The 115,343-nt window shown below is 59.3% G+C and carries 94 protein-coding genes, 1 tRNA gene and 1 pseudogene (2 of these 96 running past the window's edge); 55 read left to right on the forward strand and 41 right to left on the reverse strand.

Features of this window, described 5'->3' with window-relative positions:
• Window positions 1-631, reverse strand: the 5' portion of a protein-coding gene (locus tag J2Y39_RS07130) for a sugar diacid recognition domain-containing protein (RefSeq protein WP_150635138.1). 491 nt of this gene lie to the left of the window's left edge; only the first 631 of its 1,122 coding nucleotides appear in the window; its start codon is at window positions 629-631; the stop codon falls past the left edge of the window.
• A gap of 171 nt (window positions 632-802) precedes the next feature.
• Here J2Y39_RS07130 and J2Y39_RS07135 point away from each other — a divergent pair, with 171 nt between their 5' ends.
• Both J2Y39_RS07135 and rarD read left to right on the forward strand, forming a co-directional pair.
• The gene (locus tag J2Y39_RS07135; protein ID WP_039762752.1) at window positions 803-2,113 is read left to right on the forward strand and encodes an MFS transporter; all 1,311 of its coding nucleotides are present in this window, start codon (window positions 803-805) and stop codon (window positions 2,111-2,113) included.
• Between the two features lie 293 nt (window positions 2,114-2,406).
• A complete protein-coding gene (gene rarD / locus J2Y39_RS07140) occupies window positions 2,407-3,288 on the forward strand; it encodes an EamA family transporter RarD (protein ID WP_310216282.1) in 882 nt (293 codons plus the stop codon).
• A 173-nt stretch (window positions 3,289-3,461) separates the two neighbouring features.
• Here rarD and hppD read toward each other — a convergent pair whose 3' ends face one another.
• Window positions 3,462-4,538: a 4-hydroxyphenylpyruvate dioxygenase gene (gene hppD, locus J2Y39_RS07145; RefSeq protein ID WP_016774910.1), complete on the reverse strand. Its 1,077-nt coding sequence runs from the start codon at window positions 4,536-4,538 to the stop codon at window positions 3,462-3,464.
• 351 nt (window positions 4,539-4,889) lie between these two features.
• Here hppD and J2Y39_RS07150 point away from each other — a divergent pair, with 351 nt between their 5' ends.
• Window positions 4,890-6,425 (forward strand): EAL domain-containing protein, encoded by a 1,536-nt coding sequence (locus J2Y39_RS07150; RefSeq protein WP_310216284.1) that lies wholly within the window; start codon window positions 4,890-4,892, stop codon window positions 6,423-6,425.
• Between the two features lie 227 nt (window positions 6,426-6,652).
• On the forward strand, window positions 6,653-7,018 hold the full coding sequence (locus J2Y39_RS07155; protein ID WP_041480175.1) for a histone-like nucleoid-structuring protein, MvaT/MvaU family: 366 nt from the start codon (window positions 6,653-6,655) through the stop codon (window positions 7,016-7,018).
• 215 nt (window positions 7,019-7,233) lie between these two features.
• On the opposite strand, the gene J2Y39_RS07160 is transcribed toward J2Y39_RS07155, so the two are convergent.
• Entirely contained in the window at window positions 7,234-7,752 is a 519-nt protein-coding gene (locus tag J2Y39_RS07160; RefSeq protein ID WP_095180140.1) for a DUF4946 domain-containing protein, read from the reverse strand.
• A gap of 137 nt (window positions 7,753-7,889) precedes the next feature.
• Here J2Y39_RS07160 and gloA point away from each other — a divergent pair, with 137 nt between their 5' ends.
• Window positions 7,890-8,411, forward strand: coding sequence for a lactoylglutathione lyase (gene gloA, locus J2Y39_RS07165; protein ID WP_039762746.1), 522 nt, complete (start codon window positions 7,890-7,892; stop codon window positions 8,409-8,411).
• A gap of 251 nt (window positions 8,412-8,662) precedes the next feature.
• On the opposite strand, the gene ahpF is transcribed toward gloA, so the two are convergent.
• The 3 genes from ahpF to J2Y39_RS07180 all read right to left on the reverse strand — a co-directional run bounded on the left by ahpF (window position 8,663) and on the right by J2Y39_RS07180 (window position 11,989).
• Window positions 8,663-10,225, reverse strand: a complete 1,563-nt coding sequence (gene ahpF, locus J2Y39_RS07170; protein WP_095180141.1) for an alkyl hydroperoxide reductase subunit F — start codon at window positions 10,223-10,225, stop codon at window positions 8,663-8,665.
• 124 nt (window positions 10,226-10,349) lie between these two features.
• The gene (gene ahpC / locus J2Y39_RS07175) at window positions 10,350-10,913 is read right to left on the reverse strand and encodes an alkyl hydroperoxide reductase subunit C (protein WP_016774916.1); all 564 of its coding nucleotides are present in this window, start codon (window positions 10,911-10,913) and stop codon (window positions 10,350-10,352) included.
• A gap of 137 nt (window positions 10,914-11,050) precedes the next feature.
• Window positions 11,051-11,989 (reverse strand): site-specific integrase, encoded by a 939-nt coding sequence (locus J2Y39_RS07180; protein WP_150635134.1) that lies wholly within the window; start codon window positions 11,987-11,989, stop codon window positions 11,051-11,053.
• Window positions 11,990-12,166: 177 nt separating this feature from the next.
• Between J2Y39_RS07180 and J2Y39_RS07185 the strand changes: the two genes are divergently transcribed.
• Entirely contained in the window at window positions 12,167-13,183 is a 1,017-nt protein-coding gene (locus tag J2Y39_RS07185) for a DNA-binding protein (RefSeq protein WP_310216290.1), read from the forward strand.
• On the opposite strand, the gene gorA is transcribed toward J2Y39_RS07185, so the two are convergent.
• Window positions 13,180-14,538, reverse strand: coding sequence for a glutathione-disulfide reductase (gene gorA, locus J2Y39_RS07190; protein ID WP_056789635.1), 1,359 nt, complete (start codon window positions 14,536-14,538; stop codon window positions 13,180-13,182). The genes J2Y39_RS07185 and gorA overlap by 4 nt on opposite strands.
• Before the next feature lie 129 nt (window positions 14,539-14,667).
• On the reverse strand, window positions 14,668-15,507 hold the full coding sequence (gene galU / locus J2Y39_RS07195) for a UTP--glucose-1-phosphate uridylyltransferase GalU (protein ID WP_024013124.1): 840 nt from the start codon (window positions 15,505-15,507) through the stop codon (window positions 14,668-14,670).
• Window positions 15,508-15,765: 258 nt separating this feature from the next.
• Between galU and J2Y39_RS07200 the strand changes: the two genes are divergently transcribed.
• Both J2Y39_RS07200 and J2Y39_RS07205 read left to right on the forward strand, forming a co-directional pair.
• On the forward strand, window positions 15,766-15,951 hold the full coding sequence (locus J2Y39_RS07200; RefSeq protein ID WP_016774922.1) for a hypothetical protein: 186 nt from the start codon (window positions 15,766-15,768) through the stop codon (window positions 15,949-15,951).
• Between the two features lie 140 nt (window positions 15,952-16,091).
• The gene (locus J2Y39_RS07205) at window positions 16,092-16,379 is read left to right on the forward strand and encodes a hypothetical protein (protein WP_016774923.1); all 288 of its coding nucleotides are present in this window, start codon (window positions 16,092-16,094) and stop codon (window positions 16,377-16,379) included.
• A 3-nt stretch (window positions 16,380-16,382) separates the two neighbouring features.
• Here the strand turns inward: J2Y39_RS07205 and J2Y39_RS07210 are convergent, their stop codons facing one another.
• Together J2Y39_RS07210 and J2Y39_RS07215 are read right to left on the reverse strand one after the other, a co-directional pair.
• A complete protein-coding gene (locus J2Y39_RS07210) occupies window positions 16,383-16,613 on the reverse strand; it encodes a hypothetical protein (RefSeq protein WP_016774924.1) in 231 nt (76 codons plus the stop codon).
• Window positions 16,614-16,685: 72 nt separating this feature from the next.
• Window positions 16,686-17,042: a hypothetical protein gene (locus tag J2Y39_RS07215; RefSeq protein ID WP_016774925.1), complete on the reverse strand. Its 357-nt coding sequence runs from the start codon at window positions 17,040-17,042 to the stop codon at window positions 16,686-16,688.
• 211 nt (window positions 17,043-17,253) lie between these two features.
• On the opposite strand from J2Y39_RS07215, the gene J2Y39_RS07220 reads away from it, so the two are divergent.
• The 4 genes from J2Y39_RS07220 to ada all read left to right on the forward strand — a co-directional run bounded on the left by J2Y39_RS07220 (window position 17,254) and on the right by ada (window position 19,577).
• Window positions 17,254-17,556 carry a DUF1883 domain-containing protein gene (locus tag J2Y39_RS07220; protein WP_007912251.1) on the forward strand — a complete coding sequence of 101 codons (303 nt, stop codon included), beginning with the start codon at window positions 17,254-17,256 and terminating at the stop codon, window positions 17,554-17,556.
• 28 nt (window positions 17,557-17,584) lie between these two features.
• Window positions 17,585-17,755, forward strand: a complete 171-nt coding sequence (locus J2Y39_RS07225; protein ID WP_016774926.1) for a hypothetical protein — start codon at window positions 17,585-17,587, stop codon at window positions 17,753-17,755.
• A gap of 8 nt (window positions 17,756-17,763) precedes the next feature.
• Window positions 17,764-18,435, forward strand: coding sequence for a DNA oxidative demethylase AlkB (gene alkB / locus J2Y39_RS07230; RefSeq protein ID WP_310216294.1), 672 nt, complete (start codon window positions 17,764-17,766; stop codon window positions 18,433-18,435).
• An 80-nt stretch (window positions 18,436-18,515) separates the two neighbouring features.
• Complete coding sequence (gene ada, locus J2Y39_RS07235; RefSeq protein WP_310216297.1) at window positions 18,516-19,577, forward strand: bifunctional DNA-binding transcriptional regulator/O6-methylguanine-DNA methyltransferase Ada; 1,062 nt, start codon at window positions 18,516-18,518, stop codon at window positions 19,575-19,577.
• On the opposite strand, the gene J2Y39_RS07240 is transcribed toward ada, so the two are convergent.
• Window positions 19,567-20,550: an MDR family oxidoreductase gene (locus J2Y39_RS07240; RefSeq protein ID WP_310216300.1), complete on the reverse strand. Its 984-nt coding sequence runs from the start codon at window positions 20,548-20,550 to the stop codon at window positions 19,567-19,569. The two genes, ada and J2Y39_RS07240, sit on opposite strands and share 11 nt — an antisense overlap.
• Before the next feature lie 206 nt (window positions 20,551-20,756).
• Here J2Y39_RS07240 and J2Y39_RS07245 point away from each other — a divergent pair, with 206 nt between their 5' ends.
• From J2Y39_RS07245 to J2Y39_RS07290, 10 genes and pseudogenes are all read left to right on the forward strand, one after another.
• Window positions 20,757-21,821, forward strand: coding sequence for a nitronate monooxygenase family protein (locus tag J2Y39_RS07245; protein ID WP_252876403.1), 1,065 nt, complete (start codon window positions 20,757-20,759; stop codon window positions 21,819-21,821).
• A gap of 133 nt (window positions 21,822-21,954) precedes the next feature.
• Window positions 21,955-22,722, forward strand: coding sequence for a molybdate ABC transporter substrate-binding protein (modA, locus tag J2Y39_RS07250; RefSeq protein ID WP_310216304.1), 768 nt, complete (start codon window positions 21,955-21,957; stop codon window positions 22,720-22,722).
• On the forward strand, window positions 22,723-23,403 hold the full coding sequence (modB, locus tag J2Y39_RS07255; protein WP_076562644.1) for a molybdate ABC transporter permease subunit: 681 nt from the start codon (window positions 22,723-22,725) through the stop codon (window positions 23,401-23,403).
• A gap of 3 nt (window positions 23,404-23,406) precedes the next feature.
• On the forward strand, window positions 23,407-24,486 hold the full coding sequence (gene modC / locus J2Y39_RS07260) for a molybdenum ABC transporter ATP-binding protein (RefSeq protein ID WP_310216307.1): 1,080 nt from the start codon (window positions 23,407-23,409) through the stop codon (window positions 24,484-24,486).
• Between the two features lie 71 nt (window positions 24,487-24,557).
• Window positions 24,558-25,595, forward strand: coding sequence for a DNA topoisomerase IB (locus tag J2Y39_RS07265; RefSeq protein WP_150740954.1), 1,038 nt, complete (start codon window positions 24,558-24,560; stop codon window positions 25,593-25,595).
• A 161-nt stretch (window positions 25,596-25,756) separates the two neighbouring features.
• A complete protein-coding gene (locus J2Y39_RS07270; RefSeq protein WP_016774936.1) occupies window positions 25,757-25,987 on the forward strand; it encodes a hypothetical protein in 231 nt (76 codons plus the stop codon).
• A 309-nt stretch (window positions 25,988-26,296) separates the two neighbouring features.
• Window positions 26,297-26,413: pseudogene (locus tag J2Y39_RS07275) on the forward strand (general stress protein); the annotation flags it as partial.
• 376 nt (window positions 26,414-26,789) lie between these two features.
• A complete protein-coding gene (locus J2Y39_RS07280; protein ID WP_041480149.1) occupies window positions 26,790-27,341 on the forward strand; it encodes an ATP-dependent Clp protease proteolytic subunit in 552 nt (183 codons plus the stop codon).
• A 232-nt stretch (window positions 27,342-27,573) separates the two neighbouring features.
• Window positions 27,574-27,831, forward strand: coding sequence for a DUF6555 family protein (locus J2Y39_RS07285; RefSeq protein WP_041480147.1), 258 nt, complete (start codon window positions 27,574-27,576; stop codon window positions 27,829-27,831).
• Window positions 27,828-28,079: a hypothetical protein gene (locus tag J2Y39_RS07290; protein WP_310216316.1), complete on the forward strand. Its 252-nt coding sequence runs from the start codon at window positions 27,828-27,830 to the stop codon at window positions 28,077-28,079. The genes J2Y39_RS07285 and J2Y39_RS07290 overlap by 4 nt, the downstream gene beginning before the upstream one ends.
• Before the next feature lie 12 nt (window positions 28,080-28,091).
• Here J2Y39_RS07290 and J2Y39_RS07295 read toward each other — a convergent pair whose 3' ends face one another.
• A complete protein-coding gene (locus J2Y39_RS07295) occupies window positions 28,092-28,505 on the reverse strand; it encodes a cupin domain-containing protein (RefSeq protein ID WP_310216319.1) in 414 nt (137 codons plus the stop codon).
• Window positions 28,506-28,720: 215 nt separating this feature from the next.
• Between J2Y39_RS07295 and J2Y39_RS07300 the strand changes: the two genes are divergently transcribed.
• Complete coding sequence (locus J2Y39_RS07300) at window positions 28,721-29,101, forward strand: RidA family protein (protein WP_024013136.1); 381 nt, start codon at window positions 28,721-28,723, stop codon at window positions 29,099-29,101.
• 164 nt (window positions 29,102-29,265) lie between these two features.
• Here the strand turns inward: J2Y39_RS07300 and J2Y39_RS07305 are convergent, their stop codons facing one another.
• Entirely contained in the window at window positions 29,266-29,742 is a 477-nt protein-coding gene (locus tag J2Y39_RS07305; RefSeq protein WP_252876408.1) for a hypothetical protein, read from the reverse strand.
• A 224-nt stretch (window positions 29,743-29,966) separates the two neighbouring features.
• Here J2Y39_RS07305 and J2Y39_RS07310 point away from each other — a divergent pair, with 224 nt between their 5' ends.
• A complete protein-coding gene (locus J2Y39_RS07310; RefSeq protein WP_150635123.1) occupies window positions 29,967-31,955 on the forward strand; it encodes a U32 family peptidase in 1,989 nt (662 codons plus the stop codon).
• 113 nt (window positions 31,956-32,068) lie between these two features.
• On the opposite strand, the gene J2Y39_RS07315 is transcribed toward J2Y39_RS07310, so the two are convergent.
• A tRNA-Gln gene (locus tag J2Y39_RS07315) sits at window positions 32,069-32,143 on the reverse strand.
• Between the two features lie 307 nt (window positions 32,144-32,450).
• On the opposite strand from J2Y39_RS07315, the gene J2Y39_RS07320 reads away from it, so the two are divergent.
• A complete protein-coding gene (locus tag J2Y39_RS07320; protein ID WP_310216323.1) occupies window positions 32,451-33,485 on the forward strand; it encodes an alpha/beta hydrolase in 1,035 nt (344 codons plus the stop codon).
• Window positions 33,486-33,704: 219 nt separating this feature from the next.
• Here the strand turns inward: J2Y39_RS07320 and J2Y39_RS07325 are convergent, their stop codons facing one another.
• The 3 genes from J2Y39_RS07325 to J2Y39_RS07335 all read right to left on the reverse strand — a co-directional run bounded on the left by J2Y39_RS07325 (window position 33,705) and on the right by J2Y39_RS07335 (window position 37,003).
• Entirely contained in the window at window positions 33,705-34,715 is a 1,011-nt protein-coding gene (locus J2Y39_RS07325; RefSeq protein WP_191636952.1) for a GlxA family transcriptional regulator, read from the reverse strand.
• A 115-nt stretch (window positions 34,716-34,830) separates the two neighbouring features.
• Entirely contained in the window at window positions 34,831-35,991 is a 1,161-nt protein-coding gene (locus tag J2Y39_RS07330) for a radical SAM protein (RefSeq protein WP_056789581.1), read from the reverse strand.
• 118 nt (window positions 35,992-36,109) lie between these two features.
• Window positions 36,110-37,003: a LysR family transcriptional regulator gene (locus J2Y39_RS07335; RefSeq protein ID WP_150635121.1), complete on the reverse strand. Its 894-nt coding sequence runs from the start codon at window positions 37,001-37,003 to the stop codon at window positions 36,110-36,112.
• 113 nt (window positions 37,004-37,116) lie between these two features.
• Between J2Y39_RS07335 and J2Y39_RS07340 the strand changes: the two genes are divergently transcribed.
• The 9 genes from J2Y39_RS07340 (at window position 37,117) to J2Y39_RS07380 (ending at window position 43,784) form a co-directional block, all read left to right on the forward strand.
• Entirely contained in the window at window positions 37,117-37,515 is a 399-nt protein-coding gene (locus tag J2Y39_RS07340; protein WP_310216329.1) for a RidA family protein, read from the forward strand.
• A 157-nt stretch (window positions 37,516-37,672) separates the two neighbouring features.
• Entirely contained in the window at window positions 37,673-38,536 is an 864-nt protein-coding gene (locus tag J2Y39_RS07345) for a putative selenate ABC transporter substrate-binding protein (RefSeq protein WP_041480134.1), read from the forward strand.
• On the forward strand, window positions 38,533-39,330 hold the full coding sequence (locus tag J2Y39_RS07350; RefSeq protein ID WP_310216332.1) for an ATP-binding cassette domain-containing protein: 798 nt from the start codon (window positions 38,533-38,535) through the stop codon (window positions 39,328-39,330). The genes J2Y39_RS07345 and J2Y39_RS07350 overlap by 4 nt, the downstream gene beginning before the upstream one ends.
• On the forward strand, window positions 39,324-40,151 hold the full coding sequence (locus tag J2Y39_RS07355; RefSeq protein ID WP_024013147.1) for an ABC transporter permease: 828 nt from the start codon (window positions 39,324-39,326) through the stop codon (window positions 40,149-40,151). The genes J2Y39_RS07350 and J2Y39_RS07355 overlap by 7 nt, the downstream gene beginning before the upstream one ends.
• Window positions 40,148-40,915 (forward strand): phosphonate ABC transporter, permease protein PhnE, encoded by a 768-nt coding sequence (gene phnE, locus J2Y39_RS07360; protein WP_095180157.1) that lies wholly within the window; start codon window positions 40,148-40,150, stop codon window positions 40,913-40,915. Before J2Y39_RS07355 ends, phnE begins: the two co-directional genes overlap by 4 nt.
• A gap of 178 nt (window positions 40,916-41,093) precedes the next feature.
• Window positions 41,094-42,773, forward strand: a complete 1,680-nt coding sequence (locus J2Y39_RS07365; protein ID WP_310216337.1) for an MFS transporter — start codon at window positions 41,094-41,096, stop codon at window positions 42,771-42,773.
• Window positions 42,774-42,881: 108 nt separating this feature from the next.
• Window positions 42,882-43,100 (forward strand): hypothetical protein, encoded by a 219-nt coding sequence (locus J2Y39_RS07370; protein WP_056789562.1) that lies wholly within the window; start codon window positions 42,882-42,884, stop codon window positions 43,098-43,100.
• A 230-nt stretch (window positions 43,101-43,330) separates the two neighbouring features.
• Window positions 43,331-43,525: a hypothetical protein gene (locus J2Y39_RS07375; RefSeq protein ID WP_056789559.1), complete on the forward strand. Its 195-nt coding sequence runs from the start codon at window positions 43,331-43,333 to the stop codon at window positions 43,523-43,525.
• Window positions 43,526-43,562: 37 nt separating this feature from the next.
• Window positions 43,563-43,784: a type II toxin-antitoxin system RelE/ParE family toxin gene (locus tag J2Y39_RS07380; protein ID WP_252878180.1), complete on the forward strand. Its 222-nt coding sequence runs from the start codon at window positions 43,563-43,565 to the stop codon at window positions 43,782-43,784.
• Window positions 43,785-43,840: 56 nt separating this feature from the next.
• Here the strand turns inward: J2Y39_RS07380 and J2Y39_RS07385 are convergent, their stop codons facing one another.
• From J2Y39_RS07385 to gspG, 9 genes are all read right to left on the reverse strand, one after another.
• Entirely contained in the window at window positions 43,841-56,326 is a 12,486-nt protein-coding gene (locus tag J2Y39_RS07385) for a filamentous haemagglutinin family protein (RefSeq protein WP_310216342.1), read from the reverse strand.
• A 174-nt stretch (window positions 56,327-56,500) separates the two neighbouring features.
• Entirely contained in the window at window positions 56,501-57,604 is a 1,104-nt protein-coding gene (locus J2Y39_RS07390; RefSeq protein WP_095180160.1) for a substrate-binding domain-containing protein, read from the reverse strand.
• Window positions 57,605-58,041: 437 nt separating this feature from the next.
• Window positions 58,042-59,250 carry a type II secretion system inner membrane protein GspF gene (gspF, locus tag J2Y39_RS07395; protein ID WP_217848986.1) on the reverse strand — a complete coding sequence of 403 codons (1,209 nt, stop codon included), beginning with the start codon at window positions 59,248-59,250 and terminating at the stop codon, window positions 58,042-58,044.
• Entirely contained in the window at window positions 59,250-60,656 is a 1,407-nt protein-coding gene (gene gspE, locus J2Y39_RS07400) for a type II secretion system ATPase GspE (protein ID WP_252876416.1), read from the reverse strand. The genes gspF and gspE overlap by 1 nt, the downstream gene beginning before the upstream one ends.
• A gap of 1,851 nt (window positions 60,657-62,507) precedes the next feature.
• Window positions 62,508-64,901 carry a type II secretion system secretin GspD gene (gene gspD / locus J2Y39_RS07405; protein WP_310216345.1) on the reverse strand — a complete coding sequence of 798 codons (2,394 nt, stop codon included), beginning with the start codon at window positions 64,899-64,901 and terminating at the stop codon, window positions 62,508-62,510.
• Window positions 64,898-65,446 carry a type II secretion system protein GspM gene (gspM, locus tag J2Y39_RS07410; protein WP_122659978.1) on the reverse strand — a complete coding sequence of 183 codons (549 nt, stop codon included), beginning with the start codon at window positions 65,444-65,446 and terminating at the stop codon, window positions 64,898-64,900. Before gspM ends, gspD begins: the two co-directional genes overlap by 4 nt.
• On the reverse strand, window positions 65,439-66,560 hold the full coding sequence (gene gspL, locus J2Y39_RS07415; protein ID WP_310216351.1) for a type II secretion system protein GspL: 1,122 nt from the start codon (window positions 66,558-66,560) through the stop codon (window positions 65,439-65,441). Before gspL ends, gspM begins: the two co-directional genes overlap by 8 nt.
• Window positions 66,557-67,477, reverse strand: coding sequence for a type II secretion system minor pseudopilin GspK (gspK, locus tag J2Y39_RS07420; RefSeq protein WP_310216353.1), 921 nt, complete (start codon window positions 67,475-67,477; stop codon window positions 66,557-66,559). The genes gspL and gspK overlap by 4 nt, the downstream gene beginning before the upstream one ends.
• A 47-nt stretch (window positions 67,478-67,524) precedes the next feature.
• Entirely contained in the window at window positions 67,525-67,983 is a 459-nt protein-coding gene (gene gspG, locus J2Y39_RS07425; protein ID WP_042606813.1) for a type II secretion system major pseudopilin GspG, read from the reverse strand.
• 148 nt (window positions 67,984-68,131) lie between these two features.
• Between gspG and gspI the strand changes: the two genes are divergently transcribed.
• The 3 genes from gspI to J2Y39_RS07440 all read left to right on the forward strand — a co-directional run bounded on the left by gspI (window position 68,132) and on the right by J2Y39_RS07440 (window position 69,787).
• A complete protein-coding gene (gene gspI / locus J2Y39_RS07430) occupies window positions 68,132-68,506 on the forward strand; it encodes a type II secretion system minor pseudopilin GspI (RefSeq protein WP_310216356.1) in 375 nt (124 codons plus the stop codon).
• Between the two features lie 271 nt (window positions 68,507-68,777).
• A complete protein-coding gene (locus tag J2Y39_RS07435) occupies window positions 68,778-69,509 on the forward strand; it encodes a hypothetical protein (protein WP_310216359.1) in 732 nt (243 codons plus the stop codon).
• Between the two features lie 38 nt (window positions 69,510-69,547).
• A complete protein-coding gene (locus J2Y39_RS07440) occupies window positions 69,548-69,787 on the forward strand; it encodes a hypothetical protein (protein ID WP_130901124.1) in 240 nt (79 codons plus the stop codon).
• 71 nt (window positions 69,788-69,858) lie between these two features.
• Here J2Y39_RS07440 and J2Y39_RS07445 read toward each other — a convergent pair whose 3' ends face one another.
• The gene (locus J2Y39_RS07445; RefSeq protein ID WP_130901123.1) at window positions 69,859-70,218 is read right to left on the reverse strand and encodes a DUF6124 family protein; all 360 of its coding nucleotides are present in this window, start codon (window positions 70,216-70,218) and stop codon (window positions 69,859-69,861) included.
• Window positions 70,219-71,516: 1,298 nt separating this feature from the next.
• Here J2Y39_RS07445 and J2Y39_RS07450 point away from each other — a divergent pair.
• Both J2Y39_RS07450 and J2Y39_RS07455 read left to right on the forward strand, forming a co-directional pair.
• Window positions 71,517-71,990, forward strand: a complete 474-nt coding sequence (locus J2Y39_RS07450; protein ID WP_310216363.1) for a hypothetical protein — start codon at window positions 71,517-71,519, stop codon at window positions 71,988-71,990.
• A 205-nt stretch (window positions 71,991-72,195) separates the two neighbouring features.
• On the forward strand, window positions 72,196-72,585 hold the full coding sequence (locus J2Y39_RS07455; RefSeq protein ID WP_122704087.1) for a hypothetical protein: 390 nt from the start codon (window positions 72,196-72,198) through the stop codon (window positions 72,583-72,585).
• A 157-nt stretch (window positions 72,586-72,742) separates the two neighbouring features.
• Here the strand turns inward: J2Y39_RS07455 and J2Y39_RS07460 are convergent, their stop codons facing one another.
• From J2Y39_RS07460 to J2Y39_RS07475, 4 genes are all read right to left on the reverse strand, one after another.
• The gene (locus J2Y39_RS07460) at window positions 72,743-73,102 is read right to left on the reverse strand and encodes a DUF6124 family protein (protein ID WP_122750513.1); all 360 of its coding nucleotides are present in this window, start codon (window positions 73,100-73,102) and stop codon (window positions 72,743-72,745) included.
• A 507-nt stretch (window positions 73,103-73,609) separates the two neighbouring features.
• Window positions 73,610-78,394 carry a DUF3320 domain-containing protein gene (locus J2Y39_RS07465; protein ID WP_150740972.1) on the reverse strand — a complete coding sequence of 1,595 codons (4,785 nt, stop codon included), beginning with the start codon at window positions 78,392-78,394 and terminating at the stop codon, window positions 73,610-73,612.
• Window positions 78,395-79,409: 1,015 nt separating this feature from the next.
• Window positions 79,410-80,288, reverse strand: coding sequence for a hypothetical protein (locus J2Y39_RS07470; RefSeq protein WP_150740973.1), 879 nt, complete (start codon window positions 80,286-80,288; stop codon window positions 79,410-79,412).
• A 300-nt stretch (window positions 80,289-80,588) separates the two neighbouring features.
• Window positions 80,589-81,041, reverse strand: a complete 453-nt coding sequence (locus J2Y39_RS07475; RefSeq protein WP_310216370.1) for a type II secretion system protein N — start codon at window positions 81,039-81,041, stop codon at window positions 80,589-80,591.
• A 120-nt stretch (window positions 81,042-81,161) separates the two neighbouring features.
• Between J2Y39_RS07475 and J2Y39_RS07480 the strand changes: the two genes are divergently transcribed.
• Together J2Y39_RS07480 and J2Y39_RS07485 are read left to right on the forward strand one after the other, a co-directional pair.
• Entirely contained in the window at window positions 81,162-81,608 is a 447-nt protein-coding gene (locus J2Y39_RS07480) for a GspH/FimT family pseudopilin (protein WP_123442308.1), read from the forward strand.
• The gene (locus J2Y39_RS07485; RefSeq protein WP_310216374.1) at window positions 81,605-82,213 is read left to right on the forward strand and encodes a prepilin-type N-terminal cleavage/methylation domain-containing protein; all 609 of its coding nucleotides are present in this window, start codon (window positions 81,605-81,607) and stop codon (window positions 82,211-82,213) included. Before J2Y39_RS07480 ends, J2Y39_RS07485 begins: the two co-directional genes overlap by 4 nt.
• Window positions 82,214-82,535: 322 nt before the next feature.
• Here the strand turns inward: J2Y39_RS07485 and J2Y39_RS07490 are convergent, their stop codons facing one another.
• Genes J2Y39_RS07490 through J2Y39_RS07500 form a run of 3 tightly spaced genes read right to left on the reverse strand, consistent with a single transcriptional unit; the run spans window position 82,536 to window position 84,777 of the window.
• Window positions 82,536-83,474: a DUF4880 domain-containing protein gene (locus J2Y39_RS07490; RefSeq protein ID WP_310216377.1), complete on the reverse strand. Its 939-nt coding sequence runs from the start codon at window positions 83,472-83,474 to the stop codon at window positions 82,536-82,538.
• A 32-nt stretch (window positions 83,475-83,506) separates the two neighbouring features.
• Entirely contained in the window at window positions 83,507-84,058 is a 552-nt protein-coding gene (locus J2Y39_RS07495) for an RNA polymerase sigma factor (RefSeq protein WP_041480103.1), read from the reverse strand.
• Window positions 84,055-84,777, reverse strand: a complete 723-nt coding sequence (locus tag J2Y39_RS07500) for a secretin and TonB N-terminal domain-containing protein (protein ID WP_310217330.1) — start codon at window positions 84,775-84,777, stop codon at window positions 84,055-84,057. The genes J2Y39_RS07495 and J2Y39_RS07500 overlap by 4 nt, the downstream gene beginning before the upstream one ends.
• Before the next feature lie 150 nt (window positions 84,778-84,927).
• On the opposite strand from J2Y39_RS07500, the gene J2Y39_RS07505 reads away from it, so the two are divergent.
• Complete coding sequence (locus J2Y39_RS07505) at window positions 84,928-85,230, forward strand: hypothetical protein (protein WP_041480100.1); 303 nt, start codon at window positions 84,928-84,930, stop codon at window positions 85,228-85,230.
• Window positions 85,231-85,410: 180 nt separating this feature from the next.
• Here the strand turns inward: J2Y39_RS07505 and J2Y39_RS07510 are convergent, their stop codons facing one another.
• Window positions 85,411-85,851: a carboxymuconolactone decarboxylase family protein gene (locus tag J2Y39_RS07510; protein ID WP_310216380.1), complete on the reverse strand. Its 441-nt coding sequence runs from the start codon at window positions 85,849-85,851 to the stop codon at window positions 85,411-85,413.
• Window positions 85,852-86,294: 443 nt separating this feature from the next.
• Between J2Y39_RS07510 and J2Y39_RS07515 the strand changes: the two genes are divergently transcribed.
• From J2Y39_RS07515 to J2Y39_RS07530, 4 genes are all read left to right on the forward strand, one after another.
• On the forward strand, window positions 86,295-87,728 hold the full coding sequence (locus J2Y39_RS07515; protein ID WP_310216383.1) for a PLP-dependent aminotransferase family protein: 1,434 nt from the start codon (window positions 86,295-86,297) through the stop codon (window positions 87,726-87,728).
• Between the two features lie 123 nt (window positions 87,729-87,851).
• Window positions 87,852-88,145, forward strand: a complete 294-nt coding sequence (locus tag J2Y39_RS07520) for an antibiotic biosynthesis monooxygenase family protein (RefSeq protein ID WP_064363423.1) — start codon at window positions 87,852-87,854, stop codon at window positions 88,143-88,145.
• 192 nt (window positions 88,146-88,337) lie between these two features.
• Entirely contained in the window at window positions 88,338-88,739 is a 402-nt protein-coding gene (locus tag J2Y39_RS07525) for a cupin domain-containing protein (RefSeq protein WP_310216389.1), read from the forward strand.
• A 275-nt stretch (window positions 88,740-89,014) separates the two neighbouring features.
• Entirely contained in the window at window positions 89,015-90,313 is a 1,299-nt protein-coding gene (locus tag J2Y39_RS07530) for a hypothetical protein (RefSeq protein WP_310216391.1), read from the forward strand.
• A 61-nt stretch (window positions 90,314-90,374) separates the two neighbouring features.
• Here J2Y39_RS07530 and J2Y39_RS07535 read toward each other — a convergent pair whose 3' ends face one another.
• The 3 genes from J2Y39_RS07535 to J2Y39_RS07545 all read right to left on the reverse strand — a co-directional run bounded on the left by J2Y39_RS07535 (window position 90,375) and on the right by J2Y39_RS07545 (window position 97,439).
• A complete protein-coding gene (locus tag J2Y39_RS07535; protein ID WP_095180183.1) occupies window positions 90,375-95,270 on the reverse strand; it encodes an NAD-glutamate dehydrogenase in 4,896 nt (1,631 codons plus the stop codon).
• A 479-nt stretch (window positions 95,271-95,749) separates the two neighbouring features.
• Window positions 95,750-97,144 carry a hypothetical protein gene (locus J2Y39_RS07540; RefSeq protein WP_310216394.1) on the reverse strand — a complete coding sequence of 465 codons (1,395 nt, stop codon included), beginning with the start codon at window positions 97,142-97,144 and terminating at the stop codon, window positions 95,750-95,752.
• Between the two features lie 79 nt (window positions 97,145-97,223).
• The gene (locus tag J2Y39_RS07545) at window positions 97,224-97,439 is read right to left on the reverse strand and encodes a hypothetical protein (RefSeq protein ID WP_252876435.1); all 216 of its coding nucleotides are present in this window, start codon (window positions 97,437-97,439) and stop codon (window positions 97,224-97,226) included.
• On the opposite strand from J2Y39_RS07545, the gene J2Y39_RS07550 reads away from it, so the two are divergent.
• The 9 genes from J2Y39_RS07550 (at window position 97,438) to J2Y39_RS07590 (ending at window position 108,238) form a co-directional block, all read left to right on the forward strand.
• Window positions 97,438-97,794, forward strand: coding sequence for a hypothetical protein (locus J2Y39_RS07550; RefSeq protein ID WP_056789468.1), 357 nt, complete (start codon window positions 97,438-97,440; stop codon window positions 97,792-97,794). The genes J2Y39_RS07545 and J2Y39_RS07550 overlap by 2 nt on opposite strands.
• Window positions 97,795-98,313: 519 nt before the next feature.
• Window positions 98,314-99,501, forward strand: coding sequence for a YcaO-like family protein (locus J2Y39_RS07555; protein ID WP_082530321.1), 1,188 nt, complete (start codon window positions 98,314-98,316; stop codon window positions 99,499-99,501).
• A gap of 26 nt (window positions 99,502-99,527) precedes the next feature.
• Window positions 99,528-101,234 carry an ATP-binding cassette domain-containing protein gene (locus J2Y39_RS07560; protein ID WP_252878334.1) on the forward strand — a complete coding sequence of 569 codons (1,707 nt, stop codon included), beginning with the start codon at window positions 99,528-99,530 and terminating at the stop codon, window positions 101,232-101,234.
• A gap of 167 nt (window positions 101,235-101,401) precedes the next feature.
• On the forward strand, window positions 101,402-102,361 hold the full coding sequence (locus J2Y39_RS07565) for a MoxR family ATPase (protein WP_007913915.1): 960 nt from the start codon (window positions 101,402-101,404) through the stop codon (window positions 102,359-102,361).
• Between the two features lie 5 nt (window positions 102,362-102,366).
• On the forward strand, window positions 102,367-103,311 hold the full coding sequence (locus J2Y39_RS07570; protein WP_016774988.1) for a DUF58 domain-containing protein: 945 nt from the start codon (window positions 102,367-102,369) through the stop codon (window positions 103,309-103,311).
• A complete protein-coding gene (locus J2Y39_RS07575; protein WP_065616204.1) occupies window positions 103,308-103,805 on the forward strand; it encodes a DUF4381 domain-containing protein in 498 nt (165 codons plus the stop codon). The genes J2Y39_RS07570 and J2Y39_RS07575 overlap by 4 nt, the downstream gene beginning before the upstream one ends.
• The gene (locus tag J2Y39_RS07580; protein ID WP_310216400.1) at window positions 103,798-104,877 is read left to right on the forward strand and encodes a VWA domain-containing protein; all 1,080 of its coding nucleotides are present in this window, start codon (window positions 103,798-103,800) and stop codon (window positions 104,875-104,877) included. The genes J2Y39_RS07575 and J2Y39_RS07580 overlap by 8 nt, the downstream gene beginning before the upstream one ends.
• Window positions 104,874-106,610, forward strand: coding sequence for a VWA domain-containing protein (locus J2Y39_RS07585; RefSeq protein ID WP_073471111.1), 1,737 nt, complete (start codon window positions 104,874-104,876; stop codon window positions 106,608-106,610). The genes J2Y39_RS07580 and J2Y39_RS07585 overlap by 4 nt, the downstream gene beginning before the upstream one ends.
• A complete protein-coding gene (locus J2Y39_RS07590; protein ID WP_310216403.1) occupies window positions 106,607-108,238 on the forward strand; it encodes a BatD family protein in 1,632 nt (543 codons plus the stop codon). Before J2Y39_RS07585 ends, J2Y39_RS07590 begins: the two co-directional genes overlap by 4 nt.
• 99 nt (window positions 108,239-108,337) lie before the next feature.
• Here J2Y39_RS07590 and J2Y39_RS07595 read toward each other — a convergent pair whose 3' ends face one another.
• The 3 genes in view from J2Y39_RS07595 to J2Y39_RS07605 are tightly spaced (at most 59 nt apart) and all read right to left on the reverse strand, a layout consistent with a single transcriptional unit that may run on beyond the window.
• Complete coding sequence (locus J2Y39_RS07595; protein WP_110645657.1) at window positions 108,338-108,640, reverse strand: hypothetical protein; 303 nt, start codon at window positions 108,638-108,640, stop codon at window positions 108,338-108,340.
• A gap of 59 nt (window positions 108,641-108,699) precedes the next feature.
• Window positions 108,700-109,119 carry a hypothetical protein gene (locus tag J2Y39_RS07600; protein WP_143497886.1) on the reverse strand — a complete coding sequence of 140 codons (420 nt, stop codon included), beginning with the start codon at window positions 109,117-109,119 and terminating at the stop codon, window positions 108,700-108,702.
• Between the two features lie 5 nt (window positions 109,120-109,124).
• Window positions 109,125-115,343, reverse strand: partial view of a hemagglutinin repeat-containing protein gene (locus tag J2Y39_RS07605; protein WP_310216407.1) — the final stretch only. 6,705 nt of this gene lie beyond the right edge of the window; the window shows 6,219 of its 12,924 coding nt (coding positions 6,706-12,924); its start codon lies beyond the right edge, outside the window; the stop codon is at window positions 109,125-109,127.

The raw sequence follows: 115,343 nt of genomic DNA on the forward strand, positions 1-115,343 counted from the left end.
GGCTCGCAGGGCGACACCACAACAACGAAGACTTCGCCGAACTCACGCACCAACTGTCCGGGTAACGCGAGGTCAGCCACGCACTCAGTGCCTCGACGGTTTGCCCCGGGCCGTGCTCAAGACCCAGCTCAAACAAATACGGCACCCGGGTCAATTGCGGCTTGAGCCCTAGTTGCTGCGCCTCATCGATCAGACGCGGCGAATCCCCCGCCTCGCTCAGCAGCAACGCCAGCAGATCATCGCAACGCTGCCGTCGCCATTGTTGCTCGGCCTGCTGGTTGCGCTGGCCGACCAGCATTTCAGCGGTCATGCGCACCAGCTCGGCGTAGGTGCGCAATTGCTCCGGCTCGCCGGTGATGCCGAGCACGCCGATCAAGCGCTGATCGAGCAGCAGCGGCAGATTGATCCCCGGTTGCACACCTTTGAGATGCACCGCCGTCTGCGCGTCGATTTCCACCACACGCCCGTTGGCCAGCACCAGTTGCGCGCCTTCATGCCGGGTGTTGATGCGTTCCGGTTCACCGCTGCCGAGGATCAGGCCCTGACTGTCCATGACATTGACGTTGTACGGCAAAATGGCCATGGCCCGGTCGACGATGTCCTGGGCAAGGTCGTGATCGAGTTCGAACATAGCGGCGGCAATCCTTCAGTTCAGGCACGAACGGTTGTTCAGCCGCACAGGGTCTGGCGGCAAACCCTGTGCTCAGGCACAAAGACAATCCGGCCAAAGGTGGCCGAGACTCTCAGGGCGATCAACGTTACCCTTTGCATCGCAAAAAATCATAATAAAGAGAGAGCCGCTATGTCGCAGAGCGCCGCAGCTACCCAGACCATCGACGACGGTAAAAACGCCGTCTACAAACGCATCACCCTGCGTTTGATTCCCTTCATTTTCATCTGCTACCTGTTCAACTACCTCGACCGGGTCAACGTCGGCTTCGCCAAATTGCAGATGCTCGACGCACTGAAATTCAGCGAAACCGTATATGGCCTCGGCGCCGGCATCTTCTTCATCGGTTACGTGCTGTGCGGCGTGCCGAGCAACCTGGCATTGACCCGCTTCGGTCCTCGGCGCTGGATTGCCTTGATGATGATCACCTGGGGCACGCTGTCGACCTGCCTGTTGTTCGTCACCACCCCGACCGAGTTCTACACCCTGCGCTTTTTCACCGGTGCCGCTGAAGCCGGTTTCTTCCCGGGCGTCGTGCTGTATCTCTCGCAGTGGTTCCCGACCTTCCGCCGTGGCCGGATCATGGCGTTGTTCATGTCGGCAATCCCGGTCTCCGGTTTGCTCGGCAGCCCGTTTTCCGGCTGGATTCTCAACCACTTCGCCGCTGGCCAGGGTGGCCTGGCCGGCTGGCAGTGGATGTTCCTCCTGCAAGGCATTCCGACGGTGATCCTCGGCGCACTGGCGTATTTCCTGTTGAGCGACAGCTTCGCCAACGCCAAATGGCTGACCGCCCATGAACGTTCCGTGCTTGAAGCCGACCACGCCGAAGACCTCGCCAACAAACCGAAAACCGCCACCGACTCACTGCTTGCGGTGTTCAAGAACCCTGCGATCTGGGCCTTCGGCCTGATCTATTTCTGCATCCAGAGCGGCGTGTACGCGATCAACTTCTGGCTGCCGTCGATCATCAAGAACCTCGGCTTCAGCGACAACCTGGTGATCGGCTGGCTGAGTGCGATTCCGTACCTGCTCGCGGCGGTGTTCATGCTGGTCGTCGGGCGCTCGGCGGACTTGCGCAAGGAGCGCCGCTGGCACTTGGTGGTGCCGATGCTGATGGGCGCTGTCGGGCTGGTGATCGCGGTGAATTTCGCGGCCAATCCGGCGATTGCGATTCTCGGCCTGACCATAGCGACCATGGGCGCACTGACCGGTCTGCCGATGTTCTGGCCGGTGCCGACCGCCATGCTGAGCGCGGGCGCGGCGGCTGGTGGGCTGGCGCTGATCAACTCGATGGGGCAGATGGCCGGGTTCCTCAGCCCGTACCTGGTGGGTTGGGTCAAGGACAGCACGGGTTCGACGGATGCAGCGTTGTACGTGCTGGCGGCGGTGATCGTCGGCGGGAGTCTGCTGGCGTTGCGGATGACTCGGACGTTGCGGGCCTAATCAGACGCGCAGATCAAAAGATCGCAGCCTTCGGCAGCTCCTACTCTGGAATGCGTTCCCTGTAGGAGCTGCCGAAGGCTGCGATCTTTTTGCGTTTAAGCGGTGCAATCATGCATAGCGCCAGTCGACGCAACATCTATGCTGAATCTGCTGGCCTCTTCGCGAGCAGGCTCGCTCCCACAGGTTTTGTGCTTGGCTCCAGGATGTGGGAAATAATGAGCATCCGCTCAATATTCAGCACAAAAACCACGTATCCTGCGCGCCCCGTTCAACCATCACGTCGCGAGGACAGTTTGTCTAAAGGTATCGCTCTATCGGTTTCAGCCTCCGTGCTGTTTGCCGTCATGTATTACTACACGTCGCTGCTGACCCCTCTGAGCGGCGTGGAAATCTTCGGCTGGCGCATGCTTCTGACCGTGCCGTGCATGACGGTGTTCATGCTGGTTTCCGGGGAATGGCGGCGGGTGCTGGAGCTGCTTCGATTGATGGCGGCCAGGCCGAAGCTGATCGCCGGGCTGCTGGTTTCTTCCGCCCTGCTCGGGGTTCAGCTGTGGCTGTTCATGTGGGCACCGCTCAATGACTACAGCCTGGATGTATCACTGGGCTATTTCCTGTTGCCACTGGCGATGGTGCTGACCGGGCGGATTGCCTATGGCGAGAGCCTGTCTTACCTGCAGAAAATCGCGGTATTTTTCGCCAGTCTTGGCGTGTTGAACGAGCTGTATCAGGTTGGCGGATTTTCCTGGGCGACGCTGGTGGTCGTGGTTGGCTATCCGCTGTACTTCGTACTGCGCAAATACCTGAAAACCGACAACCTCGGTGGCCTGTGGGTCGACATGACCCTGATGCTGCCGGTCGCCTACTGGTTTGTGCAGGGCGGCGAACAGGGTCTGGCCGTGTTCGATCAATATCCGGGACTGATGTGGCTGATTCCACTGCTCGGCCTGATCAGTGCGTCTGCGCTGGTGGTGTATATCATCGCCAGCCGCTTGCTGCCGTTCAGTCTGTTTGGGTTGTTGAGTTATGTCGAACCGGTGCTGTTGCTTGCGGTGGCGTTGTTGCTGGGAGAGAGCATCAAGTCAGGCGAGTGGCTGACTTACATCCCGATCTGGCTGGCGGTTGTGGTGCTGGTGTTCGAAGGCTTCAAACACTTGATGCGCCAACGCCGCTCTTGAATGCAACACAAGACAAATGTGGGAGCGAGCCTGCTCGCGAAGTCGTCAGACCAGTCAACATGAGTGTTGAATGAAAGTCCGCATTCGCGAGCAGGCTCGCTCCCACAGGTTTTGTATGAAGCAAAAAAATCCCGGCCCTGCATTTCTGCAGGCCGGGATTTTTTCATTTCAGATTACTCGGTGGTCAACACACCACGACGCACCTGGTCACGCTCGATCGATTCGAACAGGGCCTTGAAGTTGCCCTCGCCGAAGCCATCGTCGCCCTTGCGCTGGATGAATTCGAAGAACACCGGCCCCATCAGGGTTTCCGAGAAAATCTGCAGCAGCAGACGCTTGTCGCCCTGCTCCGATGCGCCATCGAGCAGGATGCCGCGCGATTGCAGCTGATCGACCGGCTCGCCGTGATTCGGCAGGCGACCTTCGAGCATTTCGTAGTAGGTATCCGGCGGCGCGGTCATGAAGCGCATGCCGATTTTCTTCAGTTGATCCCAGGTCTTGATCAGGTCGTCGGTGAGGAACGCGACGTGCTGGATACCCTCACCATTGAACTGCATCAGGAACTCTTCGATCTGCCCGGCGCCCTTGGACGACTCTTCGTTGAGCGGAATGCGGATCATGCCATCCGGTGCGGTCATGGCCTTCGAGGTCAGGCCGGTGTACTCGCCTTTGATGTCGAAGTAACGGATTTCACGGAAGTTGAACAGCTTCTCGTAGAAGTTCGCCCAATAGGCCATGCGACCGCGATAAACGTTGTGGGTCAGGTGGTCGATGATCTTCAGGCCAGCGCCAACCGGGTTGCGATCAACACCTTCGATGAACACGAAGTCGATGTCGTAGATCGAGCTGCCTTCACCGAAACGGTCGATCAGGTACAGCGGCGCACCACCAATACCCTTGATTGCCGGCAGGTTCAGCTCCATCGGACCGGTCTCGATGTGAATCGGCTGAGCGCCGAGTTCGAGTGCGCGGGAATAGGCCTTCTGCGAATCCTTCACGCGAAACGCCATGCCGCAAACGGACGGGCCGTGTTCGGCGGCGAAGTACGAGGCGACGCTGTTGGGTTCGTTATTGAGGATCAGGTTGATTGCGCCCTGACGATACAGGTGCACGTTCTTGGAACGGTGGGTCGCGACTTTGGTGAAGCCCATGATCTCGAAGATCGGCTCCAGTGTGCCAGGAGTCGGCGCTGCGAACTCGATGAATTCAAAGCCCATCAGGCCCATTGGGTTTTCGTATAAATCTGCCATGGTGACGCCTCATCATTTCTTATCAATTAACCAGGGTTATTTGTCAGGAAAGTGATGTGGAGGGCGGCGCGCAGGAGATGCCACGCACGCTGCGCGCGAGGAAGTCTCCGTAGATCAGTTGAAACCCGAATATCTTCATTGTCGACCCAAGGCTCTTGCGGGCGAGGCTTCTGCTGCCAGAAGACGATTATTATTGTATGCGTAACCCGATTCTACACAGCGTAACCAGACCTGTCTGCCCTCTGTATAAAATCCTCTTTTTTACCTACGGCGCAAGCGCCATCAGCCATCTATTCTCCTCTCTGGCTCAATTGTTTATCGGGTCAGATTTCTAAACCACAGGATGTGTCCATGCCACTGACCCACCGATCCCGCCGCAAACGCAGCACCCGAATCGCCGTGACTTTGCTCAGCGGTCTGCTGCCAATCGTGCTGGGCAGTGGGATTCTTTATATGCAGGCAAAACGAACGCTGGAGCAAAGTGCCGGGGAAACGGCCGAACAAGCGTTGCAACAGTTCGATCTGATGCTCGACAACACGGCAGAAGCCGCCCGGGTTCTGCTGCCTCTGGCCGGGAAAAATTGCGAAGACGTGAAACTGGCCCTGCGCGAACAAGTGACCCGCCGCCCCTTCGTGCGCTCGACCAATCTGGTCTGGGACAACACGCTCTACTGCAGCTCACTGTTCGGGCAGTTCAAGGAAGCGGTCAATGCCGGGGACTATCATCAAGGCAAACTGTGGTTGATGAACGGCAATCCCGTCACTCCCGACACGGCATTGTTGATCTACCGCCTCAGCGACGGTCGTGGCGGCGCGCTGACCACGCTTGATGGTTATCACCTGAGCAACATCCTGCGCCTGATCGGCCGCCAGACATTACTGATGTTGCAAGTGGGCGATAACTGGCTGTCCGCCGACGGCAGAGTGCATCAAGGGCCCCTGCCCGCTTTGCCAGTCGCACATAGCATGCTCGAATCCGAACGATACGGTTTCAACGTGTCGGCGGGTTTCCCCGAGGGAGAAACCTGGCGTTACATGGCGGCCAATTATCCGCCGTTGTTCAGCCTGCTGATATTTTTCGGCGTGATCTCGGGCGCCATCGGCCATGTCGTGCAGAAACGCTCGAACTCGCCCAGTCACGAAATGCTTCGCGCACTCGAGGCCGGGGAATTCATTCCTTATTTCCAGCCGGTGGTTCACGGTGACAGCAAGCAGTGGTCCGGCGCTGAAGTGCTGATGCGCTGGAATCACCCGAAAGAGGGCCTCGTACGCCCGGATCTGTTCATTCCATTTGCCGAGCATTCAGGCTTGATCGTGCCGATGACCCGCTCGCTGATGCAACAGACTGCCGCCCTGCTGGGACCGCATTCTGCGGTCTTCGCCAAACCTTTCCATATCGGCATCAACATCACTGCCAGCCATTGCAAGGATCTGGAACTGGTCGAAGACTGTCGCGACCTCCTGGCGGCGTTTGCGCCCGGCAGCGTCGAACTGGTGCTGGAATTGACGGAGCGCGAGCTGATCGAACCGAATGAGATGACCCTGCAACTGTTTGAGCAATTGCACGCACTTGGAGTGAAAATCGCGATCGACGATTTTGGTACTGGCCACTCAAGCCTCGGCTACTTGCGCGCCTTCAAGGTCGACTTTCTCAAGATCGATCAGAGCTTTGTCGCCATGATCGGCATCGATGCGCTATCACGACATATTCTCGACTCCATCATTGAACTGTCGGCAAAGCTGGATCTGGCCATTGTTGCCGAAGGTGTCGAAACACAGGCCCAAGCCGATTACCTGACGGAGCATCAGGTGGATTTCATGCAAGGCTATTTGTTTGCCAAGCCAATGCCGGCAGCAGATTTCATCAGCGCATTAAGTGATCGTTAACTCATTAGCATAGCCCGTCCAACAACCGCACCAAATTGATACAAAAAGTCATTGTTGTTACATGGCGACAACATCAGGATTTACTCTTGTCGCATTAACTACTACAATTTTTTCAACCTGAGCCAGACTGACAGGTGAGCCAATTATCACCGAGTCGCTTCCAGGCTCTTGGCTTATAGCTTTGTTTGCGGTTGGTATCAGCCAAACACACTATTGGAGTAAAGATATTGTCCAGACTCGCTGAATTTCGCGCAGCTGAAAAGGCCCTTCAGGAACAGCTCAAACAGCTGGAGTCACTGAAGAATGACGCCGGGCTCAAGAAAGAAATCGAATTCGAAGAAAAGCTCCAGGGACTGATGAAAACCTATGGCAAAGGCCTGAAAGACATCATCGCCATCCTCGACCCGAACCCGGCGAAGTCCGGTCTGCAGGCTGCCCCAGCGCCGAAGACCCGCCGCGCCCGCGTCGTCAAGGTTTACCAGAACCCGCACACTGGCGAGCTGATCGAAACCAAGGGCGGCAACCATCGCGGCCTGAAAGCCTGGAAAGAACAGTACGGTGCGGCCACCGTGGATTCATGGTTGCGCGGTTAATCTGACGCCAACAAAAAGCCCTGCGCGATGCAGGGCTTTTTTATTGACAATATCTAACAAATGAAATGATTTTCATCGAACAAGTTAGAAAAATGTGTAACGTTACTGAGTCATCACGCTAAACATTTTGCTGCGCGATGTTGCTGCAAACGATGAATCAAACTTTGTGCTTAATCCTTTCCGGCATTCAAAACACCGCGAGTTAGTACGGACGTTTATAATTTCAGGCTGTTACGTGCCGCCTCTATGTCGTCGGCGCTCGCCTTATAAACCTCAGCCTGACCGGCATATGAAAGTACATAAGCCTTGTCTGTTTCCACGGCAGCCACCAGCGTTTGTGATAATACGTGCCGGCCGTTCTCGGTGATCGTGCAGGTCGTCTCCAACCCGGTCAATGATCCGAACGCAGCCGGATGGATTCGGTTGCAGACGCTCTGATAACCACTGCGGAAGAAATCCTTCTGGATGGATTTACGCATCTCCAGCAGCACGCCTTGCAAATTGACCTGATGCCCCGCCTCCACTTGCGTCATGGTCAACTCCATCACCATCACCTGATTGCCGTCGGCATCGAGCTTCACTGCCCTTTGCCGCGAGACTGGCGGCGCGGTATCCGGCAACACTTCAACCTTCCAGCCCGCTGGCCAGGTGATGCTCGGTTCGGCCATGGCCGGGAAAACCACGGCCAATGACAAAGCAAAAAAAACAAACACGGATTTGAACAGTCGGATCATTGCCGGACGCACTCGAAGGTAGAGAGCAAAGTCTGAGCCCCGCCCTCGCGCAGGGCAAGCCCGCCTTGCATTTGGCGATGCCGGCCGGCATGCGTATCATTGCGCCCATTCACTCGCCCATTGTTATTGGAGGGCCCATGAGCCTCAACGAACTGAACACTTTCCCCGGCGTGACCGCCACGCCAGACAGCGCAACCCGCAACTTCGTGTTCAACCACACCATGCTGCGCGTGAAGGACATCACCAAGTCGCTGGATTTCTACACCCGCGTCCTGGGTTTCTCGCTGGTCGAGAAGCGTGATTTTCCGGAAGCCGAATTCAGCCTGTACTTCCTTGCGCTGGTCGATAAAGCGCAGATCCCGGCCGATGCTGCTGCGCGTACCGAATGGATGAAATCGATTCCAGGCATTCTCGAATTGACCCACAACCACGGTACCGAAAACGATGCCGACTTCGCCTATCACAACGGCAACACCGATCCCCGTGGCTTTGGTCACATCTGCATTTCGGTGCCGGACATCGTCGCAGCGTGTGCACGCTTTGAAGAGCTGGGTTGCGATTTCCAGAAGCGCCTGACCGACGGCCGGATGAAGAGCTTGGCCTTCATCAAGGACCCGGATGGCTACTGGGTCGAGATCATTCAGCCTGCGCCGCTGTAAAAGCTGAAAGCCCCTACCCTAGCCCTCTCCCAGAGGGAGAGGGGACTGATTGCGGGATGTTGGAGAATTACGCCGACTTGAACGATTGGCGGTGAATCCATAATCGACCGGCTCTCTCAGGTCGATGGATGACTTCAGACACCTCGGTCGGCTCCCTCTCCCTCGGGAGAGGGCTGGGGTGAGGGGTGGCTTTCCACGCGCAATAAAAAACCCATGATCGCTCATGGGTTTTTTCGTTTTCGACCTGGCAGTTACGCCGGGGCCGAAGTCCGGATCAAGTGATCGAACGCACTCAGCGAAGCCTTGGCGCCCTCGCCCACTGCAATCACGATCTGCTTGTACGGCACAGTCGTCACGTCACCCGCTGCAAAGATCCCCGCAATGGAAGTCTCGCCACGGTTGTCGACAATGATCTCGCCACGCGGCGACAGCTCGATGGTGCCCTTCAGCCAATCGGTGTTCGGCAGCAGACCGATTTGCACGAAAATGCCTTCCAGCTCAACCGTGCGCAGTTCATCGGTAGTGCGGTCCTTGTAGCGCAGGCCGTTGACCTTCTCGCCATTGCCGGTGACTTCAGTGGTTTGCGCACTGGTGATCACGGTAACGTTCGGCAGGCTGTGCAGCTTGCGCTGCAGCACGGCGTCGGCACGCAGTTGCACGTCGAATTCCAGCAGCGTTACGTGCGCCACGATACCCGCCAGGTCGATCGCCGCTTCAACGCCGGAGTTACCGCCGCCGATCACCGCTACGCGCTTGCCCTTGAACAGCGGGCCGTCGCAGTGCGGGCAATACGCCACGCCTTTGTTGCGGTATTCCTGCTCGCCCGGAACGTTCATTTCGCGCCAGCGTGCGCCGGTCGCGAGAATCACGCTCTTGGCTTTCAGGGTTGCACCGCTGGCGAAGTGGACTTCATGCAGCTCGCCATTCTTGCCCGGGATCAGCTTGTCAGCGCGTTGCAGATTCATGATGTCGACGTCGTACTGCTTGACGTGTTCTTCCAGCGCCGTGGCCAGTTTCGGCCCTTCGGTTTCCTGCACGGAAATGAAGTTCTCGATGGCCATGGTATCCAGCACCTGACCGCCGAAGCGCTCAGCCGCGACACCGGTGCGGATGCCTTTACGCGCGGCGTAGATAGCGGCCGAAGCACCCGCCGGGCCACCGCCGACGACCAGCACGTCAAAGGCTTCTTTGGCGCTGATCTTCTCGGCCTGACGCTCAATCGCGCCGGTGTCGAGTTTGGCAAGGATTTCCTCCAGGCCCATGCGGCCCTGGCCGAAGTTTTCGCCATTGAGGTAGATGCTCGGCACAGCCATGATCTTGCGATCGTTGACTTCGTCCTGGAACAGCGCGCCGTCGATGGCGACGTGGCGGATGTTCGGGTTGAGCACGGCCATCAGGTTCAGCGCCTGAACGACGTCCGGGCAATTCTGGCAAGACAGCGAGAAGTAAGTCTCGAAGCTGAACTCGCCTTTGAGCGAGCGGATCTGCTCGATGACTTCAACGCTGGCCTTCGACGGGTGGCCACCGACTTGCAGCAGAGCCAACACCAGCGAGGTGAATTCGTGGCCCATCGGAATACCGGCGAAACGCAGACTGATGTCGGCTCCAGGGCGATTGATCGAGAACGATGGCTTGCGGGCATCGTCACCGCTGTCGATCAGAGTAATCTGGCTCGAAAGACTGGCAACGTCTTTCAGCAGGTCCAGCATTTCACGGGATTTCGCACCGTCGTCGAGGGATGCAACGATCTCGATCGGTTGGGTGACCCGTTCCAGGTACGATTTCAACTGGGCTTTAAGATTGGCGTCCAACATACGGGCGATTTCCTTTATTTGAGGCGAAAAAAAGCCCGAGCGAATCTCGCCCGGGCATTTTTATTGGGCGGTGCAGCTAACTTAAGAAGGTGCGGCGTGCCGCCCTGCGTTGCATGGCACAGACTTAGATCTTGCCGACCAGGTCCAGCGACGGAGCCAGAGTGGCCTCGCCTTCTTTCCACTTGGCCGGGCAAACTTCGCCTGGGTGTGCAGCGACGTACTGAGCAGCCTTGATCTTGCGCAGCAGCTCGGAAGCGTCACGGCCAACGCCGCCATCGTTCAGTTCAACGATTTTGATCTGGCCTTCAGGGTTGATCACGAAGGTGCCACGGTCAGCCAGACCAGCTTCTTCGATCAGCACGTCGAAGTTGCGGGAGATGACGTGGGTAGGGTCGCCGATCATGGTGTATTCGATTTTGCCGATGGCTGGCGAAGTGTTGTGCCAGGCAGCGTGAGCAAAGTGGGTGTCGGTCGAAACGCTGTAGATTTCCACGCCCAGCTTCTTGAACTCAGCGTAGTTGTCAGCCAGGTCTTCCAGCTCGGTTGGGCACACGAAGGTGAAGTCGGCTGGGTAGAAGAACACTACGGACCACTTGCCTTTCAAGTCAGCATCCGAGACTTGAACGAAGTCGCCGTTTTTGAACGCGGTAGCTTTGAACGGTTTTACTTGGCTGTTGATGATAGGCATCGATGACTCTCCGTCAGGGGTTATGAAGTTGATGGGTGAATCCTACCCACTCACTCGACGGAAGGCTCATTGGCAAACCTGATACTGCTGATTTGTTTTCGCTATTAGCTGACTGTATTAATAGAAGAAAACGATCTCTACGGCTGATCCGGCTTATCCATAATCCGAGCCATTCCCTGGAATGGGCTGACCTCAACATAGCGCATGGCGGATTTCATGTCCTTCCAGCCAACGTAGCTCATCAGCGATTTCAGGTCCCAGCCGCTTTGATGCGCCCATGTGGCAAAACCACGCCGCAGTGAATGGCTGGTGTAGTTGGCGGCGGCAATCCCGGCGCGCTGCAACGCCTGGCGGAGCAGCGGAATGATGCTGTTGGCGTGCAGGCCCTCTTCGCTCAGATTGCCCCAGCGATCAATGCTGCGGAACACCGCGCCGCGTACCAGCGCAGCCTCTGTAATCCAATCGATATAGGCCTGCACCGGGCACAGCTTCAGCAGCGCCGGGGCCTGGTAGGTCTGCCCGAGGTTCTCCCGGTCGCCCTTGCTGCGCGGCAGATACAGAGTGATGCCCTTGCCAGCGCTCGCCTGCACATGCTCGATTTGCAAACGGCACAATTCGTCGCTGCGAAAGCCGCGCCAGAAGCCCAACAGAATCAGCGCGCGATCCCGATACGCCTTGAGCAAGGTCGGGCGGTCCTGTTCTTCCCGGGCCGTCTGCGCCTCCTGTTCAAGCCAATCGATCACGCGCTGCAGATCCTGCAATTGCAGCGGCTCAGCCTGTTTTTCCTGCGCCGGGTGCAAAGCGCGAATGCCCTTGAACACCTTGCGCACCACTGGCGCCTTGGTCGGATCGGCAAAACCCTGACTGTTGTGCCACTGCGCCAGCGCCGACAGACGCAGCTTCAGCGTGTTGATCGATAGCACGCCAGCGTGCGCCACCAGATAGCGCGCAACGCTGTCGGCAGTAGCCGGCAGAAATCCGCCCCACGTCACCTCGAAGTGCTCGATCGCCATGCGATAGCTGCGGCGAGTGTTGTCCCGGGTGGCGGCTTGCAGATATCGATCAATGTCGCTCATGGGCAGTTTTCTCGCTGGCGTACGGGTTCAGGCATGCAGATGCGCATTTTGCCCCCTGACATTGGGTAATACCAGTATATCCCGCCTGTTTTACCTTAACGATTTACCTATATTTTCAGCATGGTACACTGTGTACTTCAGTGGCATGTACCACAGTACGTAAACGTAGGAGTTCACATGGCCCGTGGCGGCATTACCAAAGCACTGGTGCAAATCGCACGCACAGCGATCCTGGCTCGCGGCGAACACCCAAGCATCGATGCAGTACGCATTGAAATGGGCAACACCGGCTCGAAAACCACGATCCATCGCTATCTGAAAGAACTGGACGACGGTGCCCAGCCGAATGAGGCGTCGGCAGAACCGATCGATGATGAGCTCACCGCCCTCGTCTCTCGACTCGCCCAGCGTCTGAAAGAACAGGCGCAGGAGCCCATTGAGCAAGCCCGCGAACAGTTCGAGGAGCAACGCGAAGCACTGGAAACCGAACTGAAACAGGTTCGCCAGGCGCTGGAAAAACTCGAGCACGACCACGAGATTCAAGGCGCCGCGCTGCAACGCGAATCCGAAGCGCTGAGCAACACCCGCTCGATGCTGCAAACCGAACAGACGCGCAACGCCGGCCTCAACCAGGCATTGGCCGACTTTGAATTGCGCTTGCAGGACAAGGACGAACAGATCCGCTCACTGGAAGAAAAACACCTGCACGCCCGCGATGCGCTTGAGCATTACCGTAACGCCACCAAGGAACAGCGCGAGCAGGAGCAGGCCCGCCATGAAGGGCAACTTCAGCAGATACAGGCAGAATTGCGTCAAGCCCAGCAGAGCGCGTTGGTGCGCCAGGACGAGATCACGCAGTTGCACCGCGACAACGAACGCCTGCTTACCGAAAACCGTGGCACCCAGCGCGAGCTGAATCTTGTGCAGGATCAGCTCAAGCACAGCAATCAGCGTCAGGATCAGTTGCTCGAGCAGGCCACGCGCATGGACAGCGAGCGCACCCTCCTCCAGGAACGTCTGCGCGTGGCGGCACTGGAAAGCCAAGCGCTCAAGCAGAGCGTCGACGAACAAACGCAGCTCAATCAGTCATTGGAAAAGGAATTGCTCAAGGTTCAGGCAAGCCTTGAAGACAGCCAGCGTCTGGCGGCTACCGTTGCGGCAGCGCCAGACTCGGCCAAAGCGACAGACGCTTAAGCGCTGACCGGCGTACGCATGGTGACGAACTCTTCGGCGGCCGTCGGGTGCACCCCGATGGTGTCGTCGAAGTCGCGCTTGGTCGCGCCGGCCTTCAAGGCGATCGCCAGACCTTGCACGATCTCGCCAGCGTCCGGGCCGACCATGTGGCAGCCAAGCACCCTGTCGGTTTTGGCGTCGACCACCAACTTCATCAGGGTTTTCTCCTGGCAGTCAGTCAAGGTTAGCTTCATCGGCCGGAAGCGACTCTCGAAAATAACCACCTCGTGGCCGCATTCGCGCGCTTCTTCTTCGCTCAAACCGACCGTACCGATGTTCGGCAGGCTGAACACGGCGGTCGGAATCATCTTGTAGTCCACCGGACGGTATTGCTCCGGCTTGAACAGACGCCGCGCCACGGCCATGCCTTCAGCGAGCGCGACCGGTGTCAGCTGCACGCGACCAATGACGTCGCCCAGCGCCAGAATCGACGGCTCGGTGGTTTGATACTCGTCGTCGACTTTGATAAAGCCCTTGTCGTCGAGCTGCACATCGGTGTTTTCCAGGCCCAGATTGTCCAGCATCGGACGGCGGCCGGTGGCGTAGAACACGCAGTCGGCTTCGAGTACGCGACCATCCTTGAGCGTCGCCTTCAAGCTACCGTCGGCCTGCTTGTCGATGCGCGCAATGTCGGCATTGAATTGCAGATCGAGGCCACGCTTGGTCAACTCCTCTTGCAGATGCTTGCGCACCGCACCGTCGAAGCCGCGCAGGAACAGATCGCCGCGATACAGCAGCGTGGTGTTGGCGCCGAGGCCATGGAAAATTCCGGCGAACTCGACGGCAATATAACCGCCGCCGACCACCAGCACACGCTTGGGCAGCTCTTTGAGGAAGAACGCTTCATTCGAACCGATCGCATGCTCATGCCCCGGAATTTCAGGGATCTGCGGCCAGCCGCCGGTGGCGATCAGAATGTGCTTTGCGGTGAAGCGCTCGCCATTAACCTCGACCTCGTGCGGCCCGACGATTTTCGCGTGCGCCTCGTGCAGGGTCACGCCGCTGTTGACCAGCAGATTGCGATAAATGCCGTTAAGGCGATTGATCTCGCGATCCTTGTTGGCGATCAGCGTGGCCCAGTCGAAGTTGGCTTCGCCCAGGTTCCAGCCGAAACCGGACGCCTGCTCGAAGTCCTCGGCAAAGTGCGCGCCGTAGACCAACAGCTTTTTCGGCACGCAGCCGACGTTGACGCAGGTGCCGCCCAGGTAACGGCTTTCGGCCACCGCCACTTTCGCCCCGAAGCCTGCGGCAAACCGCGCAGCCCGCACACCGCCGGAACCGGCACCAATCACATAAAGGTCAAAATCGTAGGCCATTTCTATCTCCTCGGCAGGCCATCAGCATACCCGCAGCCATTCATTGGGCAAGCACTGCCATCCATATAAGGGCGGAAAATGAAAAAGCCACCCGAAGGTGGCTTTCTTTTGCAGACGAGGCGAAGACTATTAGTAAGCCTTGCCAGTCTTGTAGAAATTTTCGAAGCAGAAGTTGGTCGCGTCGATGTAGCCTTCAGCACCACCGCAGTCGAAACGCTTGCCCTTGAACTTGTAGGCCATGACGCAGCCGTTCTGGGCCTGCTTCATCAGGGCGTCGGTGATCTGGATTTCGCCGCCCTTGCCTGGCTCGGTCTGTTCGATCAGGTCGAAGATGTCCGGGGTCAGGATGTAACGACCGATGATCGCCAGGTTCGACGGCGCGTCTTCCGGCTTTGGCTTCTCGACCATGCTGTGCACGCGGTAGATGTCGTCGCGGATCATTTCGCCAGCGATGACACCGTACTTGTTGGTTTCCTGCGGATCGACTTCCTGGATCGCGACGATCGAGCAGCGGAACTGCTTGTACAGCTTGACCATCTGGGTCAGTACGCCGTCGCCGTCGATGTTGACGCAAAGGTCATCCGCCAGGACCACGGCGAACGGTTCGTCACCGATCAGTGGGCGGCCAGTCAGGATTGCGTGGCCCAGACCTTTCATTTCGGTCTGACGGGTGTAGGAGAACGAGCACTCGTCCAACAGCTTGCGGATACCGACCAGGTATTTTTCCTTGTCGGTGCCCTTGATCTGGTTTTCCAGCTCGTAACTGATGTCGAAGTGGTCTTCCAGAGCACGCTTGCCACGGCCGGTGACGATGGAAATCTCAGTCAGGCCCGCGTCCAGTGCTTCTTCAACGCCGTACTGGATCAGTGGCTTGTTTACCACCGGCAGCATTTCTTTAGGCATGGCTTTGGTCGCTGGGAGGAAGCGAGTGCCGTAACCGGCTGCTGGAAACAAGCATTTCTTGATCATATAAGTCCTTGAAAAGGCTGTGTGTACGAGTTTCGGGGCAGTCTAATCAGGCGGCGTGCGCCTTACAATGCCCCGCGCTGGCTAACCGATGCCAACATAGAGAAATATTCGCGCGGATAGTTCCATCCGGGTATTTCAGCGGCGGAGTCAGCGTAGCTCAAGATCCGGGCAAACAGGATCACCATACGCTTATCAGCCCCCATTGCGAGCATTTGCCGCTATCATGGCGCCTTTGAACCAGCGAATGAGACAGACTAGATGGCTGCGGTAAAAATCATCAACGGGTATGTGATCGACAAGAAAGACGGCAAGTGGACGCTGACCACTACCAATGGCGAACATATCGCCGGGCCTTTCGACAGCGAGCAGATGGCGACAGATGTGGCCTCGGTGTTCACTGATACGCCTGCTTCTTCCAAGCGCCGAGGCAAAGATCAGGACTGATCCTTTTAGCACTTGCGCCAAGCCCTGCCAGCATGCAGGGCTTTTTTGTGCTTTGTTGGCAAACAAGTGGCCAATCGCTATAACCTTTTCATCGCGGCGCTGTCAGAGCAACCAGTCCCCCACTTGAAGACCTCGCAACCATGAACCTGAACAAACTGCAGCCGCTTTTCGCGGTATTGGTACTGAGCGGCTGTGCCACTTCGCAGCCCACCTATCTGAACAATGGCGAACAGGGTCTGAGCATCGACTGTTCCGGCGAAGCCAACTCATGGGCCATGTGCTACGAAAAGGCCGATGCATCCTGCGCCGGCACCGGCTATCGCATCGTCGGCACTGATGGCACACCGGCGCCCAAGGAAGATGACAAAACCCTGGGCGTTGACGTTGGCAACTACAAGACGCGCAACGTCGTGGTCGTCTGCAAGTAAGCCTTACATGTGGATTTCGGCGAATTTGATCCCGAGGCCACGGACGACCTCGATCAGGTCGTCGAGCCGATTGAAGGACTCGACTTCATCATTGTCATCCACCAAAAAGTAGCTGCGCCCTGCACTCTTCTTGAAAAACACGATCCATTCACCCGGATTCGCCGGGTTCTGGATGACATGAGTGGCAGAGATAAGGCCCTCTGCGTGGCGCTCCCGCACGTGCTCTCGCTTCATTGCGACTCCATAAATGACAATGCCGCCACAGCAGGACTGTGACGGCATCGGGTGCTGATGTTCGATAGTCTATCAGCCGGAAATACAGGCGTTCGCAGCTTTCTGTACATCGCGAGGGCGAACCGGCACGTTGGACATGCGCTCATGCAGCTTGATGCTGCTGCCGCCGGCGCGATCTTCGATATCAAACACGGCTGCCGGGCCTGACGAAAGTTTGCCGGGAACGATGACTCGTACACCGTCTTTCTGCGGCTGGACTTGCAACGCACCACGACTGTCAGCGAGCTTGTCGGTCAGACACTGCGCATACTCCTGGGGCTTTTTGCCGGAGATCACGCTCATGGTTGGCAGCGTTTCATTGATTTCGGAAACATTTGCACAACCGGCCATCGCCAGAATCAACGGCACACACACCACACCCCACTTCATATAAATCCTCCGTTAAAGACCGTCCGACAGCACAAATGCCGCTTTTCTCCGGGGCCTTGTGCATTTAACCCGCCCGCCATGGCGAAGTTCTGTTCAAAATTTGTCAAAGCAACGCCCGACGGCCAGATAATAACCCGTGCGGGCTGATAAACTGCGCCCATCGACAAGCTATCGTTTTGATTTAGTAGAAAAAGCCCTTCTGGAGGCGCCCATGAAATTCATTCACCAGCGCGAGCACCTCAACGAAGACGACATCGTCGTCATTCAATGCTCGCAGATGTGCAACATCCGTTTGATGAACGACGCCAACTTCCGCAGCTTCAAAAACGGCGGCCGTCACACCTACCACGGCGGCGCGTTCGACACGTTCCCGGCACGCATCACTGCACCGAGCACCGGCTTCTGGAACATCACCATCGACACCGTCAACCGCCGCGCAATCAGCGTGACGCGCAAGCCGACGCTGACCCACTCGATCAAGATCATCCGTCGCTCCAGCACTAAACTGAGCTGAGACGCGCAGCCTATTCTGAAAGGGAAACATGACCGTGGCGCAAAAAACCAAATACGTGATCAAGTACAAACTGGACGGTGAACAGCGTTTCGAATTCGCTGAACTAGAAACCGGCACTGACGAGGAAGCGAAGGCGGCGCTGAAGAAAATGCACGCTGACGAAGAGCTCAGTGACATCAAGGTCAGCAAAGCGCTGTAACCAACACCATGCAACCGACCACGTTTGACCTGTTCGCCGACAACGAACCCCTACAGCAAGCCCGCGCCGAGCAGATCGGCGAACAATCGTGGGTGCTGCGCGGGTTCGCCTTGCCGCAGGTCGAGCAACTGCTGACCGGGCTCGACGCCATTCTTGCCGCCGCCCCGCTACGCCACATGGTCACGCCCGGCGGTTTCAGCATGTCGGTCGGCACCAGCAGTTGCGGACAGCTGGGCTGGATCACCGATCGCAGCGGTTACCGCTATTCCAGCGTCGATCCACTCAGCGGCTTGCCGTGGCCGTCGATGCCGGCGGTGTTTGCCGATCTGGCGCACGAGGCGGCGGAACGCGCCGGGTTTACGGATTTTCAAGCCGACTCCTGCCTGATCAACCAGTACGTCCCCGGCGCCAAGATGTCGCTGCATCAGGACAAAGACGAAAAAGGTTATGCCGCGCCCATCGTTTCGCTGTCGCTAGGTTTGCCGGCAATGTTTCTGTTCGGCGGCTTCGAACGCAGCGATAAAACCCAGCGCATTCCGCTGTTGCATGGCGACATGGTGGTCTGGGGCGGCGTGGACCGCCTGCGCTATCACGGCGTGCTGCCAATCAAACCTGGCCGTCACCCGCTCTTGGGCGAGCGGCGCATCAACATCACCTTCCGCGTCGCGGGCGTTCAATAAAAGTTTGACCGCAAGGCGCGGAGTGTTGCGGGTTACGATGCTGGTTAACCTGACTCAAACAGGTCAACGGATCCCCTCTCATGGACACGCTTTCGAAGACAATCAGCATTGAGCACGATCCTCGCTGGGCCGCTGTGGTGGCGCGCGATCCGCGTGCCGACGGGCAATTTGTCTATGCGGTCAAAACCACTGGCATCTACTGCCGGCCGAGCAGTCTGGCGCGCCTGCCGAAACCGCAGAACGTCGAGTTTTTCGACAGCGCCGAACTGGCCGAAGCTGCCGGGTATCGGCCAAGCAAACGCGCCAGCAAGGATCAGAGTGATGCGCAGCATGCAGCGATCGTGGCTGCAGCCTGTCGGCAGATCGAGACCTGTGAGACGCTGCCGGCGCTCAACAGCCTCGCGGCCACCGCTGGCCTCAGCCCTTTTCATTTCCACCGGCTATTCAAAGCCGCGACCGGCCTGACGCCCAAGGCTTACGCCACGGCGCATCGCTCACGCAAACTGCGTGCGCGCCTGGCGGACGGCGGCTCGGTGACCGACGCGCTGTATGACGCTGGCTTCAATTCCAACAGCCGCTTTTACGAATCAGCCCATCAACTGCTGGGCATGAAGCCCACCGATTACCGCGCCGCCGGGCAGAACAACGACATTCGCTTTGCCGTTGGCCAATGCTCGCTGGGGGCGATTCTGGTGGCGCAAAGCGAACGTGGGATCTGCGCGATTCTGCTCGGCGACGATCCGCATCAGCTGGTCTGCAACCTGCAGGATCAGTTTCGCAAGGCCAACCTGATCGGCGCCGACCGCGAATTTGAACAGTTGATCGCCAGCGTCGTCGGCTTTGTCGAAGCGCCCGCGACGGGCCTGAAATTGCCGCTGGATATACGCGGCACAGCGTTTCAGGAGCGCGTCTGGCAGGCGCTGCGCGAGATCCCGCCAGGCAGCACGGCCAGTTACGCCGAGATCGCGCAACGCATCGGCGCGCCGACTTCGATGCGTGCGGTGGCCCAGGCTTGCGGGGCCAACCGTTTGGCGGTGGCGATTCCCTGCCACCGCGTGGTGCGCAGTGACGGCAATCTTTCCGGCTACCGCTGGGGCGTCGAGCGCAAACGCCAACTGCTTGAGCGCGAACTCAACGATTGACGTCGACCACCACCCTGCCCCGCAGTTGCCCGGCGAGTAATCTGGGCGCGGCCTCAAGGGCTTCGCTCAAGCTGATTTCGTGACTGATCAATTGCAATAACGAGAAATCCAGATCCTTGGCCAGTCGGCCCCAGGCCTCGATACGGCGCGCCTTGGGCTGGGTCACGCTGTTGATCCCGGCCAGCGTTACGCCGCGCAGAATGAACGGTGCTACCGAGGCCAGGAAATCCATGCCTTGCGCCAACCCGCATGCCGCGACCACGCCTTCCGAGCGTGTGCTGGCGCAAGCATTCGCCAGCGTATGACTACCGACCGAATCGACCACCGCCGCCCAGCGCTCTTTCGCCAACGGCTTGCCCGGTTCGGACAAGGTGGCTCGATCGATGATGTCGGCAGCACCCAATTGCTGCAGGTATTCATGCTCGGACACCCGTCCGGTGGATGCCACCACGCGGTATCCCAACTTGCTGAGCAAGGCGATGGCAAAGCTGCCGACCCCGCCATTGGCGCCGGTGACCAGCACTTCGCCGTGATCCGGTGTCAGGCCATGGCGCTCCAGCGCCAGAATGCACAGCATTGCCGTGTAACCTGCGGTGCCGATGGCCATGGCTTGCGCCGGGGTGAAAGCTTCGGGCAGTGGAATCAGCCAGTCACCGTTGAGCCGAGCCTTTTGCGCCAGTCCGCCCCAGTGGCTTTCACCGACGCCCCAACCGTTGAGCAGCACCCGATCGCCCGCCTTGAAATCGGCATGCGAACTGGACTCGACAGTCCCCGCCAGGTCGATCCCCGGTACCATGGGAAACTTGCGCACCACCGGGCTGCTGCCGGTGATCGCCAGGCCATCTTTGAAATTCAGGGTGCTGTACGCGACGTTCACGCTGACGTTGCCTTCGGGCAGTTGCTGCTCATCGATTTGCTGCAGATTGGCGCGATAACCGCTGTCGTCTTTGTCGATCAGAATGGCATTGAACATGACGGCCCCTCGAAAATAATGGGAAGAAAGCGTGCCCTGAAATAACACATCGCAACACATTGCCACACTCGACTTTCGCTAAGCCACCCGCACCGACGCTGAAAAACTGCACGTAATGTTCAGAATTTCAGACTGGCCCCGCAGCCGGTTTTGCTGCTAAAACCGCTTGCCGTCCCTGCCCGTTTCATCGTTCGGAGAATTGCTTTATGAGCCAGTGGCCAGACACCCGTATCCTTGATCTTCTCGGTATCGAACTGCCGATCATCCAAGGCCCGATGGCCGGTGCGACCAATTCTTCGATGGTGATTGCCGTGTGCAATGCCGGCGGCCTCGGTTCAATGCCGGCAGCGATGCTGAGCATCGAGCAACTGCGCGAAGAACTGAAGACGATTCGCCAGCACACCACCAAGCCGTTCAACGTCAATTTCTTCTGCCATCAGCCACCGGCGCCTGATGAGCAGCGAGCCCGGGACTGGAAAAATCTGCTCGAACCTTACTACCGCGAACTCGGTGCCGATTTCGAGGCGCCGACGCCGGTGTCCAACCGTGCTCCTTTCGACGAGACTGCGTGTGCCGTGCTCGAAGAATTCCGCCCCGAAGTGGTGAGTTTTCATTTCGGGTTGCCGGAGAAAAATCTGCTTGATCGGGTCAAGGCAACCGGGGCGAAAATCCTTTCGTCTGCGACTACGGTCGAAGAAGCGATCTGGCTGGAGCAACACGGCTGCGATGCGATCATCGCCATGGGTTATGAGGCGGGCGGGCATCGCGGGATGTTTCTCAGCGATGATCTGAGCAGCCAGGTCGGCACCTTTGCACTGGTGCCGCAGGTGGTCGACGCGGTGAAGGTGCCGGTGATTGCGGCGGGTGCAATTAGCGATGCCCGAGGCGTTGCAGCCGCGTTGATGCTCGGCGCCTCGGCGGTGCAAGTCGGCACGGCGTACCTGTTCACGCCGGAAGCCAAAGTCAGCGCCTCACACCACAAGGCCCTGCGTACCGCCAAGGAAAGCCAGACCGCCATCACCAACATTTTCACCGGACGTCCGGCGCGGGGCATTGTCAATCGGGCGATGCGCGAACTCGGCCCGATGTCAGCGCAAGCGCCAGCCTTTCCGTTGGCCGGCGGCGCGCTGATGCCGCTGCGAGCCAAGGATGACGCCGATTTTGCCAATCTGTGGGCCGGTCAGGCGCTGACGTTGGGCAAGGATATCGGCAGCGCTGAACTGACCCGGCAACTCGCCGAGGGCGCATTGGCGAAACTCAACCGTCATTGAATTTACGCGGCGAGCGGATTTATTCCCTCGCCACTTGGCGGCATATCGCTATATATTTCCGTATACAGCGATTGCGCCCGTGTATCGGCGTTATCCAAAGCAAAGCATTCAATGCCGATCACGGAGCCTTTACATGACACCTGCTGCCACACGCCTCGCCCCTGCCTGTCTCGCCTCATTCCTCGCATTTTTCAGCATCGGCGCCGCGCAGGCTGACGAAGTGCAAGTGGCGGTCGCCGCCAATTTCACCGCGCCAATCCAGGCCATCGCTGCCGACTTCGAAAAAGACACCGGGCACAAACTGGTCGCTGCTTACGGCGCAACCGGCCAGTTCTACACCCAGATCAAAAACGGCGCGCCCTTCGAAGTGTTTCTCGCCGCTGACGACAGCACCCCGGCAAAACTCGAACAGGAAGGCGAAACCGTCAAAGGCTCGCGCTTCACCTACGCCATTGGCACCCTGGCGCTGTGGTCGGCAAAAGAAGGTTATATCGATGCACAGGGTGACGTGCTGAAAACCAACCAATACCAGCACTTGTCCATCGCCAACCCGAAAGCCGCGCCATACGGTCTCGCCGCCACCCAGGTGCTGGAAAAACTCCAGTTGAGCGAAGCCACGAAAAGCAAAATCGTCGAAGGCCAGAACATTACTCAGGCCTACCAGTTCGTCTCCACCGGCAACGCCGAACTGGGCTTTGTGGCGCTGTCGCAAATCTTCAAGAACGGCAAAATCAGCAGCGGCTCGGCATGGATTGTTCCGGCCACCCTGCATGAACCGATCAAACAGGACGCGGTGATCTTGAACAAAGGCAAGGACAGCGCTGCTGCCAAGGCCCTGGTCGATTATCTCAAAGGGCCGAAAGCCGCTGCGGTGATCAAGTCCTTCGGATATGAACTGTAAATGTCGCTGACCAGTGCCGACTTCGCCGCGATCTGGCTGACCCTGAAACTGGCGTCGCTGACCACCGTGATCCTGCTGGTGATCGGCACACCGATCGCGTTATGGCTGTCGCGCACCTCGTCTTGGTTGCGCGGCCCGATTGGCGCCATCGTCGCCCTGCCGCTGGTGCTGCCGCCGACGGTGATCGGCTTTTATCTGTTGCTGGCGCTGGGGCCGCACGGTTTTCTCGGCCAGTTCACTCAATGGCTGGGGCTGGGCACGCTGACGTTCAGTTTCACCGGGCTGGTCATCGGCTCGGTGATCTACTCCATGCCGTTCGTGGTGCAACCGCTGCAAAACGCTTTCTCGGCAATCGGCACCCGCCCGCTGGAAGTCGCCGCGACGTTGCGCGCCAATCCCTGGGACACGTTCTTCAGCGTGATCCTGCCGCTGGCGCGCCCCGGTTTCATCACCGCAGCGATTCTCGGTTTTGCCCACACCGTCGGTGAATTCGGCGTGGTGCTGATGATCGGCGGCAACATTCCCGACAAGACCCGCGTGGTCTCGGTGCAGATTTACGACCACGTCGAAGCGCTGGAATATGCCCAGGCGCACTGGCTGTCCGGGGCGATGCTGGTGTTCTCGTTTCTGGTGTTGCTGGCGCTGTATTCCAGCCGCAAAACCCGCGCAGGCTGGAGCTGATCGATGATTGATGTACGCCTGAAACGCACTTATCCGGGGTTCGAACTGGATGTTGATCTGCAAGTGCCAGGCCGGGGCGTCACCGCGCTGTTTGGCGATTCCGGCTCCGGCAAAACCACCTGCCTGCGCTGCATCGCCGGGCTGGAGCGCGCCGAGCAGGGTTTTGTGCAGATCAACGACGAGGTCTGGCAGGACAGTGCCAATGGCATCTTCGTCCCGCCGCATAAACGTGCGCTTGGCTACGTGTTTCAGGAAGCCAGCCTGTTCCCGCATCTGTCGGTGCTGGCCAATCTGGAGTTTGGTCTCAAACGCATCGCCAAGTCGCAACGCCGGGTCGATATCAACCAAGCGACCGAACTGCTCGGCATCGGCCATTTGCTCGAGCGCCATCCGCAGCATCTGTCCGGCGGCGAGCGGCAGCGCGTCGGCATCGCCCGCGCCCTGCTGACCAGCCCGAAACTGCTGCTGATGGACGAACCACTGGCGGCTCTCGACAGCCGGCGCAAGAGCGAAATCTTGCCGTACCTGCAACGCCTGCACGACGAACTGGATATTCCGCTGCTGTACGTCAGCCATGCCCAGGATGAAGTCGCGCGTCTGGCCGATCATTTGGTATTGCTCCGTGACGGCAAAGCTCTCGCCAGCGGCCCGATCGGCGAGACCCTCGCGCGTCTGGATCTGCCTTTGGCGCTTGGCGATGACGCCGGGGTGATCATCGAAGGTCAGGTCAGCGCCTACGATGCCACCTATCAATTGCTCAGCCTGCAACTGCCAGCTACCGAAATGAACATTCGCGTCACCCATGCGCCGATGGCCGTGGGCCAAGCCCTGCGCTGCAAGGTGCACGCACGTGACATCAGCCTGGCGCTGAACAACGATGCAGCCAGCAGCATTCTCAATCGTCTGCCCGTTACCGTCATCAGCGAACAGGCCGCTGACAACAGTGCCCATGTGCTGATCCGCCTCGATGCGGGCGGCACGCCGCTGCTGGCGCGGATCACCCGCTTCTCGCGTGACCAATTGGGCGTGCACCCGGGCCAGCGGCTGTGGGCGCAGATCAAGGCGGTGGCGGTGCTCGCGTAAATCATTCGGCACGACGGCCAGCGCCTGCGGTCAATCAGTTACAGACTGCCGTATGACCGAAGGAAACCGCCATGCCCGATACCGTGCTGACAGATGCCCTGCCCGCCGATCTGCATTACGTCGATGACACTCAGCCTGGTATCACCCGGAAAAAACTGCGCGGCAAGTTCGTCTATTTCGAACCGTCGGGCCAGCGCATCACCGACCCGGACGAAATCAAACGCATCAACGCCCTCGCGGTGCCGCCGGCTTACACCGATGTGTGGATCTGCGCCGACCCGTGCGGTCATCTGCAAGCCACCGGCCGCGATGCGCGCGGGCGCAAGCAATACCGTTATCACGCACGCTGGCGCGAAGTGCGCGACGCCGACAAATACTCGCGCCTGCGCGAATTCGGCCTGGCCCTGCCCAAACTGCGGCGCCAGCTTGAGGCGCTGCTCGACGCCCCGGGCTTCAGCCGCGACAAGGTCATGGCCACGGTCATCACCTTGCTCGACGCCACGCTGATCCGCGTCGGCAATACCCAATATGCGCGGGACAATCGCTCTTATGGCCTGACCACGTTGCGCAGCCGGCATGTCGAGGTCAATGGCAGCGCGATCCTGTTCCAGTTCCGTGGCAAGAGCGGCATCGAGCACCAGATCACCGTCAAGGATCGGCGTCTGGCGCGAATCATCAAGCGCTGCCTGGAGATTCCCGGGCAAAACCTGTTTCAGTACCTTGATGAACACGGCGAACGGCACACTGTCACCTCCTCCGACGTAAACGCCTATCTGCAAAAGCTCACCGGCGCTGAATTCACCGCCAAGGACTACCGCACCTGGGCGGGCAGCGCATTGGCTTTGGCAGTGCTGCGCGAGCTGCAGCATGAGTCGGAAACCGAGGCCAAGCGCCATGTGGTCGAAGCGGTGAAGAACGTCGCCAAACAGCTGGGCAACACGCCAGCGGTGTGTCGCAAATGCTACATCCACCCTGCCGTGCTCGAACATTTCATGCTCGGCGCCCTTGCCGAACTGCCCCGCCCGCGAGTGCGCAAAGGCCTGCGCGCCGAGGAAGTGGCATTGGCGATGTTTCTCGAGCGGATGTGTGAAGTGAGCGAGGCGTCCTGAGTCGCACAAACCCCCTGCAGGCTCGCTCCTACAAGATTTGCCGATGAGCTGAGCCGGGTATTTTTTGCACGATCGCGCAGGGCTTCTATAGTTGATCTGAAGGTTCGCGCCATGCGGGCTTTTTGTTGCAACTCAGCCGTTTCAGCGAACGGAGGTGTTTCATGTCCGAGAAAGAGTCCATCACCACCCTCCTCACCCTGCTCGACGCCCGTCAGGCGCGCCTGGCAGCCGCCTGCAAAGAGATCGCCGACTGGGTTGATCATCAGGGCGGGCATCCGACAGCTTTGCGCATTCGCGACCGACTGCATGACATCGAAAAAGATGCGCCGCTTATTCGCGATACGCTTTCGACGCTCAAGCCAATTGATCGGCCGTTGCCACGATTCAGATAGTCGAGGTTCAATTAACTTCAACAACTGGCTCGGCGTCGGTGTAACTGTTTTTCTTTATTATCCATTGCGATTGAGCGTAGCCCCTTTAGTTATATGTGCACTACTGGCCAATACAAGTTGAAAGTGCAGGCACCGCTCATCGGATCAATTAAAAAAAATCAAAACACCGTGAACCGATATGCAATCGAAGTAGGTGTCCATGACGAAAACGGACATCACTAGCGAAACGTTAATAGATATCGGAGAGCTATCATGACCACCGGAAATAAAAATACAGGTAACGCCGGCAACGATCGTGACAAGATGCAAGAGTCCGGGAAAAAAGGCGGACAGTCTGGCGGCAACTTCGCCAACGATCGTGAAAAAGCATCCGAGGCTGGTCGCAAAGGCGGACAATCCAGCCACAGTGGAGGTCGCAAGTCGTAAATGAGCAATACAAGGGCAGCCTCGCTGCCCTTGTAATATTCGACGGAGCGCAAAGATGAACACCTCCACACATACGCCTCCAAGCCAGTTACACCAACGCGAAGGCGCTGAAGTTGTTCCAGAAGCGACGCGCAGCTCCCCGGAGAAACTGCCGGACGACGCTGGGTCTTCGTGCATTGAAAGAAAACCTGGCCACCCGCAGCACAGTGATCGTGCCCAACATGAATGTTACGAGCGCAGGCAGTTGAACGTTGACTCTGAAAACTCTCGAGAAACGCAAACGACGCCAACGTACGAACGCTGCTCCTGACTGACGGGCACCAGTCCTTGCGCAAAGAGTTCGTTAGCAGGCCGCCGGCCCGTCGAGGAAATTGCCATGCCTGTTCACGTGATTAACTTTACCGGCCCGATCAATGCTTCAACCTGCGGCCAGCTGATTGACAGAGCCTCGCGTGCGGTAAAGGAAGATGCCCCCAGGTTGATTCTGAACATCGCTACCATGGGTGGCGAATGCAGTTACGGTTTCACGATGTACAACTTTCTGATGGCGCTGCCCGTGCCGGTACACACGCATAACCTGGGAACGGTCGAGTCGATGGGCAATATCGTTTTCCTCGCCGGCCAGCGCCGCACTGCGTGCACTCATAGCAAGTTTCTGTTTCACCCTTTTCATTGGCACTTGCAGGGAGCGGTTGATCATTCGCGCATGTCGGAATATGCCATGAGCCTGGATTACGACTTGCATCTGTACGCGCAGATTGTCGCCGAGCGTACCAGTAACGGGAAAAATGCATTGGAGACAGAAAAATACCTGACAGCGGCTCCGCGCATTATCAATCCTGAAGAAGCTTTGCATGCCGGGCTGATCACAGCGGTTGAAGACACCGAGATTCACGCAGACTTTGTCTGCTCATGCATTTACTCCTGAAGCCCCTCCTGAATAACGCGTCGTTTTAGATGCGTTTCATTCTATTCAGACCGCCACTCTCAGCAGCGACATTACAAGATCATGTAGTGCATTGGCGCCTCAACTTGTACACGCCCCAACGCGCGGTATAACGCTAAACAAGCGGCGTATGCCGGTCATCCCAGCCAAAAGAATTTTCTCTGAATTATTCATTTCGCCAGACATCCCTCTTTTTAACAGACGGAGGAAATGTATGAGCGCAGTGGACTTGTACGTGATCGAGTACCTGTTACATGGAAAGCCCAGGTCATTCGTCATTCGCACAAAAAACATGAACAACGCCGAAGCGTGGCAGTGGGCAAGTTGCGACGCAGGAATCGCGCCCATCCCCCGCCCCGGTAGGCCTCCGTTGAAACGTTTTTCCAAACCAATGGCGGAACGCTTCGGCGTAACCGAGGTGCAATGGCGCGAGTCGGTGCCTCTGGTGTGGGAGGAGGATCACGCAAAATGAATGAGCGCACGTTGAAATTCGGTTTCGGCCGATCGTGGGGTGACGAGATGGCAGAAAACGCCGCGATGTTCCGCGAGGCCGACCTGCTGGAAGAGGCGGCCTACAGAATCATTGAGCATGACGCCGACAGCCCTGAGGCCTGGGCCCGTTTCAGCGAAGCCAAGGCTCTGGCCGACGCCAAGCGAACGGCGGCCTATCAGGACTGGATGCGCATCAAGCGCGCAATGAGCAAGCCGCGCTCGAAATAGCGGACTGGCGCCTCATGGCTTGAGGATCAGCAGCGGTTCGCCTTTCGGGACGACGTAAGTGGCCAGTTCGACGCCTTTCTCGTTGCCGACGTTTTTGGCCACATGCGCAACGCCCGCCGGAATGAACAACGAGTCACCGGCCTTGAGTATCACTGGCGCCCGCCCTTCGAGCTGATACTCGAACGTGCCGCTGATGACATAGGCGACTTCCACGCCGGGATGCGCATGCCGAGGCGAGGTGACGCCAGCGTCGAAATCAATACGCGCCTGAATCACTTCGCGATTTTCAGCGCCGAGATCCTGGCGAACCAGATCAGTACGGCTCAGACCTTTCTGCCAACTCGTCGCCGGCGCATCCGCCGCATGGGCGAAACCGGCAAGGGAGGCGAAGACAACGGCAGAAGCCAGAAACAGTGGACGGTACATGGTGGTGCCCTCTTGAACGTAGTGTTGGTGTGAGGGCTACTTTGGGCTCGGCATGTAGGGCGGATGTGTCTCGAAGGCGCAGTTTGGTGTTGCCGTGTGTATCGGCTGAGCGGTGATACACGCTTATACAAACGTGTCGCGGTCCCCGTCCGGGCCATGGTGGGAAAGAATCTGTAAACTGCCGCAATCTTCATTCACCCAAACAAGAGATGCCCATGGCCAATCAAGACATCATCTTCACGCCTGATCCGGACACCGATTCGATTTCTTCCGACGTCGCCACCTTTGGCGGGATCATGGTCTCGACGCAAATCCCGACCCGCGCCGATGGCAGCCTGGAACTCGGCGGCATCACCGAGCAAAGCGAGTGCACCCTGCAAGCGCTGAAAGTCGCCTTGGAACGTGCTGGCAGTTCGATGGACCGGGTGCTGCACCTGACCATTTACCTCACCGACATGGGCGATCGCGGGGCTTTCAATGAAGTGTACAAACGCTATTTCGCCAAGCCTTGGCCAGTGCGGGCAGCGGTGGGCGTCGCCTCGCTGGCGGTTGAAGGGATGCGTGTGGAGGTGACGGCGATGGCGGCCAAGGGCTGATTTGCGGAAATACTGCGTAGGCTGCCGCCACGATTCCGGTTGCGGCGTACGCAGTGAAATACTCAAGGGCGCGCGCCAAACACAGCAGCCACCAGGATGCGGCCGTTTGGCATGCGCTGGCTCGCTCGTTGAGCGAATTGGCTTCAACGGTCTATTCACAAAACTTAAAGGGGACCGCTAGCTATAACAAACAGTTTACCTTCTGATACCCGGTATGTTTGCCCGCGGTGCTCGATTTCAAAATTGAATGTTGCCGTAATCGAATCGATGCCTTCTTCGTGTTTGCGAGCAAACTCTATTGTTCCTGTTTTCGCATATAAAATTTCATGCGACATAGTCATCAATCCCGCCACAGGGCTTCCGAACCCGCCAACTTCATGTCTACCGTCCGCAAGGGAGCGATCTATCACAAATGAAATAATCTCACCCACCTCGTCCGTAAAATATTGACCAATAACGCTGAACGTCTCCTTTGTGCCGAAATAGAGATGCCGAGTAGCGGAGAATATTGGCTTGCCTATGCCCGGATGATCGGGTGAAACGACCGCTTTGTAATACACTTCGGCCTTCTTCTGCGGACGCGATTTAAACGACGCGAAATCCGAGATACCAATCGTCGCGAAGGCGTTATTACCTTTCATGATATTAATCTCCAATGTCTTGCGTGATATAGGCCAGAGCGACTTTCCCGCTCCCACCTGATGTTCACGCTTTGGACGCGGACGGACAACTGACAGACTTTACAGTTATGCATTGCCTCGTATTGTGCTAGGTCCTTCGTACCTGATATCGGCACGCTGATGCCGCCCAGGTGTTTCACAGGTACAATGCGCCCCTTGCCCGTGACCGCCTGACTAAAAAAACTATGTCCTTGCCCAAGCATCACCTGGAATTGCTCAGCCCTGCCCGCGATGTCGCCATTGCCCGCGAGGCCATCCTGCATGGCGCTGACGCCGTGTACATCGGCGGCCCGAGCTTCGGCGCACGCCACAACGCCTGCAACGAAGTCAGCGAAATCGCCGAACTGGTCGAGTTCGCCCGCCGTTACCACGCGCGCATCTTCACCACCATCAACACCATCCTGCACGACAACGAACTGGAGCCGGCGCGCAAGCTGATCCATCAGTTGTACGACGCCGGCGTCGATGCGCTGATCGTTCAGGACCTGGGCGTGATGGAGCTGGACATTCCGCCGATCGAGCTGCACGCCTCGACCCAGACCGATATCCGCACGCTGGAGCGGGCGAAGTTCCTCGATCAGGCCGGTTTCTCCCAGTTGGTACTGGCCCGAGAACTGAACCTGCAAGAAATCCGCGCCATCGCCGATGAAACCGACGCGGCCATCGAGTTCTTCATCCACGGCGCGCTGTGCGTGGCCTTCTCCGGCCAGTGCAATATTTCCCACGCGCAAACCGGCCGCAGTGCCAACCGAGGCGACTGCTCCCAGGCTTGCCGCCTGCCGTACACCTTGAAAGACGAAAAGGGTGGCGTGATCGCTTACGAAAAACACCTGCTGTCGATGAAAGACAATAACCAGAGCGCCAACATCCGCGCGCTGGTCGAAGCAGGCGTGCGTTCGTTCAAGATCGAAGGTCGCTACAAGGACATGGGCTATGTGAAGAACATCACCGCCTATTACCGCCAGCGTCTGGACGACGTGCTCGAAGACCGCCCTGACCTGGCCCGCGCCTCCAGCGGCCGCACCGTGCATTTCTTCCTGCCCGACCCGGAAAAGACCTTCCACCGTGGCAGCACCGACTATTTCGTCACCGATCGCAAGATCGACATCGGCGCCTTCGATTCGCCAACCTTCACCGGGCTGCCGGTCGGCACGGTGGAAAAAGTCGGCAAGCGTGACATGCAGGTTGTCACTCACGAGCCGCTGTCCAACGGCGACGGCCTGAACGTGCTGGTCAAGCGCGAAGTGGTCGGCTTCCGCGCCAACATCGCCGAGGCCAAAGGCGAGTTCGAAGAAGACGGCGAGAAGCGCTACCGCTACCGCGTCGAGCCGAACGAAATGCCCGAGGGCCTGTTCAAGCTGCGTCCAAGCCACCCGCTCAATCGCAACCTTGATCACAACTGGCAGCAGGCGTTGCAGAAAACTTCTTCGGAACGTCGCGTAGCCCTGAGCTGGTTCGCCCGCCTGCGCGAAGAACAGCTGGAAGTGACCGCGACCAGCGAAGAAGGCATCAGCGCCAGCGTCACCCTCAACGGGCCGTTTGGTGTCGCCAACAAGCCTGAACAAGCGCTGGAGCAATTGCGCGACCTGCTTGGTCAGCTCGGCACAACCCAGTACCACGCCACCGACATCAAGCTGGATGCGCCGCAAGCGTTCTTCATTCCCAACTCGCAGCTCAAGTCGCTGCGTCGCGAAGTGATCGAAGCGCTGACTGCGGCGCGTATCGCCGCGCATCCGCGTGGCAGCCGCAAGGCCGAAACCACGCCGCCGCCGGTGTACCCGGATTCGCACCTGACCTTCCTCGCCAACGTCTACAACCAGAAGGCCCGCGACTTCTACCACCGTCACGGCGTCAAGCTGATCGACGCGGCGTACGAAGCTCACGAAGAGCCAGGCGAGGTGCCGGTGATGATCACCAAGCACTGCCTGCGTTTCTCCTTCAACCTGTGCCCGAAACAGGCCAAAGGCGTGACCGGCGTGCGCACCAAGGTCGCGCCGATGCAGTTGATCCACGGCGATGAAGTGCTGACGTTGAAGTTCGATTGCAAGCCGTGCGAGATGCACATCATCGGCAAGATGAAAGGCCACATTCTGAACCTGCCGCAGCCGGGCAGCGTGGTCGGCCACATCAGCCCTGAAGACCTGATGAAAACCATCCCGCGCGCACCGCACTGAGTGACCGGCGTGCGCGGTGCTTCGGCATCGCGCACGCATGCCTGGCACGAGCGCGGTAAATCGCAGGCATAAAAAAACGCCAACTTCTTGCGAAGTTGGCGTTTTTTCGTAGATGGCAGGGGCGGCTGGATTCGAACCAACGCATGGCAGGATCAAAACCTGCTGCCTTACCGCTTGGCGACGCCCCTGTAGCTCTGATCAGCGGCTCCGTTAGGATCGCTGTGAGAACGGGGCGCAATTTAACAACATTCATTTCATTTGGGAAGCCCGAAATAAAATTTTTTTTGTTTTAAAACAGCCACTTATTATTTTCGCGCGAAAACTCACCGTTTCATCGCCATGTATCACACTGTGTACGCGCCCCGCTGCTACACAACCCAATGCAAAAACGCTCTCTGGCGACACAGAGCAGATACCTCGCCACGCTTCAATGCACCCAGGGTTTCAAGGGTTCATCCAGCCCCTTGGCCACAGGCACGCAAAGGAGACGTCAGCATGAAACAGGCTCTGCACACCTCTAAAATCACAGCCGCGCTCGGCTTGTCAGTCCTGGCGCTGTCACTGTTCGGCGCCGTCGGCAGCGCTCAGGCGCAAACCACTGAACCGGCCGCCGTCAGCTATTCGGCGCCCTCGCCTTTCGGCCCGCTGAAGCACATCAAGGCTGGCTTGCTCGACGTGGCCTACGCCGAAACCGGCCCCGCTGATGGCCCAGTGGTGATTCTGCTGCACGGCTGGCCCTACGACATTCACAGCTACGACGATGTCGCACCACTGCTCGCGGCCAAGGGTTACCGCGTGCTGATGCCGTATGCACGGGGTTATGGCGACACGCAGTTCCTGTCCAAAAACACCCTGCGCAACGGCCAACCGGCGGCGCTGGCCAGCGACGTGATCGACTTCATGGATGCGCTGAAGGTCAAGCAAGCAGTGCTGGGCGGCTACGACTGGGGCGCGCGTTCGGCGGACATCGTCGCAGCATTGTGGCCGGAGCGCGTCAAGGCGTTGGTGGCGGTCAGCGGCTACCTGATCGGCAATCAGGCCGCCGGGCAAAACCCGCTGCCGCCGAAAGCCGAATTGCAGTGGTGGTACCAGTTCTACTTCGCCACCGAACGCGGCCGTGCCGGCTATGAAAAGAACACCCACGACTTCGCCAAACTGATCTGGCAGCTGGCTTCGCCGCAGTGGAAGTTCGACGACGCCACTTTCGACCGCAGCGCCCAAGCGTTGCAGAACCCCGATCACGTCGAAATCACCGTGTTCAACTACCGCTGGCGGCTGGGCCTGGTGCAGGGCGAGGCGAAATATGCCGCGCTGGAAGAAAAATTGGCTACTGCGCCTTCGATCAGCGTGCCGACGATTACCCTGGAAGGCGACGCCAATGGTGCGCCACATCCCAAGCCTGAGGACTATGCCAAGCGTTTTACCGGGAAATATCAGTTCCGGTTGATTGAGGGTGGGGTTGGGCACAATTTGCCCCAGGAAAGCCCGGCGGCGTTTGCGCAAGCTGTAATCGATGCTGATCGTCTCTGACAGACCCGCCCGCAATACCCCTCACCCTAGCCCTCTCCCGGAAGGAGAGGGAACTGATTGGGGGATATTCGAGATTTACGCCGACCTGAAAGCGCTGTATTGAATCCAAAGTCGACGTCCATCTTTCAGGTCGATGTACAGCGCAAGATACCTCGGTCGGCTCCCTCTCCCTCTGGGAGAGGGCTGGGGTGAGGGTTTTTGGGGATTGCACCGGTCGATCTATTTAACCAGCCGTTTTTCCTTCGAAGGCCGATAACCAAAATACGAGCTGTAGCACTTGCTGAAATGGCTCGGTGAAACGAAACCACACGCCACCAGCACTTCCACCTGCGACAGCTCGGTGTGTTGCAGCAGGCGCCGTGCTTCGGTGATGCGCAGTTCCAGGTAATAGCGCTGCGGCGTGGTGCCCAGTTGTTCCTTGAACAAGCGCTCGAGCTGGCGCCGCGAGCGGCCGGCGTAGACCGCCAGTTGTTCCAGCTCCAACGGTTCTTCGAGGTTGGCGTCCATCAGCTTGATCACTTCCCGCAACGGCGCGCTGACGCAGATGTTTTCATCCGGTTTGATCCGCCGGTAGCGCGATTCCTCAAACGCCAGAATGTCCTCGACACCCTCGACCAGCGCCTTGCCGTGCAGGCTTTTGATCCAGTCCAGCGCCATGTGGAAAGCCCCCGATGGGCTCGACGCGGTGAGACGGTCGCGGTCGATCACATAAGGCTCGCTGCTGACGTGCGTAGCCTTGGCAATTTCCGTCAACGCGGGGCGATGTTCCGGGTGAATCGCGCAACGGTAGCCGTCGAGCAACCCGGCACGCCCGAGAAACCACGAACCGTTCCACAACCCGGCCAGACTGACGCCCCGCTCCGCCGCGAGTTTGAGCAAGTGCACAAACCCATCGCTCGCTCGCAGTTCAGTGCGATAACCGCCGCAGACCACCAGCAGATCCAATTCCTCGAGCGCTGCTGAGTCCAGACGCGCATCGGGGCGGATCACCAGCCCCAGGTCGCTGATGACCTCGCCCTCACCCAGCCCGAAGGTGCGCGAGGTAAACAGCCCCGGGCGCAACAGATTGGTAGTCACCACGGCGTCCAGCGTCTGCGTAAAGGCCGGTAGCGAAAAGTGTTCGAGCAGCAGAAAACCGGTGCGCGTCAACTGCGCGTTATCGCTTTGCTCATTCAGATAGCGGAGGTTTTTCCCCTTCATGCCTCCGCTGAATTGGCGTCGTTCGGTCAAGTTTCAATCCATCGGTCACATTGTTGTGCGCCGATAGTTGGCCGGAACCGGTAAAGAGTCAATCACGTCATCAGGCCACACCTTCAAACAACCCATGGCCGTCGCCCCGGGTATCTCAAACGATCGTATTCAACCCCGCCCCGAGCCGCCCTTCGAGGCGCCCAAACAGGACGTAGTGTTGATAGCCACTGGAGAAGGCGCCTGTGGCGATTGCAGTCTTTACGTCGGCATTGAGGCGCAAATATTGCTCCTCATCGAAGTGCTCGGCGCTGACTTCACCTGTACGGCCCAGACGTTCGCTATCGATCGGCTGTTCGAGAATCGTGCGTCGTTGAAAGTCGATGATGCGATTGACCGCATGACTTTCCAGCGGCCCCTTGTTGGGCGATGCAGAGTAGATGTGCAGACCGTTCTTCGCGCAGCGGTTGCACAAGTCCACGCAGTTCTTTTGCGTGGATTTGCGACTCATCAATTCCTGCACCGGCATGTCCAGATACTTGCCGACGCTGTATTCCGCCTGATTGAAAATCGTGCAGCACAGCACGGTATTGCCATTGCAATCGAGTACCAGCCAATCATCTTTCAGGGTGCACGCCTGTTTGGGGTATTGCTTGACCAGATTGACCAGGTCTGCATACGGTGGCAACGCCAGGCGCTTGAGGGTTTCCCGGTCCGTGTCGGTGACCGAGGCATCGTCTTCGACGATAGCGAAGGTTTTTTCCAGCGGCATCATCACCGAGTAGCCGGTGGAGAAATTGAAACCCAGGCGCTCGCTGAACTGGCGCATCAGCCCCTCTTCTTCGAGGTTATCCAGATAGCGATGGTAATAGACCTCGATAAGCGTATTCAGGCCGTGACGCTGCTTGAGGTCATGCAGCTTGATCATGTTCTGCTTGACCACTTCGATGTCGCCGCCGACATGCCCTTGGCGGTAGGTATCCTGGTGGAACCCGGACAGGGAGACACGGAAGAACCAGGGATTGGCGAGCATCGCGCTTTCAATGTTCTTGGCCAGGTTAAGGTTGGAGCTGATGCCGCTTTGCAAGCCAGCTGCGTTGATGATTTCGACGAACTCACCAATGCGCGGGTGAATCAACGGCTCGGTCCAGTTGTACAAGAAGATCGCCTTGACCCCTTCACGACGTGCCTTATCGACAATCTGCGTGAACATATCGAGCTGCATGGCTTTCTTGAAATTGGCATTTTCCGAATTACCCATCGGGCATGACGGGCAGCTCAGATTGCAGGCGCCGACGATATCGATGTACATATTCATTACGCGCATAGCTCCTTGGGTCGAACGTGCGCCTCTCATCACGAGCACGTTCGGGTCGCCGGGTTGGTTGTTTTTCTGACGACCTGCCTTCACGTAAAGCAATAAGCGCACCAGAACCCTACGCCATTAACGCCACAATCCAGTCGATAAACACCCGCAATTTCAAACTGACATGCCGGTTCGGCGGATACGCGACGTAAAGCGGCATGCTTTCCAGGCGCCAGCCCTCAAACAACGGCACGAGCTCGCCGCGCGCGACATGCGCATCGGCCATATACGTCGGCAACCACAACACCCCCATGCCCGCCAGTCCCGCCGCCAGATAGGCATTGCCGTCATCTACCGCAAGCACATGCCGGCCCTTGATCTGCAAGCGCTCGGTGCCGTTGTGCAACGTGTACGGAAGAGGTTTACCAGTGCGAGCCCAAAGAAACGCGACCACCCGATGATGGGAGTCTTCCAGTTCGCGTGGATGGTCGGGCGTACCTTCGCGAGCCAGATAAGCCGGCGCGGCAAATACCCCCAAGGGCAGATCGGCGAGCTTGCGCGCCATCAGCGATTGATCGAGCAATTCGCCGCCGCGCACCACGCAATCGACGTTCTCATCGATGATGTCGACGATGCGGTCGCTGACGCCCATGTCGATCTGGATGTCCGGGTAGCGCGCGTGAAAATCCGGCAAGGCTGGGACCAGAATATGCCGCGCGAACGGGCTCGGCACGTCGATGCGCAAGCGCCCCCGTGGCCGTGCGGCGGCACCGGGCAGGCTGGTTTCGGCGTCGTCCATGTCGGCCAGCAACTTGATCACCCGCTCGTAATACGCCGCACCATCGGCGGTGACGTTGACCTTGCGCGTAGTGCGATTGAGCAGCTTGACCCGCAGCCGCGCCTCCAGCTGCTGCACCAGTTGCGTCACCGTGGTCTTGCTCATGTGCAGGGTTTCGGCAGCTTTGGTGAAACTGCCCGCCTCGACCACCCGGGCAAAGGCCTGCATCGCATCGAACCGGTCCATCCGCGCCCCTCGATTGTTTGGAATTTGCAAACAGTGAACGCCAAGCTTGCGCGTTTATCCAGCAGCTGCAAATACCTAAAGTCACTCCATCAACCACTGATGGAGTCAGCCCCATGTCCAAGCGCGATGTAGTGTTCCCACCCGCCCGCCACGCCCTGTATGAACGTCACCGTTACTCGCCGGCGATTCGCTCCAACGGTTTCCTGTTTGTCTCCGGACAAGTCGGCAGCCGTGAGGATGGCTCGCCCGAGGCCTATCTGCGCGATCAGGTGCGCACCGCCTTCCACAACCTCAACGCGATCCTCGCTGCGGCCGGTTGCAGCTTCGATGATGCGGTGGATGTCACCGTGTTCATGGTCGATCCGCACTCGACGTTCGAAACGATCTGGACTGTGGTGCCGGAGTTTTGGGGCGAAGCGCCGTTTCCGACCATCACCGCTGTCGGCGTGACCTGGCTGGCGGGTTTCGATTTCGAGATCAAGGTGATTGCCAAACTGCCCGAGGCGGCTTGACCACAACCGTACACAAACAGACACACCGCGCCGGCACGGAGGCTGGCCAATCTCCTCGCGAATGCGTATAACCTCGCCGTTTCGTCTACCCTGACGTGGCGCGCCGCCCGGTAGCGGCTGCCCTTCGAATGTTGACGCTTACGAAACGGAGAATTCTATGTTCAAGCGTACCCTCGCCCTCACCGCCGGTCTGGCGCTGTCCTTTTCTGCCCTGATGACGCAAGCCGCTGATGTCCTGCGCGTCAGCGCGATTCCCGACGAAGCCCCGACCGAGCTGCTGCGCAAGTTCGAACCGCTGGGTGCCTATCTTGAGCAGCAGTTGGGCATGAAGGTGCAGTTTGTGCCTGTCGCCGACTACCCGGCGGTGGTTGAAGCGCTGGCCACCGATCGCCTCGACATGGCCTGGCTCGGCGGTTTCACTTTTGTGCAGGCTCGTTTGAAGACCGACGCCACTACACCAGTGATCCCGCTGGTGCAGCGCGAACAGGATGCGCAGTTCACCAGCAAATTCATCACCGCCGACCCGAACGTGAAAAGCCTCGCCGACCTGAAGGGCAAGACCTTCGCCTTCGGTTCGGTGTCGTCCACCTCGGGCAGTCTGATGCCGCGTTACTTCATGCTGAAGAACGACGGCATCAAGCCTGAAGGCTATTTCAGCCGTGTCGCCTACTCCGGCGCGCATGACGCCACCGTTGCCTGGGTGCAGGCCGGCAAGGTCGACGCTGGTGTATTGAACGCCAGCGTCTGGCAGAAACTGGTCGACGCCGGCAAGGTCGACACCAACAAGGTCAAAGTCTTCGCCACCACGCCGACCTACTTCGATTACAACTGGACCGTGCGCGGCACCCTTGATCCGAAGCTGGCCGCGAAGATCAAGCAAGCCTTCCTCGACCTCGACCCGGCCAATCCTGAGCAGAAGAAGATCCTCGATCTGCAGGCCGCCAGTCGCTTCATCGAGACCAAGCCCGAGAACTACAAGGGCATCGAGGAAGCCGCCCGCGCCGCCGAACTGCTGAAATGACCCTACGCCTCACCCAGGGCAGCCTGCGCCATGCCAATGGCGTCGATGCCCTTCGTATCATCGACGTGCAGATTGGCGCTGGCGAACAGGTCGCCATCATCGGCCCGTCCGGCGCTGGCAAGTCGAGCCTGCTCAATCTGCTGGCCACCGCGCTCAAGCCCAGCAGTGGCGACATCGAAGTGCTTGGCGAACGCGCCTGGCACTTGTCGGCGCACCAGCGGCAGCGCCTGCGTGCGCGCATCGGCCTGGTGCATCAGGCGCCGCCGATTCCGCCGCGTCAGCGGGTCATTACGGCGGTGCTGGCCGGCAAGCTCGGTCAGTGGAGTCTGGGCAAAAGTCTGCTGAACCTGCTGCATCCACTGGATGTGGCGGGCGCTCGCGCGGCGTTGGCGCGGCTGGATCTGGGCGACAAACTGTTCGCCCATTGCCAGCAGTTGTCCGGCGGGCAATTGCAGCGCGTCGGCATTGCGCGAGTGCTGTATCAGGCGCCGGAAATATTGCTCGCCGACGAGCCAGTGTCAGCGATGGACCCGGTGCTTGCCGGCCACACGCTGTCGATCCTGTCGCGCCACGCCCGTGAGCACAACGTCACGCTGGTGGCGAGCCTGCACGCGGTGGACCTGGCGCTGGCGCACTTTCCACGGATCATCGGTTTGCGCGACGGGCGGATTCTTTTCGATTGCCCTTCTGCTGAAGTCAGCCGCGACAAGCTCGATGCGCTGTACGCCAATGAACAGCTGCAATCGCCTGCGCCGGCGGTCGCGCCTTTGATTGTGCAGATTCCGCGATGCTGAAAGCCGATTCACGGGACCCGGCGGCGTGGCCGCGATTGTTGCTGACGCTGCTGGCGCTGGCTTTGCTGTGGCCGGGCATTCAGCTCAGCGAACTGGACTTGGGCGTGCTGTTTCAGGCCGATAGTCAGAACGAAATGGGCCGTTTTGTTTCGGCATTCTGGCCGCCGGCGCACGATCAGGCGTTCCTGCAACTGCTGCTCAAAGCCACCCTGCAAACCCTGGCGATTGCCACGGCGGGCATGGCCCTGGCGTTGCTGCTGGCGGTGCCGGCAAGCCTGATCGCCAGTCGCGCGCTGTCGCTCTCGGCGGCGTCCCGGGGCGGCGTGCCGAGCCTGCCCGGGCGCTTGCTGCGCTGGCCGGTACGCGGCTTGCTGATCTTTTTGCGCAGCGTGCCGGAGATCGTCTGGGCGCTGCTGTTTGTGCGGGCCGTTGGCCTCGGCCCGGCGGCGGGCGTGTTGGCCATCGCCATCACCTACAGCGGTATGCTCGGCAAGGTCTACGCGGAGATTTTCGAATCCACCGACCAGCGCCCGGCGCACGCATTGTTGCAGGCCGGCAGCGGTCGACTGGCGGCGTTTGCCTACGGCACGCTGCCGAATGTCGCCGCCGAACTGCTCTCGTACACGGTGTATCGCTGGGAGTGCGCGATCCGTGCCTCAGTGGTGATGGGCTTTGTTGGTGCCGGTGGGCTGGGGCAACAGATCGACCTGTCGATCCGCATGTTTGCCGGCGGTGAAGTCGCCAGCATGTTGCTGACGTTCCTGCTCCTGGTGCTGTGCGCTGATCAACTCAGCCGCTTGCTGCGCTGGAGGCTGACATGAGGCGCTTGATCAACCTGCTGCTGATCGTCGTGATCGCATTTGCGGTGTTCGCTTCCTTCGCTTATCTGGAACTGGATCTTGCCGAACTCGGCAGCGCCAACAGCCTCAAGCAGATGGGCAGTTATGTGCAGCGTTTCCTCAGTCCCGACTTGAGCGCCGGGTATCTGAAAGCCATCGCTCACGGCTCACTGGAAACACTGGCCATGTCGGCCCTCGGCACCCTGCTTGCGGCGCTGTTCGGCATCGTCCTCGCGCTGCCCGCTGCCGGGCGTTTCGGCTGGCCGCTGCAAAGCGCGGCGCGTCTGCTGCTCAACGGCTTGCGGGCGATTCCGGAGCTGGTCTGGGCGGCGCTGATGGTGCTCGCCGCCGGTCTCGGACCGAACGCCGGCACCCTCGCCCTTGCCCTGCACACCACTGGGGTGCTCGGTCGGCTATTTGCCGAAGCATTGGAAAACACTCCGCCACAACCGGCCGAGGCGATCCGTTTGCAGGGCGGCAATCCGATCCTCGCGTTCTGCTACGGCACCCTGCCGAACCTCGCCCCGCAACTGCTCGCCTACTGCCTGTATCGCTGGGAAAACAACATCCGCATGGCCAGCGTGCTGGGTTTCGTCGGCGCCGGCGGCCTGGGGCAGATGCTGTATGTCAGCTTGAGTCTGTTCCAGGAAGCCCAGGCCAGTACGGTGATTCTGGCGATGCTGTTGCTGGTGTTTCTGGTCGATTGGTTGAGCGCCTGGAGCCGGCAGCGTTGGGTCAAAGCGTAGGCCGAGTGGATATCTGGCAAAAGCTGATTATGCTTCAGGAAACCTTGCAGCCCTGCGAGGCGGTCAGACTGTGCAAGCTTCACGCTAGAGCAACGGCGGCAGATGCCAACGGGCCAGAGTGCGACAGGCAGTAACGGGGGACTCCGGCCTACAACAATAAGCACGACGGAGAACACCCATGGCCACAATCGACACAGCATCCACCGGCACACCGCCCCGCAGCGGCGGTATCACGAAGGAGGAGCGCAAGGTCATCTTCGCTTCCTCGCTGGGCACGGTTTTCGAGTGGTACGACTTTTACCTCTACGGCTCGCTGGCGGCGATCATCGCCAAACACTTCTTCGCCGGCGTCAACGAAACCACCGCATTCATCTTTGCCCTGCTGGCCTTCGCCGCCGGGTTTGCGGTGCGGCCGTTCGGCGCCATCGTCTTCGGGCGCCTGGGTGACATGATCGGGCGCAAGCACACGTTTCTGATCACCATCGTGATCATGGGCGTGTCCACAGCAATCGTCGGTTTGCTGCCCGGCTACGCCACCATCGGCGTCGCTGCCCCGGTGATTCTGATCACCCTGCGTCTGCTGCAAGGCCTGGCGCTGGGTGGTGAATACGGCGGCGCGGCGACCTACGTCGCCGAGCACGCGCCACGCAACCGCCGTGGCTTTTTCACTTCGTGGATTCAAACCACCGCCACCCTCGGGCTGTTCATGTCGCTGCTGGTGATTCTCGCCTGTCGCACGGCGCTGGGTAACGAGGCGTTCGAGGCTTGGGGCTGGCGGATTCCGTTTCTGCTGTCGATCATTCTGCTGGCCGTGTCGGTGTACATCCGCCTGCAACTGAGCGAGTCGCCGGTATTCCAGAAAATGAAGGACGAAGGCAAGGCCTCGAAAGCGCCGCTGACTGAATCCTTTGCACGCTGGGACAACCTCAAAGTGGTGATCATGTCGCTGCTGGGCGGCACGGCCGGGCAAGCAGTGGTCTGGTACACCGGGCAGTTCTATGCGCTGTTCTTCCTGTTGCAAACATTGAAGATCGACGCGCAAACCGCCAACCTGCTGATCGCCGGATCGCTACTGATCGGCACACCGTTCTTCGTGATTTTCGGCAGCCTGTCCGATCGCATCGGGCGCAAACCGATCATCATGGCCGGGTGCATTCTCGCGGCGCTGACTTACTTCCCGATCTTTACTGCGCTGACCCAGTACGGCAATCCGGACGTGTTCGTCGCTCAGGAGAAAAACCCAGTCAAGGTGATCGCCAGCCCCGAGCAGTGCTCGTTCCAGTTCGATCCGGTGGGCAAGGCCAGATTCACCAGTTCCTGTGACTTGGCGAAAACCTTGCTGGCGAAACGCGCGATCCCTTATGAGAACGTTGCCGCCGAACCGAACACGGTGGCGCAGGTGCGCATCGGTGACCGCGTCGTCGAGAGTTTCGAAGGCAGCGCCCTCCCCGCCGCCGACTTCAAGGCCCGCAACGACGCCTTCACCGCCAACCTCGGCGCGGCGTTGAAGGAAGCCGGTTACCCGGAAAAAGCCGACCCGGCGAAAATCAATTACCCGATGATGCTGCTCCTGCTCACCGTGCTGGTGATCTACGTGACCATGGTCTACGGCCCGATAGCCGCGTGGCTGGTCGAGCTGTTCCCGACGCGCATCCGCTACACCTCGATGTCGCTGCCCTACCACATCGGCAACGGCTGGTTCGGCGGCTTCCTGCCGACCGTGGCGTTCGCCATGGTCGCCGCCACCGGTGACATCTACTACGGGCTCTGGTACCCGATCGTCATTGCAGTGGCGACGGCAATACTCGGCACGTTCTTCCTGCCGGAAACCAAGGATCGCGACATTCTCAAGGACTGAAAAAAGCCGCAGTGCCCTCTCCTGCGGGAGAGGGCCTCACCGCTGAAAAATTTCGAACGTCTGCCGCCGCGCTGTCTCCAATGTGTACACCCACAGGAGGCCAGCGCCATGAACCCCAACGACGACAAAACTCCCAACGCCCCACCCACCGATGCCAGCGGCAAACCGGTGAACGTGGTCGAGCGCGATCTGCAGGACCGCGACGGCAAAACCGAAGGCGTGGACAAAATCATCACGCCGTCTTCCACTCGGGTCAAAGAGCAGGAAGCTGAAGAGCTGCAGCGCAAAGTCGATGAGATCGAGCGTAAGGTTGCAGACGGTAACTGAGTGCAGCGTGGCTGTGGCCGCAGCTTTGAGCGGCGGCTGTCAGCCCGATGACCAAAAGCTGATTTCCTACAGAATTGAACTACACAGCTGATCGACTTCACGTGCATCACAAGCGAAGCGTCTGACAGATTTGCATCGTCTGTTTGCGGATGATGCCTCCCTCGTCCCGCCAGTGACGACAACGAGCCCACATCCCCTTAGACTGCTTCACATTGATCATGGAGGTCATGATGAGCGCTGAACTTTCACTTATCGTTTCAGACTTCGAAACCGAAGAAGAGGCTGCGGATTACGATCTTTGGTATCGCGCCAAGGTACAAGCCGCACTTGATGATCCACGTCCGCCTATCCCCCACGATGAGGCAATGGTGCTGCTAGGTCAGATGCTGGAAGAGAGACGCAAGAATCGACGCGCTGCCGGTTAGCTGGAGTAAACCGGCTCTTGGAGACCTGGCTGACATCATCGAATACGTAGAACAACGCAACACTGTCGCTTCAGTTGCACTGCACCAAAGGCTCAGCGCCGCAGCGCGAAGGCTTTCCTGGATACCGCATGGTTTCCGCTCCGGCCGAATACCGGGCACTCGCGAAATGGTCATCAACTCGAATTATTTACTGGTCTATCAGGTGACAGACCACATCAAAATTCTGACCGTGTTGCACGCCCGTAAAAAATATCCATAACCATTCATAAAAAAAGGCGGCCAACCGGCCGCCCAAACGTACTGCACGAGAGTCTTTTACAACGTCAGCTGCCCACGCTCTTCCTCGGTCAGCTGCTGCTTCGCCTGTTCATCCAGCGCCCCGGCACCGAGCACCTGCACCGGGCTGTCCGGGTTATAACCCGTCGCTGGCGCGCGACTGGCACCATCGCGCGTTGGTGCCAGTTGCTCGTTGCCGAAACTGAGCACCTGCACAGTGAACACCGAGGCCTGGTTCTGCCGCGCCGCTGCCTGTTGCTGCCGGGCGACGTCTTCCGCCGCTTGCGTAGCGGAGGATGCCGCCGAACTGGCCGAGGTGATCGCGCCGGTATTCACCGCTGACACCACCGGCACGCCGGTCGCTTTGCCCTGCACCGAAATGTTCGCGGCGTTGACCACCGTCAGCGCGGCGATGTTGACGTTGCCTGACACGCGAATCCCCGCCTCGCCGGCATCGATGGTGCCCAGTGGCGCGATCAGGTCGATGTTGCCCGGTGCCACTTCGGCGATCGGGTTGAGTGTGGCGATACCGGCGCCGGTACTCGGCACCGACGGCGACAGCGTGACGTTGCCCCAGATGTCGTAGACACGTTTTGGCGGCGTGTAGACCACGGTGGTTTTCGAGCCGCGACCGGCGTTGATGTCGCCCTCGGCGGACCAGCCGAGAATCGAGCCGCCGAACGTGGTCATGATCCGGCTCTGGCCGAGCAGAATGCTGCCTTGGGAGTACAGCTGAATGTCGCCCGAGCCTTGGGTGATGATCCCTGCCGTCGACGGCGGCGCCGCGCCTTCGATGCCGAACACCTGACCACCGCCCGGCGTGAGCATCTGGATATCGCCGCCAAACAGCGTCTTGACCCCGGCGCCGCCGTACATCGTGATATCGCCGTCGTAGCGAATCGGATTGCCGGCGACATCAGTGGTCGGGAACAGCGCCGCAATGGCGTTGCGACCGCGCAGGTAACTGCCAGTGCGTGGGCCATCGGCATCGGTGTATTCCAGGCCGCCGGCACGCAGTTCGGCGAAGTACACCTGGCGGGCGAAGATCGCCTGTTCGGTACTCGGCAGTGCGGCGAAGAAGGCTTGCGCCTGTTCGTCGCTACCCTTGAAGCCATAACCCAGGCTCAGCCAGCTCCGCAGTTCTTCGACGTAGGTCTTGACCACTTTGCCCGGCTGCGCGCTGAGGGCCACCGCTGAATCCGCTGCGTTTTGCGGGTTCAGATAACGCGCAATGAACCGTGAGTAATCCGGCCCCTGCGCGCCCGCACCCGCTTGCATCACGATGCTCGCACCGGGGCGCTGATCGCCTGCCACGACAGGACCGAGGCTGGTGATGCTGGCGCGATCTTCCATCAGGATATTGCGCCCGGCATTGACGTCCAGAACACCCGGGCCGGCAATGTCGAAGCTGCTGTAGAGAATGTCTCGCCCGGCCGAAATCCGCGAAATGTCGCGCGCATCGTTATGCACGAACAGATTGCCGGTAGACGCGATCTGTTCGTTATTTCGACTCATGCCCCCAACGGGCGCAAACGTGGGTTGCCCCAAATTGGTACCGGACGCCACGATGTCACGCCCCGCCACCATCCACACCGGGCCTGCCGATTCATACCAGGTGCGCTTCGTGGTCGCGAACGCCAGCGTTTCGCCCGTGCGAATTCCTACCAGGTCACCGGTCAGTGCATAGAAGCGCGCCGGCCCCTGAACACTGCTCAACCCCGAGTAGCTATCGGGACCAAAGGCAAACAGTGGATAGCGCGAATTGGTTTGCGCCAGCACACCATCGCTGCCGGCGTTGGTCGTGATCGGCCGAGCGGACTGGTTGTTGCCGTAGCCATTGAACGCGGGTGCAAACGGTGTGGCGAGCGCCGCCGGGCTGGCCCCTGACTGGTTGATGGCGTAGCCGCCGGCATAGATCGAATCCCCAGCGATCAGTTCAAGCTGCCCCGCGCTGGAAGGTGCCAACAGCAATGACCAGGCCAGAGCCGGCGCGGGGTTGCCTATGCCGTAGGCCGCTGATGGTCCCGCATAAATCGAGCCCTGGCCGGCCACGGCACGCAATATCGAAGGAAAGACGAAGCGGTCATCGGTCGGTGACCCGTTAAGCCCGGCGACGGGGTCCTGCCCGGTGGTTTCCATCAACTGGGTGCTGGGCGTCAGGTTGCCGCCGGCCGAGAACAAATCGATGGCCGTGTGATCGGTCCACAGCGAGAAACCACTCAAACCGCCACCGGCATGGTAAATGCCATCCGCTGTGGTAAACGGTGTGGAGTTCTGCAACCTCACGCGGCCCGGGTCGGCGGCGCCACCCAACACCAGATCGCCGCGGGTGTTGAGGCGCATGCCGGAGTCACCGGGAATCAGCACCAGCCCACCACTGGCATTACTGGCCGTCGAGTTGAACGGGTCGAAGGCGCGCGTTTCCCGTGGGTCATGAAACAGCGCCGAGGCGCCGTACTGCAGATTGATACCGCCCAACGCGGCGCCCGTCAGTTGCGCCGCACCGCGCAGGTTGATGAGCGCGCCCTGCAAGTCGTGCGTCGGCGTGCCGGTACCCGCGAGGCCGGCACGTGCCTGCAGAGACGGATTAAGGACACCGCCCAGACGAATATCCAGGTCTCCGCCACCGGTCAGTTGCAAGTTCCCGTCACTGTCCACGCGGCCCGTACTGCCGACAGCCACGATCAACCCCTGACTGCGAGGGTACGACGCATACCTGTCGTCGCCCATGGTCTTGAGCATGCCAGCATCCCCGCCGGCGCTCAGACTGATGTTGCCGCCGCCCAGCGTACCGAACCCGGTAAAGCCCACCAGATAAGGTCTGGTTTCCTCGCCCAGCGCTGGCAATGGCTGCGCAGCGTAGCTGCCGAAATTGATCCACCAGGCAGTCGGTACATCGTTGTTGCCGGTGCCCTGGCGCCAGAGCCAATTGCCCACCGCCACACTGGGCACCTGCTCCCGCGTACCGTCGCCCGTGGCGACCGAGCGACGGCCAAGCACATCACCCGACACAGACCCGCCGGCATTGATCGTCAGGTTACCGCCCATCTGCGGATACCAGGCCTGATAGAGGTTGGCACTGCCGCCATCGACCCATTTTTCGTAATCGCTGCCAACGCTGCCCAATACCGAGCCATCAGCCGACAGCCTTCCGCGGGGCTGGTTATAACGCGCGTCGACGTCTGCCGATTGGGTGCCGGCGGTGTAGACGCCGAAAGGTGAGGCCATGCTGAGGTTACCGGCCGCCATCAAATCCAGGTCGCCGGTGCCAGTACGCAAAACGCTGAACATCTGCGTGTGGGCCTGGGCGCTCTTGCTCGGATTGTTTTCAATGCACAGTGCCGGGTCGATGGAGCACCAGAACAATTCGTCATCGTTCATCGGTGTGTAATCCGGCATGCCCATCCAGTTGCCAGGCGCCCACACACTGCGCGCCATGGGCGCGCAAGAACCGGGAGCGATATCACAGAGCACAAGGTATTCCTCGGGAACCGGTTCGTACGGTGTAAAGCCATACTCGTTATCCACCGCCCAGACCAGTTTGCCGGCCACCTCGATCATGCTCACACCATAGTGAGTGTCGGCCATCTGCAAGTTGCCAACGCTGGCCTGAGGTTTCACGCTACGGCTGTCGGCCGCGGTCAGATCGGCCCCTGCCACCATGCGCATCGACCACGACGCACTGCCCGCCGGCAGCATGCTGGCGATCGCCCAGTTTCGACCTTGCTGGTTTCCATTGGCAGGACGCAGGTCGAGGAATACCGTGCCATCGGCGAGCTTCACGTTGGTCATGGAGGGGATCAGCGAACCCCGCAACAGCGCCAACGTTCCGTTCAACACGACACCCACCGTTTTATTGTCGGCATCAACCGCACCCGGCAGCGGCACGCCTTTGGGCCAGAGCAGGGCCTGCAGTGCGGTGGCGTTGTTCAAGCGAATACCTGCACCCAAACGACTGCCGGCCGGCAGGGTCACAGCGTTGTCGAGCAACGTACCGGCGGCATACATCAGGTTACCCGCCGCGTCATGCACATCGCCGGCCAGCACCGTTCCACCCTGTAACACGTAAGGTGCGGCCAAAGTGCTCTGAACCGGCAACACCGTGCCCGCGGCCAGTGTGGCGGCTTGAATCGGCAGGTCGTAATTCAAGGTGGCGCCAACCGGAAAGAGCGTCCCTTCGGCAAGGCTGACACCACTGCCCGGTACGATCAGGTCACCGCCGAAAGGCTGTATCCCCGGCAACAGTTTCCAGCCGGCGTCGTCCACGGTTTCCGGCGGCGGTGCGAAACCGTCGTTGATGCTGCCGTAGATATCGAGGTTGCCACCGGCACGGATCAACAGGCTGCCCGCTTCCCCGCTGCCATACACCGAGGTCCGGCGAGTGTGCGGGTTGAGGCTGGCGTAACGGTAGCCGGACAAGTCGAGATCGCCCTGCACTACCAGATCGCCGTCAGCGGTTTTGCTGACGATTTCCACCCCCGGGCGCAGATGAAACGCATCGGCATAGGTCGCATTGTTGAGGCCGGCCAGTTTGCGTTGTAGCAGATCACTGTTACCCAGCGCCGCATCGATAAAGCCGCTGCTGTCTGAGTGAATGCGATCCAGGTAGGCTTGATCGATCACTTGATACGGGCGACCGCTGGCCGCCGGATCGGTGCCATCGGCAGCATCACTGTAACTTCGCACGGCATTCAGCCCGATGGAGCGGGCACCTTGGATACTCAACGTACCGCTGGCATCCACCGCAATGTCACCGCCGCCCAGACGCGGTGCATTCAGCTCCAGCGTCCCACGCAACACGTCATCGCGTTGTCCCGCCTGGTTTCCAGGCACGGCATCGGTGCCGTGACGCAGATCAATCCGTACACCAGCGGCCAGCGTCAGCACGCCGTCACCTGAATTGAGTTCAACCATGGCGCGGTTCGGTGCGTCGATGATTTTGCCGTAGCTGTCGACGCGCAGTACGCGGCCATGGGCATCGAGCAGCGCGTTGCCTGTCAGGTTCAAACCGTTTTTGCCGGCAAGGCGAATGCTGCCGACCCGTTCACCACTGGCATCGATCACCCCGTCCACGGTCAGGTTGCCGTTGTCCACCGAGACATTGACTTGGCCCGCTTTGAGTTCGTTACCGATACGCAGATTGCCCTGCTTGAACTGGAAGCTTCGACTGCCCACTACCCCGCCGGCATTCAAGCGCAGGTTAAGGCTGGCAAAGGCCTCGCTCAAATCACCCGCCAGGCGCTGGGCGCGAATGTCCACGCCACCGGCCTTGTACGGCACCCACGTACCGCCCGCGTCGTAATAGCCACTGCTGCTGCCGACAATCTGCCCTTGCAGATCAACCTGTCCAGCGTCAGTGGCCAAGGCCACAACGTTCAATTGCCCGGCCTGATTGTTGACGGCGGACAGATCGATTCGCGAGCCCGCCAACTGACGAATATTGCCGTTGTTGCTCTGCAACGACACGTCGCCGCCCCAGCTGTATTTCTGCACATCATTGAACGGCAGAACCCGGCCCGCCATGTCCACCTGCGCGCCGCTGCCAAGCAGCAGATCATCCTCGGCATTGACCAGCAGCTTGCCGCTGGCGAGGACGATGCGACTGTCGAGCACAACACTGCGTGCCGTCAGGCTCAGTTGCGCACCGAGGGCATCCGCGGCAGCCGTTGTGGCGCTACCACTCAGAGTCAGGTTGTTGCCCGCCTTGAGTTCACTGACCGAGGCGGCCTCGCCGGTCAGCAATGGCGTGCGCAGATTGAGATTGCCGCCGCTGTAGCTGAACCCCTTGACCGCGTCATAAGCTCCTTGGGATTCGTACACCGCCAGACTGCCCTTGTGGTTGGCGGTGATGCGCTCGCTGGCGTTGAAGTTGACGTTGGCAAATCCCAGGGCCAGTCGGTTATTGCGATCCAGGCCATTGGGCTGCGGGTTCGGGCCATAACCCAATTCGATCCGCTGCGCCTGAATATCCAGCGTGCCGTGCCCGTTGCCGGCGCCGTCGTTGACCACCGTACCCGGGGCCTGAGTCGCCCCGTTCCAGATCAGATTGCGGGTGCGGATCGTCGCGACATCGGTGGCAGCGCCCGAGCCGTAGATAGCCGGGCTACCCAACACCAGATTCTGCAAACGGCTCTGGCCGGTCTGCGGATCAATGGTGTCGAGGGTCACGCTGCCGAAAAAGTTGAACGCATCGCGGGCCACCAGACTCAGGGTTTCCAGCGCGGGGGCGCCAGATTGCGTGTCGCCCTGCAACAGGCGATCCAGCACGTTCTGGTTAAGCGTCAGGCCCGCGGGTGTGCGGCCGCTGGCTGCGGCCAGTGCTTGCGGACTGCCGGCATTGACCACACCGACCGAAAGCCCGAGTTGGCGAGTGCCAAAGCGCACGCTTTCGCCCAGTTCGAAGTCTTTGTCAGTGGCGGCGATGATGCTGCCGTTGGAGTACAGCAACGCCGCAGCGGTGCAATCGGCCGTCGGACAGTTGCCGATACGAATGCTCCCGCCCCCGCCATCGGAGGGCGCAAGCACCGGCGTCCAGCCGTTGGACACCACCAGCAGGCTGGAACGCCCCGGTTCGTAGACGAAACCGGCTGCGGCATCATACGGGACGTTACCTCGCCCCAAGGTATTGACCCCCGCTCCCGCATCGATGGTGATGCCGCCATTGGCGCTGTTACTGCTCAGCACAACCTCTGGCGCCGAGAGGATCGCGCCTTCGCGCAGACGAATCGCCGAGGTATTGCCGATCACCTTGATCGAGCCGCCCTCCGAACCGTAATACACGGTTGGGGTGCCACCGATGGTCAAGCGTCCGGCATTCAAGCGGTGGAGGGTGTCGGCGTACAGCGATACACCGTCGAACCCTGGCGTTCGCGTATGCCCGGCACCGAGAATTTCAAACTCTGCGCCGGTATAACCGCCCTGAACGACCGCCGTACCAATGACTCCGCCGCTGGCAGGTTTGAACAGCACCTGCCCGTTGAAATCCAGGGCTGAGTCGTGCTCGCCGCCACTGACCATGCGCAGGTGCAGCGTGTTGCCGTCCAGCGGTGTGCGGGCGCGCGGCAGACCGCGGCGGGCAGCATCGTTGAGCACAAATTGGCTGAACCCGGTTTCGTTGTACTGTGAATAGCGCCGCAGCACATCGGCAGACGTCACGATGACCTGGCTGGGCAAACTGTCGCGGATACCGGTGTTGGCAATCGACAGCTGTCCGGCCGTGGTCCACGAGCCATTGCGCAACTTCAACGCACTGTCCATCGGCCCCGCAATCGCTTGACCATTGATTTCGACCCGGAAGGCGCCCGGTAACAAGGCAAAGGTCGATGGCAACAAGGTGTAGGTGCCGGGTGCCAGTCCGGCAACGCCGGTCCCGAGGGTGATCTGCTGGCCGATACGCGGGTCGACCGCGCCGGCCTCGGCCAGCATCGGCGCATAGCGGCTCTGGTCACCGGCCACGATTGCATACACGGGGTTGTTGGCCAGCCCCGGCAAACTGAAGGTGCCATCGGTGGCATTGCGTACCAGCGGATTGAAACGCGCGTCGGTGGAGCCACCTCGTCCGGAGACAAAACCGGCACCGCGCAAATCGCCGCCGCCCGAAAGGTCGATCACCGCCCCGGCCTGCACATTGGTGTATTGCGCATCAAGGATGACCCCGGAGGTCGCTCCGGCAATGCCATTCAACATCACCGACTTACCGTTGTACCGATAGTCGATACCGTCGGTGGTTCCTCCATAGGGCATGACCAGTCCGGCGGCGCTGACTGAAGTCACGCTGCCCGGCAGAAGGTGAAGTTCACGGGTTTTGACAATGACGTCATCACCCAGGGATATCAGCCCCAAAGGCGCACGAATGACGCCGCCCTGCTCGATCTGTCCCGCACTGAGTGTCAGGCTGCCGAACACCGAGTGAGGCAAAGCGGTCGGCGCCGCCCCGTGATTGCCGATACGCAACGTATGCTCCGGCACCGATCCGGCCATACTCTGATAGCCCACTCGCACCTCAGCCGAGACGCCACTGGCCGGGTAGATCTGCGCAGCCCGCATGTGCATGTCACCCGCAGTCCACAGACGGCTGCGCTGCTGTTCATCGGTTGGCGCGAGGAAGCGCAAGTCGCCCTGGCTGTCGAGCGTGACCAGACCAAAGCCACGGCGGCTGACCGCCAGCGCCGGTGCGGCCGATTGCACAAGAGTCCCTTCGGTGCCGAATGAAAGCGAGTTGCCCACGTCCAGCAGGTTCGCGCTGGCGGTGAATTGCGCGCCGGACAACTGCGCTGCCGGATTGCTCATCACCCGCGGACGCACTTTGACTTCCGAGCTCAAATAGGTGCCCAGCCCTGACAGGCGCAGGTAAGGTGCGCTGAGGTTGACCCGGGCGCTGTCACTCGCCGACTCGGCCAATGAAAGAGAACCGGCGAACAGGCTCAGGCCCTGCCCCATATGCAGGTCGACATCGCCGTCGAACGTCATCAGACCGTTGCTCAGCAGACTCACGCTGCCGAAGCCACCGCTCATCAGTTGATCGGCACTCAAGCGTGCACGCCCGTAGCGTAAAAGTGGCGAAGCCTCACCCGCTCGCAGCGGCTGCGGCAGTGCCGGCGCTGGCCCTTGGGCAATGATCATTTCACGTGGCACGCGCACCGCATTGCTCAAGTTCGCGGGACCGTACGCCGGTGTATCCAGAGCGATCTCCAGACGCCCGCCCGCCGCACCTGCACCGCCAGCATTGGCCTGCAGACTGCCCTCGATGAACAGACCATTGTAGGAACTCAGGGTGATCCGTCCGCCATCGGTGGCCACACGAGCGGGGCCTTGCCCACCGCTATCGAGCACGGCTTGCGCACCGGACGCTTCCAGTCGCGCACCTTGGCGGATGATGACGTAAGCATCGGCAGCGGTCGCCGTGATTTTCTTCACATCAATCTCGCCACCGACAATGATCGAGCCACCCTTGCCAACTTGGCCGTAGACGCGGCCCAGCGCATCGACAGCGGTCGCTGCCCGACCGGCGACATCGATCAAGGCATGTTCACCGATCCAGATCGAACGGTTGTGCGGGGTCGGATCGGCCTCTTGCAAGGACGTCGCCACATCAATCGCGCCGAACTGCTGTTGACGGATATCGACAATACCGCCCCAGGCGTTGAGTTCACCATCAAGCGTGATCTGGCCTGCCCCGCGCAAACCGATGCGCTGGCCGGGATCGACACTGATCCGTGAGCCTTCGCCAATCGACAACGGACTGCTGGCGGGATCAATCAAGCCAGCAAGCGTCGCGCCCGCCTGCAATGCGACAGAAGCGCCGGCCCTTTGCGTCAAGACGCCCTTGAGCGGGTCTTCCTGAAATAACGCGGGCGTCCATAGCTCCAGCGCAGCGCGCGGCGACATACCGGACACAATGGTCGAGGCGGATTCGCCAAATCGATAGACCGGCATCTGCACATCGATCGCGCTTTGCGCGGCGACCTCCAGCCCCTTCAGACCGATGATGTTGTAGGCGCTGAACCCCGTGCGGAACAGCTCCGGCGTCAGGCGCAGGGTCTGTTCTTCGGACACTTCGCCGGAAGCGCCGATCCGCACCTTGCTGGCCTGCACGGTCAAGGTGCCGCCGCCGTTCACGCCATAGCCCTGCACCTCGCCATCGAGCACCATGCGCGACTGGCCTGGCGCACTGTTGGCGCTGGATTCAAGCGTCACGTCGCCACCCTTGCCGCCACGCGTCTTGCCGTTGGCCAATACCGCACCGCCCGACGAAACATCGACCAGACTGCCACTGGCCAGCAGAATGTCGCCGGTACTGCGGATCGACACCGTCCCGCCATTGAGGTACGCCAGGCCGCCCGCGTCGTCCGGGTTACTCGACAGGTTGCGCCACAGACCGCGTGTCTGCAGCTGCACACCCTGCGCAACCGTCACTCGCGCTTGCTTGCCTGCTGAAACCTGGAGACTGGTGTCATCACGCCGATCGGTGGCGAGCTGGTTCAAAACGTTGCCCAATTGCAGGCTGCCGCCTTGCGCAATCAGATCGGCATTGACCTGCACGTCAGGGCTGAACAGGGTGATGTTGCCACCGTGATCCACCGTCACGCCTTCATTGACTTCAATCGTGTTTTTCGCCGAAATCTTCAGCGCGCCCAGCGCGAAACCATTGAGCAGCCCGGCATCGAGGAACAGTTTGCCTGCGCGTTCTGCCGCGACCGCATCGGTCAGCCCTGCGTTCGCTACGCTGGCATGCGCGCCCCCCACTTGCACCTGATCGAGCAACGGGTCGAGTTGATAGAGCAGGCCGGCACTGGCAGCGACATAAGCAGCATCGTAACTGCCAACCACCAACTGCCCTCGCCGCGCCCGGGCGGTCTGGGTCTGGGCATAGCCGTCCAGACCTGCCCGCGGTGCCTGGATTTGCCGTTCGCCCTGAAACACCTCACCCAACAGCTGGCCATCCAGCACGGCGTTGCCCGTGGCGATCACCAACTGGCCGGCATCCCGGCCAACGGTGTACCCCGCCTCCTGGCGACGCGTCGGCGCGATCAGCGGGCTATAGAAATAATCCGTCTGGCCCCAGCGCTCGCTGTGACTTTCGTAACCTTTGTAAAGACCGTTGTAGAGAATATCGCCCGGCGCACGCGACACTTCGTATAACCGCCCGTCCGCACCGCGCAGCCAGCTCTGGCGAATCTCGCCGCCCTGCACATCAAGCGTGCCGCCGGACACATTGATCAGCGAACCTTTTTCGCTGATCACGTCCTTTCCGGAAAACCGCACCTCACCGCCCTGCGCCATCCATTCACCAACGCCATGGCCCTGAGTGCCGAGGTATCCGCCGACCTCCAACAACCCACCGGCGGTGTACCAGCGGTCGGTGGCGTAACCGTTGGTGCCCGCCGGCACGAATACCAGCTCACGGACATCGACCCAGATGTCGTTACTGTTGAGCGCGCCGTTCTCGCGATTGACCGGCGCATCACGCTGCTCGTTGCCCTGGACGTTGATCTTGATGTTGTTGTTTGCCATCGCCACTTTGACGCCGAGGGCGCCGGACACGTCGATCACCGCCCCCTCGCGCAATAGACTGCGCTGTCCGGCGGCAACCGCCACCTGCCCACCGGTGGCAAGGGTGATCGAGCCGCTTTTGAATTCGACGGTGCCGCCGCTGCCGATGTCGATGCGAGACTGATCGCTGCGGATCCGGTTGTTGGCATTGACGCCGGTCAGCGCCGCCTCGCGCTGGCTGTCCAGGGCGGTGAGATCACTGCTGTCGAGCAGAATCGCACTGACGCCATTTTCGCCCAGGGTCACACGGCCTTGGGCATCGCTGGCCGGATTGAGCAAATGCACGGTGCCGCGCGTCGCCACCGAAGTGCTCGCCAGCAGCACACCGTTTTGCACAACATCGCGGCCGGTCAGGGTGATGTCGCCGGTGGATGCCTGGATCAGGCCGGTGTTGCTGACTTTGCCCGAGCTGTCAGACTTGAAACCGGGAATGACCTCACTGCCGAAGGTGGTTGAATAGCCATTGCCGTCGGTGCCCGAGCCCTTGCGGATATAGAAACGGTCCCCCGCACCCAGCACCGTCTGACCTTTGGCCGTACTGATCGAGCCGTCGTTCTGCACGTCCTGGCCAAGCAGCAAGGTATAGCCGCCGGCGTCGGTGGAGAGCGCAGGTTGATGCGTTTGTATGGCTGCGCCACGCTCCACCAGGACTTTGCCAGCAGCGTCGGTAAAGGTTGGCTGACTGCCGGTGCTGTCGAAATACAGACCCCGATCGCGAAATTGTGCATCGGTCATGTTCGCGGCTGCCGCTACCAGATTTCGCACATTGACCTGGCTGCCACCGCTGAAGACGATGCCGTTGCGGTTGATCAGCATCACCGTGCCGTCCGCTTTGATCTGCCCCTGAATCTGGCTGGCCCGTGCGCTCGGATCGTTGACGCGATTGAGCACCGCCCAGTTGGCCTGCTGGGCAAATTCCACTGTGGTATTGCGGCCGACGTTGAACGTTTCCCAATTGAGAATCGCCTTGTCGGCGGTCTGCTCGATCTTCACCGTGGTCTTGCCGTCGGCCTGGGTTTGTTGCGGGCCTTTGGCATTCATCCAGCCCTGGCTCAGGCTGTTATCGACCTTCAGGCCGCCCTCGCCCAATCCGTCCGGAACCACTTGCACACTGCCCAATGCGGCGGCACGTCCAGCGGCTTGTGCGGCCTGCTGAGCGGCAATCGCTGCAACGGTGTTATTGAGTGTCTGCAAAGAGCGCTGCAACTGCTGGCTGGCCCGTTGCTGCTGTGCCAGCGGTGGGGTCATCCCCGGCAGACCGCTCCCACCCGGACGCGACGCCGAAGCCTGCTGCGCCGCGCCCTTCGCGGCAAACCAGGTGGAACTGAACGCTGTCGCCGCCTCGGCACTGCCCGCCACCAGACACAAGGCGACAGCTTGCGCCAATGGCTTGAGCAGCCACTGTGCGGGATCGCCCGCGCCACGTTTGATCGGCCGGATACGGTTACTGTGACGGGAGGTGCGAGCAAGCATCACTACAGGTCCTTTTGGGTGGCAGGTCGGATCAGCCCTGCTGTTACGACATAGGCAGTTGGCGAGCCTCACGACCGAACGGATGTCACACAAACTTCATGTTCGAGGAGTAAATCGGCAAAAAAAAACAGCAGCCCGAAGGCTGCTGCCGTTTCATTGCAGTTGAGACAAGGCTTACAAAGGACGACCAATGCCGTTGCAGGCGTTGGCGTTGTTGATGTCCAGGTTATTGCCCGAGGTGTTGGTGATGAAGTTGGCGGTCACAGCGGTTTTCCAGTTGTTGGGAACCGGCGTGAAGCTGTGGGCGACGGTGGCGACGTTGTTGCCCGGGTTGCTGTAGTGGGTGGTCAGGAAGTTGCGCACGGCAGTGGCCACGGCTGCATCTTTGTAGCACTGGCCGAAGATGAAGTTGGTGTAAGCCACAATCGGGTAACCGCTTGCCGGGTTAGGCACGACCGGGGCCCAGCCAGCCGGGTTGGCAGGTGCGCTTGGCACCGGTGCAGTGCTCAGCGCCAGCGTCACGTTAGCGTTGGTTGGCTGGACGCCATTGACGCGGGCAACCACAGCGTTGCTGGTGGCGTTCACGCCGTCCGGACCCACATAGCCGATCGAACCGTCCACGGCGTTCACCGCAGTGGCCACATCAGCGGTGTTGGCTACGCCGACCCAAGTCGATGGCAGCGCGGAACCGGCCGGCAGACGAGCGTTGGTGAAGGTGGAGTTGACGGCGAATTTGCCTGGGCAAACGGCGTTCAGGTGGCGACTGAGGATCTCAGTGGTGCCACTGGACACGCTGCGGTAAACCACACGGATCGGCGTGCTGTCGGCGTTACCCAGCAGAGCGCCCCAAGTGGTGGCGGTGCCCGACAGCGCATCGCACAGTTGAGCGCTGGTCAGGTTGAGCGCGGTCTGACCGGATTTTTTGTACGGAATGGCAACCGAAGTGGCCACCGATGGTAGCTGGATCAGCGGGCCGTACGAAGCACCGAAGTTGGTGGTGTAGGTGCTGAGTTCCGAAGCGCTGAGGATCGAGTCGCTAGCGGCGAAGTGCACAGTGCCGGTGGTGCTGAACTGGGCAGCGTTGTTGGTCAGGAAAGCGCTTTTGCCGACGCCGCTACCGGTCACGGCGTAGCTGAAGTTGGCTGGCAGGATGCTGTTGGCAGAACCTTTGTACAGCGCGGCAGGCAGCGAGGCGCCACCACCGGTTACGGCCATGGCCTGGGCAGAAGCCAGAGCGGCGACGGTCAGTGAGGCGGCGATCAGAGTGCGCTTGAACATGAAGAATCTCCTTTTCAACTTGGTTTGGAACACAGGTTTCGGAAGGCTTGCATGACACCGGGAGGGTCCACCGCAGTGGAGCCGCAGGGAGAAATTCGCAGCTTCCGGTGACAGATAAAGGAAAAAACCTCGGGAGCTGCGCGGGGATTTTGGTGCGGATTTCTCGGGTGTTTGCGGTGGGTTGCGGCGCGTCTAGATCGGGGGTTTGGCTGAATCGGGCTGGAGCCGTTGGCGGGTGGTTGCAGATGACAGAATGGAGAACCCGAGGATGGCGGATCGGGACTCGGGTGAGGGTCAGGCCGGTGTAAAATATTTGAGTTTTGTGTTGTCGGGACTGGCGCTTTCGCGAGCAGGCTCGCTCCCACAGTTGAAATGCGTTCCTCCTGTGGGAGCGAGCCTGCTCGCGAAGAGGCCGGCCCGGCCAAACTCAAACCCAGCTACTGCACCAACTGATTGATCTCAATAATCGGCAACAACACCGCCATCACAATCACCAGAACCACCCCGCCCATCACCACAATCATCAGCGGCTCGAGCAGCGCGGTCATGCCCATCGCCCGTCGTTCAATGTCCCGGGAAAGCGTCTGCGCCGCGCGCTCGAGCATCGGTGGCAGCGAACCGGTTTTCTCGCCGCTGGCGATCAGGTGAATCAGCACCGGCGGAAACACATTCTCCACCCGCAGCGCGGCGGCGAGGTTGACGCCTTCGCGCACCTTTGCCGTGGCCTCGCTGACGCTCAGGCTCAAGCGGTCGTTGGACAAGGTCTGCCGCGCTGCTTCCAGCGCACGCAACAACGGCACCCCGGCGCCGCCGAGAATTGCCAGGGTCGAGGCGAATCGCGCGGTGTTCAGGCCGAGAATGAAACGCCCGAACAGCGGCAACTTCAGAACCCGGTGATGCCAGCTCAAGCGCGCCGCCGGATTGCGCAAATACAGACGCCAGCTCCAGAACGCCCCGGCCATCAGCGCCGCACACAACCAGCCCCAGGCGCGAATGAAATCACTGGCGGTGAGCATCGCCAGGGTCAACCCGGGCAAATCCTGCCGCGCCTGAGAAAACGCGCTGACCACCTGCGGTACCACGTAGCTGAGCAGGAAAATCACAATGCCGATCGACACCAGCCCGACCACGCCCGGATAGATGAACGCGGTAAGAATCTTGCCGCGCAGGTTGTTGCGTTCCTCGATGTAATCGGCCAGCCGTTCCATCACCTGCGCCAGATCGCCGGACTCTTCGCCAGCGGCAATCAGCGCGCGGTAAATCTCGGGAAAATCCCGTGGCCGCGACGCCAGCGATTCCGCCAGACGCATGCCGCTGCGCACATCGGCGCGCACGGCGCTAAGGGTCTGGGCGATGTGCTTTTTCTCGGCCTGCTCGACCGTGGCGCTCAGCGCTGCTTCGAGCGGAAGACTGGCGCCGAGCAGGCTCGCCAGTTGCCGCGTGGCCCAGGCGAGGTCGTTGTCGGAGAGTCTGGCGCTGAACAAACCGCCGCCGTGTCGGGCGACGTTGCTTTCCTCGTGCACCGACAGCGCCGTCAGGCCACGCCCGCGCAAGGCACTGAACGCCGCGCTCTGGCTGTCCGCCTCAAGGTGCCCGGACTCGATTTTCCCGGTGGCATCCGCCGCTTCAAAGCGATAGCGATTCATCAGGCGTCCCGTGTCACACGAAGGATTTCTTCCGGCGCGGTGGCACCGCTGCGAATCCAGCGCTCACCGTCCTCACGCAGGCTGAACATCCCCGCTTTCGACGCCGCCGCGCGCAGGGCCTGCTCCCCTGCTCCTTGGTGAATCAGCGTGCGGATGTTGTCGTCGATGCAGAACAATTCGTGGATGCCGGTGCGGCCGCTGTAACCGGTGTGATTGCACGCCGCGCAACCGACCGGACGCCAGGTGCCGGGCGTCGCCGGGTCTTCCTGTTTGCACTGATTGCACAGGCGTCGCACCAGGCGCTGCGCAAGCACGCCGAGCATGGATGACGCGAGCAAGAACGGCTCAACGCCCATATCGATCAGGCGATTGACCGCCGACACCGCGTCGTTGGTGTGCAGCGTCGCCAGCACCAGATGCCCGGTGAGCGAGGCCTGCACGGCGATTTGCGCGGTCTCGAGATCGCGGATCTCGCCGATCATGATGATGTCCGGGTCTTGCCGCAGAATCGCCCGCAGCGCGAGGGCAAAGGTCATGTCGATCTTGGCGTTGACCTGAATCTGGCTGATCCCCGGCAAATCGTATTCCACCGGATCTTCCACGGTGAGGATGTTGCTGGTGCTCGCATCCAGCCGCGCCAGCGCCGCGTAGAGGCTGGTGGTTTTGCCGCTGCCGGTCGGCCCGGTGACCAGCACGATGCCGTGGGGCTGGCGAATCAAATGGTCGAGTTTGGCCAACACCTGCGCATCCATGCCCAAGGTTTCCAGATGCAAGCGCCCGGCCTGTTTGTCGAGCAGGCGCATCACCACGCGCTCGCCGTGGCCGGTGGGCACCGTCGACACACGAATATCGATCGGCCGCCCCGCTACGCGCAAGGCAATGCGACCGTCCTGCGGCAAGCGTTTTTCGGCGATGTCGAGCTGAGCCATGATCTTGATCCGCGACACCAGCGCACCGTGCAACGCCTTGCGCGGCGAGACCACGTCGCGCAGAGTGCCGTCGACGCGGTAGCGCACCACCGAATGGGTTTCGAACGGTTCGATATGAATGTCGCTGGCCTCATCGCGCGCGGCCTGGGTGAGCAAGGCGTTGATCATGCGAATCACCGGCGCGCCGTCCTGGGTGTCGAGCAGGTCGGTGATTTCCGGCATGTCCTGCATCAGCCGATCGAGGTCGACTTCGTTTTCAGCGGCGCCGACCACCGCCGCCGCACTGCCGGTATCGGCGTAAGCGCTGGCGAGCAGCCCGTCGAGCTCGTCATCACGCACCCGCTCGACCTGCGTCGCGCCGAACTGCCGACGCACTTCGCTGATCGACCAGCCGGGCGTCGATGGGCACACCGTCAACACGCCATCGCGCAAAAGAATCCGCTGCGCCTTGGCCCAGGCATACGGCAACACACTCATCGCCCACCCTCCCCAGAATCCACCGTGGTAATGGGATCCCTTGTGGCAATGAGATCCCCTGTGGCAATGGGAACCTCTGTGGCGAGGGGATTTATCCCCGTTGGGCTGCGAAGCAGACCCAAAACCTGAGAACCAGTTTCTCCAGGCAAATCGCGTGTACCGGTTTTACGACTGCTGCGCAGCCGAGCGGGGATGAATCCCCTCGCCACAGTCATCATTCCAGTCAAAACTGGGTGCTCCCTTCAATCGATACCGTGGCAATGGGATCCTCTGTGGCAATGAGATTCTCTGGGGCAATGCGATCCTCTGAGGCAATGCGATCCCCTGTGGCGAGGGGATTTATCCCCGTTGGGCTGCGCAGCAGACCCAAACCTTGAGAACCAGTTTCTCCAGGCAAATCGCGTGTACCGGTTTTACGACTGCTGCGCAGCCGAGCGGGGATAAATCCCCTCACCACAGTCATCATCTCAGTCAAAACCGGGTGCTCCCTTCAATCGGTGCCGTGGCAATGGGAGCCTCTGAGGCAATGCGATCCTCAGTGGCAATGAGATCCCCTGTGGCGAGGGGATTTATCCCCGTTGGACTGCGAAGCAGACCCAAACCTTGAGAATCGGTTTCTCCAGGCAAATCGCGTGTACCGGTTTTACGACTGCTGCGCAGCCGAGCGGGGATGAATCCCCTCGCCACAGTCATCATCTCAGTCAAAACCGGGTGCTCCCTTCGATCGGTACCGTGGCAATGGGATCCTCAGTGACAATGCGATCTTCTGTGGCAATTAGATTCTCTGGGGCAATGCGATTCCCTGTGGCGAGGGGATTTATCCCCGTTGGGCTGCGAAGCAGACCCAAACCTTGAAAACCAGTTTCTACAGGCAAATCGCGTGTACCGGTGTTACGACTGCCGCGCAGCCGAGCGGGGATAAATCCCCTCGCCACCGTCATCCTCTCAGTCAAAACCGGGTGCTCCCTTCGATCGGTACCGTGGCAATGGGATCCTCTGGGGCAATGAGCCCCCCTGTGGCGAGGGGATTTATCCCCGTTGGGCTGCGAAGCAGACCCAAAACCTGAGAACCAGTTTCTCCAGGCAAATCGCGTGTGCCGGTTTCACGACTGCTGCGCAGCCGAGCGGGGATAAATCCCCTCACCACAGTCATCATCTCAGTCAAAACCGGGTGCTCCCTTCAATCGGTACCGTGGCAATGGGATCCCTTGTGGCAATGGGATCCTCTGGGGCAATGCGATCCCCTGTGGCGAGGGGATTTATCCCCGTTGGGCTGCGCAGCAGACCCAAACCTTGAGAATCGGTTTCTCCAGGCAAATCGCGTGTGCCCGGTTTACGACTGCTGCGCAGCCGAGCGGGGATAAATCCCCTCGCCACCGTCATCCTCTCAGTCAAAACCGGGTGCTCCCTTCAATCGAAACCGTGGCAATGGGATCCCTTGTGGCAATGGGATCCTCTGGGGCAATGAAATCCTCTGGGGCAATGAGCCCTCCTGTGGCGAGGGGATTTATCCCCGTTGGGCTGCGCAGCAGACCCAAACCTTGAGAACCGGTTTCTACAGACAAATCGCGAGCACCGGTTTTACGACTGCTGCGCAGCCGAGCGGGGATGAATCCCCTCGCCACCGTCATCCTCTCAGTCAAAACCGGGTGCTCCCTTCAATCGGTACCGTGGCAATGGGAGCCCTTGTGGCAATGCGATCCCCTGTGGCGAGGGGATTTATCCCCGTTGGGCTGCGCAGCAGACCCAAACCTTGAGAACCGGTTTCTACAGGCAAATCCCGTATACCGGTTTTACGACTGCTGCGCAGCCGAGCGGGGATAAATCCCCTTACCACAGTCATCATCTCAGTCAAAACCGGGTGCTCCCTTCAATAGGTACGGCTTTGATCGTGGCGCGTGGGCCTGATGTCGGCCCCGGCCCCGCCCCCGGCGCTGGCACGCCTTGCGCAGCGCTCGGCAATTGCGGCGCCTGCATGTCGGGCATCGCCCAGCTGCGTTCCGGTTGCAAGCCGCCCTGGGCGCGGCGCATGAAGTCGTAGCGGTTGAGGGTGATGCTGCGCCCCGCTTCGCTGTCGCGGATGATGTACGGGCGCAGGAACACCATGAGGTTGGTCTTGGTGATCGCCCGGCGTTCGTTGCGAAACAGCGCGCCGATGCCCGGTAGGCTGCCCAGCCACGGCACCGCATCATTGCTCTGGCTGTAGCCGTCCTGAAGCAATCCGCCGAGGACCATGATCTGCCCATCGTCGAGCAGAATGCTGGTGTCGATCGCCCGTTTGTTGGTGACGATGCCCGCCGCGGTCACGCTGTTGGACGCGCGCTCATCGATGCTGCTGACTTCCTGATAGATATCCAGCTTCACCGTGCCGCCCTCGGAAATCTGCGGGCGCACGTTGAGCTTGAGGCCGACCTCTTCGCGGGTCACGGTCTGGAACGGGTTGTTGCTGGTGCCCCCGCCGCCGGTGACGTAGCTGCCGCTGACAAACGGGATGGTCTGGCCGACAAAAATGCTCGCCGCTTCGTTGTCCAGGGTCAGCAGGTTCGGTGTCGACAGCACGTTGGTGCCGCCCTTGCTCTTCAACGCTCGGGCCAGCACTTTCAGGTCGAGAATCTTGCCGATGCCGCGAATGTCGACGGTGCCGTTGACGTAGCCGAGGTTCAAACCCTGCGGCAGTACGTCGATGCTGTTCTTCGCTCCCGTATTGAGACCCGCGCCACCCAGATTGGCGCCACCGATCACGCCCTTGCCGCCAAGATTGCCGGTCTGCCATTGCACACCGAATTCGCTGGCATCGTCCTCGCCAACCTCGACGATCAGGCTCTCGATCACCACCTGCGCACGGCGCTGATCCAGCAAATCGATAACCTCACGCAGATTGCGATACAGCGGTTCCGGCGCGGAAATCAGCAGCGTGTTGGTGGTGGCATCGGCCTGAATCGTCACCCCGCCGGCGCTGAAGGCAACGTTCTGTTCGCTGCTCTGCGTACCGCCACTGCTGCTGCCGCCACCACTGCCCTGCGCATAGCTGCCGCCGCTTGCGCCGCTGCCAGTCGTCGTTGAAGTGCCAGTGCTCGGCGTGCTGCTCTGGCCGTTCTGCCCGGCATTGCCGCCGGTGCTGCTGCCCATCGCGCTGAGTACCGACCGCGCCGCGTCGCTGCTGCCGCTGTCACTCTCGCCGGTGAGCAAACCGCGCAAGGCCTGCGCCAGTTTCGCCGCTTGGGCGTTGCGCAGATAAACTACGTGCAGATTGCTCGGATTGCTCTGCGCGTTGTCGAGTTTGTAGATCAGGTTGCGCGCCAGCTCGGTGCGCTCGGGGCTGCCGGCGCGGATGATGATGGTATTGGAACGTGGGTCGCCAATCACGGCGATTTTCTGCGTCGGATCATTGCCCGGCGCGTCGAGCAAGTCGGCCACCATCGGCGCGATATCGGCGGCGATGCCGTTCTGGATCTGCACCACATCGGTGTCGATCGCGCTCGGCGTGTCGATGCTCTCGATCAACTGCGCAACGCGGGTGAGGTTCTCGGCGTAATCGGTGATGACCACGGTGTTGTTGCCGGGGTAGGCATTGATCGGATTGTTCGGCGAGACAATCGGGCGCAGCACCGGGATCAGGTTCACCGCGTTCTCGTATTGCAGACGAAACGTGCGCGTGAGCATGCCGTTGCCGGCCGGTTTGTCGGCGCTGTAGATCGGCCCGCCGAGCAGTTTGGCGTCGGCCTCGGGAACCACCTGCGCCACGCCGCCGACATCGACCACGCTGAAGCCTTGCATGCGCAACGCCGCGAGCAGCATGTCGTAGGCCTGACGGGCCGGCACCTGACCTTCCGAGACCAAGGTCAGATTGCCCTTGACCCGTGGATCGACGAGAAACTGCTGTCCGGTGGCCCGCGACAATGCACGCACCACCGCCTGAATATCCGCCTCGACAAAATTCAGCGTCACCGGTTGCTCGCCCAACGGATTGCGCGGGATCGCATTGCTCGGCGCAACACCAGCACTGCGCCCACGCTGACTGATGTTGTGCAACTGCTTGGGCACCGGTCGCGCCTGGGCCTGCGCCCGCTCGCGATCGGCCACCGCATCGCCGCTGCGCTGGGTGTTGGCCAGCGGCCGCCCGAGTTCGCTGTCGACCAACAGCGGCGGCTGATTCTGCGGGGCCGTGGTGCTGTTGCACGCGCTCAATGCCATCAGCAACAACGGCAGCGCCAGACGTGCCGGTTTGCAGCGTGACTCCTTCATGAAGCTTCCTTAGCGCCCTGCGCCTGATCCATGCGAACGGTGCCTGACAATGTGCCGGCGGTGACATCGGTCGAGGTTTCGTTTGCGCGTTGCAACTGCGCCTCGACCACCTGCAGAGAAAGTTGTGACGGCTGGCTGAGCAGCCAGTCGAGCAGCGCATCGGCCGGCGCGGCGTCGACATTCAACTGCCACGCGCCGCCCTCCGCCGCTTGTAATTGGTAATGCCCGGCGAGCCCCGCCGCTTGCAGACTTTGCTCCAGCGACTGGCCAACGCTTTGACCCTGCGGCCGCACGTTGACGCTGCGCAACAGCACTTCCAGCGCCTCGGTTTGCGCGCGCAACTTGGGCGTTTCGCTCTGCCAAAAAGTGATCGTGGCCAACGGCGGCTTGACCAGAGTCAGCCAGATCAGCAGACCGACAAGCACCAGCGCCATGCCGCCGGCCATGCGTTTCTCACGCAGCGCCAACGGCTGCCAACGCGCCTGCAACTGGCTGCTGAAGCGCTGCCAGCGCGCACGGTAAATCGCCAGCGTCGCCCTACTCATCGTCTGCTCCGCTGTCGTCGTCTTCGTTGGTGTTTGCGCTGGATTCATCGCTCGGGCGCAGCGTCCAGCCAGCGTCATCGGCAGTGACGCTGATGCCGGCCTGGGCCAAGGTGCTTTGCCAGTCCTTGTCGCTACCGCCACGGTTTGCATCGCTGAGCAACGCCAGCTGCAAGGCGCCGTCGCGGTAACTCAGGCGCTCGACACTGCCGGCCATGAACGGCATGCCGGTGCCTGCCTGCAACACCAGCCGATTGAAGTTCTGCGCCGGGTCATCGACCGCGCCTTTTTGCCGCTGCTCGATTTGCTGACGCGCCTGTTGCAGCGGGTTGAGAATCACCGGCAATTCGGGGAAGGCCTGCTTCACCCGCTGGCTCATCTGCGCCTTGAGCTGCTGGCCCTGCCGCGCTTCGCGAGTTGCGTACAGATTCAGGCCGACCACCCAAACGGCCACGGCCAAAGCCACACACCCGACAGCGCGACCCCAACCGCGCTGCTCGCCGCCGGTTTGCTGCAGACCACCGTGCAAACCCCAACCGGGCAATGGTCCGATCCAGCGTTGTGTCGCGTCAGCTGCGAACGATGCCTCATCAACTTCGTCACCGAGCAACGGCTCAACCTGCGCACTGTTCAAACTCTCGCGCCGGAGCAAATGCCCGTCCGCCACACAAGCGACAACACCGGGCGCCACTGGCAGGCTATACGGCGCCGGATACAAACCGCGCAAACTCAAACCCGCCTGCTTGAGCACCGCAGCCAGACGCTGCAAATGCTGCCGCGAGACCCAGGCGATTTGCACCTGCCCACTCGCATCGCGAGGGCTGTGGCCGATATGCATCTGGCTGCTGTCGCCGAGCATCAACGCCTGTGCCGCACACTGCACAGCGGCCGCCGTTTTGTTCGCGGGCAGCGGCGGCAGATCAATGCTGGCGAGCAGACTGTCGGCCGGATGCAGAAAGCACAGCAGCGGTGGTTGCTTCGGCCGTTGCCCCAACTGACTCAGCGTAAGCCGTTCCACACGACTGACCTGCCCCTGACGATCCAGCCAGGCGCAACTCACTTCGCTGTGCAACTCCAGCTCCGCCAATGGCGGCAACCCGACGCGCAACTGGCTCATGCGCCCACCCGCGACCAGATCACCTGCGGCAGCCGATCCTCGCTGCGGTGCAGCAAAGCGTCGAGGCTGACCCGGCGCTGATCACGCCGCGCTTCACCGCGCAAACGAAACCAGTCACTGGTGATGCCAACTTTGACGCTGCTCATTTCCAGCTGCGGCATGCGCAAACGGTTCACGAAATCGCCGCGATTGATAAACCAGCGCCCGGCGTCACGCTCGGCAATCAACGCCGTCGCCCGCTCCAGCGAAAGCCCCGGCACATACGCCGCCAGCACCTGCGCCGTAGCGGTATTGCCGTTGATCCACGTCGTCGCCGGAATCACCGTCACGTACGGCGCCAGTTGGCCGATCAGCGCATCGGTCAAGCCTTCGACGCTGCGCAAATCATCCAGCGTGCGCAGCATCGGCACCTTCGGCGGTGGCGGTTTGTGATTGGCATCCGGCGACGTCGCGCGGCCGCTGTCGAAACCGGCTTTGCCCGTCGCACCAATCTGCGCATTCAGCAGATGCGGATACCCGGCAATCACCCGCTGACGAATGCGCTGCCCGACAACGGCGCTCACACCAATCAGCTCGCACAAACGCCCAAACGCCTGCACCTGCGCCGCATCGATCCGCTCGTTGGCCACCAGATTGCGCAGGTTGAACTTGCCCTGCTCGTCCTCCAGCCGCCCGGCAAAACCCGCCGCCAGCAACGGCTGCGCCCAAGGCTGATCACGCCGGGTCAACGGATCACGCAGGCGCGCATCCCAGAGCAACTGCCGGCTGATCTCCAGACCACCCTGCGCGACCCAACGCCCCTGCACCCGCTGCTGATCGGCCTCCAGCGCCCGGGTCGCCACGCTCTGGCGCGTCAACATCCCCGCCGCAATCACCGCCACCACGGCGGCAATCAACAACGCGCTGATAATCGCCATGCCCCGTTGCTTCGCCCCATTGAGCGAACCTGTGTTCACGGCCGGCCTTACAACTGCCAGGAACCGATATCGGCATTCACGCCATCGCCGTCCGGCTGGCCATCGGCGCCGAGGGAAAAGATATCCACCTCACCATTCGCGCCCGGGTTGAGGTACTGATAAGGCCGGCCCCACGGGTCATTCGGCAAACGCTCCAGATACGAACGCCAGTTGCTGTTTTTCGCATCCGCCGGCCGCTCGACCAACACCTTCAGCCCCTGATTCATGCTCGGATACGTGCCGTGATCGAGGCGATACAACTTCAACGCCTGCATCAACCCACCAATATCCTGCTTCGCCGCCGTCGCCCGCGCCTGATCCGGCCGGTCGAGCACCTTGGGCACCACCATCGCCGCCAGAATCCCCAGAATCACCACCACCACCATGATCTCGATCAAGGTAAAACCCTGCTGGCTCCGCGGCATGCGCGGCGACTGACTGAGCGTTTTCAAAGGTGCGATATCCATCTCGACATTCCCTGGCTTGACCTGATTTCGACGCGCAGTGTTGCAAGAAGATATGTCAGGGATGTTGAAAAACCTCGGGTGTTTCCGTCGTCAAGCCGTCAAGGACGGGGGTTAGCGTCGAGGGCTGGGTTTTGCTTTTGGGCCATGTATGCGCGCGCGAACGCGAGAGGAAGGATTCACCCTAATTGAAGTGCTTGTGGCACTGGCGATCATCGCCGTCGCCATGTCCGCCGCCGTGCGTGTGGCGGGGTTGATGACGCAGAGCAGTGGGGTTTTAAGGGATCGGTCGGTGGCGATGATTGCCGCGCAGAGCCGGATGGCTGAGCTACGGCTGGAAGGTCGATTGCCGAATGGGGTGAAGTCCACAGAGTGTGATCAAGGGCGACTGATGTTGCGCTGTGAACAGGTGATCGCCAGCGCAGAGAATGGGCGACTGCTCAAGGTTGGAATTCAAGTATTCGACCGCAACCAGGATGCCCCGCCATTGGCCAGGTTGGAAACCTTACTGACCCGCCCACCGTAGGAGCTGCCGAAGGCTGCGATCTTTTGATCTTCCCTCCCGCAACAAACACAAATCCCCCTGTGGGAGCGAGCCTGCTCGCGAATGCGCAGTATCAGGCACCGAAATGGTCACATGTGCCACCGCCAGCCTTGCCGGCCAGGTTCCACAAATTTCAGCGCCCCATGACCGTATCCAATCCGGCTTCAAAATCCGGTCGCTAGTATTCAAAAATAATGATGTGATTACGGTTGAGCCAAAAGTGTTGGCCTGAGCAAACAAACTAAGGATGGCAATGAGCAAATCTACAGTCCGTTTTGCACCATGGGTCGGCGCCCATTACGAGCGCGGCATCCACGGTCTACGCATTCTCGTGGTCTGCGAATCTCACTATGGCGCCAAAGAACATGAACGCCCGACAGCCACACCCGAGGTATTGAAGGCCCTGGCCTTGGGTCAGAAACACCCTCAAGCGACAGCTAAGCTTCGGCAACATGCACATTTCACCAAAATCATGGCTTCTATCCTGAATGCCAGGAAGCACTTTTCCAAAGCAGATAGGAGTGATTTTTGGCATAGCATTGCCTACTACAACTTCATCCAAGAGTTTTTACCCGGCATCCGCAAAGCGCCATCGGCCGCAGCTTGGGAGAAAGGCAAGCAATCGTTTACTGAAGTCTTGGAGGTGCTGGCACCAGAGTTGATCGTCTGCTTCAGCAAACGAAACAGAGGTCGAGTTACCGCGCTAGCGGGCGGTATACCTGTGGCAGTTGTTAATCACCCGTCTTCGCAGTTTGCTTACTCCAAAGTCAATCCCGTAATCGCTGAACAGATCGAGCAGGCATTGGCGCGCAAGGCGCAACTAGCAGATTTCGCCAGTACCAGCGTTCTGTATTCACGTTGGTGCGAGGCCACAGCTTCCGCCTTGCCTACACCGGGAAAACATCTTTCGGGTTCGGACAAACTTGAGCTAATTGCGAAGCGCAGGGAATCGATGGCTGCGGTCGACGAAGCTGCACTGGCGTAGATCAGCGCCATAAAAGCAGGGGAAAACGAGCTATGAGCATGAAACATGAACTTTGGTTGGAGCCTGATGGTTGTCAGACTTTCTGCCTGGCGGGAATTCACGGTGATGACGCGCGCAGTCTACTTTCACCAAACTCCCAGCTGATCTGGACAGTCGAAGCGGACAGTTACTTCGAGGCGATGACCAAATACTATTCCTTCATGGACTGGGGTGAATACCGGACAGACTTTCCCGAGCATGATCAGATGTCCTACGCAGAACACGGATGGGATGAGTAACGGGGCCGCGAGATAGGATCGCGAAGGCGCCAGCACGACAAATCGCCTATCTGGCGCCCCCGCACATCACATCACCCCGCCACCTCCAAATTATCCATCACCCGATTTACCGCCAGCTCCCCCAACATGATCAACTGCGCAACCCCCAACAACGCCCGCCGCTGCGGCGCCGGCAACAGACTGGAAATGTCCTGGGCAATCGTCTTCGCCGAAGCAAGCGTTTCACTCGCATCAGCCAGCAATTCTTCATTCTTGGTATCCGCAGTCACCGCATACATCCCACGCGCCTTGCGTGGCTGAGGCAGGAGATTGTTTGGCGACAGGTAATGATCGAGCGCACGGTCAGCGGCTTCGTGGAGTTTGTTGGAATCGAGGGATTCGTAGGGAGACGTGGGATCGGTTTCGGGCGGGTTGGGTGTTGGTTTGATCATGGTGAAGCTCCTTGATTATTGGAGCCGCCACGTTTCGCTGCGAAACGAAGAGAGGTGGCAGCTGTACGCAGGTTCGCAGACCGGGAATCAAGGAACCCGGCATACCCGAAGGTATCCCGCGCACAGCCGCCATAAAGCATCACTGCCAAAAATGACAACGAACTGGAGCGCTGTGCGCCTTGATTGACCCGGGCTGCGAAACCCGATCGCTGATTCGTCAGCGACCGCACCACAATAGAACCCGCCCCTAAGGCGCACAAGCCGGCGGATTCTGGCGTAGCTGTAGGCAAAGGCGCAAGGATATGTAGCCTAGGAGCGTGACTGGAGATGTCTTTTTAACGTTGGTGTTTATTGATTGCCCTTCCTTATCGTCCTGCCCTATGACTCGTTTCGGACAGCAGCGCGGAACAGAGCCGCCTATCGATTTCGATGCGCAGCGATTAGCACGGCTTCATCTCGTTACTAGTCGCAAACCTGGCATGTGAGGACGCGATACCGTCGCTACCTGAACCGTCTACCAAGACTTCACATGCTATTGCATGGAGGCAAGCATCCCCACGTGTTCACATACTCCCAGAGGAGACGACGCTCCAGGTATTTGATATATGCCGTCGTATACGGCTCCCCGAGAGCCACTGGGCAGGCTGATACCCAAAGATGGCCGGGCGTTGCGTCCGGCATATTCCGTTTAAAAGTGTGCCCACCTGAGTGACCGGGCTTCCCGTTGAAAGCGGAGGTATTAAACTCCCAAAGGCGACGGCCGAGGGTGCGCTGCGACGTCTCACCTATGTAGATGATCGCTTCATGATGCGCTCGATAACTGTCGGGCTTTGTATCGCTACAAGCGATGAAATACACCCCCGGCGAATCCTTTCCCGGCACCTCTCCACGATTCTCCCAAGAACGCCACTCGCAAAACCCCACTTCACCGTGCATGTTGATTCCTTTGTTTGAAAAAATACCCGACCTGCCATCCAAAACCGCCAACCCATCAGCTTGTAGGCCCATTTAGACTGTCAGTTCTAAATAGATCCGTCTTCTTTCCTGTCCACATATTCCTAAAGAAATGGTCACCCTGAGATCCCAAAGCAACCCCGCTCGCCGCAAACGCGCTGCTGTTCCGTCTGGCCCTCTGATGTCCCGCGACTGAATTACCGGAAGTGGTCAGGATGACTATGCTGTTGACTCAGCTAGCTGAAAAAAATAGTCGGACGATACCGATGTCGAGGTTGATCCATAGGACGCACAACACCGATCTGACATCAAATCAACCTGTTAAATAAAGCAACGGAGTGCAGATGAAAGTCATCGCTTTTTTAGCCATATATTTTGCAGGTGGGGTTGCCCTGTTTCCCTTTCTCGACCTCATGCGTCCCGTAGGTGATCTCCTCGACCATTTCTATTCACAAATTTTCCTGGGGTCCGGCGCTGATGTAGCACAACGACTGAGCCTGAGCTTTATCTACGCAAGTCTGTTTCATTTGGTGTGGTCGGCTTTATTTTCCGAATCTGCTAAAAGATGGGCATCCACGGTTAGCGTCAGAGACGTGTGCTATCTAGCTTTTCAGTGTCTGAGTTTTTTTTCCATCAGCCTAATAAGCCTCGGATTGGTTGGAATAACCAGCCAACACGTTCCCCGTACGGACTTTCATCAATATTTCACTTTTTTGGTGATCTGCATGCTTCTGGGTCTGTGGGCGTGGTCGCTCAAGGATTTTTTGGTGGCAGCCTTTTATTGCACCGGAAGAAGAATCACAGGAACCACTAAATAAAAGCAGGCAATAATCCAAGGCAGTTTTACTAAGCTGGATTCATGGCAGTTTCAATTTTCAATGGCTAAGCGCTATGGCCGAAAGCAACCAACAAGGGAGGCAAGACTTTCCCGAAGGGGTGTCACCGAGAGTCATCGTCCCCCGGAACCTCATATCCAGTATCCGAAATTTTTGTCGAGCTAAAATCCGCCGTATGAACTGTCAAATGAAGGCTTCGATCCTCGTATTTATCGCACTTTATTCCATGGGTTTCAGCGCAGCGTTTGCCGATGACTCACAGGCGTCAAACGACAAGCGCGGGCCAGCAGGCATAATCGTCGGAGAGCGTTTAGCTGCGGCCAAGTCCAAACTGGTCAAACAAGGATGGAAACCAACGCGAACGCACACCACCGACGGTTATGAATACAGTGGCATGGAGAAGGAGCTGGCTACACGCAACTACTTCGAACTGGACACCTGCTCGTTTGATAGCTCGCGCTGCATCTTGTACTACTCGAAGAAAGGCGCTTGCCTGCGCGTCGATACGATAGGTGAGCAGTTCAGTGACATGACAGTCACGCGATGGAACCGTGAATGTCCTGAAGCGCCTCAATAAACGCACGAAGACAACGTGGTAATAATCGATTGCTCCCACAGATTTCAGGATCGTAGACAATACCTGCAATCAGCATGAAACCCTGTGGGAGCGAGCTTGCTCGCGAAAGCGCCAGAATGAGCACCCGATCAATCACCAGGTGATCCGGACACCCGCATCAACCCGGCAACTCCAAATTATCCAGCGCCCGATTCACCGCCAGCTCCCCCAACATGATCAGTTGAGCAACCCCCAACAACGCCCGCCGCTGCGGCGCTGGCAGCAAACTGGAAATGTCCTGAGCAATCGTCTTCGCCGAAGCCAGCGTTTCACTCGCATCGGCCAGCAGTTCTTCATTCTTGGTATCCGCCGTCACCGCATACATGCCACGCGACTTGCGCGGCGGAGGCAGGAGATTGTTTGGCGACAGGTAATGATCGAGCGCGCGGTCAGCGGCTTCGTGGAGTTTGTTGGAATCGAGGGATTCGTAGGGAGACGTGGGATCGGTTTCGGGTGGGTTGGGTGTTGGTTTGATCATGGTGAAGCTCCATTTTTATACCTGGTGGAACCACCAAAACCTGTCGCTAAACAAGTAAGGGTGGCAGCTGTGCGCGGGTTAGCGAACCGAGAGGTATAAGACCCGGCAGACCCGAAGGTCTCCCACGCACAGCCACCATAGCGTCATCGCAAACGTCTGCGACAAACTGGAGCGTCGTTGAACTTATACCTGGTCGGGTCGCTAAACCCGGTCGCTGGATTGCCAGCGACCCATAGACGATATAGATCAGGTACAAAGCCCACAAGCCGGCGGATTCTGGCGTAGCTGTAGGCAAAGGCGCAAGGATATGTAGCCTGAGAGCGTGACTGGAAATGTCTTTTTAAACATCGGGTTTATCTAGACATCGTTGCGCCACGTCTTCCCAATAAAGACATTCCATCCCTGATCTCTTCAGCTGCCATTTATGCGTGATAACGAAGGCCGCTCTCGGTTAAAAGCGGCGAGCCTCGGATTCGCTGGATGGTCGATTTAAAGCTTGAATGGCGACTACGAAAGCAAGGGCGAATCAAGGGTCACCATCCCACCTACCAACTTCAAACGCCCGGTGTTGACCAGAAGAATAATCCTTTGGTCAATCATCCCGGTTATCTTCGTGGTTGCCCGTCCAAAGCCCAGAAGCGTCAGCGCTCCCGAAATTGCTTCTTCACGACTCATCGAGAATCCAAGGGTGACGGTATCTACTAGTGCCTGATCAAGTTCTTCCGGGGCGACCCACTCCACCTTACGTTCCGAAGATTCAAAATGAGCCCGGCTACGGATAGGAATAGTCGTGTTTTCAATTGAATATATGAAGCCACCTCGCCCATGGAATAACCGGTGCTGCACGCCAAGTCGAATTGCCTGTTCGACAGCGCTAGTGATCCTCGAGCCTGCCCGTGTCACACCGAATGCATCCATGAGTCGGCGGGTGACTTCAGTGGTGTGCACCGGAGATTCGACCTCGACCACAGTACAAATCATCTGCATCAAGTGCTCTGGCTTTTCCTGATGTAGTTCGTTCAACGAGGCTACGGGTGCGAGTCGAGCTTTCACGTATTGCCTAGTTGCGCTTGGCATAGTTTCAACGGCCGGGACGTCCCGAAAGATCTCATGCTTCGGTTCTGGCACCACTTGGGGAAGCGCTTGCCGCCCCTCGGCGATCCTCGCGCGAGCCGCTTCGATCGCTGCGACGACACGTATGATTTCCTGCTGAGGATTGCGAAACCAATCCGTGCTCCAAATCCTGTGAAAATTCCAGCCCAGCCCCTCCAGCACACCTTGGCGCAGGCGATCACGATCACGCGCCGATCGTGAGCTGTGATAAGCGGCTCCATCACATTCGATCGCCAGGACATACCGCCCCGGATACTCGGGATCCTTAACGGCAATATCGATGAAGTAACCTGCGGTTCCTACTTGAGGCTCCACCACATAGTCTCGGTCTCGCAGCGCCTCGATCACTTCCAGCTCGAATGGTGAGTCCGCTGCTTTGCCGGTCTCACATGCGACTTCGAGCTCGCCCGTCTCAGCATATTTCAGGAAGTTCTTCAGCGCCCTGACGCCTTGCGGAGCGTTGGAGTCGAGTTCAAGTTCTTCGGCCTTGAAGTTGCTGAATACGCGCATAGCCAGTTTGGCCCGTGTGATCAGAACGTTGAGACGGCGATGGCCGCCTTCGCGGTTTACCGGACCAAATTCCTTAGCAATGCGGCCGGACTCGTTACGCCCGTAGCCGATGCTGATAAATATCTTGTCACGCTCATCGCCCTGTATGTTCTCGAGGTTTTTGACGAAAAATGGCTCACTTCCTTGGGCGGTAAAGAACGCTTCGGCTTCCGGGGTTTGACGACGCAATAATTCGATTTCCACCTGAATCAGATCACGCTGCGCAACGCTGAAGGCAGCTACTCCCAGCGATAAATCGGGCGTGCGAATCGCGTGTTCCATGACCGCGGTCGCGACAGCCTTGGCTTCCCCCTTGTTCGTGCGGGTACGACCACGGTCATAGATTGCATCGGGCAGGTAGTCAAAGCTGATGCCCGTTGCATCGGGATGTTGTCCCGCTGATGGAAAAACCACCAATTTGCTGTCGTAAAACTCGACATTAGAGACCGCGATCAACGACTCGTGCCGGCTCCTATAGTGCCAGCGTAAATAGCGCTCCTGGCTACCGGCGGCCTTGAACATGCTCAGGATACTTTCAACGTCGGCAGTGGCGCCCTCTTCGTCTTCCATCTCGACCTCTCGACTGAAGAAGTCGGTAGGTGGCATCTGGCGGGTGTCCCCCACAACCACGACTTGCTTGCCGCGCATGATTGCACCAAATGCATCGACGGCTTTCACTTGGGAGGCTTCGTCGAACACCACCACGTCGAACTCGACTTTGCCCGGTGGGAGGAAGTTGGCGATCGACATGGGGCTCATCATGAACACCGGTTTAATTTGCTGGATCGCTCGCCCCGCTTTCTCGATCATCTGCCGGATGGGCATATGGCGGCGCTTCTTGTTCAGCTCTCCTCGCAGCACAGCCATCTCACCGGGCTGGTTGATATTGGGCATTTCCTCCCACGCCTGCTTAGCGAGGGAGGTCTGAGCGTGATTGAGGGAGGCAAGATCAAGCGACTTGAAACGCGCGATCTGGTGCTCATGCTTGATTCTGTCGAACTGCTGGAGCGCCGGATTATGGGCGTAAACCGATTGGACCAAGCCTGCGTACCAAGAGAGATCGAGAATAGCGGTCAGGTTTTCGTGCTGGTCGCTCTTGATGGCGATGCTAAGCAGCTCGCCCAAATTGGCAGTGAGCATCTGGCCCGCGAGCACGTTGAATCGCGACATTTGATAGAGCGCGGTGAGGTTGCTCTGCCATTCCTGAAGGCGCGCCTCTAGTGTAGCCAGAGAGAGTTTTCTAACATCAGCTTTAGCGTTCTCCTCCTGCAGGCCAGTAACTTCCAGCGAATCACGAATCGCTTTGTCCAGTCCGCTGACATGCCGCTCTACATCAGCGACTGCATCGCCCAATCCCGTGGCATCGGCGTGACCGGCCAAGAATGCAATGATGCCCTGAGGGATCTGCCCCTGTCCCAAGTCATCATGCAGTTGAATCACCCAAGCACTTAAGCGCTCAAGCACGGGCCAATCGGTCTTCTGGCGTTGCCACTGGGCGCCAAAAAGCGCACTACCCAAGCCTTCGTGCTGGTCGTAAATCTTCTTGTTTTGCTGATAGGTCAAGACGGCATCAACCAGCTCGAGCATGCCTGTGTTGCTTTTCGGCAATACCTCGCGGACAAGTCCTTGCAATCGGGTACGCGACGCTCGGAAGCGCCCCGAAAAAACTCTCCACCATTTCTCACCGTAAGCTTGCAGGCTCTGGCGGACCTCCAGAAGATCTTGTTCCCAAGCCGCATCGATCAACTGTTTGTCGAACTGATCGCGACAGGCAGACATCTTCTCGCCCGACTCGAGTAATTCACGAATGGAATCGCGACGCGACTGCCACTCACCCGTGGAAATTTTGATGCCCTCAAGTCGCGGAGCTTCCGCCGCCCGGCGCGCGGCTCGGCAGATAACATCAACGTCTGCCAAAGTAGCCGGCTCGGTTAGCATCAATCGCTCGGACAGCGCGCTAGTCGCGGATTGCAAGGCATGGAGGTGAGAGATCGCCAACTGCAAAGCATCATTGGCATTGCTTTGTTCGATCGGAGAGAAAAAAGTCCGCTGGCTGCCCCAGAACGGGCTGCGATCTGGTCGCCCCATTGCGTTGAGGTGGAGCACTAGTTCTTCGACCAGCTCTCGTAGCTTTTGCTGTTGGGTGAAGGTCCAGCCTGCCATTGGCCCAAACGGGATCAAAGGAAGCTCCGGATAAACTCGCTTCAACTTTAGGTAGCGACCAAGCACATCGAGAAAGGGCAAGCCGCTCGCCCCGGCCGACGCACTGACGGCTTCGCAGTAGTTATTAAGGGAATCCTGCAGCTCTTTCAGGCTTGCGAGATCTCCCTCTACGCCTTTGGTCAGTGGCCGCCCTTGGCTTAGGGTTCGCCCCAATTCCTTGAGTACGGACTGCTTGGTGGATTTGTGGGAATGCAGCTCAAGTACCGCGTCGCCGAGATGGCTCTCATCCAGGCGGCGCTTCACCACCTCCAAAGCCGCCATCTTCTCGGCCACGAACAATACCTTTTTCTTCTGACCAATCAGCTCGGCGATGATGTTGGTAATTGTCTGGGACTTGCCGGTACCGGGTGGCCCCTGGATGACTAAGTTGGAGCCTTCGCGCACTTCCAGGATTGCTTCGGTCTGGCTGCTATCGGCGTCCTTCACGAAACGGACTTCACCCGGATTGATCACCGAGTCGATATTCAAGTCCTCGGGATAGGCCGCGCGCAGATCGCCGAATCCCGCGCCCAATAAGCGCTTCATCACCGGGTTGGCATCGGGTTGTTTGTCTTCTGGCCAGCTTTTCGGATCGAGATCTTTGAACATCAGGAACTTGCCGAACGAGAAAAAGCCCAGTGCAATCTCGTTGCTGGCAACCTTCCATCGCGATTGTTTACTGACTACAGCAGCAACATCGCTAAAAAAACGCTCCAGACTTTCGTCGTCCGTATCGAAGGTTTCCTCGTCGACCGCACAAGAACTCAGGTCTAGCCCAAAGTCGGTCTTGAGCTTGGCGACCAGAGATAAGTTCGGCATGAGCTCGTCACCGGAGTACCTCAGTTTGAACGCATCTTTGGCCCCACTGCGTTCGAGGGTGACGGGTAGCAAGATTAAAGGCGCCTTCCGCAGGTTCTCAGAGCTGTCAGCCTCGTACCAATGCAGGAAACCAAGGGACAGGAACAGCGTATTGACGCCCTGCTCTTCGATAAAGCCTTTGGCCTCGGTATGGATTTTCAGTAGCTGGAGGAAAAGCCGATCATCTTCGATGGCGGTCTGCAAACGCGTATCGAGGTGACGTCGAGGCTTGCCAGTTTCAATCTCGCCTGCGTCGCCAGCAGTGGTAGCCCAGTCCAGGCTATCGAGCTCATACAGCAACTCTTCATCACCGGGGCTATCGCTAGCATCCTCCCCCTCCTCGGCCGACTTGGAGGCCTTCACCAACTCCGCCAGCGCTTTGCGAGCCATCGGCGCAAAAGTCATGGCTTTGTCCTGGCGATAGAGGATTTTGAAAACCTCTTCGGACCGCTCGTCGACCACCATAAGGGTCTTGGCGGTCTTGCGAAAATTGAGCATGTTGTTGCGAAGCCCGATATCCAGAAGCTCTTTGCGACTGCTCTGTAGCTTCTGGCCGATCACTGCACTCATAAGGAACCCTGCTATCTGAATTTACAAATCGACGGCTTTGATCGTGTCCACCGCTTGGGAGAAACCCAGTGAAAAGCGGCCGAAATATGACCTAAGCGGGGAAAACTCATCGGATATAAAGATTGCTGAGCTTAGCTTGCTACGCTGACAAGGATCAGGAAAAGGAATGCAGGCGGGTGAGCCGGTCGAGTAATCACTCTTGAGCGCCTTTCCTTGGAAGTCGAATACTTAATATCCTTTTGCCAGCAACATATCCGCAGCATGAATATAGGTAAAGAAATAAGTGATCCCCGGTCATCGCCTTTAGCTTGGTGTAGGTGCTTCAAGATCACTCGTTCCCTTAGTTCATCGAGGAACGAGTGATGCGGGAGTCGTTCTGCAGGGCTGGTAAGCAGACTTGATTCAGCGACCGAGGGTGACGGTTACGAGGAACAAGGCGAATTTCCGAAGTAGATCGTTAAAGGGGCCAGACATCCTTTGCGCAGTCCCGCCAATTTCATTCAGAACCCCTTGCCGGCAGCCAGCTGTATGCGTCAAAGTCAATCGAAAACGAGGTACCGGCACCCTCAATAGCGGGTAAACGCGGCGCCACAAGTTCAGCTTACGGCTGAATGATGGTGACAGTCTTCTGCGGTTCTTCAGCGATAAAGCCGGTGTTGAGTTAAGAGCCTCGAATCAGTAGTTGCTTTGGACGGGGCGCATCCGAGAACGACTGCTTATTGCAGATGAAAAAAAGCGATGAAGGGGTCTGATTTATTTTCGAGAAAATAAATCAGCCTCCTTTTCTTCAAAGACTTTCGACCCTTAGCAGCCGCTCCTAGATTTAGATTTTAATGAAATGAGACGGGCACAGCGGCTGCGTCCGTCCACATCTAGAGAAGGCCTGAAACTCCACGGCGAACGGAGTGAGGAAGTCCGTGATTAGCTTGCTTGCACGAAAAAAGGGGACAGATTTATTTTCCCCGCCCCCTTCTGAAAATAGATCTGTCCCCATTTGTCACTAGTCAGTACTGACTTAGTCTTGTCCCAGTGCTCTTTTCTTCGCCAACTGACGATACTCCTCTTGGAGTGCTCTGGGCACTTTTAAAAGCTTAGCGATATCATCTATCAGATCAGGGTCCAGCCACAGAGGCGCATTGCTCATGTGCATATGATTTCTACGACTTACTTTCTTGCGAGTGCTAGTACTGAACATTAGATTTTTCCAGACCAGTGCCGATCTAGCGGGGTCATTCTTGTCCACTAGCATCTTTTCCAGACGCCCCCCATTTAGGTCGCCTGCTCGGGGAGCAGTTAGTTCGCGCCCCTCTATCGCTCTAACGTTCTGCTCCAGCACTGCGCGGGACGGCTCATCTGCATAGTGAATGACATCTAAGGGCTGGCAATATTGCCGAATCCGCCAGACCATCTGATCCAAATTATGCAGCTCATGGCCCATCACGCCAGCGTGACTCAGAAAATATCTATCTGAATCCCACTCAGCGATTGCTTCAAACACCCCCTTCTGTTGAGGAGTAAGAGGAATAACAAACCCAAGTTCTGTTTCTATCAGCGTCATGGCTTTCGATATGTCGTGCCCGATATTTAGGGCGCTGACCCGGTGAAGGGTAAGGATGCCCTTCAGGTATTTTTCCAAGGCCTGCTCCGCTGACCACAAAAACTGAGGAACAAGTCGATGTTTAGCTGCAAGGCGAGCGGCAACGTAATCGCCATCACCTGTGTCTCTCAGGCACCGAATAATCGCGAAGTTGACCTTGGCGTGCTTGGTTGGAGGCCTGTATCCGGAGTTATCCATTTCTCTTCTGAGCCTCGAATTGAAAAGAATCATAGTCCCAAGTCCTGCGGCATGACGATAGTCCTCGGTCATCAAGTGACCGTAGGCAATGATAGTCAAGTATTCTTGCGTCACCTTATCCATAACGCGGTGTTAAATATTTCTGAACTCAAGGAATGAGTCAGTGCTTCCACTGGAATTCGGAGCTGAATTGCCAAAGATCCCACAAGGGCATCGGATTTTAGATTGAGGCTTGGAACGAAAGCTAGTTTGGACACAGCCTCACATCGGAGGCTGTGTTTCGGCGATTGAATGATTGGGCGAACGTCTGCTTCTGGTCGGTCGATAGCGGACAAACCCACTTGTTGGTTTTTAGGTAAAGCAACACCAAGATCTCGGCGTTGTCCCTATTTCCCCACTCTAGAATTCAGGCCGCGTCAGCCTCGGCAAAACCACCCCCTCCCCCAACCTCTCCACTCCCAACCTCTCCACTCCCAACCTCACCCTCTCCCCACCCCGCTCAATCACCACCCCATCCCCCTCAACCCCCACCAACTTCACCCCAACCCCAACCTTCTCCCCCACCAAAAAACTCCTCGGCGCGCCATCGTTCAAACTCAATATCGCCACCGTCCCGCTCCCGCCCGCGATCACCCCGCTCACCTTGATATCCATCGGCGCCGTTTGATTGGAAAACCACTGCAACGCCGGGCTATCGCTCCTCGCCGCGAGCACTTGCGGGGCGGCTGCGGGTGTGTGGGATTCCGCCGTGGTCAGCAGCAGCGACGACCACGTCGCGACGCCAACCAGGGCGGCGAGCAGTGCCAGGGCCTGGACGGTTTGCGCCGGGGTAATCCGTGCGGTGAATTTCATGGGTTGTCGCTCCTTGTTGTCCCTGTTGCCAGCCTACGCGGCAATTCTCTCCGTTTTATTTCACATGCCTTACATGTTCGCCGGGCACGATGGGGTGGGACGCCAAGGAGCGCGTGGGTGATGAGCAGGCAGCAGGGTTTTACGTTGATCGAGTTGATGGTGGTGCTGGTGATTATTGGCATTGCCAGTGCGGCGATCAGTTTGAGTATCAGGCCTGATCCGTTGCAGTTGTTGCGCAAGGATGCCGAGCGGGTTGCGCAGTTGTTGCAGGTGGCGCAGGCGGAGGCTCGCGCGGATGGGCGGCCGATTGTGTGGGTGACGGATGCCAAGGGGTTTCGGTTTGGGCGGCGTGGGGATGATGGCCTGGGGTTTGAGTCGTTCAAGGAGGATGCGCAGTTGCGCCCGCGTGCGTGGCAGAGCCCGAAGGTCGAGGTGCGTGTAGAGCCCCGGCAGACGGTGGTGCTGAATGCCGAGTGGATCAATCCGCCGTTGCGGCTGATTTTGTCGGATGGGGCCAATCGGCTGAGTGTGCTGCGCGATGGCAGTGGGCGGATCAGTATTCAATGAAGACTCAGCAAGGGTTCACTCTGATTGAGGTGATGGTCGCGATTCTGCTGATGGCGGTGGTGAGTCTGATTGCCTGGCGCGGGCTGGACAGTGTGACGCGGGCAGACAGTCATTTGCAGGCGAGCAGTGAGCAGAGCGATGGGTTGTTGCGGGTGTTGAATCAGTTGCAGCGCGATGTGGACATGCGCGCGGGGGTGGAGTTGAGCGAGCCGCGCAAGGTCGGGGCTGAGGATGAGGCGCCGACCGCGCCGCCAGCGGTGACGGTGCGCAGTAGCGACAGCAAGGGGTTTCGGCTGGACATTATTCGTAGCGCGGCGGATCAGCCGGGGGCGTTGCAGCGGGTGCGCTGGTGGGTCAAGGGGGATACGTTGTATCGCGCGGTGGCTGAGGCGCGCAGTCGCTATCCGTTGCCCGGGCCTGGGAATGGGGTTGCAGTGTTGAGTGAGGTGAGTGATGTGCAGGTGCGGGTTTGGGAGATCGATAAAGGCTGGCGGCAGTTGAGCGGGAATCGGCGGGAGGATCCGTTGGGGTTGGAGATTAGTTTGAGTCGGCAGACGGCGCAGGGGGTTGAGCGGTATCGGCAGGTGATTGGGTTGTTGCAATAGCTGGGGTCACCGCAGTTTTTTTTGTAGGAGTGAGCCTGCTCGCGATTGCGGTGGGTCAGTCAATATTGTTGTCACTGGTAGACCGTTTTCGCGAGCAGGCTCGCTCCCACAATTGGGTTGGGGGCGGTCAGTTGCAGGTTGGTTGGCTGTTAGGCCGTCATCGCTGGCAAGCCAGCTCCCACAGGGGTCGAGTGCGACCGGAAGATATTGGTCAGTTGGGCAACCGCTTTCGCGAGCAGGCTCGCTCCCACAGAAAGCAAAAGCAAGATCAGAAGATCGCAGCCTTCGGCAGCTCCTACATTTGGATCGCGCTGGGCTTTGGTTAGCTGAGAACGACCACGCCGCCGGGGAGTTCGGTACATTTGACGCCGTAGGCATCGCGGATCAGCAATGCGACGCCGGCGAGTTGGTCGAGGTTGAAGCGGGCCTGGACGCGGCGTTGGCCGAGTTCGCGGTTGAGCAGCAGGAGCATGCCGGGGCGGTAGCGGTTGATTTCGTCGATCATCTGGCTGAGGGTCGCGCCGTTGAACACCAGCACTTGTTGGCGCCAGTTCATCACGGCGGCGGTGTCGACGGTTTGTACGTTGCCGATTTGCCTTGCGTCGTAGGTGACTTGCTGGCCCGCTTCGAGGCGCAGATTGCGGCCGTCGATGGCGACGTCGACCGTGCCGTCGAGGCAGGTCACGCAGACTTGCTGGTCGGTGTTGCGCAGGTTGAAGCGGGCCTGGCTGGCGCGCAACCCCCCTGCTCCGGCTTGCATCGCCAGCGGCAGGCGTGCGGTTTGCACTTCGACTTCGCCGCTGACCAGTTCAAAGCCCTGCACGCCGTTTTCGACGCTGCGCTGGTTGATGCGGGTCTGGGTGTTGAGTTCGAGGCTGACGCCTTGCGCCGGTTCAACCCGGCGTTGCTGGCCGACTTCAGTGATGTAGTCAGCGCCCAGCCCTTCAAAGCCGCCGGGAATCGTGCCGCGCACCAGCAGGAATGCGGCGGATGCGGCAATCGCGCCGCCGAGAAATGCCCGTCGACCGAAACTGCGTCGGCCCTGCACGGCTTCGGCGGCCGGTTGCAGGCGATGCCATAGCAGCTTGGCTTCTTCGAAGGCCCGGGCGTGTTCGCCGCTCCGCGCGCACCATTCGCGCAGAGCGCGTGCGTCGGCGACGGTGGCGCGGCCCGAGGTCAGCAGGATCAGCCAGTCTTGGGCTTCGCTGTGCAGAGACTCGGTGGCCGAAGCCTCGGCGGGTTTCAGTCGAAAGATGTTCAAACGCGCAAATTCTCAACGGATTAATCGGGTCACTATTCGCTAGACGGTTTTCCGGCCCCGCGACCGAACCGCTGAAACACTTTTCTTTCCAGTTTTGCTGCGCAGAAGCCCAGCGCGGCTTTGATTTCCTTCTCGACCATGCGCGTGGAAATGCCGAAACGCTGGGAGATTTCCAGGTGTGGCGCCTCTTCCAGCCGCGCGGCGATGAAGATCCGCCGACGCCGTGCGGGCAGTTCGTACAAGGCGCTGAGCAGGGCCTGCATCTCCTTTTGCCCGCCGACCACCCGCGCCGGGTCGAGGGCTTCGTCGCCCAGTTGTAGCAGCTCTTCGACCTCAGTACCGGTGAGCAGCCGCGCATCGGCCTGACGGCGGTCGGCGGCGATGTTGAGGGCCATGCGATACAGGTAGGCGTTGGGCTTGAGCAGGTTCGGCGGGGTTTCCATGCGATCGACCCGCAGCCAGGTCTCGTGCAGCACGTCATTGGCCAGATCCTCGGAACCTAGGCGGCGGCGCAAGCGCACGCGAAAGTCCTCGTAGGAGCTGAGGAACAGCTGGCCCATCGTGCTTTGTCCGGCGTCTTTCATCCCCCGGAAACTCCTTCCCATCTCGTGCATTCCATGCGCTTCCCTGACGACTCCGGTAACAACAGCAACGTGACCGGCTGGCGCAAGGCGCTGGGCGTCGGCCGATCGATTGTGAGGTTGCGAAAACTTTCCACCAGCGCGTTATCGCGCCGTACATCGCCGGTCGAAGTGACCAACCGGTTGTGCTGCACCACGCCGTCGCGCCCGACCCACACCTGCAACACCGCGCGATAACTGCCCGGGCGGGTCAGCGGCGAACGACACAGCTTGCGCTCGATCACCGCTTGCACCGCCGTCGCGTAACTGCGGTTGACCGCGACAACGGCCGGCGTGGGTTTGTCCGTCGGCACCGGCAGATCTTCCACCTGCGCCGCTTGTAGAGTGAACGCATCGGCCCGGGCGTAACGCGCCATCAACCCGGTGCCGCCGAGCAAATGGCGCAAGGCATCGGCGGCGGTGTATTCGCCATCCACAGCGAGGGAGCGGCGGCCCCGGCTCAACTGGCTATCGACCAGCACGGCGACGCCCGTGGCGCGGCTGTATTGATCCAGCGCCCGGGCCAGCTCCTGAGCCGGGATGTGCAAGGTCAGGCGCATATCCGCCGCTGCCGGATCAGCATTGGCCGCGTTGGCCAGCAGACCGAGCAGCCACCCCAGACCCGCGCGGCGCACAAGCGTCGCCGAGCGCTGAAGACTGATCCGCGAACTGCCTCGCTGCACGACTGGCGCACCCCTGAAAATCGCTATCCTGCGGGGCATTTATGACTCTGGTATGACGGGCGGTGCAAAAAAACCATCACGGGTTTTGCGCCGCGCTTGCACTAGACTCAAACCCCAGAGCGGCCCATTCGGGCGGGCCAGGAGGCGGACATGAAAACGCGGTGGATGTGGGTCTTGCTGATGACGGTGGGCGCGGCGCAGGCGGAAGAGCCGCTGGGCTGTGTCGAGGTCACGGTCGGCGGTTACAAGGCGCCGAATTACGATTGCCTGAGCCAGCAGATGGGCAACAATCCCGACGGCGCGGCGGCGGCGCAGAAGAACATGGAAGCGTTGAATGTGCCGGTGCACAAGCGCGCGCCGAATCAGGTCGGACTGGCGACCCCGGCTGCGACCAGTACGCGGATGGGGAATACGTTTGGCACCTCGGTGAAACCGCAGCGGCCGGCGAATTGAATCGCACTGTGGGTGCTGAGGGATTTAGCACCTGTGGTGAGGGGATTCATCCCCGTTGGGTTGCGCAGCAGCCCCGAAGTCGCCTGACTCTGATCTGTCAGATAAACCGATTTCACCGTTTTGGCGTCTGCTGCGCAGCCGAACGGGGATAAATCCCCTCGCCACAGGGAGGGGGGCTTTTCAGTCACTCGGGGTCTGGCGGAAGCTGACGGCCAGGCGATTCCAGCTGTTTATGGCGCTGACCGCAACCGTCAAGTCCACCAGTTCACCTTCATCAAATTGCTCGCGCGCCTGCTGGTAGACGTCATCCGGCACGTGGCTTTCGGCCAACAGCGTCACCGCCTCGGCCCAGGCCAGCGCCGCGCGTTCGCGGGGGTTGAAGAAGTTGCTGTCTCGCCACACCGCGACCGCGTAAAGGCGCCGATCACTCTCCCCGGCTCGCCGCGCGTCCACCGAGTGCATATCGGTGCAGAATGCGCAGCCGTTGAGTTGCGAAGCGCGGATCCGGATCAATTGCAGCAGCGGCGCTTCGATGCTCAGGTGGGTGGTCAGCGCCTCCATGGCAAGCATCGCTTTCATCGCCTTGGGCGAAGCGTTGTAGTAATCCAGACGCAGGGACATGGCGCGGCTCTCGGCAGGCGGAATGATGAGTTCACGGTAAGGGCTGTGCGGGCTGTGTTACAGCCCCAATTCCATGAATTCCGGCTACACCAATGAACCTCGGCCAAACGCAATACCTGTGGGAGCGAGCCTGCTCGCGAAAGCGGTTTCCCAGACAAATATTCATCCACTGCACCACCGCCATCGCTGGCAAGCCAGCTCCCACAAGGTTTAACGTCGTTCACAAGATTTGTGCACGCCGCAAAAACTGTGGGAGCTGGCTTGCCAGCGATAGCGGAGTGTCAGACAACGAATCTGTTCAATGACACACCGCCTTCGCGAGCAGGCTCGCTCCCACAGGGACTTGCGCCAATTTGCGGTTTTTACTCCACGCAACTACTGCCAAAAGCCCAACAACGCTAATCTGACCGACACTTCACTCAACACCCGGGAGCCTCGTCGGTATGGAACTTCATGTCGTGATCAACGGCCGCAAGGATCTTGCCGGTCAGTTGTATGAGCAGTTGCGCGCGGCGATTGAATCCGGGCGGTTGGCGGCGGGTACGCAGTTACCGCCGAGCCGCTTGCTGGCCGAGCAATTGGGCATTTCGCGCAAGACCATTTCCGACACTTATGCGCAGCTGACCTACGAAAACTTCCTCACCGGCGTGATCGGCAAAGGCACCTACGTCAACGCCCGACCGGCGCAGGTGCAGCGCAAGCAGAGCCACAACGAGCTGGCCAGTGCCGAGGTGATCGAGAGCTGGCGCAATCTGCCGGTGTTCCTGCGTCACCCGACGCTGCAAGGTTCGCTGCGCTACGACTTTATCGGCGGCGCCACCAGCAAAGGCCAGTTCCCCCACGACGACTGGCGCCGCTGCGTCGCCCACGCGATGCGGCAGATGGCGCAGTCGAAGGGTTTTTACAGCGTTGCCGAAGGTTTGCCGGCGCTGCGCAATGCGATCGCCCGGCACATCGCGTTTTCCCGTGGCATCAACTGTCAGGACGAGGACATCGTCGTGTGCAACGGCGCGCAGCAGGCACTGGACCTGATTGCCCGCGTATTGACCCGTCCCGGCAGTCTGGTGGCCATGGAAGACCCCGGCTACCCGCCCGCGCGCTTGTTGTTCGGCACGCATGGCGCGGAGGTGGTCGGGGTGCCGGTGGATGCCGAGGGCATTCAGGTCGAGCACATTCCCGATGGCACCCGGCTCATCTATGTGACGCCATCGCATCAGTTTCCGCTGGGCATGGCGATGAGTCAGGCGCGCCGCGAGGCCCTGCTCGTCCGTGCCCACGAGCTCGGCGCGATCATCATCGAGGACGACTACGACAGCGAATTCCGCTACGAGGGCCGACCCACCGATTCGCTGTACAACCTCGATCAGCGCGGCATCGTCGCCTACGTCGGCACCTTCTCGAAAACCCTGCTGCGGGAGTTGCGCCTGGGCTATGCGATCCTGCCGCCGTCGATCATCGAGGCGGTGATCCGCGCCAAACAGCTCACCGATCTGCACGCCTCGACTCTGCCGCAATGGGCGCTGGCCAAGTTCATCGCCGAGGGTTGCCTGCTCAAGCACATCCGCCGATGCCACACGATCTACGCGCAACGCCGCGAGCGGATCCTGGCGCGCATGGCGACCGACCTTGCACCGTGGCTGCAAGCCGTGCCGGCCAGCGCCGGTTTTCACATGGCGGTGTTCTGCAAGGTGCCGGTCGATTTGCCGCTGGTCATCGAGCTGGCGAAAAAGGTTGAGGTCGGCCTGTATGCGATCAATGGTTTCTACTACCAGCAGCCGGCGAAAGAAGGCCTTTACTTCGGTTTCGGCGCCATCGAAACCCTCGACATCGACATTGCCCTCGATCGCCTGCGCGACATCCTCGAACAGCTGTCATGAGCCGTTGGTATAAGGCTTTTACCGCCGATTGGTTATTGGTGATTCATGGCGGCAGGCCTATTCTGCACAGGCGTTATCCCTCAGTGAGCAGGATTCGTCCGGCCTGATTCAGGAGTGTGAGCAATGTCCAACGAAGTGATCAACACGGTTCAGGTGAAGGCTGTTGCGGGCCGCTCGGAAGAGCTCGGCAAGCAATTGCAGAAGATCGTCGACACCCTGCGCGAAACCCCGGGCTGCGATTCCTACCTGGTCGACCGCTGCCCCGAGGACAGCCACCGCTGGACGGTCAGCGCGCGCTGGCAGTCGGAAGCGGCAATGCAGGCGCATTTCAACCGGCCCGAGGCGCAGGGGTTTATCGACCTGATCGATAGCCGCCTGGCCAATAGCGTCGATTTCAACAGCTTTCCTATCGTCTAAAAGCAAGATCAAAAGATCGCAGCCTTCGGCAGCTCCTACTCTGGAATGCGTTCCCCTGTAGGAGCTGCCGAAGGCTGCGATCTTTGCTTTTGAACCAGAATTGGTCACCTGATCTTCGCGAATATTGGCCGTTTGAACCGGCCACATTGCGGCCTACTGTGAGCACACCCCCACCATCACAGGTAACCCGCCATGAAAGCCCTGCACCTCGTCGCCGCAGCCCTCGCCTTCACCTTCTCCGCTTCGGCAATGGCCCACGATCCATCCGAAAAAATCACCGTCCTGCAGGAACAACTGCTGAAAAACGCCCCCGGCAAGAAAGCCATGATGATCGAAGTCGACTACCAGCCCGGGCAATCCTCGATCGCCCATAAGCACGAAGGCACGGCGATGGCTTACGTGCTCGACGGCGAAGTGATTTCCCAAGTCAAAGGCGAACAGGCGATCACTTACAAAAAGGGCCAGTTCTGGTACGAGCCGGCCGGCTCCGAGCATCTGGAGTCGAAAAATGCCAGCTCAACCAAGCCTGCCAGGTTGCTGGTGTTCATGGTGATGGCCCCGAACGAGCAGGTGCTGATCCCGCTGGAAAACTGATGGCTGCCTGATCACATTTGGAATGCGATCAACCGTGGGAGCGAGCCTGCTCGCGAAGGCGCCAGACCAGACACCACAAAATCCCTCAGACATTAAATCCCCGGCAAGACAGGCCATCCCGTCTTCCAAATCCACAATCATCCGCCGCTGTCCACTGTCAGGTCTGACAGTGGACAGCGCGACCGAAAGCTCCCCAAATACCAGCACTGCGTTGATTTGCCGGTCCCTATCGACTGATCGCTTTACGCAAAAACAGCGTATTCGAGGAGCAGACCATGACTGAAGTAAAAGACACCGCTGTGCATAATCTGGACCCCACTTTCGGCCCTGATAAAAATGGCCTCACCTGGTTTAAATATCCCGATCAGGAGAACGGCTTCGCCAACGCAGTTGCCGTCGCGGCGGACGGCAAGCTGCTGATCGCCGCAAGTCCGGGCAACAAGTTCGCCATTGTGCGATTGAAGCCTGATGGCACACAGGACACTTCGTTTGCCCGGGATGGCGTGGCCAGCGGGGTTTTCGCTCCGGGCTATAAATCCACGGGTGGCAGCATCAGCATCCTCAAGAACGGAAATCTGTTGCTTCAGGGTGCCTTTTATCTACACGAATACGCACAGCCACAACGCTGCCTGGCAATGTTTCGCAATGACGGAACGCCCGAGACCGCATTTGGCGTCAACGGCGTAGTCTTCGTTGATCCGATTCCGGTGCCCGCGCTCACGTCGTCCGAGATCGAACTTGGGCAAAAACGCACTACGGCATCCGATTACAGTGGCCATGCCATTGAACTGGACGACGGAAAACTGATGGTGTTGAGCAACCATCGATATTCCCCCAATGACCAATGCGGTCTTTTGATCAGACTGCAAAGCAACGGGGCTCTGGACACTGCGTTTGGCCAGGGAAAGGGTTACGTCGTGATTCGATACCTGGCCAACTTCACGTGGGCTGGCTCACTGATCCGGCTCCAGGACGGCAAATTTGCCATCGCAGGCAGCGTCTCAAGCAATGTCGGCTACCGCGCAATGATCGCCCTCTTCGACGCCGCAGGTAAACCTGTCAGCAGCTTTGGCGATAACGGTTTTGCCCTGTTCGACCGCTTGGACAAGCTCAGTCAGATCAACCAACTGATCGAAATGCCTGACGGCAACATCCTTGGCATCGGTAGCGCCCGCTCCATTGATTTCGTTAACAGGGGCCTCCTGGTATGCGTCGACAGGCATGGGAAATACGCCATCGACTTCAATGAAGGGAGGCCAGTCCTGACGTCCTATCCAAAAGCCTTTTTGGGCATCCAATGGACTGCTGGCACGCTGAGGGACGGACACATCGTTGTGCTTTCCAGCACCCACGGCGAACAAGACTCGGAAATCGTCATTGCCCAGTTCAAATCGGACGGCTATCCAGATCGCGATTTTGCCGACGACGGTGTGCTGGTCATCAATCTGACCGCCGTGCTCGACATGGCGGGAGGTCTTGCCATTCAGGACAATCAGATTGTCGTAGCCGGAACATCCCTGCCCCGTACGGACGGCGTCGGTAGCTTCGCCTTTCGCTGCGCCGATACGTTCTGAATGACAGACAAGAAAAAGCCCCGCCTCTTTCGAGAGCGGGGCTTCTTCATTCAGCCACTACTTACGCCAGTTCAAGCTCGGCATTCGCAGTGATCGCAGGCACGATCGCTTGCCCACTCAACGCCAGATCCAGCAGCTCACGGTTGGCCACCGCGTACATGGCGTAGTCCGTACCGCTCGCAGCACGGATTTCCACCAGCATGGCGCGCCAGCGTTCGATCATGCTTTCGTGCTGGGCCATCCACAGCGCCAGGCGTGCTTCAACGTCCTGGGAGCCGTCGCCCTGTTGCAGGACGGAGATGGTGATCGCCCGTTGCTGCCAGTCGACGTCATCACGGAACGCTTCACGGGCCAGAGCCTGCCAGTTGTTTTCCACCGGCAGCGCGCTGATCTGTTGCAGGTACCAGGTGATGTCCAGCGCAGAGCCGACGGCGAAGTAGGCCTTGGCCACTTCGGCCGGGTTCTGCCCGGTGACGTCGGCGGCTTCGATGATCGGCAGCAGCGTGTACAGGTGCGAAGTACCCGCAACCATACGCGCCAGCAATTCCGGTACACCGGCTTCGACGTACGCCTGATAGCGCGACTGCCAGTTCTCGCGGATCTCGCCGCTGAGCAGTTCGTCGAGTTTCAGACCCAGTTCTTTCAGGTGCGGACCGAAATGCGCGACGTCACGGGCAGCGTTCTGCTCGTTGCGGCGGGCACGCAGGAACCAGCGCGTGGCGCGACGGCCCAGACGCATCAGCTCGTCCATCAGCTCCAGCTGCACGTCAGCGGAAACCTGGTAGTCCAGCGCTTCGATCTGACGGAACCAGTGCGGGAGGTGGAAGATGTCGCGCACGATCACATAAGCGCCAGCCACGTTTGCCGGGCTCATGCCGGTCGACTCTTTGAGTCGCTGCACGAAAGTGATGCCCATGTGGTTGACCAGATCGTTGGCGATCTGGGTGCTGACGATCTCGCGCTTCAGACGGTGGCGACGCATGGCTTCGGAGAACTTGCTGACCAGGGTCGGCGGGAACGCCGTTTCCATGTCGCGGGTCAGGTAGTCGTCGTCCGGCACCAGCGAGCCCAGCAGCTGCTCTTTCAGGTCGATCTTGCTGTAGGAAATCAGCACCGACAGCTCAGGACGGGTCAGGCCGTGGCCCTCAGCGACGCGCTCGGTCAGTTGCTCTTCGGTCGGCAGGAACTCGATGGCACGGTCCAGCTTGCCACGGCCTTCCAGATCGCTCATCAGACGCTTGTACTCAGCGATGCGCGCGTAGGCACGGCGCGCCGCCAGGGACAGGGCCTGAGTCTGCTTGTAGTTGTTGCCCAACACCAGATTGCCGACTTCGTCGGTCATGCTCGCGAGCAACTGGTTGCGTTGCTTGTCGGTCATGTCACCGGCCTGAACCACTTCGTTCAGCAGGATCTTGATGTTCACTTCGTGGTCGGAGCAGTCCACGCCACCGGCGTTGTCGATGAAGTCGGTGTTGGAACCGCCGCCATTCAAGCCGAATTCCACACGACCCAGTTGGGTCATGCCGAGGTTACCGCCCTCGCCCACGACTTTGCAGCGCAGCTCGTTACCGTTGACGCGCAGCGCATCGTTGGCCTTGTCGCCGACATCGGCGTGGCTTTCGGTGCTGGCCTTGACGTAGGTGCCGATGCCGCCGTTCCACAACAGATCCACCGGCGCCTTGAGCAAGGCGTTGAGCAGTTCGGTCGGGGTCAGCTTGTCAGCCTGGATGTCGAAGCGTTCTTTCATCTGCGGCGAGATCGCGATGCTCTTCGCGCTGCGCGAGAAGATACCGCCACCTTCGGACATGATGCTGGTGTCGTAGTCGGTCCAGGCCGAACGCGGCAGGTCGAACAGACGCTGACGCTCGACGAAACTGGTCGCCGGGTTCGGGTTCGGGTCGATGAAGATGTGCATGTGGTTGAACGCAGCGACCAGTTGCAGCTTGTCGGACATCAACAGGCCGTTACCGAACACGTCGCCGGCCATGTCGCCGACACCAACCACGGTGATGCTGTCTTCCTGAACATTGATGCCGCGTTCGCGGAAGTGGCGCTGTACGCCGACCCACGCGCCCTTGGCGGTGATGCCCATTTTCTTGTGGTCGTAACCGGCCGAACCACCGGAGGCGAACGCGTCACCCAGCCAGAAGCCGTAGTCGATGGCGATGCCGTTGGCGATGTCGGAGAAGGTTGCAGTGCCCTTATCCGCCGCGACCACCAGGTACGGGTCATCATCGTCATGACGCACGACGTTGACCGGCGGCACCAGGGCGCCGTCCTTCAGGTTGTCGGTGATGTCCAACAGGCCGGAAATGAAGATGCGGTAGCAGGCGATGCCCTCGGCCGCGATTTCGTCACGGCTGCCGCCCAGTGGCAGACGACGCGGCAGGAAGCCGCCCTTCGCACCCACCGGCACGATGACCGAGTTCTTCACTTGCTGGGCTTTTACCAGGCCGAGCACTTCGGTACGGAAGTCTTCTTCACGGTCGGACCAGCGCAGGCCACCACGAGCAACGTTGCCGAAGCGCAGGTGCACGCCTTCGACGCGTGGCGAGTAGACGAAGATTTCAAACTTCGGCACTGGCTTGGGCAGCTCAGGGATCGCATGCGGGTTGAACTTGAAGCTGAAGTACGACTTGTTCTGGCCGTTGGCGTCAGTCTGATAGAAGTTGGTGCGCAGGGTGGCTTTGATCAGGTCAAGGTAACGACGCAGGATGCGGTCTTCGTTGAGCACCTGAACATCGTCCAGTGCAGTCAGAATCGCTTGTTCCAGACGCAGTTGCTTGTCTTCCAGATCGTCGCTGCCGAGCTTGCGTGCCAGGTAGAAACGGGTCTTGAACAACCGGGTCAGCTCGCGAGCGATGTCGGTGTGGTTGTTCAGGGTGCTGGCGATGTAACCCAGGTCGAAGCCCAGACGAATCTGCTTCAGGTAACGGGCGTAAGCACGCAGCAGCGCCACGTCGCGCCATGGCAGACCGGCGGTCAGCACCAGACGGTTGAACGCATCGTTCTCGGCATCGCCGCGCACGATGTGCACGAACGCGTCCTGCAGCGTGTCGTTGAGTTGCTGGATGTCGAGGTCCAGACCTTCAGCGGCGGTGAAGGCGAAATCGTGAATCCAGAATTCGCGGCCGTTGGTGTGGCGCAGGCGATACGGGAATTCACCCAGTACGCGCAGGCCGAGGTTTTCCAGAATCGGCAGGACGTCGGACAGCGCCAGCGGCGTGTCGGCGTGATACAGCTTGCAATGCAGCTCGCGCTGGCCGGAGACCTGACCGAGCGGCTGATAGAAGCTCATCACCAGCGGATTTTTTTCGTTGAGGCTCAGCAGGTGCTGCATGTCGACCACGGCCGAATGCGCGGCAAAACGCTCGCGGTAACCGGCCGGGAAGCCTTTCGGGAAGTCGGCCAGCACGTTGGTGCCGTGGGCTTCGCCGAAGCTTTCGACGGTCAGTGCGGCGTAATCGTCCTGCCAGCTGCGGCAGGCCTGAACCACTTCTTTTTCCAGCAGCAGCGGGTCGATGTCGAGACGGTTCTTCGGATCGACGCGCAGGATCAGCTGCACACGGGCCAGCACGGATTCCGAGAAGAAGGTCCAGAATTCGCAATCGGACGCCTTCAGGCGCTCCATCAGCACTTGCTGGATCTTCTGGCGCACTTCGGTGGAATAGATGTCGCGCGGCACGTAGGCCAGGCAGTAGCAGAAGCGACCGTACGGGTCTTTGCGCAGGAACACGCGGATCTTGTTGCGTTCCTGGATCTGCACGATCGACATCACGGTGGTGAACAGTTCGTCGACCGGGGTCTGGAACAGGTCGTCACGCGGTAGCACTTCGAGGACCTGTGCCAGTTCCTTGCCCAGGTGAGCCTTGGACTGGAAGCCGGAGCGGCGCTCGATTTCTTCGACCTTGCGGCGGATGAACGGGATGACCCGCACGCTCTCGCCGTACACCGACGAGGTGTACAGGCCCATGAAGCGGTGTTCCTTGATGACTTTGCCGTCGGCGTCGATTTCACGGATCGACACGTAATCCGGGTAAGCCGGACGGTGCACACGGCTCGGGTGCGCAGCCTTGGCGAACGACAGCAGGGTCGGTTCGCGCAGATAGGACACGGCGTAGTCTTCGATGCGCAGGTCTTCGTAGGTCAGGCCGGTGCGCAGCAGTTTCGTCAGGCCGAGGAAGGAGTTCCGGTCGTACTCGATGTGGCCGCCATCGGCTTGATCGGTAACCACGAACTCTTCGTAGCCGAGGAAGGTGAAGTGGTTGCCCACCAGCCATTCCAGGAAGCTCTTGATTTCGTTCTTTTCGTCGGCATCGACCGGATAGGCGCTGTTGTCGAGCTGGGTGAGGATGTCCTGCACCTTGGCTTTCATCGGCTCGAAGTCAGCAACGGCGACGCGCACTTCACCGAGCACCTGCTCAAGCTCTTTGCTCAGCACGTTCAGCTCGGCCGCGTTGGCGCAACGGTCGATTTCCAGGTACATCAGCGATTCGTGCAGCACGCCTTCGCCGGTGCTGCCTTTTGGCAGGATTTCCAGCAATTCGCCCTTGCTGCCACGACGCACGCTGAGCACGGTGGTCTGCAGGGTATGAATGCTGTAGCCGCGACGGTTCAGCTCGGTACGCACCGAGTCGACCAGAAATGGCAGGTCGTGGTGCAGCACTTCGACCGCGGTGTGGGTCGACTGCCAGCCGTGACGTTCGTAATCGGGGTTGTAGACACGCACTTGCGGTTGCGCGTGATCGAAGCGCTCAAGCAGGCGCCACGCAGAGAGAGTACAGCCAGCGAGGTCGGAGAGGCGACGTTGAGTCAGCTCGTCCAGGGAAATGATGCCGAAGAATTGTTCAGCGAACAGCGCCACTTGTGGCAGTGCCTGTTCACTGATGTGCTGCGCCAGTGCCGCTTGCAGTTGGTGCTGGAAGTCGGCTTTGCTGGCTGCGGTGAAGAACGCCATCTGTGGTACTCCGCTTAAGCTTGTTATTGATGGAAAGCGTCGCGTGCAACACCCCTTTCGGGGCTGGTGTCGCCCTGTTCCTGATTCTCGGGCAGAGGAAACAGGGAGACAGGTGGGTGAAGCTGGACGGGACACTCAGGTCACATTCACCTTCCATGAATGAGCATCTGCAAAAGCGACTGCCAGCACTGCCGACAATGCCTTTACGGGTGCTCATCCGTTGCGCAGCTTAATGGGTGCGACAATGTGTCTGCTTGCGGTGCTGCGACATATTCGGTCATTGGCACGTAAATGCAGGGTTTGGCCTGCATCAACACTAGCAGGCGTGAGCTGAAATGCAGGCTCGATACCCCGGTTTCACGGGACTTTCGTGCCAGGACAATCCTTGGGAACGTTACATATCCGGAAACGAAAACGCCCAAGGCCCTGTTATCGACCCTGAGCGTGGCATCCGGTTCAGCGCTGGCGGTTGACGCGGATCAGTCCGGCAGTTCCTCAAAGGCTCTGAATTTGCTCACCGTGGCGCAGTCGTAGCACATCGTCTGCAGGATCTGCTTGTCCATGCTGGCGTCAATGTTGCTCGAATCGCATTCGCGGCAGAACAGGCGCAGATTGCCCAGCAAGTCGCTGTCGAACGCTACGGCGCTGAAGAATTGCGGAACCAGTTCGTCGCGCCAGTACATGCCCGGCGACTTTGAGAATCCGGCGCCGCTGTCCTTCAGCACTACGTCGTAAAGCAGTCGCTGCAAGGCTGTCTGCGGCACCCGCGCATCACGATGGCCGTTCTTGCGCCAGTTACGGACGAGCGCGTCCTGCGCCGTGCCCAGCATGTTGCGCGGAATGGTGTTGGAGGCGTGACTGCGCCCTTTGGAATTGCCGGTGGCATAAAAGTGCGCGGCGTTTCGTACCGCCAAGCGGGCGAAGTAATACAACTGACTCACCGAGAAGTCCTGCAACAACTGCCCGACCACCTCATCGGCACGGGCTTCGGCCGTGAAGGCGAAATCCACCTCACTGGCCAGCACACGAATGTATTGAAGCGACTCTTCGCGGGCGAGACTGAAGACCAGCGAATAGATTTCGCTCTTCCAGGCAGCCTTTACGCTGCCCGACAATTCCTGATACAGCGCCAGATACAGATTCTCTCGGTTACTGCGCGCCGCGCCATCCAGCGTGACGTTGGGCAGCCAGCGCACGGCGCTGTACTCGCGAATACTGCAACCCTCGCTGCGATCGAAGGCGTTGATATCGGATTCGGTGGAAACCGCCAGCATCCCGGCTTCGTGCAGGTCTTTGAGCAACTCTTCCCGCGCCTCGAAGGTCAGGGCGAGCAGCTCCTCTCGGGATGGCGCGTTCAACGGCGCAATCCATTCAACGTTTGCGCCGTAGCCATCATCGAGCAAGGCAAGCAACGTCAACTTCTGCACAAAGCCCAGATTGGCGTAAGGCACTGCAGGGAGTTGCGCGCCATATCTGGCCTGCAACTCCAGACGGTCCCGCGCTGCCCGGGCGGCCAGTTGCTGCTGGCGAACCTTGAAACATTCTGTGCAGTTGCACGCTGCGTGGCGGCCATTGGCGCCGGGGACACTGTGCTGGTGCTCACAGCGGACGCATTTGAATGCACTGCGCAACGAAAGCGGAGTTCCCCTGGCGTAGCGGCGCATCCACATCGGCAGTTCACAGTAAGGACAGGTGAGGTCTGTGCTGACGATCGGTGGCAGAACTTTTAGCAGACTGCGCACCGTGGAAGGAATCTGGAATTGCGCCATCAGCTGCGAAGTTTTCTCACCTTCCAGATAGCGCTTGTAGATCTCCTCGATCTGTTCGTCAGACAGGTGGCGAATTTCTTCGGCGCGTTCGAAATATTGAGTCATGGCAAAGGTCCTTTTTCGGGGTTTTGGTAACGCACTCCGTTGCGCAAGAGCGGCGAAACTAACGGCAAAACGGTGGCGATCACAAGCGAAAAATCGCAATTTCGGGTGGATTTTGCGCATCCGGTAATTGCCTTACGCTGGCGTCGGATTTTCCCTTCTCGCTACTCGGAACCGGGCGACGGAAATGTCCTGCTTTGCGACTTTTTGCCGATGCAGGCAGCGCGAACGAGCAGAGACTGGCAAAATCGCGCCTTCGAACAGATTCACCGCCGCCACTGCCCAGGATTTCACCCATGCAAATGACCACCGCCCTACTGATCGTCAACCCGTGCGACGACGAAGAAGACAACATGGCCATGCTCTGCTGCCACAGCGACAAGGGCGAGATGTTCCTGATGAGTCGTTATCCGGATGAGGATGAGCTGGAGATCACCCTGGATGGCGAGCCGTCGACGCTTGACGGCGTGAAGGTCACGCTGACGTCGGAACTGCTGAAGATCGAGATTGCTGCGGCGGATGCCGATGCGTTGAATGGGGATGATGTGCTGGAGATCGCTTTCAACCCGGATATGGTGGATATGGAAGAGGTTGTTGAGACCTTGAAGAATATTCTCGATGGGACAGGAACTTTTGTAATTAATCTGGAATAACCAGGTCGGCTCGCATGACAAGATAAATGACGACGGCATTTGATCGCCCCTTATGCCATCGTCATTAATTCCACGCTGATCGATACCTCTACAAGCTCTAAACACCTGAAAACCATAATTCGCGCTAATTTTCCGCATAGAACGCCGCTGTGTTTAACAGCACGAAGCTCGATCCTACTACTCCTCAAGAAGTGCCCTACGCAATCATCGGAAGCCGTCTGATTGCGGGCCCACCCCTCCCTTGTTATTACTCGTTGCGCTTGCAAAAAAACATGCAAGCTCGGCGCACAAAAAAGTGCCGACAACGTGATATTCAATGGAGTCATATGTAATGGGTAGAAAACGTTCTGAAATAAACACCTTCGAGGATTTGCCTTATGGCTCGGGCCACTTTGAAGGTTTCCTGGCGACGGAACTGGACTTCTTCGCCTCACTGACCCGCTGACTCGGCCTCCCGATCAGCCAATCCTGAAAATGCCGAAAGTCGATCTTTCGGCATTCAAGCCTACGAGGCTCACCATGTCAGAGCGTGAGATTTCATCCAGCGAAGCGTTTGTCCGAATAAACAATGTTATCCAGACACTGGGTTTGAAAGCGCGAGTGCGCTATGTCGATGACGGTAATCTGGTCGCTACTGCCGAACTCTATAACGAATACGACACGCTGATTGAATCAGGCGCAGGCAAAGGTCCCGACGCGCTTGTAGGTGCACTTGCTGAAAGCCTTGAGCACTACGCGATGTTTCACGCCGAGCCGCCATTTTGCACAACGCTTGGTTGCAGTGACATCGCTTCGCAGAACGGGGTCGAGTCGGACGGCATTTTCACAAGTCTGCGAAAAAACATCGAGCCTCTACAGTGTCTGCAGCTTGCAGCACTCGACGGCTGCGCCGGGCTTTTTGTGCCATGCGCCCTGCTGTATCCGGTCAAAGATGAACGTAAAACAACGAGTCAACCGACGCGCTTTTTAAATCGCTACGCCTCTAACTCAGGAACTGCTTTCGGCTGCACGAAATCAGAAGCACTGCTGCACGGTACCCTGGAACTGATTGAGCGACACCTGTTGTCCCGGTTTTTCATGGCCGTCTGCAGACTGATACCTGCGATAGATCTCTACTCACCGTCGGCGCCCCTGCTTGCGCAAGCCCTGTTCAACAACTCATACGCGCTACGGGCTGCCGAAGCTTTGCAGATCATCATTATCAAAGACGAGTCAGAAGTTTATCTGGCGGTTGCATTCCCACGAACCGGCCCCGGCGACCGACATATATCCGCAATCGGCTCCGGCTGTTCTTTGGACATATTTATCGCCATCCAAAGAGCGGTAACGGAGCAATTCCAATCAAACGCCTTATACGACGCCAACGATGAAATCGCGGACCGAAAGGTACTTGATGTGCTTTGTCAATCCGAGAAACTGAAACAGCTGATAGACTTTGCACCCGTTAAAAACTTGAAACTCAATACCCTGGCGCCGCCAAAAAGCCTGCTTGCACTCTCTGTTCCTGAACAACTTGCCTTGCTCCGAAAAAACCTGAGCGGTATGAACAAAGTCCTATTCTTCAGAACAGTCATGGAGTACCCGGGGACCAACGTAGTTACCCAGACTTATATCCCGGGTCTCGACCGATTCAACATAATCAGAAATGGCCAACCCGTAGCTCCTCAGCACATTTTGCTCGGCACCAGGAGCACGCCAACGGCGTGATCCAAAACGACCACAGGCCCATACTCATGCAGACATTTATAAGAACAGCCTGCGAGAAACATCGACTCCTGCTGGTGATGACAATAGGCGCGACCATCACCCTGAAAATCCTGGCCCTGGCCCCTCCTTTGTTATTGGGCAAGATCGTCGATTCACTAAACGATGCCGATCACACAACGCTGCGTACGCTGCTTTTTTTCACCGCAGCTTTTACGCTGGCCGGTTGCATTCAGTCGATGACCACCCCCCTGCAAACGCTGCTGCTCTCAAAGCTCGTCCAGCGAATTGTCATGGATGCTTCCATCAATTGGATGGCGCGGTTGATGGGCAAGGATTTTTCCCAGTTTGGCACGTGGCGAGTAGGACACTTCATCAAGTCGGTCGAGCGCGGAATCACTGCCCACGAACAGTTGCTGATGTTCTTCGTCACTACGGGTTTTCCCCTGTGCCTGGAATTTCTTATTGTGGCCGGCGCATTCTGGTATATGGGCGGAGCCTGGGTTTTCTGCGCGCTAGCTGGCCTCGGTGGCTGTTATCTCTATGCAACTCACCGGATCATTCGATGGCGCAGAAAACACATCGATGCTGTTAATGACCAGGAGGATGAGCTGAGTGCAACCTTGGTCAATACTTTGAGGGCTGGTAAATCGATAAAACTGGAACGCGCCGAACGCACGGCCCTGCAACCCTTGAACCGAGCGTTTGAGCGCTACGCCAATGCTGCGGTGACCGTAGCAGGCTCGGGCGGACTGTTGAGCGCGGCGAAGATTTTGTTTATCAGCCTGTCCACCGGCGGTTTGTTGGCTTGGGGAGTCATGGATCAGACGTCCGGACAAGCAAGTATCAGCGTCGGTCAGTTGGTGGCCATTTCCTCTATTGCTGGTACGTTCCTGTTGAATGTATCGGCGCTGACCGAAGGCTATCGGGTGCTGGATCAATTTTCGGCTGATCAACGGCGACTCAAAGAATTACTTGCAACTGCTGACTTCGATAACGATCGCCGCAATGACTCTGATGCGTTGCATAACCTATCAACATTACGGCTCGAGCCCTGCGAGATCACCCATAACGGTGTTGCGCAGCTATCAATTGCCAGCCAGATCAGCTTCCGACAGGGCCAATCCGTTGCGATCATCGGGCCCAGCGGCGCTGGCAAATCGACGTTACTCGAAGCGCTGGCAGGACTGGATTTTTCGGTGCGGCCCCGGCTGTTCATCGACGAGCTGTGCATAGATCGCTTAAATGCTCGCGTTCATCTGGAAACGGTGCGTTACAGCCCCCAGTCTCCGCAGTTCCTGGAAGGAAGTTTTGAACAGTCCGTACTTTTCGGTGTTGAGCAGTCGAAAACATTGAACGAGGCAATTCAATGCCTCCAGCTTGATGAAATCATTGGCCGAGGTCACATCGCTGAAAACGCCACGAATATCTCCGGAGGTGAAGCGAAGCGGCTTTCGTTGCTGCGACTTCTGAATCGACCGGGCAAATTCAATCTGTTTGATGAGCCGAGTGCTTCGATTGAACCGAAACTCGCTACACCAGTGTGGGATTTGCTATTCAAGACATTCGCTGGACAGGGCCTTATATGTGTCACCCATGATGTTGAACATCTCCATCGTTTTGACCGCGTGCTCGTCATGCAGCAAGGCGCCATCGTTGATGAAGGCAAATGGTTCGAACTGCTTGAGCGCCCCGCCATCAAGGTCATATTGCACAGCTTGCACACGCAGACCTGAATCGCAAAAACGTCCAGAAACGGCCCCACGCAGTGCAAACGAGGGCCGATACTGACAAATCGCGCAAATGCCGTTAGTCGCCGCCCCCCACGATGGATTAAAGTAACGCCCCCAGCCCCGGCGTTATCCGAACGCCCCGGCCACCCCCTTTCCAGGAACAGTCACCGATGGAACATCGTGAAGCGCTGCTGGCGCTGCGAACCTTTCTTTCAACGCAGATTCTCGGCCAGGAAAAACTCATCGAGCGCTTGCTCATCGCCCTGCTCGCCGACGGCCATATGCTGGTCGAGGGCGCTCCCGGTCTGGCCAAGACCAAAGCGATCAAAGAACTCGCCGAGGGCATCGAAGCCCAGTTCCATCGTATTCAGTTCACCCCCGACCTGCTGCCGGCCGACATCACCGGCACCGAAATCTACCGTCCGGAAACCGGCAGTTTCGTGTTCCAGCAAGGGCCGATCTTTCACAACCTGGTGCTCGCCGACGAAATCAACCGCGCGCCGGCCAAGGTGCAATCGGCCTTGCTCGAAGCGATGGCCGAGCGTCAGGTCAGCGTCGGGCGCAGCACCTATGAGCTGTCGCCGCTGTTTCTGGTGATGGCCACGCAGAACCCGATCGAACAGGAAGGCACCTATCCGCTGCCGGAAGCTCAGCTCGACCGTTTCCTCATGCACGTCAAGATCGGCTTCCCTGACGCCGCCGTCGAACGGCGCATCCTGCAACAGGCGCGTGGCGAGGCGTTGAACGGCGAGACCAAGCCCGAGCGTCGGGTCAGCCAGCAGGCGATCTTCGCCGCGCGCAAGGAAATCCTCGGTTTGTACATGGCCGACGCCGTGGAGGAATACCTGGTGCAACTGGTCATGGCCACGCGCAACCCGGCCAAGTTCGATCCGGAAATGGCCGAATGGATCGCTTACGGTGCCAGTCCGCGCGGTTCGATTGCCCTCGATCGCTGCGCCCGCGCCCACGCTTGGCTGGCCGGTCGCGACTTCGTTAGCCCGGAAGACATTCAGGCCGTGCTGTTCGACGTGTTGCGCCACCGCATCATTCTGTCGTTCGAAGCCGAAGCCGCTGGCATCGATCAGGATCGCGTGGTGCAGCGGATTCTCGACGTCGTCGCCGTCGCTTGACCCCCATGAACGCCGCCCTGCCCTCCGAACCCGGTATCCGCATCAGCCTCGCCGAGCTGATCGAGATGCGTCACCGCGTGCGCGAGGTGCAACTGTTTTCTACGCCGAGTCAGCGCAGCCCGCTGATCGGCCTGCATCATTCGAAATTCCGTGGCCGGGGCGTCGACTTCGATCAGGTGCGGGTGTATCAGGCCGGTGACGACGTGCGCACCATCGACTGGCGCGTCACCGCGCGCACGCAGGAGCCGCACACCAAGCTGTTCCATGAAGAACGCGAGCGGCCGATTTTTATCATGGTCGAGCAAAGCACGCGGCTGTTTTTCGGTTCGGGGCTGATGTTCAAGTCGGTGCTGGCGGCGCAGGTCGCGGCGTTGATCGGCTGGGCCGCGTTGGGGCACAACGATCGCGTCGGCGGATTGGTGTTCGGCGATAACGAGCACTACGAAATCAAGCCTCGCCGGAGCAAGCAGAGCCTGCTGCAATTGCTCAACCGGCTGGTCAAGGTCAATCAATCGCTGCACAGCGAGCGCGAGCCGGATCGCGATGCCTTCGGCGTGGCCCTGCGCCGCGCACGGGAAGTGCTGCGGCCGGGCAGTCTGGCCATCGTCATTTGCGACGAACGCGCGTTGTCCGACAGCGCCGAGCAGCAATTGAGTCTGCTGGCGCGGCATTGTGATCTGCTGATGTTGCCGCTGTCCGACCCACTCGATCACGCTCTGCCCGCCGCCGGCCTGCTGCGCTTCGCCGAACGTGGCGCGCAACTGGAGATCGACACGCTGAACTTCGACCTGCGCCAGACCTACCGCGCCCAGGCCGAAGCGCGCATCGCCCGTTGGGAATTGCTCGCGCAAAAGCTGCGGGTGTTGCTGATGCCGTTGAGCACGCAGAGTGAAATGGTCGAGCAGATGCGCGAGTTCCTTAACCCGCAGCGTCCGGGGAAAGGTCGATGAACGGCCTCGAACAACTGCAACCGCTGATCTCGCCGCCGCCGATCGCCTTCTGGCCGCCGGCGCCCGGCTGGTGGCTGCTGCTTCTGCTGTTGCCGCTGCTGGGTTTTGCCGTGTGGAAGCTGCGCCGTTTCATTCCGATCAAGAAACGCCCGGTGGTGCGCGCCGAGCAGCCGCTGGACCCGGTACGCATCGCCGCGCTCGCCGAACTGGCGCAAATGCCCAAACCCTACGACGGTGCACCAGCCGGCGCTTGGCTGCAACAACTCAACGGCCTGCTCAAACGCCTGTGCCGCAACCACTATCCGTACAGCCAGAGCCACACCCTCAACGGCCGCAAATGGCTGGCCTTCCTCGATAACCGCTGCCCCGCTGCCGGCCTGACGCGCTGGATGGTGCTGGTTGAAGGCGCGTACAAACCGGAATGCAAACTCGACGACAAAGCCATCGCCGGCCTGACCCAAGCGGTCGACACGTGGATTCGCAAACATGTTTGAGTTCGCCTGGCCTTGGATCTTTGTGCTGTTGCCGCTGCCGTGGCTGATGCGTCTGATCCTGCCGGTGGCCGACAGCGGCGAGCCGGCATTGAAAGTCAGTTTCCTCGCCGACCTCGAAGGCCTCGCCCGCCGCCGCGCCCGCGCCAACTTGCCGGCGTGGCGGCAGCAGGCGCCGTTTATCTTGCTGTGGCTGATCTTGCTGATCGCCGCCGCGCGCCCGCAATGGCTCGGCGAACCGCTGCCGATTGCCGCCAGTGGCCGTGATCTGCTGGTGGCGGTGGACGTGTCCGGTTCGATGGATTTTCCCGACATGCAGTGGCAGGACGAAGAAGTCAGTCGTCTGTCGCTGGTGCAGCACTTGCTCGGCGATTTCCTTGAAAGCCGCGACGGCGACCGCGTCGGTTTGATCCTGTTTGGCAGTCAGGCCTACCTGCAAGCACCACTGACCTTTGACCGGCGCACCGTTCGCATCTGGCTCGACGAAGCGCGGATCGGTATCGCTGGCAAAAACACCGCGATCGGCGATGCCATCGGTCTGGCCCTGAAACGCCTGCGCCTGCGCCCGGCGCAAAGTCGCGTGCTGATTCTGGTCACCGACGGCGCCAACAACGGCGGCGAAATCAATCCGCTGACCGCCGCAAAACTGGCCGCCAGCGAAGGCGTCAGAATCTATCCGATCGGCATCGGCGCCAATCCCGAGGACAGCGGCTCGACCGGCCTGCTCGGGGTCAATCCGAGCCTCGATCTGGATGAGCCGGCGCTCAAGGCCATCGCCGAAATCACCGGCGGCCAGTACTTCCGCGCCCATGACGGCAAAGAGCTGCAAGCGATCAAGGACACCCTCGATCAGCTCGAACCGGTGACTCAGCAACCGACTCAGGCACGCCCGGCGCAAGCCTTGTATCACTGGCCGCTGGCGCTGGCGCTGTGGTTGAGTCTGTTGCTGGTCGTCCGCGAACTGTGGCCGGACAATCCGCTGCTACGCCTGTTTACCAAACAACTGTATTTACAAAGTCCGCTGCCGGACTGGCGTGAGCGCTTGCAGCGTTTGCGCCTGCGGAGGCGCCGATGATCGCGCTCTGGCCGCACTGGTTCCGCCCTTGGTGGCTGCTGCTGTTGCCGCTGCTCGGCTGGCTGCTCTGGCAACTCTGGCACAGACAGAAACGCGCCGGTCGCTGGCAGATGATTCTGCCGCCGGCATTTCACGCTGCGCTGCTCAGTGGCGGCAGCGGGCGCCAGAGCAAACTGCCGTGGATCGCCCTAGGCGTGGCGTGGTTGCTGACCATTCTGGCCTTGCTCGGGCCGAGCTGGGAGCGCGTCGAACAGACCAGCCAGAAGCCTGCCGATCCATTGGTGGTGGTGCTCGAACTGACCCCGGAAATGCTCGCCACCGACTCGCCGCCGACGCGTCTGGAACAGGCGCGGCGCAAGCTGTTCGACCTGTTGCAGGCGCGCAGCGATGCGCAGACCGCCATCGTCGTTTATGCCGGCAGCGCGCACACGCTGGTGCCGCTGTCGGATGATCTGGCGACCAGCCGCAATCTGCTCGACGCGCTGAAGCCGTCGCTGATGCCGGAAGCCGGCCACCGCGCCGATCTGGCCGTGGGCAAAGCATTGGCCTTGCTCAAGCAAGGTGCGCTGGGACAGGGGCGGATTCTGCTGATCGGTTCTTCGCTCAACGAAGAGGAACGGCGAGGTATTCGTCGTGCTCTGAATGGCGAGTCGACGCAACTGCTGATGCTCGGCATTGGCACCGCCGAAGGTGCGCCGATTGCCCAGGAAGACGGCAGTTTCCTCAAGGACCAGCAAGGCGCGATCCGCGTGCCGCAACTCGACAGCCCCGGTCTGGCGACTTTCCTCAACAGCGTCGGCGGCGAGTATCACCCGGCGCGACTCGACGAAGCCGATCTCGGTGCCCTTGGCCTGCTCAACGGCCCGCGCAGCCTGCGCGACGACGGCCAGACCGTGCGCCTCGATACGTGGGCCGATCAGGGCTATTGGCTGCTGTTGCCGCTGTTGTTGCTGGCTGCGTGTGCCGGGCGCCGTGGCTGGCTGTTCTGCCTGCCGCTGCTGTGGTGCCTGCCGCAACCGAGCTACGCTTTCGACTTCGAAGACTTGTGGCTGCGCCCCGACCAGCAAGGTTTGCACCTGCTCAAGCAGAAGCGCCCGGCCGAAGCCGCGCAGCATTTCGATGATCATCAGTGGCAAGGGGTGGCGTTGTACGAGGCCGGCGACTACAGTGGCGCCGCTCAGCGTTTTGCCGAGGGCAGCGATGCCCGCGCCCACTACAATCGTGGCAACGCTTTGGCGAAAAGCGGCGAGCTGGAAGCGGCGATCGATGCCTACGAACAGGCGCTCGAGCTGCAACCGGATCTGCGTCCGGCGCAGACCAACAAGGCGCTGGTGGAAAACCTGCTGAAGCAGAAAAACGCTCCGCCGCCGCCCGAACCGGACAACCAGCCCAACGAACAAAGTCTGCCCGGCGATGAGCCTTCGCCCACCACCGCGCCCCCTCCGGCGGTGAGCAGTGAAACCCAGAGCGAGGCGCAACCAGCCGAGTCGGCCAGCGAACCGCCTCCGACCGCCCCGCCGCTGCCAGGCCCCAATGAAATCCCCGGCAGCAACGAGGAAGAGGAAACCGACACGGTGCCGACCCTGCGCCCGAGCGAGAACAACCTCGAAGGCGAGCAGCGTCAGGCGCTCGAACAATGGCTGGGCAAGATCCCGGACGACCCGGGCGAACTGCTCAGGCGCAAATTCTGGTACGAACAGCAACAACATCAGGATCAGGAAAACAATCGATGACCCGCTTCGCCGCTCTCTTGCTGCCCCTGCTGATCTGCACGGCCACCGCTCAGGCGGCCGAGCTGACCGCCAGCGTGGATCGCAGTCGCCTGAACTCCGGCGAGACGGTCGAGCTCACCCTCGAAACTGACGACGTCACCCAGTTCGGCAAGCCCGATCTGTCGGCGCTGGAAGCGCTGTTCGAAGTGCGCGGCACGCGCCAGGTCAACCAGCTCAACACCCTTAACGGCGACAACCGCGCGACCACACGCTGGATCATCACCCTGCTGCCGAAAGAGAACGGCAGCGTAGTGATTCCGCCGCTGCAACTGGGCGAAGCACAGAGCCAGCCGATCACCGTGCAGGTGATCGCCAGCGACAACCGCGAAGACAACAACAGCCTCGATCCGGTGTTCATCGAAGCCAGCCTCGACCAGACCAGCGTCTACGTGCAGGCCCAGGCCATCCTGACTTTGCGCATTTATCACTCGGTTTCGCTGTACGACGACAGCAGCCTGAGCCCGCTGCAAATCGCCGATGCGCGCATCGAACAACTTGGCGACACACGCACCTACGAAAAAGACATCAACGGTCTGCGCCACGGCGTGATCGAGATGCGCTACGCGATCTATCCGCAACACAGCGGCCTGCTGACGATCACCCCGCAGACGTTCAGCGCCACGCTGGTCGATACCGCACCATCAGCAGACGCCTCGGGGCCGAAACCCGGCAAACTGATGCGCGTCAGCTCGGCGTCGATTCCGCTGACGGTCAAACCGAAACCGCTGACCTACCCGGTCGATGCACCATGGCTGCCGGCGCGCAACCTCAGCCTCAGCGAAAGCTGGAGCCCGGAACCGGATCACACTCAGGTCGGCGATTCCCTCACCCGCAGCCTGACCCTGAAAGTCGAAGGCCTCGCCAGCTCGCAACTGCCGGCCCTGCCCGCCACCGACGTCAACGGCCTGCGCCGCTACCCCGACCAACCGGTGCTGGGCAACCAGAGCAGCGACCGCGGCATCATCGGCAGCCGCGAAGAACGCGAAGCCCTGGTGCCAAGCCGCAGCGGCGCGATCGACCTGCCAACCGTCGACGTGGTCTGGTGGAACACCTTCGAAGACCACCTCGAACACAGCAGCCTGCCCGCGCGCACCCTGCAAGTGGCGAACAACCCCAGCCTGCAAATCGACACCCCGGCCGGCACCCTGCAACCGAGCACGCCCGACAACGACACCCTGTGGTGGTGGAAACTCAGCACCCTGATCCTCGCCTGCACCACCCTGCTCGGCTTCGGCCTCTGGTGGCGCGCCCGCTGGCAACCGGCAATCCACCGCGCCGCCCAGACCGGTCCGAGCCCACGCACCCTGCTCGACGACATCAAACGCGCCAGCCAAGCCAACGACCCCCACGCCACCCGCCAGGCACTGGACGCCTGGGCGCGACAGCAGCCGGAGACGCTGGCAGACATGGCCGCGCGGTTTGTGCCGTTGTCGGACGCGTTGGACGGGTTGAACGGCGCGCTGTACAGCGAGACCGGGCAGCATTGGCAGGGTGAGGATTTGTGGCGGGCGATTCGAACGATTCCAGCCGCCGAGCGCGTGCAGGATCCGGTGAGTGAGAGTGGATTGCCGCCGCTTTATCCGAAGTGAAAAGCGAAAGATCGCAGCCTTCGGTGCTCCTACAGAGTGGGTACGTATCCCCTGTAGGAGCTGCCGAAGGCTGCGATCTTTTGATCTGAAAGTCCGGAATCAATATGCGAATTTCGTTTTGACTTGTTCGCCTTCTCGATAGGAGAGGACGAATGACTTCCATGGCTCGCCACGCTTGACTGCGTTTTCCTGAAGCTGGTCGACCAAACGAAGGATAATCGCCCCGTTAATATCAGTTTCAGCGTTCCAGTCCTCGACGCCATCTTTCTCAACGCACAGCTCCGTCTCGATGTAGCCCTCCCCCAACTCCACGCCATAACGGAACGCGTCATAGCCATGGACGATGCCGGCTTCGACCACCTGAAAAATCTCTTGGATGATCTTTATGTCTTCGGTAATCACTGTAAAACCTCCGGAGTGCGGTGGAAGTGGAGTTTCCTCAGAGCCATGAAAATGGAGGATTACCTATCGGTACGCAGGTTGATGTACAGGGATTTGATCAATGCGTCCTCACCGTCCTCGATGTCCGGTACATAAAAGCTCATACCAAATTCGCTAACGTCAAACCCGTCATCGTCAATGACAGGTTGAATGCCGTTACTGCGGAACAGGCTCAGTATGCGAGACAATTTTTGTCCCACAAGTTTGTGCCCCATCCAGGTGACGCCGCTTCTTTCGAAAAACTCCGCACCTTTCACAACATCTCGAGGGTCATAAAAGACATGTAAGTCGTATCTTACAAACGCATCCGTCGTATTCAACGAGGCAGCCGTTTTCTTAAACTCCTCAAAATCACCACCCAAAATGCTACGCACCTGCGTTCTGGACAAGGTGCCATTCAGAGGTCCTACCGTTCCAAATACCTGGAATGAAAAATCCACCGTCATTACCTCCTGAAATCGTTCGGATCTAGTTTGGAGGCGTACTCCAACATTTGTCTGATTCCTTCATCGTACTTGTTGCCAAACTGACTTCTGATGTCATTGATATCCATCTGAATAGCATCCATCAGGCGCCCCTCCTCGAGCAGCTCTTGTTGCTTGTCTCGATAAGCCTTGGCCTCTTCGGAACGACCAAAACTCGCGGTCTTTTTGTGATCCTCTGGATCCATCTTGATGGCAGGACCATCACGACTGCTGATTGGCGCACCTTTGTAGCATTTCTGAGCAGGGCAATGGTGTGAATCCAATCCATCATTCACCGGTTTGCTGGTTTCCTTGTGCGGACCGCCCAGTACATCGGCCGGATCTTTTTTTACAACCGCGACGGTTCTGGTGACAGCCTTGATTCCGAGGGACTTGAATTCCCCAAGTACCGCATCGATCAGGAAACGCGTAGCAACTACATACCCATCGCCGTCGTATTTGTACTCCTCATTACCGCCGTTGTGCTCCTGCTTGGCGGTCTCGTGAAGCTTCGTCAGCTCTTCTTCTGACTCACCGAGCAATTTCGCCGCCAGCTTGATCGCGGCCAGATCTTTCAGCTCATCGATTTTGTGGCCATACGCAGCGTTGAGTAGTCCATTGGCGGCCATGCTCAACAGGAACTTCATCGGGCCCATCACCGCTTGTACAGCGATAACGGTGGCCTGAATTTTCTCTGTCGGCATATCCTTGGTCAGATCAATCAAGTCCAGTACTTGATTCAATGCCAGCTGGCCATGAGTAACCAGGCTTGCAGGAACCGGAATAGGCGGCAGCGTCATTGTTCCCGGTTTATCCGGGCCGCTTGTTGGGTCAGCCGTCATCTGCGGGCAGGTATTATTTGCGGTACAACTCTCCACCAGCTTTTCGTAATCAGCCGCTTGTTTCGCAAACTCGGACAGCCCTTTCAGGACTGCCTCAGGCAATGATTTTATCTGGGCGGGGTCCAGTCCCTGTCTAACGAAGTTTTTGGTGACTGCCAGTGCACGCTCTTTACCCAGTTCATCGATAAGTGTCGGGGAAACATCATCAATATCGACAAGCTGAGCATTGATCGCCTGGTTCAGGTTCTGCAGGAAACTCGCCCCGGCTTTAGCCTGATCAAGCATGTTCTTTTTGAAATCAACGACGTTATCGCTCCAGCCCTCGACAGTTTTTACCGGATGGGTAACAGCGTCGATTGAGGAACTGCTGGCGTACAACGTCGTTCGATGTTCGTCATCCTTAGTGATCTCATACGCCCTGTTGACGTCGCGATTGAGTCCGGATGTCGAGTCCTGCCCCGTGGCCTTGTCGTTACGCACAACGATCTGACCTTCACCCACGGTGGCGTTCAGCGTCTGCTGACGATCCTTGTCGTACTTGTAACCCTCTACCGCCCAGCTATTTTTATTCTCTCCTTCCATGCCTTTATTCGGCTTGTCAGCCTGGGCGCCGCCGTTATGGTTATAGCTGCCGCTGACATTGAGGTAATAACCATGCTCGTTATCCTTGCCGGTGATGTTGCGATGGCCGAGGGTGTCGGTATCGAGTTTCAGGTTGCGGTTGTCAGCGCTAATGACCGAGCCGTCGAGTTGTGTGTGCTTCTCGGTGTGGATATCGACTTTGCTCTTGCCACTGATCACCGTCTGGTTTTCGACCCAGTTGGTTTTGCCGCTGGTCTCCCCATACCCCAGTGAACCGCTGGCTGTTACACCGATGCTGACTGCAACCGTGAGGCTGGCGTCGAACTCTTTACCTTCGACCTTGCCGGTGTTCGGCACAGACGTCACGGTGAGGTTGCGGCCGACATCGCCGATGACCTCGTCACCTCGAAGAGTGGCGCCGGCGATCGTTGTGTCACGCCCGCTTTCGAAGCCCAGCTTATTGCCGGCATACAGGTAGGCTTCCTGTTGCTTCACACCTTCGCGGTTGAGATCGCCGATGCCCACGTTCCCCGAACCGTAGATACCAAAACCGTCCTGGCCGGCGATGATTCCGCCTTCTGCGCCCCAGCTACGCCGATCATGGGAACTCTCATAGGCATTTTGTGCGGAAAGGATATTCAGATCGTTGGCGGCTTTGAGGGAAATATCCCGCTCCGCGGTGGCACGGGTACCAATCAGCGTCAGGTCGTTTTTCGCATCCAGATTGATACTGCCGCCAGCATTCAGCTGAGTTGCCGTCGAAGTGCCTTGATTCGATTTGTCTTCAGTCCCGGCGTTACTGACACCCACGCCAAGTTTGAAGCCACCGGTGGTGCCACCTTTGACTCCGCCCTTGCTCTGGGTTGAATGCCCATCGCTGCTTTCGGAACCGTGCGCCACATCGAACGTGATGTCTTTGCCTTTGACGTTGATGTCACGCCCGGCATTGAACTGGCTGCCGCTGACGTTGACGTTGTTGCCGGCGTCGAGCGAGACGTCGCCACCCGCTGAAAGCGTCGATGGACGTTGTGTCACCGAGCTCTGCGTGCTGCTGGAGCTGACACTGGAGGCGCCAATGTGGCCGTCGAACTTTGGTCCGCTGAAGAACTGGTCCAGTGTATCGACCGCTTTCAGTACGCTGGATCCTTTGCTGACCCCATCCTCGCCCTTGCCAGTGCCTTTGAGGCCATCAATGGTGTTGCCGATGTTGTAGGCTGTGGTCACGGTGAGGCCGTTACGCTTGATGATGTCACGGATGGTGACTTCGCTTGCCTCCTCCTTGGCATCGATGTTGATGTCGCGATCAGCTTTGAGGTTAATGTTGTTCGCGGCTGACAAATCCGAGCCTTGCTGATTGATGTCGCGACCGGCGTTTACCTTAAGATTCATCCCCGCATCGATGGAGCTGCCCGCTGCGGTGTAGCCCGTGCTGTTAACGCCATGTTGAATGGTTTCACTGCCGGCGAAGGTGGTGAAAGCATTGCTGTCTATGGTCTGTTTTATACCGACGGTCTTATCTGTATCCCAACTAGTGCTGCGGTGATTGTCGATCGACGCGACCACATTGACATCGCGACCGGCATTGAGAGACGCATTGTGGTCCGCGCTGATCCCACTGCCGATGATATTGATGTCTCGGGAAGCATTCAGAATTGCATCGTTGCCTGCGTTGACCTGGCTTCCGATGCTCTCGGAACTGACGACCTCCCGCACACCCTTGTGCGAAGTAGCGAATGTCATATCGGCGCCGAAACCCGGCGTACCGACGGCCCAACCGATAGCATCCTTCAGCGAAAGCCCGACTTTCTTCTTATATTCCTCAGCCCGGCTATACGCTTGGTCATCAGCTGACGACAGAGTGATATCGCCGGCCTTGTCCACAAGGCCGGCATTCAGTTCTGCGTTATTATCCGCGTTGACTTCACTGGCATTCAGCCGAACATCACGCCCGGCTATCACTACCGCATCGTGACCGGCGTTCAACTCACTGCCAACCTGAGTCACCGAGGTTTGCAGATGGCTGCTGCCACTTTTAGACATACCAAACAGGCCAGTCTTGGTTTTTTTGCTGTAACTGCCTGACTCTTCGGTGCCAGAAAGTACCGCGACATCATTGGTCGCACCGATTAGCAAATCGTTGCCGGCGCTCAATTGACTGCCGATGATCGTGACGTTGCGCCCGCCATCGAGGCTGACGCCATCATCTTTACGCTTCGAGACGTTCATCGTCAGGTCACGACCCGCCTCGATTACCGAAGCGACGTTTTCGCTTTCATAGCTTTCCGACTGTGTGGTTTTGCTTCGTCCGAACGAACCCTTCTTTTTTCTGTAATAGTACGAAGAGGTTTCGTCTTTCGCCGATGCTACCGTGATGTCCTGTACCGCATCGAGGCTGACATCGTCCTGCGCCTTTATACGACTGGCAATAACGCCCAAATCATTGCCCGCGTTCAGCGCGATATCGCGTCCGGCGTTCAATACCGACGACTGTTGCGTGATGCTGTGGGTTTCGTTCGCGCGCTTCTTGCTGCGCGAGAAGTAGTCACTCTCGTCGGCGGCCGAAGTAATGACAATGTCATGGCCTGAATCGACGCTGAGATCGCGCTTGGCATCCAGTCGACTGGCCACGATTGCCACGTCGCGATCGGCACTGATCGACAGATCCCGTCCGGACGTCACTTCAGCGCCGTGCTGGGTGATGGTCTGGTTGAGGAAGTTGCTGCCGCGCGAGTCGGTGCGGCGATCCTGGACCGAGGTGATGTTGACGTCGCGTCCGGCATCGAGCGCCATGTCCTGTCCGCTGCTCAGGACACCACCGATGTTGCTGATGTCGCGACCTGCGCCAATGTTGAGATCATTGGCGGCTTCGATCCGCGCGGCGTTGTTCAGTACGTCGCGATGCTGCAGCGTGCCGCCGTAACTGGAATCGTAGCCATACACGTCGCGTTGGTTGATCACATCGCCGCGAGTGGCGGTCAGGCTGACATCGCGCCCGGAAATAATGCCGCCACCGCTGTTGACGATATTGTTGCCGGCCTTGAGCGTCAGACGCTCGCCCGCCTCGATCAATCCTGTATTGGAGAGGTTGTTGCCGGCTTCGGCCGACAGGTTATTGGAGGCGCGAAGCGTGCCGGCGTTGGTCAGGTCCGTACCGGCAATCAGTGTTACGTCGCCGCCCTGGATGAGCGCACCGTTGGGTGCCAGGCGGTTATTGGCCTGGGCCAGATACAGCACCGGCACTAGCACTTTCTCGCCATTCACTTCGTGCTCTTCGAGCCAGACGATGTCGTGGGTCAGGGCTGCCACTTGCTGAGCGGTCAGAGTTACGCCGACTGACAGGTTCAGTTCATTCTTGCTGGCGACGGCGTTATTCATGAGGTACTTGAACATAGCCTCGTCGGAGGTCTGCCCATCGATGAAACGCTGGCCGGTACGGGCGACAACGGCTTGCTGCACCAGGCGCTGTTCGAACAAGCCGTCGCCCAGACGCTTGGCGCTGTTGTCGGGGTCATAGCCGAGTTTATCGAGCAGGTAGTCCGAGCTCATGAACTGCTTGAGCTCAGTGAGCGCCGGGTTGGTCTCGATCAGGTATTTGTGTGGATTGGAACGCACGCTGGTGTCGGGCAGGCCCTGTACCCGCGGCACGTCGAACGAAACGTTGCCACGATTGGGCAGCAACACGCCGACCGGGCCATCCCCGGCGGCCGCGCTGACATTGATCAGCGTCGCCTGATCGTTGAGATTGAGCGATGGCCGGGCCGCCAATGCCAGTTCGCGGTTCTTGATCGATACAGGATCGCTACCGTCGAACTGAATATCCGTGGCCTTCCTCACTGGCATGCCGCCCGCATGACTTAAGGGCGCAACGGCGATGGAGCCGATTGTCCTCGACGGGCCAGATGCTAGTGTCGGATCGCTGCCGCCTTTACCGCTGAGTCGGAACAGACCGTTGTCGCCGGTTGGCAGCGTGAAGCCAGGCAGTGCCAGCGGGTTGACTTGTTGTTGAGCCAGATCTGGTGGCAACTGCGGGTTCAGAAAAACCACGGTAGGTTTGGCGGAGTTTTTCACCCCGGTGTCCGCGGTGCCTTTGACGGTACCGCCGAAGTTTGTGTACGGGTTCAGATTGCCGTTGTTGATCGTGGTTTTAGCGTTGATCTCTACGGCCTGGCCGGCCTGGACGATAGAGGAAACGCTTGAGCCGCCGTTGGTGAAAACGCGGTCGTCTCGTTGCTTTGTACCGGCAAGGATGGGTGACGGCACTGCCACTTCGGCGCCGATACCGAATTTTGTGTTTACGTCAGAGAGCGCCTGTTTATTCAGCGGTTGGTATTCCCAAAAAGATCCTCCTTTGTCGGGCTCGTGCCAACCGTGAATGTAGCTGTATTTGGTTTTTGAATTGCGCTCCGCATATTTTTGCAGATCCTCGGTTATCCAACTTGGTCGCTTGCTGGGCAAACCGCCGAGTTGATAAACACGCATCCGCGTGAAATTACCCGACTGCAGACCAAAGTTATCGAACGTATCGACATCGAGCTTTATGTTCTTGCCGGCCGAGATCAGCGACGCGGTATTGGTGAAAGCTCCAACATTGGCGGTCAGATTACCTGCTACTGAAATCGACGCTTGCGGCCCGGTAATTGTCGATGTCGATTCAAAATTTTCATTAACGTAGAAAGTCGTACCGCTGAAGGTGATGTCCCCGGAAATAAATTTCTCCTCGCCAATCACCCCTTCTGTCTTGTTATTGAAGCTATTGGCCGACAACGAAAAATCACC

It is taken from the genome of Pseudomonas sp. 2957, assembly GCF_031456345.1.
Lineage (GTDB): Bacteria > Pseudomonadota > Gammaproteobacteria > Pseudomonadales > Pseudomonadaceae > Aquipseudomonas > Aquipseudomonas siliginis.

Coding starts and splice junctions, on each gene's coding strand:
- gspM (WP_122659978.1), bottom strand. CDS start 65,446: ATGAGTAGGGCGACGCTGGCGATTTACCGTGCGCGCTGGCAGCGCTTC.
- J2Y39_RS07545 (WP_252876435.1), bottom strand. CDS start 97,439: ATGGGTGAAATCCTGGGCAGTGGCGGCGGTGAATCTGTTCGAAGGCGC.
- modC (WP_310216307.1), top strand. CDS start 23,407: ATGATTGATGTACGCCTGAAACGCACTTATCCGGGGTTCGAACTGGAT.
- J2Y39_RS07320 (WP_310216323.1), top strand. CDS start 32,451: ATGAAACAGGCTCTGCACACCTCTAAAATCACAGCCGCGCTCGGCTTG.
- J2Y39_RS07280 (WP_041480149.1), top strand. CDS start 26,790: ATGCCTGTTCACGTGATTAACTTTACCGGCCCGATCAATGCTTCAACC.
- J2Y39_RS07520 (WP_064363423.1), top strand. CDS start 87,852: ATGTCCAACGAAGTGATCAACACGGTTCAGGTGAAGGCTGTTGCGGGC.
- gloA (WP_039762746.1), top strand. CDS start 7,890: ATGAGCCTCAACGAACTGAACACTTTCCCCGGCGTGACCGCCACGCCA.
- modB (WP_076562644.1), top strand. CDS start 22,723: ATGTCGCTGACCAGTGCCGACTTCGCCGCGATCTGGCTGACCCTGAAA.
- J2Y39_RS07200 (WP_016774922.1), top strand. CDS start 15,766: ATGGCTGCGGTAAAAATCATCAACGGGTATGTGATCGACAAGAAAGAC.
- J2Y39_RS07370 (WP_056789562.1), top strand. CDS start 42,882: ATGAACCCCAACGACGACAAAACTCCCAACGCCCCACCCACCGATGCC.
- J2Y39_RS07460 (WP_122750513.1), bottom strand. CDS start 73,102: ATGATCAAACCAACACCCAACCCACCCGAAACCGATCCCACGTCTCCC.
- J2Y39_RS07340 (WP_310216329.1), top strand. CDS start 37,117: ATGTCCAAGCGCGATGTAGTGTTCCCACCCGCCCGCCACGCCCTGTAT.
- gspD (WP_310216345.1), bottom strand. CDS start 64,901: ATGAAGGAGTCACGCTGCAAACCGGCACGTCTGGCGCTGCCGTTGTTG.
- J2Y39_RS07540 (WP_310216394.1), bottom strand. CDS start 97,144: ATGACTCAATATTTCGAACGCGCCGAAGAAATTCGCCACCTGTCTGAC.
- gspK (WP_310216353.1), bottom strand. CDS start 67,477: ATGGCGATTATCAGCGCGTTGTTGATTGCCGCCGTGGTGGCGGTGATT.
- J2Y39_RS07475 (WP_310216370.1), bottom strand. CDS start 81,041: ATGAAATTCACCGCACGGATTACCCCGGCGCAAACCGTCCAGGCCCTG.
- J2Y39_RS07270 (WP_016774936.1), top strand. CDS start 25,757: ATGTCCGAGAAAGAGTCCATCACCACCCTCCTCACCCTGCTCGACGCC.
- gspI (WP_310216356.1), top strand. CDS start 68,132: ATGCGCGCGCGAACGCGAGAGGAAGGATTCACCCTAATTGAAGTGCTT.
- J2Y39_RS07565 (WP_007913915.1), top strand. CDS start 101,402: ATGGAACATCGTGAAGCGCTGCTGGCGCTGCGAACCTTTCTTTCAACG.
- alkB (WP_310216294.1), top strand. CDS start 17,764: ATGCAACCGACCACGTTTGACCTGTTCGCCGACAACGAACCCCTACAG.
- J2Y39_RS07465 (WP_150740972.1), bottom strand. CDS start 78,394: ATGAGTGCAGTGATCGGCCAGAAGCTACAGAGCAGTCGCAAAGAGCTT.
- gorA (WP_056789635.1), bottom strand. CDS start 14,538: ATGGCCTACGATTTTGACCTTTATGTGATTGGTGCCGGTTCCGGCGGT.
- J2Y39_RS07225 (WP_016774926.1), top strand. CDS start 17,585: ATGACCGTGGCGCAAAAAACCAAATACGTGATCAAGTACAAACTGGAC.
- J2Y39_RS07345 (WP_041480134.1), top strand. CDS start 37,673: ATGTTCAAGCGTACCCTCGCCCTCACCGCCGGTCTGGCGCTGTCCTTT.
- J2Y39_RS07580 (WP_310216400.1), top strand. CDS start 103,798: ATGTTTGAGTTCGCCTGGCCTTGGATCTTTGTGCTGTTGCCGCTGCCG.
- J2Y39_RS07335 (WP_150635121.1), bottom strand. CDS start 37,003: ATGGACCGGTTCGATGCGATGCAGGCCTTTGCCCGGGTGGTCGAGGCG.
- gspE (WP_252876416.1), bottom strand. CDS start 60,656: ATGAGTGTGTTGCCGTATGCCTGGGCCAAGGCGCAGCGGATTCTTTTG.
- J2Y39_RS07365 (WP_310216337.1), top strand. CDS start 41,094: ATGGCCACAATCGACACAGCATCCACCGGCACACCGCCCCGCAGCGGC.
- phnE (WP_095180157.1), top strand. CDS start 40,148: ATGAGGCGCTTGATCAACCTGCTGCTGATCGTCGTGATCGCATTTGCG.
- J2Y39_RS07575 (WP_065616204.1), top strand. CDS start 103,308: ATGAACGGCCTCGAACAACTGCAACCGCTGATCTCGCCGCCGCCGATC.
- J2Y39_RS07205 (WP_016774923.1), top strand. CDS start 16,092: ATGAACCTGAACAAACTGCAGCCGCTTTTCGCGGTATTGGTACTGAGC.
- gspF (WP_217848986.1), bottom strand. CDS start 59,250: ATGAATCGCTATCGCTTTGAAGCGGCGGATGCCACCGGGAAAATCGAG.
- J2Y39_RS07385 (WP_310216342.1), bottom strand. CDS start 56,326: ATGCTTGCTCGCACCTCCCGTCACAGTAACCGTATCCGGCCGATCAAA.
- ahpC (WP_016774916.1), bottom strand. CDS start 10,913: ATGCCTATCATCAACAGCCAAGTAAAACCGTTCAAAGCTACCGCGTTC.
- J2Y39_RS07510 (WP_310216380.1), bottom strand. CDS start 85,851: ATGTCCCTGCGTCTGGATTACTACAACGCTTCGCCCAAGGCGATGAAA.
- J2Y39_RS07445 (WP_130901123.1), bottom strand. CDS start 70,218: ATGATCAAACCAACACCCAACCCGCCCGAAACCGATCCCACGTCTCCC.
- galU (WP_024013124.1), bottom strand. CDS start 15,507: ATGATCAAGAAATGCTTGTTTCCAGCAGCCGGTTACGGCACTCGCTTC.
- J2Y39_RS07480 (WP_123442308.1), top strand. CDS start 81,162: ATGAGCAGGCAGCAGGGTTTTACGTTGATCGAGTTGATGGTGGTGCTG.
- J2Y39_RS07310 (WP_150635123.1), top strand. CDS start 29,967: ATGTCCTTGCCCAAGCATCACCTGGAATTGCTCAGCCCTGCCCGCGAT.
- J2Y39_RS07455 (WP_122704087.1), top strand. CDS start 72,196: ATGAAGGCTTCGATCCTCGTATTTATCGCACTTTATTCCATGGGTTTC.
- J2Y39_RS07375 (WP_056789559.1), top strand. CDS start 43,331: ATGAGCGCTGAACTTTCACTTATCGTTTCAGACTTCGAAACCGAAGAA.
- ahpF (WP_095180141.1), bottom strand. CDS start 10,225: ATGTTGGACGCCAATCTTAAAGCCCAGTTGAAATCGTACCTGGAACGG.
- J2Y39_RS07515 (WP_310216383.1), top strand. CDS start 86,295: ATGGAACTTCATGTCGTGATCAACGGCCGCAAGGATCTTGCCGGTCAG.
- J2Y39_RS07180 (WP_150635134.1), bottom strand. CDS start 11,989: ATGAGCGACATTGATCGATATCTGCAAGCCGCCACCCGGGACAACACT.
- J2Y39_RS07300 (WP_024013136.1), top strand. CDS start 28,721: ATGGCCAATCAAGACATCATCTTCACGCCTGATCCGGACACCGATTCG.
- J2Y39_RS07485 (WP_310216374.1), top strand. CDS start 81,605: ATGAAGACTCAGCAAGGGTTCACTCTGATTGAGGTGATGGTCGCGATT.
- J2Y39_RS07265 (WP_150740954.1), top strand. CDS start 24,558: ATGCCCGATACCGTGCTGACAGATGCCCTGCCCGCCGATCTGCATTAC.
- J2Y39_RS07570 (WP_016774988.1), top strand. CDS start 102,367: ATGAACGCCGCCCTGCCCTCCGAACCCGGTATCCGCATCAGCCTCGCC.
- J2Y39_RS07530 (WP_310216391.1), top strand. CDS start 89,015: ATGACTGAAGTAAAAGACACCGCTGTGCATAATCTGGACCCCACTTTC.
- J2Y39_RS07550 (WP_056789468.1), top strand. CDS start 97,438: ATGCAAATGACCACCGCCCTACTGATCGTCAACCCGTGCGACGACGAA.
- J2Y39_RS07390 (WP_095180160.1), bottom strand. CDS start 57,604: ATGTTCAAGCGCACTCTGATCGCCGCCTCACTGACCGTCGCCGCTCTG.
- J2Y39_RS07220 (WP_007912251.1), top strand. CDS start 17,254: ATGAAATTCATTCACCAGCGCGAGCACCTCAACGAAGACGACATCGTC.
- J2Y39_RS07450 (WP_310216363.1), top strand. CDS start 71,517: ATGAAAGTCATCGCTTTTTTAGCCATATATTTTGCAGGTGGGGTTGCC.
- J2Y39_RS07330 (WP_056789581.1), bottom strand. CDS start 35,991: ATGAATATGTACATCGATATCGTCGGCGCCTGCAATCTGAGCTGCCCG.
- hppD (WP_016774910.1), bottom strand. CDS start 4,538: ATGGCAGATTTATACGAAAACCCAATGGGCCTGATGGGCTTTGAATTC.
- J2Y39_RS07295 (WP_310216319.1), bottom strand. CDS start 28,505: ATGTACCGTCCACTGTTTCTGGCTTCTGCCGTTGTCTTCGCCTCCCTT.
- J2Y39_RS07350 (WP_310216332.1), top strand. CDS start 38,533: ATGACCCTACGCCTCACCCAGGGCAGCCTGCGCCATGCCAATGGCGTC.
- J2Y39_RS07210 (WP_016774924.1), bottom strand. CDS start 16,613: ATGAAGCGAGAGCACGTGCGGGAGCGCCACGCAGAGGGCCTTATCTCT.
- J2Y39_RS07555 (WP_082530321.1), top strand. CDS start 98,314: ATGTCAGAGCGTGAGATTTCATCCAGCGAAGCGTTTGTCCGAATAAAC.
- J2Y39_RS07590 (WP_310216403.1), top strand. CDS start 106,607: ATGACCCGCTTCGCCGCTCTCTTGCTGCCCCTGCTGATCTGCACGGCC.
- J2Y39_RS07585 (WP_073471111.1), top strand. CDS start 104,874: ATGATCGCGCTCTGGCCGCACTGGTTCCGCCCTTGGTGGCTGCTGCTG.
- J2Y39_RS07440 (WP_130901124.1), top strand. CDS start 69,548: ATGAAACATGAACTTTGGTTGGAGCCTGATGGTTGTCAGACTTTCTGC.
- J2Y39_RS07495 (WP_041480103.1), bottom strand. CDS start 84,058: ATGAAAGACGCCGGACAAAGCACGATGGGCCAGCTGTTCCTCAGCTCC.
- J2Y39_RS07305 (WP_252876408.1), bottom strand. CDS start 29,742: ATGAAAGGTAATAACGCCTTCGCGACGATTGGTATCTCGGATTTCGCG.
- modA (WP_310216304.1), top strand. CDS start 21,955: ATGACACCTGCTGCCACACGCCTCGCCCCTGCCTGTCTCGCCTCATTC.
- ada (WP_310216297.1), top strand. CDS start 18,516: ATGGACACGCTTTCGAAGACAATCAGCATTGAGCACGATCCTCGCTGG.
- J2Y39_RS07135 (WP_039762752.1), top strand. CDS start 803: ATGTCGCAGAGCGCCGCAGCTACCCAGACCATCGACGACGGTAAAAAC.
- J2Y39_RS07435 (WP_310216359.1), top strand. CDS start 68,778: ATGAGCAAATCTACAGTCCGTTTTGCACCATGGGTCGGCGCCCATTAC.
- J2Y39_RS07245 (WP_252876403.1), top strand. CDS start 20,757: ATGAGCCAGTGGCCAGACACCCGTATCCTTGATCTTCTCGGTATCGAA.
- J2Y39_RS07355 (WP_024013147.1), top strand. CDS start 39,324: ATGCTGAAAGCCGATTCACGGGACCCGGCGGCGTGGCCGCGATTGTTG.
- J2Y39_RS07560 (WP_252878334.1), top strand. CDS start 99,528: ATGCAGACATTTATAAGAACAGCCTGCGAGAAACATCGACTCCTGCTG.
- J2Y39_RS07285 (WP_041480147.1), top strand. CDS start 27,574: ATGAGCGCAGTGGACTTGTACGTGATCGAGTACCTGTTACATGGAAAG.
- J2Y39_RS07525 (WP_310216389.1), top strand. CDS start 88,338: ATGAAAGCCCTGCACCTCGTCGCCGCAGCCCTCGCCTTCACCTTCTCC.
- gspL (WP_310216351.1), bottom strand. CDS start 66,560: ATGAGCCAGTTGCGCGTCGGGTTGCCGCCATTGGCGGAGCTGGAGTTG.
- J2Y39_RS07150 (WP_310216284.1), top strand. CDS start 4,890: ATGCCACTGACCCACCGATCCCGCCGCAAACGCAGCACCCGAATCGCC.
- J2Y39_RS07240 (WP_310216300.1), bottom strand. CDS start 20,550: ATGTTCAATGCCATTCTGATCGACAAAGACGACAGCGGTTATCGCGCC.
- J2Y39_RS07185 (WP_310216290.1), top strand. CDS start 12,167: ATGGCCCGTGGCGGCATTACCAAAGCACTGGTGCAAATCGCACGCACA.
- J2Y39_RS07290 (WP_310216316.1), top strand. CDS start 27,828: ATGAATGAGCGCACGTTGAAATTCGGTTTCGGCCGATCGTGGGGTGAC.
- gspG (WP_042606813.1), bottom strand. CDS start 67,983: ATGGATATCGCACCTTTGAAAACGCTCAGTCAGTCGCCGCGCATGCCG.
- J2Y39_RS07215 (WP_016774925.1), bottom strand. CDS start 17,042: ATGAAGTGGGGTGTGGTGTGTGTGCCGTTGATTCTGGCGATGGCCGGT.
- J2Y39_RS07160 (WP_095180140.1), bottom strand. CDS start 7,752: ATGATCCGACTGTTCAAATCCGTGTTTGTTTTTTTTGCTTTGTCATTG.
- J2Y39_RS07505 (WP_041480100.1), top strand. CDS start 84,928: ATGAAAACGCGGTGGATGTGGGTCTTGCTGATGACGGTGGGCGCGGCG.
- J2Y39_RS07535 (WP_095180183.1), bottom strand. CDS start 95,270: ATGGCGTTCTTCACCGCAGCCAGCAAAGCCGACTTCCAGCACCAACTG.